A 115,343-nucleotide genomic window follows, 5' to 3' on the forward strand; every position below is an offset into this window, starting at 1 on the left:
GAATGCTACCGAAACAATATTGTTGATCTCATTGACAGCTGTTACCGCAGGCTTTGAATTGGGCGCTGCCAACAGCGGATCGCTCAATAGGATTATTTTACCATCGGGCAGCGGCGTTTGAGCGCCATCTGCCACATTGGTGTACTCTTCGTATTTCCATTGCGCCCATGCACCGGAGCTAATGAGCAAGCTACTTATCAGCCATGTGGCCAGGAAAACAATACGTTTCATATAGTCGATAATTTTGAACCTTATTTCTGTCACCTTATATTCTTCCGGAAAATATCCTGTGCTGCTTACTTATCATTCAATACCGGTGTGATCGTGTAACCTGAATAGCTGTCCTGCGGAAGGAAGGAATCTCCTACCTTATAAAAGAACCGCGATTCGCCGAACAGGCCAAGATCGAATGTTGATTCATCTGTTTGAGTAAAGCTGATGGTGGTAATTGCGGTAATGAGCTTGCCGGGGCCGGGCTCGCCATCACAGCCTGCACCGGGTGTTGCAGCCGTGCAATCGCTGTTGATGTCTAATTTTCCTTCAAATTTAAAAAGGTCTTTTACCTGGTCAGTACTTAACCAGGTACCCAGGTTTTTATTTACAAAAGCTGTAAATACATCACAACGTGAAGCTGTATAGGACACGTTCAGCACCGGCCTTTTAGCGCTATCGCTGCATTCAGTTCCCCCAAAGAAGAACCCTTTATAAGTACCATAGGTTTCATCATTCAGCTTATACTGTACAGGATAATTTACCCCGGTTGTTTGTACATTATTGTACATAGCCGTTACAAGGCTGCTGATGTTTTGGTTCAGGTAATTCTGGTTACTCCAGAAGTCATTCGAGTTGCCGCTGCTTACCCGGTCTGTGCTCAGGGAAGGAAGATTCACTGCCGACATACCGTCATAATTTTCAGGGACCAGGTCGATACTGGTTATGCCAGGTATGAAAAATCCTTTTACCGGTTGTATCACCAGATAAGGGAATTGGCTGATATTGCGGAAATGGGCTGCAAACCGCCAGGAAGGGTTGTTGGCATACAGGCTCAGCAAGGCTGATTGAATGCTGGCATTTTGGGGCAATACCGATAGATCATAGGTAGTGGCCTGCCGGCTTGTGAACCAGTCCCCGCTTGTCCAGGTAAGTATATTCATATAATCACCTTCATAGAAGTCGCCCGTGGTGCTTAATGTATTTGACCCAATGTTCTTTATTACCGGCACGCTTACTGTTTCAGTAATGGACAGTTGTGAAGTGGGATACTGGGCTGTAAAACGGTTCCAGATGTTTTGCAGGGTATCTTTATTCACGGTGGCATTTTCACTCCAGGGTAATTGATACAATTTATAACCGCAGGTGTTTGCCAGCCAGTCGGTATATACAAATCCGGAATATTGAACACCCAAATGCACATTCATATACCATTCGAACAATTGCATAGCGGACATGGTAGAATCGACCCAGCTGCCCGTTGCTGCCAGGGTGGTCATCATCGCCATCTTCCTGGGCACAGGCGGTGTGGCGGTATCTTTCAATGGTTTGCTTATACCTGAAACAGATTGTGGTAGTATCCAAAGCTCCTGGATCTCATTACCGGTTTGGCCGGCAGCTGCATAACCGGGGTTGTTTCCGATAGCATTCAGGGCTGCGCCGCCAGTTGAAACGTACATGCGCACGGTAGCGCCTTTGGTGTGATTGGGAAACTCGGCAATGAAATTTTTATATGTTTTTACCAGAGTAGAACAGGTGATCGTTGAAGGCATGGCCACTCCGGTGGAAGGAACTACCAGTGTGGTTACCGAATCCTCACAATTATAATATGCCTGGCTGTAAATGGTAGTATTGTAATAATAAGCAATGCTTTTAAGCAAATAGGTGGTAGAATCATAAACCATATCTATCTGCCGGTATTGCATACCAGGGTTATATTTTATAGTAAGCTTTTTAAATATTCCTCCCGGCCTGGTAAGGATAAGGTCCAGTAAAGCCGCTTCATTAAACAAACTGTCGAGCAGGGGAACATTGATTGCTCTCGAATAATCGAGCCTGTCGTATACCAAAATGTTCTTGTTTTCGTGATCAGCAACAACATAATAGTTTTGTCCCTGAACGTACTCTGTAGTGGAGTCTATGGTGCCCCAGAAAAGATTGTCGTACAGCCCGTATTTCCCAGTTTTATGTTCCAATATAATAGCAGGAGCCGCGCTGTCGGCAAAATCGTAGGAAACATCATAACTCAACTGGTCGGTAGACTGATATGCCTGTCCGATCTTGCTCATCTCCATAATTTCTTCAGCACGGTTCCCCAGTCGTTCTCCCACTGATGTTCCCTCGTCCTGCGCGTTTGCGCTATTGAAAAACAAGAGTAACCCCAATCCTGCCACTATGGTTGTCTTCAACATATATCTCATATATAACTTATAAATATGGTTATTGTATTGTGGTTTGTGTATGCTGCCTGGTTTCTTTTATGGTCATGATGCCCCTTTCGGTTTCTTTTTTCAGGCGCATCAGGTTGCCTTCATCATCGTACTCATAAAAAGTGGAATAATTATTCTCATCCAGCTCGGCCATCAGTCTGAGGCTTACCGGGTCATACACAAAAGATTTCATATTGCTGTTGAAAGGAGTTATGCGAATATCATCTACCAACAGGTTGCGGGCGCCGGGCTCAAATAACACTTTCATGCTGCCAGCATTTTGTGGAATATCTGTTACCGCTTCATACCGCTGCCAGCCTTCAATACGAACACCCGTAGGTTGTAAAGTATAACTGCTCGAAGTTCCGGTATACTCAACTCTTATGGGCGCCATGCCACTGGTACTGGCTGTATTGGTATTGTCATCTTTGATCTTTACCCAGGCAGTTACAACCGCTTTGGACCCCCTGATGGGCGCCACTTTGGGCAACAGCACACTTTCGGGCTTTATACGGTTCAGTTTAACGCAATAGAACTGCAGACTGTGATAAGTGCCTGTAGTATCACCATTTGGCGGATATAACACTTGCTGAGGAATAATTTCATATCCCGTACCGTTATTGCTCCGGCGCCACGATGCATGGACCCCTAAGTCATAATAATCTGTATACTTCCAGTTCAACTTGCCAAATTGATGCGACCGTTCAGTTTTTACATTGATCACGACTTTGTATAACCTTCCTACCTGGAGCTGAAGTGGTATACCAAATGGTAGTCCAGAGGCGGCGACTAACCGGGCTCTCCCGCGGCCGTCATACACTACCATAGTATAAGACAAGTTCCGTCCTCCAGTAACCGCTAAATTAAATTGATAGACATCTGTATAAGGGGCTTGTATTGTTCCTGTCCAGGTATATTCCTGCGGTCCTGTTCCACACATACCTGCAGGACCTTTCTCTTTAGGATAGTATAAATCGATGTTAGGAACAATTTCCTGTCCTGTACCACAATCCTTTGTCCAATACAGGCCCTGCAACCCGGTTCCTTTGGGTGTACAGGTTTCTTTCAAAACCAGGTTAGAGTCGACTTTGATAGAAACGGCTGCTGCTGTATCAGCATTGTTGGTCAACGGGAATGTAACCGAGCTGTTGTTGTTAGCTGGCAGGCTCAAACTGTATAAGCCGCTATGGCTGTCATCACTGGTGATGGTAAATCCATCAAATGTGCGTGAATCTTTACACAGTTCGGGACAGGTATTGATTTTGTAATTATAGTCCTCAAAACCATCAAAGAACGTTTCGCGCATTTTTGCATTTTGGGTAGCTGAGGTTGCCAATTGCTGGTTATACCCATACTGGCCGGAATTATAACGACCCAACGCGTCATAATTTTCCATTTCATAGCCCTTCTTGTTGAAGAAGTTCTCTGCACTGTTCCAAACCCATTGGGTGGTGTCGGTAGTGGCCTGCATACCATTATCGGTAAATGACCAGAACGCATTAAATGTGCTTAAAACACCGTCTGTTCTTAAATTAATGGATTTTGCTACTGTTGGCGAAGACAGGTCATTTTCATGGCGGTTATCGCGGTCGCTGTAGTACACATAGTTCCTGTCAACACGCCAGTTACCCAATATACCGAAGCGGTAAGGGTTTACAACCGTATCAGAGATGAATTGTTTACAAAGCTTCACGTTTACCTGCTGAAAATTATTATATGAAACCGACAGCGATGTAGGTATATAATAAGACTGGGTTCTCTCACTGCTGTTTGCATCACCGGTATAATCATCCTTCAACCGCAGCCTGAATCCGGTGATGGCATCACTTTGGCTTCCATACACCGCTTCCCTTACCAGATCATAGCAATTCAGACCGGTTATATCAGAGTTTGAATGATCCCCCGTCTTCGGGAGGGTAAGCTGTATTTTACTTTGCGTTTGATAAAGCGGGGTGAAATACTTGGTGTTGAGATTGGTACTTATGCTGGAAGAAACCCAGGGCGTTACTATATTCTCCAATATGGCGGTGTTGTCTTTGCCTTTCAATTCACCGCTCATGTCATGAGCATACCACCTATTGCGTTCGAATCTATAATCAATACATGCCGGTTGTTTCATGTCGCCGCAACTGGGGAATTCCTGACTCATAACCCAAACATTAAGCGGGGCCTGGTGGGTCAAATTCATTTCAGCCCGGTATATGTTATTATTCTTTCTTATAAAATCGGGGTCTTTTAGTATCTCCTTCTTAATATCAAAATCTATCAGTGTCCTGAGGTCATAAAAGAATCCACCGCGCCCGGCTATACTACGCCACTTCTTTTTATACCATTGTACAGTACTACTGGCAATAAAAAAGTTGCTGGGATAACTCTTATAATAATTGGGAGTTTGTGGCAAACCATTGTGATTCTCTGAATACGAAATTTTTTTCATCAACAAATTCCTTTTTGGATACAAGGTCACCGTTGTATCATGTTCCTGCATATACGAAGAATCCTTCACATACCAGTGGTTCACCACTTTCCATAGATTTTTAAAGGTAGCTGCAGTTGCCGTTAATACTTTGGTATTAGCGTCTATTGTTATTTTATTCACCCCATTTATGTTACGCACCGGATCGGCCAGGGATACAATTGAACCTGCACTGGCTGACATGATATTCCTTCTGCCCGAACGAATGATCCTGAATTCCCTGATGTCTTTACAACTATATGGTCTTCCTTCCTGGTCTATGAAATAAATACCCTGATGATTTTCTTTTCCCAGGCTGGCATCTATAGCCCATATTTTAATGTAGGGGTTCACCGCTGTACGCCAGGTGGGTTCACCGCACAGGTCATCATTAATGATAGGAGCAGCCAACGCACTCATTCTCATAGCAGAAGGAGTAATTGCCTGCACGTCTTCTTCCTGGTCTCTCCACACGAGGATCTCATCGCCGCTTCTGAAGAACTTTTCCCAGTCCTCAGCCGTAGTATTATCGAAATCGTACAGCTTTCCTTTGATGATCTTCAATTTGCGGCCGGTAACATTAGCACCGATGTTGAAATTTATATTGGTGTAGGCAGGGGCCATGCCCTCATAAGCCCAGTAAGCGGGATAGGTTAAATTATATACCGGATCGTTGAATTCGTTGTTGGTGCGGGTAATTACGACCTGACCATTTTCCCCATCCCACACCAGGCTTTTGGTGCTCACAATACTACCCTTATCAATATTTACCACACTATCGAGCAGTGCATACCGGTTGATCACTTTTACCACTGCGGCTGAACGGAAACGCATGATCTCCTTTTGCGGGAAGGGTATGGCCGAAGGCAGCGGAATTGGAAATGGCCCACCGGGAACCACATCTACATTCACCCCTAAATTGGTAGTGCTTGTTTTAGATGTTTGTTGTCTGAAGTCTACCATCACCTCAATGTCTTTTCCTACCGTACCGGATACAATTTCTCCGTTAACGCCTGCCACAACACTTACGTCGTTATTCAAGTGTTTATGGTCGGCCCTTTCATTGTCGACCTTATAATAATATTTTGTGTAGTTTATCGGGTTCACCGGGTCTGTTTCGGCAAAGCTGGACTGAGATTTCATTTTGCCGTTCATGTCGTTCAGCTCTATCTTGAAACCCTGGCTCACGTTCATGTATTGCCGGGAATCGATCTTCAGGAATTCTGTAAGCTTGGAGCGGAAAGGCTTTTTTCCGTACCCATCCAACGGTGTCATTTCTACAAGAGTTGGAAATTCCTTTGCCGTATAAAATTCGGTTTCGCTCCAACCATTGGTTGATTTCTTGTTAACATTAATGGTTCGTACCCTTACTTTCGAATACCCTACCATAGCTGAAGGGAAGAACGATTCGCCCAGCGGCTCTTCTGAATACATCAGGTTCACCGGCGCCAGCAGGTTGGTCTTTTCTTTTAATTCCTTGGCAATGCGGAATGGATTTTCATCGCCGCCTATTTGCGGTTCATAGCTGGCCACCCCACTGCTAATGGTAAGCGTTTTGCCCCCAATATTTTCCGTAGTGGTATAGATATATTCCTGACCGTAGGAAGCGGGCAGTAGTTTTTTGCCCGACGGCATGGAAGACTGGGTCAACATGTCCCAATTATCGAACATCTCGATCTTTTTTACCCGCAAACCACCGCCATACCTTTTTAAGGTAGGCTCATCCAGCCTTACAAACGTTTTGTTAAGATCTACCTGATTACACCATCCTTTACCCTGAGCTGTTGTCTCAAATTTTGTAAACATCTGAGCATACTGGGTGAGTGTGGAATATACCACCCCGATCATTTGAGTAAAGTTTACATCACTTCCCGTTTCAGAATTGGGATAGGCTTTGGAAGGAAGGTTGAGGCGCAGGAACTGCAGCGCTACCTTTTTAAAAGGGCTCATACCATCCACATCTTTCACTTTTACATAGATCCTCGATTTATCGACCACGCCCCCGGTTGTAACGAAATTGATCTCTTCTATATCTGCATAACAGGGCACCCATTCATTACCACCACCCCAATTATCAGTAGGTACAAGCACATTCAGCTTAAAGAAAAGCTTGGTAATACCCTGAAAATAGAGCGCCTTCACTTCATTTATATCAGTTGCCGTTGCAGGCAGCGTAATGTACACATACCGCTTTTCGTTGCCATTTTCATAGATGTATTTATTGCCGCCGCTGGTTGCCGTGGCGCCAAACCCGTCTATTTTAAAGAGGCGCGAAGCCCTTTTATTTTGCACATACCCGTAATCATCGCTCTCATAAGTGACTTTTATTTTTGCGCCCGCCGGGGTTTGTATTTCGTCCAGGTTCCAGGCAGATGCATTCTGGGCATTTATTGTCCCAGCATCTGTTCCGGTATTGGTATTCTGTAATACATACGGATAATCGTAATTATCCATAGAAGCCGGATTGTCCGTTTTGTTTTTATAATTTCCCCACCGGTCGTAACGGGCCGGGTTATAATCAGGGTTACTGCCGGTGTAATTGAACTTATAAGGATTTTTCCACTTGCCACCGTTAAATTTAAACCAGATAGCCTTTAATGTAAGTTTTCCATTGGCCGCATCCCCGGCCGCGCCCTTACAAAGCGAATAATCGTAATCAAAACGAACCGATTTTATTGGTTTGGCATTGGAGCCGTTCTTTACCAGGTCGGCCTTCGCATAAAGATCTATCCTTGTCAGTCTTCTTTGTGAGCGGGCGCCATCATTTACCAATCCACCGGTAGAGTCAACCGTATTCAACACATCGGCGCGGTCTTTTGAAGTAACGAATACCGCTACAAAGTTTTTCGACTCAATGGTATTCAGGTACCACAATTCTTTTTTACCAAACGTATACGATCCTTTCTGGTCGCGGCTGTACGATTTAAGGCCTTCATTATAGTTGGCCATAAATTGCTGATTGGTATAAGGAATTCGCCATTGAAAAGGATTGGTTTCACTGGCAACCTGCGTATAGTTAAACCGGATAGCATCGCCGAGGTCATCATCGGTAACCCCATCATTGCGAATGTCAACATAATCGGGCGACAGGATCTCTGTTAACAGGAATGAATGCGCATAAGACGGGGTTTGCTGGTTGGAATAATAATTTTCCTTACCCTTATTATTTGCAGCAGAGGGGTCTGTAGCATCATATTGCACCCATCCTTTATCGGCATTTGCAGGCGTTGTGCTTGTTTTTGCAAGGGAGTTAACCGAAAAACTTACATCGTTCTGTGAAACGTTGTACACCGGCAATCCATACACATATTTTTTCCCATCGTTATTAAGTACATCTATTTCTGAAATGTGATGTCCTTTTCTCACCACACCGTCTACCCGGTTAATTCGGGTAACGTTCATACAGGACGTGTCACCGCCCAGGTTTATATTCAGCGGCTGGCCATCGAGGTTCTCGGGATAAGACAATAATCTTTTAGTGAACCCGAAGTTGCTTGCCTCATCGGCCGTATAGTAAGTAATTAATTGTGTTCTTTTATCGCGTTTTTTACGCTTGATGGGTTCGGTTATATTCAGGTATCCATTAATGTAAGCACCGCCACGCACCCGCTCGAATTTTGAGTCGAGTGATACATGTTCTCCGCTACCAGCCAATGAAGCCCGCAACAGATCGTCATCGCCCAATGCAGCAAAAAAGGCTCTATCGGTAACCGTTTGCTCACCGGGGTTTTTAAAATACACTGGCTCGTAGGTGGTATCGCTAACGGAAAACTGCAATTTGGGCTCCAGGTTGTTGTCACTCTTCCATGGTTCGTTGGTAGTAGTAGCATCCACTACCGTAAGGTCGGAACCCGCATGCACATATCCGCCAGTACCTATATCTATAGAAAGTTTGCCCGACCCGCTGGTGGTTTGCATTCTATGGTCCCTGATATATCCTACATCGCTGCGGTAAGGCCTGAACATACCCCCAATGCCTTCGCCAGCTATTGAAAATATGTCGTGGGTATATATGGGAAGGCCGATATTGGGTGTAGATTCGCTGTTAAAAACCAATTCCTTTTCCCGGTTAAAGTCCATTAACGCATCCGGATCGGCCATTGATTTCGTGAAATTCATGTATCCGTATGCAGGCATCGATTTGGTAAGATAAGCCAGCTTTTGGCTTTGTACCGATGCCGATACACCGGCACCCAGATCAACACCCCATATTTCTCCACCCAACTTTCCCGTAAAACTATATGCGTTATTTACATAGGGCATGGTAATAGTGGGCGTATACGAAGGAGTGGCAAAAGAAATATAAGAGGACCCGGTTACGCCAGTATGCGCCAGCGTAGTTCGTGATTTCTCATACGCTTTGGCAGCCTGTTTTACCTCGGCATGTAATTGCAGGGAACTGATACCCGTACGGTTGTTATATGATGTTCCGATACCGCAGCCTATTGACCGTTTCTTATCTTCAGAGCTGATAGAATAGGACAGGCTTGGTGAAATACTTACTCCGTACATGGAGTTACTGGTAAGCGATAAGCTGCCCGTTAAGGTACCCGCTGCATTCTTACCACCGGCAATATTGCTGCTGATAGACGGGCTGATGCCGGTTTCAACACCCCACCCCTGGTAATTATTAAAAAACACGCCTGCGCTTAATTCCAGGCTGCCAGAGAGCAGGTTTTGCAACACAGGAAGACCAACGATCTCGGTGTTCAATGAACCAGTTACACTTACCGTTTTATTCTCTTTGACATGTTCTGTCTTGGTTATCAGATCCGTTCCATCAAAATCATCTGGCAAACCACGCATGGTCCTGCTGATAGCTCCGGGATTCACATTCCACCCCAACCCTACCCAGCTCGCTTCCTGGTCCATGGTTATTCCACTGCTATAATGAATGGCAACGGGATACCCGCCCACATCCATTAAGGGAATATTGTAAGAGAAACCACCTGAAAAAAGGTCAACCATGTTGTCGGTGCCTGCACTCTGAAAGGAGGAGGATTCAGGTTGGGTAGGACCAGTTTTGGGAGCAGCTTTCTGCTTTTTCTCCGTAGCAGCTTCAACCACTGCAGGTTTGTTGATGCCGTTACCGGAACGGGTATCCGCGCCGGAGGCCTTATTGTACCCGTTGGGGATGCCATTCAGGCCGGCAAATTTATTTCTGTTACTTACCACATATGTCCTTGCACTTATAATAGCAGCATGTAACTGTCCTAAGAAATCGATATAAAAAGTGCTTAGGAGAAGGAAGGCTATGTGTTTCGTATACTTATGCCCAAGGAACTGTAACATACTATCGTATTTATTTACTTTATACCGTTTACAATTATTATAATCCTTATTTCTTTTTGCCTTTGTATTCAAACAACATCTTCCATTCAAGGCCTTGCTTGTCGGTTAAACTGAACTCATACATATGGTTTTTAATAAACTCCCCGGAGCGCGGCAAATCCATATCAATAAGATTAACGCCAGGTAAAAATTTCGGGACTGCAGTTTCTTTAATACTTACAGGTATGTGATCGCCACCCGTAACATCCAGCACCTTTATTTGAAATAAACTGTCGAGACTCTCGTTGTTCCAGGAAAACTTCAGTGTTTCAGCAACTACGGAGTAGCTTACCCGCTCGTTGGGCCTGGCCAGCTTGGTATAAGCGAGGCCATCGGCCGGCCGCAATTTTGCATCTTCCTTATTGGTAATAGTAAATGACCATACGTCACTTTTTATATCAGTACCCGCTGATTGTGCTGCGATTTGCCAGGCATATAACTGCTGTTTTTCGAGTGCAGGCGCCGAGGCTGGATAATTAAACGCAGGAACGGGTAATTTACCGGCTCTGAAAACAGGCACATTGTCCCTGATGGCATCGGCAGCCGTTTGATTTTTGTTCACCTTCACGAGCCTATACTCATACAGGCAATTGGGCACCAGCGTGAGTGGAACAGGTGGTATCCAGTTAAAGACAGGATATTGCTCTTTCACCTCGCTTTTATTCTCGGGAAATATCAATTGAGGCGGGGCCAGCACATCAACCTGTACATCTACACAGGAACTTCCATAGCTTATCCCTTTATCATTTACCGCTTCATAACAAACCTGGTACAGGCCTACGGGAAGCAAGCCATTGCCACTTAAACGAACATTCTCATTTAATGCGTTGTATACTACGGGCATCACATCGGCTACCTGTATCTGTCTTGTTCCACCGGGCACCACTATCAGGTTGGTCAATGCACTGAGCATTTTGCTGCCGTTGGCTTTGTTCAAGATCGTCAGTGATAACTGGCACGAACGGGCAGATGTTCCGGGATTCGAAATGATCACATTCCACAATTGCTCCTTCTGGATCAGTGCTCCCGGCGGAATAAATGCATTAACGACCAGGTTCTGGGCATAGGTTCCCCCGAACATGAACAACAACAGGATGATGCCTGCATAATATTTAATGGTCCTTCTCATAGCGTTTATTTAAATGAGGTGGTGAAACCAAGCGTTCCCACCGTATTACCGTATAGTTTATAATTTATATCGGGATAATAATTGTAATCTACCTGCAGGGAAAAGGCCCCTACTTTTGGAATACTCCAGGAAGTGCCCCCGTACCCGCCCACTTTGCTTTCATACTCCTGTGCCTTCAGGCTGTTGATCTTAAAACCACTCTTCAATGTTACTTTCTGACCGATCCGGTATTGAATACCGCCATCAAAAACCGTATAGCTGTACAGGTTGTTTTTAATAACAGAAGCATTAAAAGAAGAAGTGTATTTATTAAAATTAAAGATCTGTGTAAGGGCTATATTGGATGAATTACCATAGAAATAGGCGGAAGTACTGTTGTCGTTTAAAAACCGGTTAAACATAACCGAAGAAGTAGCCGGAATTTCTCCTAATTTGTATGAATAGCTTGTCATACAATTAATGACCTGGTACCGGTTCTCATAAACGGTATCATTAATGCTCACATATTGGTATGAAGGTATATACCCCACCGTAATGACCCAGCCGTGTTTTCTGAATATTGCGTTCAGCGTGGTAATGGTATTTTTTCCTGAATACACCTGTTCAACATAAGGGTTCTGATAGTCATTTGTTTTCACCCCTGCATTTATAGTGAGCGCATTGTTAAAAAATGACTTTCCTCCCTGAATGCCCCATTGAGCGTTGTTGGCATTAATACGGTAGGCGTTAAATCCATAGTAATTAGCGCCGTAATATTTATAATATGCATTGATATTTAATGCCAGCCGGGGAAACACACTGAAAGCAGCAATACTGTAGGCTTTATTTGAATTATCAGACAACCTGAATGTTTTTCTGGTGCCGGAATCTGTAGGAATTGCATATTGCGACTGAGCTATTTCGCCTTTTAACGTGAGGTGCCGCCAGGATAATTGTCCTGAAACGCTTACACCCAATGTGTTTTGCCGGGTTGTTCCAGTACTATTACCAGTATAAACGGGATTTTGCTTTCCGCCAAAGAAACTTAAAAGCAAATAATCTTTATTGCGTGATTGAATGCCGAGGCCCACATTGTAAACAAAACTGTTTATGCGGCGTTTTGAGGAATTGAACACAAAATCGCGCAGACCAAAATCCGTCCAACCCGCCTGTAATACCGTGAACAATTTTCCAAAGTCGTACCGGGTATTTATGCCATTGATGGAAACGTTCTGAAAACTTAATTCGGTAGAATTAGGCATGCTTCTTCCTAAAGACAATTTTTTAAACCCATCCCAGAACTTTTTGTATTCTCCTGCTGCCGCAACAGCCGTATCAACATGCAAAAGCTTCAGGTATTTATTATATTTTGACAGCTTATTACCTGCGCCTGCCCAATCTTCCATACTTTCTCCTTTAAGCTGCTTTATTTCCGCTTCTGCATTCTTATACTCATTGCGTAAACTGTCGGCCATGAGCTTTAAAGAGTCGACCGTATGCTTTGCTTTATCATACTTTTCTACATAACTGGCGGCCTGGGAAATGGAGTCGACGCCGGAAGTAATTTTTTCGCGGTAAATATCTTTATTGGCCAGGATCTCTTTATAATGAATATACCTGTTCAAACAGTCCGGGTTATCAGGCACCTGCAGCAAAGAAGAGAAATTGTTCAGTTGTTTTAATTGATCATCCAGGTAAACCTGAAGCATTTGGGTCTTCGCTTCATAGGTACGTTGCATGGCAGCCTGTTGTTTGCGTTGGGCAATACCCGAAAGGTCGCCACCGGCAAGATCTATATTAAAGTCGAGGTAATTTCTGAAAAAACTGGAGTTGGAATAACGTCCAAATAAGGAAACATTGAATGGAATATTCTTAAACAAAGCCACCCTGGTGGTATAATTGAGGTTATGTTGAAGGATGTCGCCATAATCATATACTCCTTCAATTCTTGAAATATAGGTAGCGTTATAGCTGATGACATGTCCCTGAAGCCACCGGTCTTTCGACAGTTGAACGTCGGGTGTATCGATCTTTTTTTTCTGTAATTTTTTTAGTGCGGTAAAAGCAGAGTCGGATGGCAGCTTGTTTTTAATCCCATTTAATGGGTCCTTTATTTGCGACATCCAGGAACTATCCACCAGGGCACAGGCACAACCGGTCTTCTGCTGGGCCTGAACAGCGGACGCTATCAGGAGCAGGACGCAGGTTACTACTGTATGAATTTTAATCCCAGGGGATAAGGGGCCCATAGCAGGTTAGGGTTATAAAATTAGCGTAATATTGATCTGTTACTGATCAATACTACACTCAACAGGCATACGGCCTATTGGGTCGTAATAAATTATTTTGTGTCTGAGATTACTTTTTTCCTACGTCTGATAAAAGAGAAAAATGGTGTATCGGGATATAGATTTTTAGGGCTGTAGCAATTTATCGAGTAACAAAAGTAAGAAAGCAACTTATATTTGCAATAAAAATTTTAATTATTTATTGTCACTATCTGTGAAAATGTTTTTTCGGTTACACCTGCATTAATCCATATTTTTCATAATTGTTTATTATACATATAATGCCCCCCATACCACATAGACCTATACTGCTAATTGTTTTGCTTTGCTTTTGTTCTTTACAGCAATTTGCTCAAAATAAATTAATCACTGAATCTGGAAATCGCAGGAACCCAGCGATAGGATTGCATTACAGCGTTTCCAATTTTAGCCGTTCTTCATTTGAAGTTAGTAACATCAATCATGGCTATGCTCTTTCCTTCCTGGATGGAGTTATGGGAAAATACGATTATATGATCCAGCTAGGAAGTATTTCGCCCAGATATCCGATAGGGAAAGCGCCGAATGATAGCAGGGACTTATTACACTTTATTAACATATGCAGTATGCGAAGATTCTTTGCTGACACCGTATTAATAAATCCTTTTATAGGTGCCGGGCCGGGAATGATCTTATATGAAAAAAATCTATATGCCAGCCTTCATGTAGCGACAGGTTTTCAGCTTCGTATTTCCAACAGCGTGTTCTTACATACCCAACTGAGCTACCATGTTAACTTATCCTCTTCTATCAATAATAATGTCACTGCATCTATCGGTTTAATGGGTATCATTCTGCAACGAAAGAAAAAAAACAAAACCATCCTCAGCAACCAGGCAGTAACCGCGCAGCAAGCACCCACAGACATTGACAGAGACGGCATAGTGGATGGGGAGGATGACTGCCCTAATGACCCGGGCCCCCGTACTTTCTGCGGTTGCCCCGACACAGATGGTGATGGTATTCCTGACAACAAGGATAAATGCCCGAAAGAGCCCGGTATAATTGAATATATCGGATGCCCCGCACCGACTGTTAAAATGCCTGCCCCTGTTATAAAAATAGATACACTCACCAAAACCTCTACTATTGACAGCATTACCACGGCTATGAACAAACTGGCTGAGCAGATCTATTTTGAAACCGATAAAGCCACGTTAACACCTGCATCTACCCACTCATTGATCACAATCGTTGCCCTGTTAAAAATTCAGCCGTTTTCACTATTGCAGATTGAAGGTCATACTGACAATACCGGTACTATAGAAAGAAATGTACAATTAAGTGAAGAACGTGCCAATTCGGTACTTGAGTACCTGGTTAGCGCCGGAATCGACAGGAAGAAATTAACAATAAAGGGCTTTGGCGCTACCATGCCAGTGGCAGACAATACAACGCCCGAGGGAAGAGCAAAGAATAGAAGAACCGTGTTTGTGCTATACAAATAGCCAAACAGATCAGTGTACCTGTTTGCTTTAGAAAAATGCATCGCATTCACGTTATTTTTAATATTCGTGAATAAATGCCAATAGGCGTGTAGATCTTGGGGTTTTTCGTGTAACCGGAGATTACAAAAATGCCGATTTATCGGTCACCTCCACCCCCAGCCCCGGCTTATCACTGCAGATTATTTTCCCGTGATTGAACTGAATGCCGGTGGCAATGTCTTCGGCCAGTAACAGGGGGCCGTCCATATCAACGTAGTCGAGTAAGGGTGAAAGGTGGGCAATGGCTGCCGAGCCAATCGTACTTTCGTTCATACTGCCTACCATTACCTGCAAATTAAGTGAGCGGGCTTCGGCTATCATGCGCCGGGCGGGCGTAATGCCGCTGCATTTTGTGAGCTTGATATTAATGCCATGAAAATACCCATGGCATTTTTTTACATCGGCCTCCGTAACACAGCTTTCATCGGCTATCAATGGCAGGGGCGATTCGTGGTACAACCGTTTCATGCCTTCCCAATCGTCTTTTGCCAGCGGCTGTTCTACAAACTCAACTCCCAGGTCGCGTAATACGGGCAGCTTTTCCAGGGCTTCGCCGGCCGTCCAGGCTGCATTGGCGTCAACGCGAAAAATGGCATTGGTATGCTTGCGCAGGGCGGTAACTATTTCCAGGTCCTGATCGGTGCCTAATTTGATCTTGTAAATAGGCCAGGGTTTTTCCTGCATTTTGGCCACCATTTTTTCAATGGTGTCAATGCCGATTGTATAGTCGGTGGCGGGCGCTTTTTCTATGTCGGTATTCCACAATTTGTACAGGGGTTGCTGCCTGATCTTTCCATACAGATCCCAGGCGGCCATATCAAGTGCGCAAACGAGGAAATTATTTTGCGGATATAAATGATGCAGGTAATGCCAGTAGCGTTCCGGATCGGTGAAAGCAAATTTTTCGACGAACAACTTTTTCTGTTCCAGGTCGGCCACCATTTTTTCAACCGGAATATTATAATAAGTGATCGCCGGCGCCTCACCATACCCAACCACACCGCGAAACTCCAACTGAACAACTAATGATGGTTGATGGGTTTTGGTCCCTTTGGAAATCGTAAACGGATATCTGAACGGTAGGTTAAAGGTCTTATATGCTACTTTCATTTATGAATATGAATATTGAATGCTGTGTCTTCCTGCCTTTTATTTCATCTTCCCGCGTCCTTCACATACTCTTCCAGCTCGGTGTTAAACTCTTTCTCCTTCAGCAATTGTTCAAGCGTAAGGTGCATACGGTACCGCCAGTAATGTTTGGGTATGGCCGGTATATTGATGCGTTCTTCCTGGAAGTTAGGCCTTCTCAACGTTTCGTTCATCCCCAACAGGTCTTGCAGCTGAAAGGTGGCCCACATGGCGGGCGACTGCAAATGCTGTATCACAATGGCCTTATTGATCCAGGCTTCACAGGTTGGCGGCGCTTCGCCCCATTGCCCCAGGATATTGTTATAGAACCGTTGCGTTTTTGCGCGGTCCTCTTCCCACCAGCCGCGGATGGTACTCATATCGTGTGTGGCCGGCGTTACCACCGACAAATACGGTGCCTGTGCCGGATGAAAGAACTCGGTATGAATGTTTTTCGGCATCCGCTGAATTTCCAGGCTCACAATACCCAGTTGTTTCATCACTTCCGGAACGCAATGCGGAACCATACCCAGGTCTTCCCCGCAGATCAACATATTGGTCGATCGTTTAAGGGCCGGCAATTTACGGAACCCTTCCTGCATCCAGAAATGTTCCTGCCGCTGGTAAAAATAATTTATATAAAGCTCCTTCAGTTTTTCCTGCAAATAGCCTTCCAAATGGCGGAAAGAGGGCGTGCTTTCAATACTTATTCTGAAATGAAATTCCGTACCATTGGATCCCGGTTCCTCAAATAAAATTACGTTTGAAATTAGATCATACAGGCCTTGCCGTAAGTGCTGGTTCTCCTCGCTTCTTTCGAGCGCATCAAAATGCGCTTCTACCTGCCGTTGCGTGGCAAACTCCGGTTTTAACGTATACTGGTTGCCGGTTGAATCAAGAAATGGGATGAATTTTTCTTTATTGGGGCCAAACAGATCCCACAACACCGTATCGTTTATAAAAGGCTGGCAATACCTTACCGGATTGAACCAGATGCCGCGTTGTTCAAATTCGGTAACATGCACAGGCAATGCATGCACAAAATGGCCCATAATGCCTTCTACAGCGTGTATGGGAATGCTCCAGATGCGAAAGAAACCGAGTATATGATCTATGCGAAAAGCATCGAAATAATTGCTCATTTGTATGAACCGCTGGTGCCACCATTCATAACCGTCAGCAGCCATGCGGTCCCAGTTGTAGGTGGGAAAACCCCAGTTCTGTCCGCGTACGGCAAAATCATCGGGCGGTGCGCCGGCCTGCATTTCCATATGGTATAATTCCGGTTCTACCCATGCATCGCTGCCATAACGGTAAACCCCAATCGGAAGATCGCCTTTCAGTATAACTCCATGCTTATGCGCATACGCAGCTGCTTCCTGCAGCTGTTTGTGTAAATGATATTGTGTAAAGTAATGTAAGGCTAAATGATCGTACTGTTTGCCTTTGGCGGATGCCAGTTTTTTTATGGCGTCCTGGTTGTAAGTATTATTTGATTTCCATTTGGTAAAATCAGCCGTTCCATAGGTGTCGCGCAGGCTGCAGAAAACCGCATAGGGCACCAGCCAGTGTTTATTGTTCTCAAAAAACTCCTGGTAATCGGGGTCTTTTGCCCATTCCTCTTTTTGCACCATATACAGCTCTTTTATGGCGGCGAGCTTTACATGCATCACGGCTTCATAGTCCACTTCGGGCAGTTCGTTCAGCTGCACCTGCTTTTTCTTCAGCGGTTTTATGATTTCGGCAAATTCTTTACCGGCCACTTTGCTGATGTTGAGGTATAGCGGGTGCAGGGCAAAGGCCGAAATGGCGGCATATGGATACGAATCGACCCAGGTATGGGTGGCAATGGTATCGTTCACCGGCAGTATCTGGATCATTTTCATGCCGGTTTTTACGGCCCAGTCAACCAGTAATTTCAGATCGGTGAATTCGCCGGTCCCCAATGAATTCTTGCTGCGTAAACTGAATACCGGGATCACCACGCCGGCTCCCTTCCAGGTAATATTGGGCAAATGCACAAAGCCATCGTGTAAAATGGTGAGCGTGTTCATGAGCGCATCGCCGTGCAGCCAGCGGTTCTCCCCTGCTTCGTACCGCTCAAAGGTTTTGCTTTTGGTATTGTAAATGCCGTATTTGTATTGAATGGGAAACGATTCTTTGGGCAGGTGCAATTTTACCGTCCACCAGTTTTTATCGCGGTGGAGCAATACCGGGTCGGCTTCGTCCCAGTCGGCCATTGCCTTGGTGCTGCCGAGCAGGCAAACCACTTCGTTCTTTTGCAACAGCGGCGCTTTTACCTTAAAGTAATGCGTGGCGTGTTTTACTGCTTTTGCCTTGGTTTTGGTTTCGTTCTCTTTAAGCAAGATATCCTGAAAAGGATCGGTATAGAAGGCGTTCTCAAATTCCCCGGGATGGTTCCAGGTATCGAGCACCCTGATCTCCTGCATGGGATTTTTTGAAATATCTATTGATTTGTTATCGTCCCACTCCTGCAGCAGGGTGCCATCGGGACCTTTATAAATATAGGTATACTGAATAGTATCTGTTTGCGGGTTGTTGATGGTGATGGTGCCCGTCCACAGGTCATTGCTCAGCCAGTTTAAGGGAAGGGCGTGTTCAGGATTGTTATCGCCCAGCTCGGTGGTATTGCCAGTCACAAAAAGGGATTCGCCGGGCCGGGTGTAAAAACGTATATAGAAATGGATCGTCATAATAGTGTTTTTAATTAAACACTTGCCGGTCTTTTGTTGGGGAGAACCGGGGTAAAGTGTTCATGCTCAAACGAAATTATAGCAAGCACGCTAAAAAATACGAATTAGGCCATTATGGTTCGGGATTCTCCAGGACAGTTCAAAATCAGCAGGCCTCAGCCAGATGGGATTCGAGGTTTGAAAGATAGTAAAAAATACACACCTATGCTTTCAGGTTTAGCTTTTTAGCCCTATTTTTGCCCAAAATTTTTACTGTATGGCTAATGGCACTTCTAAATTTTTGTACTGGATCCTGTTTTTAGCGTCTACTGCTGCGTTTGTTTTTGCTATTGCTACCCATTGGGAATATTTGACCCTGATCCTTCCTTTCGTTTGCACGTTCTTTGTGAAGGCAATGGATATCATTTAATTTTTACCTGATTTATTATAAAAATAATGCCCTCCCGGTTTGTCGGGAGGGCATTTGTTATTTATGGTGATCGTTTGGTCGCTTATGGCATTCCGGTCATCTCCTGCTTTTCGGGCTTTTCAATAAAGATGGTTTGTTTCAGTTTTACGGAAACTGTTTGCTCGTGTTTTACCGCCGGCGTCCATTGCGGCATGTTTTCAAACGCTTCAATAAGGTGGTCGTTCAGTTCGTCATTGCCGCCCTTGATCACATTGGCATAGATCACTTTTCCCTGCTTGTCGACCACAAACTCAACCATGGCAAAGGTTTTTGTTTGCCCCGCCGAAAGGTAAGGTATCATGTCTTTGCTCAACTTATCACAAAAGGCCTGGAACTTGTCATTTCCACCCTGAAAAATGGGTAAACGTTCCACCACTGCTGAGATGGAATCCTGGTTATAGGTCTTTAGCGGACGGCGTTCTTTCTTTACCACCACCGGCGCCGCTTCTTTTTCCTTTGGTAAAAGGCCATCAACCACGTAATCGCCCGTTTTTGATACCATGATCACCGGCAGTTTACGGGTTTTTTCAAAATAAGTATAGGCATGCTTCAACTCATCGGCCAGATAGTGGTACTCAGGAAAATCTTTTACGTACTTTTTCAGGTATTCGCTGCTGCGGGGATTGTCGAAACGAATGGGGAAAATATGCACCGGAATGAAATCCTGTCCCTCACTTTTGGCATGGGCGGCCAGAATATATAATTCTTCTATTTGTTCATTGTTAACGGGAATGCAACCTGTAGTTACACAACTGCCATGAATATAAATATCGCCACCGGGCATCAGGGAGTCGCTGAGTATTCTGTCTGAGGCATTGGGATAATTGAGGCCAAGCGAAATGTGATAATTACTTTTTGGGTTGAACTCATTGATATAATAAAAACCTTCGGGCACCTGGTAATCGCCCTGCATGCGTTTAGGACCCAGGGAGCCGGCCATAGCGCATACGCGGTAGGTTTTGAAAAGGGAGAATTTATCATTCACCTCCTGCTTTACCCAAACTTCGATCTGGCTGTCGTATTTGAACGAGCGGATATAAATATAGCGGGCGGGCCAGCTCAGGCGTTTTTCCTGAAACTGCTTCATCAGGGTATCTTCCTTACGCTTTAAGGCTTCGCCTATGCGCGGGAAGCTACGTTGGTATTCAATGAAATTAAAACTGGCAGTGGCAGCGGATGTTTGCGCTGCTGCTGTTCCTGCAAGGCCGAAAGCCGCCAGTAATAATAAGTACGAGTATCTCATGTAGGTAACTGGAATTAGAACGAAAACTGGTTATTGATTATTGGCTTCACAATGCTCATCTGGTGTTAAAATTAATACAAACAAAGCACCAAATTTCATTTTAGCTTATTCACATTGTGGAAAATGTACAAGTCATTGTACTCCATATATAAACCGGGAAAAGGCTGTTTAAACTGTATTTGCATTCTCATCCAATTCAACAAGAAATAGTGAATAATGTTTATGCGTAAAGAGGAAAAAGCTGAAGTAAGAAATAAGAAGTAAGAAGAACCTGTATTTCGTACCTCATACTTCATACATCTTACTTCAGATTAATAGGAGCCCGAACCTGCTTTTTAAGAAAAGGCCACCATAAAAACGAAAGCCCGGCCTCCGCTATTTGTTACCCTAGCTTTGGCCGGACTTTTCAGAGATGGCAGATCTTCTCAATTAATATTATAGGTTTCCTCGTAATTCCTGTTCCCGTTCAATGGCTTCGAACAGGGCTTTGAAGTTTCCTTTGCCGAAACTTTTAGCACCCTTGCGTTGAATGATCTCGAAGAAGAGGGTCGGCCTGTCTTCAACCGGCCGGGTGAATATTTGCAACAGATACCCTTCATCATCGCGATCGATCAAAATGCCCAGCTCCCGCAGCGGGGCCAGGTCTTCATCAATATGCCCCACCCTGTCGAGCACCTCATCGTAATACGATGTTGGCACTTTCAGGAATTCAACACCACGGTCGCGCAGGGTTGTCACCGTTTCAATAATATTATTGGTGGCCAGGGCTACGTGCTGGCATCCTTCGCCATCATAAAAATCGAGGTATTCTTCAACCTGTGATTTTTTGCGGCCTTCTGCGGGCTCATTGATGGGGAATTTTACAAACCCGTTGCCATTGCTCATGACCTTGCTCATGAGGGCGGAGTATTCGGTGGATATATCCTTATCATCGAAGCTCAGGATGTTGCGGAAGCCCAGCACTTCTTCATAAAAGCCAACCCATTTGTTCATTTGGCCCCAGCCTACATTGCCCACGCAATGGTCAACATACTGCAGGCCGGTTGAGGTTGGGTTGTATACCGTTTTCCATTCTGTAAAACCCGGCATAAAAGCGCCTTTGTAATTCTTTCTTTCCACAAACAAATGAATGGTATCGCCATAGGTATGAATGCCGCTGAGCACTACTTCGCCCTGGTCATCTTTAAGGCGGGTAGGTTCCATATAGCTTTTGCCGCCGCGGCTGGTGGTCTCTTTCCAGGCCTGGGTGGCATCGGGTACCCGCAGGGCCAGTACTTTTACGCCATCGCCATGTTTGTAAATATGATCGGCCATGGGGTTGTTGGCGCGTAAGGGAGTGGTGAGCACAAAGGTGAGTTTGTTTTGCCTGATGGCATAGCTGGCGCGGTCTTTTACCCCGGTTTCAGGACCGGCATAGGCCAGGGATTGAAAGCCGAAGGCGGTTTTGTAAAAATGGGCGGCCTGTTTGGCGTTACCGACGTAAAACTCCACGTAATCGGTTCCTTCCAATGGTAAAAAATCGGTTTGCGTACCGGGCGCAGCCGCCATTAATGTCTTTGACATGCAATTTTTGTTTTAATGGTACAAATAGAAATAATACCGTACTGCAACAACGTTCTCATTGCAGTGTAGAATAGAATTGTAAGTGTGGGAATATCACGAATGACTGTCCATAGCCAATGCTTCCATCAGCAGGCAATAGCCCATGCGTTTGTCGTTAAATACCTTATGCGGGTAATCGGGTTGCATTTGATACATCAAAGATAGAATTTTTGCAGAAAGTGCATAAAAATCAAATTAATAGGGGTATTTAGCCACCTCCCCCCACTTCCTTATCTTTGCCGCTTAACTAAATACTAACCATGCAAAAAATTGGTATCCTTGGCGGGGGGCAGCTGGGCCGAATGTTATTACAGGCCGCAGCCAACTATCCCGTTGAAACTTTTATCCTTGAAAACGACGCCGAATGCCCCGCAGCCCATTTGTGCCATCATTTTGTAAAGGGCGATATCCGCAATTTTGAGGATGTGTACAATTTCGGGAAAAATCTGGATGCCATTACCATTGAAATTGAATCGGTGAATGAAGAGGCGCTGGAAAAACTGGAACAGGAAGGCGTACGGGTATACCCCCGCCCCTCGGCCCTGCGCACCATAAAAAACAAGATCCTTCAAAAGCAATTCTATAAAGAACAACAGATCCCCACTTCACAATTCCTGGTAACCCAGAACCTGGCCGAACTGCGGGCCAATGCCGGCTTTTTGCCTGCCGTTCATAAGGTGGGTGTAGGTGGTTATGATGGCCGCGGCGTACAACTGCTAAAAACAGCTGATGACCTCGCAAAAGGCTTTGATGCGCCGGCGGTGCTCGAAAAAATGGTGACCATTCAGCGCGAAATATCGGTGATCATTGCCGTCAATGATAAAGGCGAAAATGCAATTTATCCTCCGGTTGATATGATCGTCGATAACCGCCTCAACCTGCTCGATTACCAGTTGAGCCCGGCCGAGCTCGTCGAAAAAACATTATGGAAAGTAGAAGCTATAGCTTTAGCTGTAGTAAAAGGATTAAAAAGCCCTGGTATTTTTGCGGTTGAATTATTCGTTGATAAAGGGGGCGATGTTTTTGTAAATGAAACGGCTCCACGCGTTCATAACAGTGGCCATCATACTATAGAAGCCAATTACAGTTCGCAATTTGACATGTTGTGGCGCGTTATGTTGAAATATCCATTAGGAAATACCGATCACATTTTGCCTGCTGCCATTGTAAACCTGGTAGGCGCCGAAGGCTTTGAAGGGGAAGCTAAATACGAGGGGCTGGAAGAAGTACTTCAAATGGAAAATGTATTTGTTCATCTCTATGGAAAAAAACAAACGAAGCCTGGCCGCAAGATGGGGCATGTAACCATCGTCAGTAAAGAAAAACAGGATTTGACGTATAAAGCGAACAGGATTAAAAACATATTAAAAGTAGTTAGTTAACACCCGTTCTGCCTGCCGTTCATCTCTTTTTAGATATACTACCTTACTTAAAACATTAATTTTGCGGGCGTAAGCAAGCGTGAGATGGTCCGCCAGCCGGCGGACCGTTTCATGTTTCACGATTAAACCAACATAGATGAACCGTAATAGCCGGACTGTAATTGGATTTGTTCTATCCCTCATTTTTATTTCCTGCAAAAGCGAGAAAAAAGACAATTCCCCTGCTGCTGGTGGTCGTGATGGCCGCGGCGTCGATCGTCCCGTACAGGCAGAAGCATTTATAGTAAAAGCCAAAGCCCTCAGCGAAAATCTTGAAATTCCCGGAACCCTGCTGCCCTTTGAAGTAACAGAGATCCGGCCCGAAATTTCGGGCCGCATTGTTGCATTAAATATGCAGGAAGGAAGTTTTGTTCAAAAAGGAGCCTTGCTGGTAAAACTGTTTGATGGCGACCTGCAGGCATCGCTTAAAAAGTTAGAAGTACAATTGCAGATAGCGCAAAAAACTGCTGAACGGCAAAAACAATTGTTAGATATTCAGGGTATCAGCCAGCAGGAATATGACCTCAGCGAATTGCAGGTGAGCAACCTGAAAGCCGATATCGACCTTACAAAAGTGAATATCAGCAAAACCGAGATCAGGGCGCCTTTTGCCGGGCGTATGGGATTAAGGAATATCAGCAATGGCGCTTATATTAGTCCTACTACCCTGCTTACTACCATTAGCCAGGTAAACCAGTTGAAACTGGAGTTCACGGTGCCTGAAAAATACAGCGAAGCCATGCGCAGAGGCCGTCAGGTAAGCTTTACCATAGCAGGCGCCGATGCTATGTTCAATGCTACCGTGCTGGCAACGGAATCGAATATTGAAGCTACCACGCGTACCCTTAAAGTGAGAGCGGTTGTACAGGGCAGGCATAACCTGCTGGTGCCCGGTGCGTTTGCCAAAGTGGCTTTACAATTAGGAAAGAACGACCACTCGCTGATCGTTCCTTCGCAGGCTGTAATTCCGCAGGCGCGTAACAAAAGCGTGATCGTTTATAAAGGTGGTAAACCCAACTTTACCGTAATTACCACCGGTATTCGCGATTCATCCTATGTGCAGGTACTCGATGGCGTGAAGGAAGGAGATACCGTTATTACTACGGCTTTACTTGCTATACGTCCCGAAAGTAAAATCAAATTATCAAAAGTTCAATAAGCGATTTTCAGATGAAATGAGCCATAAAATTTTCGGGCTATCCTACTGTGTTGCGATGGAAATTTTATGGCGAATTCTCCCGATAGCTGTCGGGGACCAAAATAAAATAATCATTTTCAGATGAACATTTCGGAATTAAGTTTACGGCGGCCGGTGTTGGCAACGGTACTGAACATCCTGATCGTATTGTTCGGGGTGATCGGTTTTACCTTCCTGGGCGTTCGTGATTATCCGGCCATTGATCCGCCCAACGTAAGTGTGCGCACGAGCTATCCCGGCGCCAATGCCGACATCATAGAATCACAGATCACCGAACCACTCGAAAAATCAATTAATGGTATTGCGGGTGTAAGAAATATAACTTCAACCAACAGCCAGGGTGTAAGCAGCATTAACGTGGAGTTTGACCTGAGTATTGACCTCGAAGCTGCCGCCAATGATGTGCGTGATAAGGTTTCCCAGGCCATACGTTCTTTACCTACCGACCTTCCTGCCCCGCCTGTAGTGGCCAAGGCTGATGCCAGTTCTGATGCCATTATTTCCATGACGGTGCAAAGCAATACGCGCAACCAGTTGCAGATAACTGAATATGCCAATAACGTGCTGGTTGAACGGTTGCAAACCATTCCCGGTGTGAGCGCCATTCAAATATGGGGCGAAAAGCGGTATGCCATGCGTATCTGGTTCAACCCCGCCAAACTGAGCGCCTATGGATTAACGCCTGGCGATGTACAGGCAGCGATAGCCAGAGAGAATGTGGAATTACCTTCGGGTAAAATTGCCGGTAATAAAACGGAGTTAACAGTTCGCACCTTTGGCCGGTTATCAACGGAAGAAGATTTCAACAATGTTATTGTAAAGAATGTAAACGGAAGCGACATCCGGTTGAAGGATGTGGCAGAAGCGGTGTTAGGCCCCGAAAATGAAGAAACCGTTTTGAAGGAAAGCCGTATTCCCATGATAGCGCTGGCCCTGGTACCGCAACCGGGCTCCAATTATGTGGCCATTTCAAATGAGTTTTACAAACGGCTTGGCCAGCTTGAAAAAGAGGTGCCCGCCGATATCAAGCTGGGTATTGCGCTCGATCAAACCAAATTCATTAAAAAGTCTATTTCGGAAGTAGAAGAAACATTGATCATTTCGCTGATACTGGTGGTATTGATCATTTACCTGTTCTTCCGCAGCTGGCTGATCGCCTTCCGGCCACTGATCGATATTCCCGTTTCACTGGTGGGCGCCTTCTTCATCATGTACGTAAGCGGCTTTACGATAAATGTGCTATCGCTGCTGGGTATTGTACTGGCTACCGGCCTGGTGGTGGATGATGGTATTGTGGTTACCGAAAACATCTTTAAAAAGATGGAAGAAGGGATGAACAAATACCAGGCTGCCCGGGAGGGTTCAAAAGAAATTTACTTTGCGGTTATTGCCACTTCTATTACGCTGGCCATTATCTTTTTACCGATCATCTTTTTGCAGGGTTTCGTAGGCCGCCTGTTCCGCGAATTTGGTATTGTAGTGGCTGGTGCGGTATTGATCTCTGCGATTGTATCGCTTACCCTTACGCCGGTATTGAATGTGAAGCTTACCCGCGATGTGCATAAACACAGCTGGTTCTATCATAAAACAGAACCCTTCTTCCGCTGGATGGAAAGTGGTTATCACAATTCGCTGAAAAGGTTTATGCGGCTTCGCTGGATTGCCTGGGTAATTGTGGCAGCTTGCGCCGTCATCATTTACTTTATAGGTGGCAGCCTGAAATCAGAGCTGGCCCCCATGGAAGACCGCAGCCAGTATCGTTTAGCGGTTACTGCGCCCGAAGGTACCTCCTATGATTATATGGATTCATACATTGACCGGTTAACACAATTTGTGATGGATTCGGTGCCCGAATCCAAAACCAATCTTAGTATTGTGGCACCTGGTTTCAGTGGTTCCGGTGCTACCAATACCGGTATGGTACGTACAACGTTGAGCGACCCCGATCAACGAACACGTTCGCAACAGCAGATCGTTGACATGATCAACCGAAATCTGAATAAGTACTCCGATGGTAAAGCATTTGCCATTCAGGAACAAACCATTTCGGTGAACCGCCGGTCGGGATTACCGGTGCAGTTTGTTATTCAAAACAATGATTTTGACAAAATAGCCACGGTGCTGCCCAAATTCCTGGAAGAGGCGAATAAGAGCCCGGTATTCCAGGGTGTGGATGTGGACCTGAAATTCAATAAACCCGAGGTCAATATTGAAGTGGACCGTATAAAAGCCAGTCAGCTGGGGGTAAGTGTTTCGGATGTATCGCAAACCCTGCAACTGGCGCTGAGCAACCTGCAAATGGGATATTTTTACCGCTCGGGTAAACAGTATTCTGTGATTGGCCAGGTAGCCCGGAACGACCGTGACGACCCTACCGACCTCAAGAATATTTATGTGCGCAATAACCGGAATGAGATCATTTCGATCGATAACCTGGTGAGCATGCGCGAGCAAACCACGCCCCCCACCCTGTACCACTTTAACCGGTATAAATCGGCCACCGTTTCAGCGGGCGTAGCCCCAGGTCATACATTAGGTGAGGGCATTCAGGTAATGCAGGATATTGCGAAGAAATTGCTGGATGATTCCTTTGCCACTTCCCTCTCGGGCCCCAGCCGCGACTATGCAGAAAGCTCTGGTAACACTTCTTTTGCCCTGTTTTTGGCATTGGGACTGATCTTCCTGGTACTGGCAGCCCAGTTTGAAAGTTTTATTGATCCTATTGTGATCATGATCACGGTGCCTATGGCCTTTGCGGGCGCCCTGTTATCCCTGTGGTTGTTCGACCAAACCATCAACATTTTTTCACAAATTGGCATGATTATGCTTGTAGGGCTGGTTACCAAGAATGGTATCCTCATTGTGGAGTTCGCCAATCAGAAACAACTGGCAGGTTTAAGCAAACGGGATGCGGTAATTGAAGCTGCAAGTGCCCGTTTACGGCCGATCCTCATGACGAGCCTGGCCATGACCCTGGGTGCATTGCCACTTGCCTTGTCACTGGGGGCTGCTTCTACAAGCCGTATACCGCTGGGTATAGTGATTGTGGGTGGTATCATGTTTTCTTTGATCTTAACCTTATATGTTATACCTGCCGTGTACTCGTACCTGTCGCGCAAAAAGAAGAAAAGCGAACTGGAATTGATGGATGATAAGGATTTGCATAGGGCGTAATTGAATGGTTACCGGTAACTTAGAAAATACTTATGAAATTTGTTTTTATAATTTTCGTTTGCCTGGGAATAGCAACCCAAATTGAAGCGCAACAGCAACTAACCCTTGAGGATGCCATTGCTGCTGCTTTGAAAAATAACTATGACATTTTATTGAGCCGGAATGATTCCACTTCCTATGCGCTGGACCGTTATTATTCGTTTGCAGCTTTTATACCGCAACTGAATGCAACGGGAGCCATTGTGTGGAATAACAATAATCAACAATTAAAGTTTGCCAGCCGCACCACGGGTAAAGACAGCCTGGTTACCCGCAATGGCGTTCGTACCACCAATAACAGCTACTCAGTTAACCTGAGCTGGACGCTGTTCGATGGTATGAAGATGTTTGCCACCCGCGAAAGGCTTATTGAGCAGGAGACGCTGGGCGGCCTCACCGTGAAAGAACAGATCGTGAACAGCGTGGCCGCTGTGATCAACAATTATTATAACATTGTTCGTCAGAAGCAGCAACTGGAAGCAATTGATTCGCAAATGATCGTTTATGAAACCCGCGTACAGCTGGCCGATAGGAAATTGTCGGCTGGCCTTGGCAGCAAACCCGAATTGTTGCAGGCAAAGGTTGACTACAATGCACAAAAAGCTGCGCGCATAACCCAGCTATCGTTGATAGCCCAGTTACGCGATCAGTTGAACCAGTTGATCGGTTTTAAACAGGGTTCGGTATATGACGTTACCAATAGCATACCGCTGAATATGTCGCTACAGTATGGCGAGTTTGCCCAACAATATGAAAAAACGAACCTGGGGTTGCAGGTGGCCAAAAAGAATATAGATATCGCCAGCATTAGCGTAAAGGAGCAAAAGGCCGGTTTATGGCCTACCCTTTCCTTCAATTCTGCCTATAATTTTACTTCTACCAATAACAGCGTGGTGGTAAACCAGAATCAGCCCTTTTTTAACCAGAACAAAGGTTTCAACTACGGGTTTGGTTTAAATGTGCCTATTCTGAATGGCTTCAATACCCACCGCCTCATCAGGCATGCGCAAATAGGTTTGCAATACCAGCAGGTGAATTATGAAAAGCAACGGTCGCTGGTTGATGTGGGTATCAGCAATGCTTTTAAAGAATATGAATTGCAGAAGCAATTGCTCGACCTCGAAGATGACAACATCATTCTGGCGAAGGAGAATGTGGCCATTTCCGTGGAGCGGTTAAAACAAGGAGTAACCACCTCGCTTGAATTGCGCGAAGCCCAGAAAAGCCTGCAGGATGCCTATATCCGTTTAATTTCTGCCCGGTATAATACAAAAGTGGCGGAAACCGAGCTGTTACGGTTAAGAGGCGATTTGTTGCATTAGATCCTTCGGCTCGGCCCAGGACAAGCATGCTCAGGGCCAATTTCGCTTAGGACAAGCCCTTCGACCCTCCCTCAGGGCAGGCCCGCACTGTACAGGCCTGCCCGGTACATTGGGCTTGTTAACATAATTTTCTTTTCTTTGCGATTCAACTTACTCATTTTATGGATCCAAAGGTGGGAATAATCATGGGCAGCGACAGCGATTTGCCCATAATGCAGGCAGCGGCAGAGGTATTGCGGAGTTTGGGTATTTCATTTGAATTGACCGTGGTTTCGGCCCATCGTACGCCTGTGCGTATGATGGAGTATGCTACAAAAGCCCGGGAAAGAGGACTGAAAGTGATCATTGCCGGCGCCGGCGGCGCCGCTCATTTGCCCGGTATGGTAGCCTCCCTCACCCCCTTGCCGGTGATCGGCGTCCCCATTAAATCGTCGAACTCAATTGATGGCTGGGATTCTGTATTGTCTATTCTACAAATGCCTAATGGCATACCAGTTGCTACAGTAGCCCTGAACGGGGCTAAAAACGCTGGTATACTGGCGGCCTCCATTATTGGTTCATTTGATGAACATATTGGTAATCAGGTAGCAGCCTATAAGAAGAAACTGGAAGAAGAGGTATTGGTAAAGATTGAAAATCTGAAAAAACAAGGGTGGGAGAATAAATTTGATTAGGGAATCTTATTTCATCCTTGTAATTTGCGCGCGGTATGAAACTCAAATTGCTCGACTATAGAGAAGTTCCGGATTTGCCCGTTGGCTCAAACCTTGAATTTTTTAATGAAACCCTGTACCTGGTTGATGATGATGCCAGCGACATGGTTGCCTTCAACAAGAAATGGCAAACACTGGCCATTCATAAATTGCTGGGGCACGACGATCCCCAAATTCTGCCCGGGTCAAAGTCAGATTTCGAAGCAACTACCATCGTTGTGGTGAATAGTATTCCCCGCCTGCTGGTATTGGGTTTCGATATAAAAGACAGTCATCACAAAGCCATTTTGGTGAACCTCGATGACTATACCAAAGAAGAATTCGACATCTCTGAATTTTATAACCGGTTAAAAGCAACTGTAGGGGTATTCAATATTGAATCGGCCGCCATAGTGCTGGGTAAACTGATCTTATGTAACCGCGATCATAAAACTGCTCCCGAAAACCACATCATAGTTACTGATGCTGATTTCTACAAGAACCAGGCAAATGCCGAGATCACCACAGTAAGTTTTGACTTACCCCAAACACCGAACCAGGTGGTAGGGTTATCGGGCCTGTCCTATTCTTACAAGAACGACTGGCTGGTGGTTACCCTGTTGTCAGAAAGCGCTGGTAAAGATCACACAACCACGGGCGATAGTTACCTGGCCGTTATTGAGAACGCTTCCCGCAAGGTAGTTCGTAAAAAAATGAAGGTGAATTCGCTGTTCCACCTGAATGACCTGAGCGAAGGTTTTGTGGGTTACAATATGAAGTCGGTTTGTATTCGCAATGAAAAAAGCAGCAGGTTGAAATTGTACCTGCTGGCCGATAATAAGGCGGGAAAGAATGGCGTGTTTACGGTGCGGGTTAAAGAATAAGAAAAGAAGCTTGAAATAATAACAGAACGTCCCGATGCATCGGGACGTTTTGCGTTTAGCTTTCTTCCAGAATAACAAATTCCTGCTCTATTGTAAGTGAATGCCGGTGTATAATTTGAATAAATTCCTTTCCCCACAAGGCATACCAGGGCATAAAGTTATCGACCCGTTCCTGCAAACCATTTCGGGGAAATATTGCCGAGCGAACAGTGTGAATTTGCCGTTGTTCGGTTTCGTATTTCCTTTTTTCAGCGCGAAGCAATTTCTTTTCCAGCTCCTCCAGGGGTTTCAACGTTCGGGCCTGCAGCGCTTCCACATGTTGTAATAACGACCTGTCGATATTCGCCGCTTTATTTTTCAATAATTCATACAAATGTGTGGCCGCTTCCAGTTCATGTTGCAGCTTCAGTTCGCCATTCTTATGCCTGCTTACCAGCAGGGTAAGCAATTCCTGTTCGGGTTGAAAGAAGTCTTTCGGTTGCAAACCCAGCCGTTCTATCTTTTCCTGCCACTTCTTCTCTACTATCAGAAATGAATTGCGCAGTATCAATACCGGGAATGGCACCTTGTAGTGCTCAAACAGGTCTTTCAGTTCTAACCAGTAAGCTGTTTCACCGCCCCCGCCTACAAAGGCAATATTGGGTAGAACCGTTTCCTGGTACAGGCCGCGCAGGATCACGTTCGGGCTGAACCGTTCGGGATAATTGGCCAGCTCGACCAGTATTTCTTCCCTGGAAAAACTTAACTGTGTATTTCTTACTTCAAACTTTGAATTTTTGAATTCGATGAGCTCGCGGATATTATCCCTGAGGTAAAACAAATTAATATCCCGCGGGTGCGCCTGTGCTTTGTATTGTTGTGATAATTGTTCAATGGTCTTCACCACTATCGATGCCGGTGTTTGTTGCAACAGGTCTTCGCGAAAAACCGGTTCCATCACCTTTTTCAGGTTGGCATTATCGGGTAGTATCACGATCAAACCATATTCAGCAAATAAAGCGTTGATGAGTTTGAAGGTGGCGGTTTGTATATCGGGACTTTGTAAATAGCAGGTGCGCAGCAATGCTATCAATTCTTTTCCATAAGGCTGAACCGATAATTCGCCTTCAATGCGATGGATCAGTTTATCGAGGCCCTTTGTTTGCATGCGGCCCACGGCGCCGGTTTGTTTTGTTTCCCACACCAGCTTTTCGCCACCGAGGTACACATGCCCCAGCTCATCGAGGTCGGCATCTTCACTTCCCATCCAGAATACCGGCACAAAATGGTTGGCAGGAAATTCCTGCTTCATCCGTTCTGCCAGTTTTATGACATGTAATATTTTATAAACGAAATACAGGTTACCGGTAAAGATGGCCGGCTGATGGGCCGTGGTAACCGTAAATGTATTGGGTTGTAATAATTGTTGTATGTTCTGCTGCACAAGGGCCGTTGTATCGACACCCGTATATTGTTTTTGTAATTCCGTTACCAATAATGGCCGGTTGGGTTGTGCGGCCTGCCGCGCCTGTATAGCGGCACCTAAACCATCCAATGATACGGGGTGCTTATAAAAAGGTTGCAGGGCCGGCGCCAGATTAAGATAATCTGTAATGATCTTTGAAAAATAACCGGTTTGCTCAAATGATAAGTTAGTAGAATTACAATCCATAATTTAGGAAATGCGAACATAAAAGTACTATCAACTGCACGATTGCCATAACTGATCGTCAATTTTAACGTTCCATTGCTACTTTAGTTCATATGCCACGATCTTATTTTTCCAGAAAGTGGGAACATATACGATCCTGTTTTTGGCATCATAGCCTATATCGGCCGTATTGATCTTTTGTTCGCGGGTATCGAGTAAATTTTGTTTGGTGCCATCCCCGTTCACATACCAGATGGAGCCGGCCCAGCAGCTAACCACATAATCTTTTCCCTGCACGTGTTCTACCCCATCGGTACCGCCTTCCATACCATCGGCCAGTTTGGTGAGGCTTTTATCTTTTTCCACTTTATACAAACCGCCGGCATCCAGCACAAAGAGGTCGTTGCCGTTGATCAATACGCCGTTGGGACCTTTCATATTCTCGAGCCAGGTGGTAACCCGACCGTTCTCAATACGGTGCACTTTTTTGTTTTTGGAGTCTGATACATAGATCACGCCTTTTTTGTCGACTGTAAGATCATTCAAACCCTGTGCGCCTTCAACAGGAATGGTTTGAACAATGGCGCCTTTTTTTATATCGATCACCGCCACTTTATCAACATCTGCCACATACAGGTTGTTTTTATACAGGCCCATGCCTTTGGGCGCCTGCAAACCGCTTACCCAATCAACGGTGATGATCCTGCCATCGAGCCCTACTTTGCCTACAGAACCCTTGTTGTCTTTTTCCCAGGGCTGTCCGTCAATATTGGTAACATATAAGATCTTATTATCTGCGTCGTATAAAACAGATTCAGGTACTTTCAGTAAGGTATCTGTTTCCCATTTTTTAACCAGCTGGTGTTGTTGGGCGTTGGCCAGCATGGTTGTAATGATGATGGAACCGGTAATAAGGTATTTTTTCATATGTAACTTTTTTGAGGAGGGTAAAGATAAGGGAAAGCCCTCTAACCCCCCTAAAGGGGGAATAAGTACATTGTTACCGGTTACTGGCAGTTTGTTACAAGGTTCACGTTACAAGGCAAAGCAAACTTATAACTGTATTTACCCTGCAACCTGGAACCTGCAACGTATTCTTTGCTTTAAAATCTTTCAGGCTTAAATGCGGCTACACCGATAGTAGTTTTCTTCTTACCAACCAGCTCTTCTACTAACTTTCCGGTTGCGGCAGCCAGTGACAGCCCCAGCATGGCGTGCCCGCCGGCAATCACCAGGTTGTTGTATTTGCTGTGATGGCCGATATACGGCAATCCATCGGGGGTAAGCGGACGTAACCCGTACCAGATCTTTTCCTTAGGCATAACGTCAACAGGAAGATCGGGATAATAGGCTTTGGCGCCGTTATAAATGGCATGAGCGCGTTTTACCAGTAAGGGCGAATTGAGCCCACTGATCTCCATGGTGCCACCCATGCGCAGGTCGGCCCCCATTGGTGTCATGGCCACTCGTTTATCGACCAGTATGGCGGGGTAACGCAGGTTGCGCTGCACTTTTTCATACGTCATGCTATAGCCTTTACCGGCTTGCAATAACAGGGAAACGCCCAGTTTTTCACTTACTACCGGTAACCATGATCCGCTGGCCAGTACCAGTTGCGAACAATTAAATTTGCCTTTGTCGGTAATAACGGCTGTAACCGTGCTGCCGCTTTTCTCAAAACCGGTTACCGTTGTATTCAACTGCAGTTTTACACCCGCTTTTTGCAAATGATCTTTCAGTGTGCGCATAAAATCGCCAGGGTGCATATGACAGTCTATGGGGTACAATACCCCACCCTTTACATCAACCTGTACATCGGGTTCCATCGCCTGCACTTCCTGTGCGTTCAGAATTTTGGTGTCAATATGCAAGGCTGCGGCTTCTTTTGCGAGTTCTATTTCATGTTTTTCAACCGCGGCTGATTTATATAACATGAAACATCCGATCTCCTGCATACGGAACTGGTTGCCCAGTTCATTCTTAATATCGCTGGTGAGCTCGCGGCTTAAGTGCAGGATATCATTTAAGGCGGGAACGTTTTGTTTTACCGTTTGTGCATTGGCCTGTTTCCAGAAGGTCATTAACCACCTGACGAGATCGAGGTTAAGGCGGGGTTTTATATAAAACGGACTGGTTGAGCTCAGCATCCAGCGTAAACCCTGTGCTACTATGCCGGGGGTTGCCAGCGGTACAAAGTGACTGGGCGATACATACCCTGCATTGCCAAAGGATGTGCCGTCGGTAATATCTCCTTTTTCTATAACCGTAACTTCATAACCTTCTTTCTGCAGGTAATAAGCACTGCAAAGACCAATTACGCCTGCTCCAATGATTGTGACCTGTTTGCTCATGAATAGACTTTAGTGGTATAGTATAAATTTTGAATGATAAAAAACAGGTTACCGGTTGCCAGTTACCGGATACCGGGCTTCAATTTAAAGGCAGGCTGATTACAGGCAAGCTCTCCGAACTAAGGGCCTGGTAACCGGAAACCGGTAACTGGTAACTGCCATCTTCTAACTGGTACCCTGCTCAAAGTACCAGGAACCCGTATGCATACGGATCATCATCGGGATCAATGGAAATAGTATTGTAACCATATACCTTTGCCCAGCCTTCAATGCTGGGGCGGATCGCGGGTTTGCCATCAACCGTGGTTTCTTCTTCAATACGCCCAATGAACTGCGACCCTATGATACTTTCATGTACAAAGGCATCGCCTTTTTTCAATTTGCCTTTTGCATACCATTGCGCCATGCGGGCCGAGGTGCCGGTTCCGCAGGGAGAACGGTCAATGGCCTTATCGCCATAAAAGACCGCATTGCGCGCCGTAGCATTTTTATCGATCACCGAACCTGTCCATAAGATGTGCGAACAACCATTGATGGTCGGGTTCTCCGGATGTACAAACTGGTATTGCGCGTTGATGCGTTTGCGTAGTTCGCGCGCCCAGGCAATCAGCTGATCGGCGCCATAATGTTCAAGCCCTTTGAAATTGGCCTGCACATCAACGATGGCATAAAAGTTACCGCCATAAGCTACATCAATGGTGAGTTCACCGAGATCGGGCGATACTACTTTCAATCCTTCTGCTGCCAGGTAGGCCGGAACATTGGTGAGCCTAACGCTTTTTACTTTCTTTCCTTCCTGTTTATAGCTGATCATTACCAGTCCGGCCGGCGTTTCCAAACGAACCGTGCCCGGCACTTTGGGGTTGATCAGGCCTTCTTCAATGGCAATGGTGATAGTGCCAATAGTGCCGTGACCGCACATGGGTAAACAACCGCTTGTTTCAATGAACAGTACGGCGATATCGTTTTGCGGATCATGCGCCGGATAAAGAATGCTGCCACTCATCATATCGTGGCCGCGGGGTTCAAACATCAGTCCTTTGCGGATCCAGTCGTATTCTTTTAAAAAATGCTGGCGCTTCTCGCTCATGTTCTTTCCTTCTAAAACGGGACCACCGCCGGCTACCAGCCGTACCGGGTTACCGCAAGTATGTGCATCGATACAGAAAAAAGTTTTTTTCATGAAAATGTATTTGCAGGCCCGCTCAGCGTAAATTTCATTCATGAACCGCGGGTAAAGTAGTAAAAAAATAGTGATGAAAATAGTTTTCTATGCCGCAGAAAGCCGCAGTGGTGAATGGTGAGTGAGTGCCCGAAATTTTTAAGCTGCTCCTATTCCGCGGCTTCACCCATTACTCATAACTCACGGCTTTACTTCGTCCTTCGTTACCACATCATTCACTGTACGCCAGATGTTGAGCGGGTTGCCGTTCTTCAACTCAGGGGGCAACAAACTATCTGACCAGTTTTGATAAGCGATGGGCCGGGCAAACCGTTTAATGCCATCAGCGCCTACAGAAGTGAAACGCGAATCAGTAGTTGCAGGGAATGGTCCGCCGTGATGCATGCTCAAACATACTTCTACCCCGGTTGGAACACCATTTACAATAAACCGCCCACAGATATTCTTTACGGCTTCTACCAGTTCCTCATTGGCCAGCATATCGTTATCGGTGGCCATCAGCGTAGCGGTCAATTGTCCTTCGAGATGACGAACCACTTCAAGCAATTCATTTTTGTCTTTACAACGAATAACAATGGAATATGGGCCAAATACTTCCTGGTGTAAGATGGGATTATTGAGGAAGGCTTCGCCACTGGCAGAGGCGATGGTGGGCGCGCCCTGGTTGGCGGCAGCCTGTACTTCGCTTACAGCTATCGTTTGTACCTGTGGTTGCGACAGGGCGCGGCGGCTGTTCTCAATATAATTTTTTGAAATGCCGGGGTGCAACATAGTGCCGGGGCTCATTGTTTTGATCTCATTGCCCAACGTGGTAATGAACTGTTGCAACTCATCGCATTCAATACCGACAATCAAACCCGGATTGGTGCAGAACTGACCCACCCCTAATGTAATAGATCCGGCATATAATTTAGCCACCTCAATGGGTGATTGTTTCAGTTTTTCGGGGAGCAGGAACACCGGGTTCACACTGCCCATTTCAGCAAACACCGGTATGGGTTCCTTGCGTTGGTTTGCCCAGTCGAACAGGGCTTTGCCACCCAGGTATGAACCGGTAAAGCCAACTGCTTTGGTATGGGGATGCGTCACCAATGCCTTTCCTACTTCCTGTGAAGCGCCATGCACGTGTGCAAAAACACCATTGGGCATATTGCATTTGCCGGCTGCTTTCAGAATTGCCTGCGCTACCAATTCAGAAGTTTGCGCATGCGCCGGGTGTGCTTTTACAATAACCGGACAACCGGCTGCCAGGGCACAGGCAGTATCGCCACCTGCGGTAGAATAGGCGAAAGGAAAATTACTGGCGCCAAAAACGACAACCGGCCCCAGTGGGATCAGCATTTTGCGGATATCTGGTTTGGGCGGTGTTTTACTGGTATTAGCTGTATCTATTCTTGCTTCCAGCCACTCTCCTCTTTCGCATGCATCGGCATAACTGGTTAGCTGGTACATGGTTCGTGCCCTTTCGTTGCGCAAACGGGCTTCGGGCAAATTGGTTTCGCGCATGGCGGTGTGAATGAGTTCATCGCCTGCATTCTCCAGCTCTGCTGCAATGCTGCGCATAAAATGAGCCCTGTCTTTTAACGAATACTTCCTGTATTGATGAAAAGCCTGCCATGCGGTGTTCAACACCTGGTTTATTTCGTGTTCAGCTGCATCTTTAAACATAGTACATGTATTTACCGTTGTATCGGATTACAAAGGTATTATACATTCCTTTAACCGCTAAACCTGCGTGAAATATTGAAATCAAATAGATAATAATGGTTAAGTGTTGGGGAAGTTTTTGCCCTTCGACTCTGCTCAGGGCAAGCTGCTAATGCCTCGGGTCCTGAGCGGGCCTGCTTTGAGCGCAGCTTCAGCGTCGAAGAACGCCGGAATTAACAGGAAAGAAAGAAGTTCTTTCTTTCCCTGTTAAAGAACTCCGGGTTATGCTGTATGCACAGCATATAGAAAATAATCAGAACCTAAACCCTCATTAAGAGAGTTGCTACTAACTAATGAAGCATATTAACCTGGTCCAAATTTACCGGCTAATTAAGGTATTAAATACATTTTGTTTGTGTATTTATTATATTTTTTTGTTAATGGTATGTCACATTTATTTAATTAATTAGGACTGCAAACGAATAGGTAGTCCCTATAAAAAAGAGGCAGGCACAAGAAGGTTTTGTGCCTGCCAGGTGTGGTATAATCAGTAATTAATTGTCGCACTACTAAATTATTCCACTGATCCGGAGTTGATCTGATCCGAACAGATCTTCCGGATCTGCCATTGCCCCCAATTGAGCCAATTAGTAAACTATTGATTAACGGGTTATTGATTGATGGTTGTCCAATGCGCCATTATTGTATTTACAATAATTTCAGGGCGAAGGTATAGTTAATTAAAGGTGGTAGCAATACAACGAAGTGGTAATTCGGTTACAGTTATAGGTTGTTATAAAGAAAAAACGCTATCCGGCAATTGCCAGACAGCGTCTTAATATTATGTTTTAATCACGCTTATTATTCTACCACTTCACCTTCGAGGTCATAGTCGTATGCCTTGGTGATCTTTACATTTACAAATTCACCAATGGCCAGTTTCTTTGTGCTGTTTATGATCACTTCATTATCTACTTCCACACTGTCGAATTCAGTACGGCCCAGGTAACGGCCCGATTCTTTTTTATCGATAAGTGTTTTGAATGTTTTGCCTACTTTTTCCTGGTTCTTCTCAAAGCTGATGTCCTGCTGTACTTCCATCACTTCCTGTGCCCGTAATTCTTTTTCTTCGTGCGGAATATTGTCTTCCAGATCATGTGCGGTGGTGCCTTCTTCATGTGAATAGGTGAAGATGCCAACGCGATCGAACCGGTGTTGTTGCAGGAACGACTTTAACGACTCCACATCATCGCGTGTTTCGCCCGGGAAACCGGCTATAAGTGTTGTGCGCAAACAAATGCCAGGCACTTTCTCCCGGATGGCGCTGATGAGCTCATTCATTTCTGCCTGGGTTATCTGGCGCTTCATGGCCCTGAGCATATTATCGCTGGCATGTTGCAAAGGCATATCGAGGTAATTGCAAATGTTATCGCGTTCGCGCATTACATCGAGTATTTCAAGGGGGAATTTAGAAGGATAAGCATAATGCAGCCTGATCCATTCCAGTCCCTTTACATCTGCCAGCCGGTTTAACAGGTCGGGCAGCATGCGTTTTTTATAAATGTCAAGGCCATAATAGGTCAGCTCCTGGGCAATGAGCATTACTTCTTTTACGCCTTTCTTCACCAGTGATTCCGCTTCTTTTACCAGGTCTTCAATAGACTTGCTGACGTGTTGCCCGCGCATAAGCGGAATGGCACAGAACGAGCAGGTGCGGTTACAGCCTTCCGAAATTTTCAGATAGGCATAATGGGTAGGCGTTGCCAGTAAACGTTCGCCCAGCAGTTCTGCTTTATAATCGGCTTCAAATTGTTTCAGGATCAGTGGCAGCTCCATGGTGCCGAAATAGGCATCTACTTCAGGAATTTCTTTTTCGAGGTTGTTTTTATAGCGCTCGCTGAGGCAGCCGGTCACATACACTTTATCGAGCTGGCCGCGGCGTTTGCGTTCTACCTGTTCAAGAATGGTATTAACCGATTCTTCCTTGGCCTTATCAATAAAACCACAGGTGTTTACAATAACAATATTGTGGTCGAGTTTCTTGTTTTCATGTATCACCTCGATATCATTCGCTTGTAACTGACCGCTCAATACTTCACTGTCGACCATGTTCTTGCTACAGCCGAGCGTAATGATATTAACCTTATCCTTTTTATGTGATCTTACTTTCATATATAAGGGCGCAAAGGTACTAAAGAAAGAGCCAGCACCCAAGGATAAGGCCCCTGGCATAAAAATCGACCTTTCCGGGCAAAACCGGTTATTGGGTATTTTTGATTACCACTCAACAATTGTTAATCCTTTGTGTTTTTGCGGGTTTAGCTGTAATATTGCGGGGATTTTGGCTTGAGGATTAAGTGTTTACACTTGTTTTTTATCTACAAGCGATTTGGCATAGTTTTTTGCGTATTGGCATATTCTTTTTAACCTGTTAATGACCAAACACAGATATTTATGAAAAAAATCGTAGCTCTACTAGGTTTATTGGCCCTTTTAACCGTTTCCCGTACCCATGCTCAGTCAATGGGATCTGAGTATCGCACCGCTATTGGCGCCAAATTTTGGCCAGGTGCTCTTACTATAAAGCATTTTATTAAAGATGATGCTGCGTTGGAAGGCATTGCCTACTTCTGGGAACACGGTTTTCGCTTTACCGGCCTGTACGAATTTCATGGAGATATTAACAGTGCTCCTGGTTTAAAATGGTATGTTGGACCCGGTGCCCACATTGGCTGGTATAACAATGGTTACTGGTATCATGATCATTACTATGATGATGGCGCCGCTTCTTTTGGTATTGATGGTGTACTGGGATTAGATTACAAGTTCAGGGGTGCTCCCATTGCCATGAGCCTTGATATCAATCCTTATTTCGAATTCCTTCACCATCCTTATGCTAATGTTTGGGGTGGATTGGGCATTAAGTTTACCTTCTAGGACTGAAAATCATTACAAATAAAAACGTCCCGCTACTATAACGGGACGTTTTTATTTTATATATGCTGCTATTTGTGAAGCAGTTTACATTGTATCAGCATGCCAACCGGAGCAGGTTCCCGTAAGTGGCACGGGAACTATAAGACTGTTTTTTGTTTGTATCACGTACGCTCGCCCTACTCCAACTTAAACAAACTATCAACAAACTCGTGTTTGTCGAATACCAGCAGGTCTTCCATTTTTTCGCCCACTCCAATGAACTTAACGGGTATTTTAAATTGATTGGCGATGGCCAGTACCACGCCGCCTTTGGCCGTTCCATCGAGCTTAGTGATGGCCAGGGCTGTTACATCGGTAGTTGCAGTAAAGTGTTTGGCCTGTTCAAGCGCGTTTTGTCCGGTTGAACCGTCGAGCACGAGCAGTACTTCGTGAGGCGCTTCGGGAATCTGTTTTTGAACAACCCGGCGAATTTTGCCCAGCTCATCCATAAGATGGGCTTTGTTGTGTAACCGGCCGGCCGTATCAATGATGATCACATCAACGCCTTTGGCCAGTCCGCTTTGCACGCTGTCGAAGGCTACTGAGGCCGGGTCGGAACCCATGGCCTGTTTTACGATGGGGACGCCTACCCGCTCGCTCCAGATGGTGAGCTGGTCAACTGCCGCCGCGCGGAAAGTATCGGCAGCACCGAGGAGTACTGATTTCCCCGCTTTTTTAAAATTATAAGCCAGCTTGCCAATGGTGGTGGTTTTACCCACACCGTTCACGCCCACTACGAGAATGACGTAGGGTTTGGTGGGCAGCGTTGTATTGAAATTATAGCTGTTACTCTCCGGCGCATCAACCAGCACCGCTTCAATTTCCTGTTGTAACAGGCGGTTCAGCTCAGTGGTATTGAGGTATTTATCTTTTGCTACGCGCTGTTCTATGCGTTCAATTATCTGCACGGTGGTATCAATGCCCACATCGGCGCTTACCAGGGCATCTTCGAGGCTATCGAGTACCTCTTCATCTACCGAACTTTTGCCGGCAATGGCCTTGGTGATCTTTGACAGGAAACCCTCTTTTGTTTTTTGTAAACCCTGGTCGAGCGATTCCTTTTCTTTTTTACCAAACAACTTCCCGAGAAAACTCATTTTCCTGATTTTAAGGCTAAGATAATTGATTTACAAGTGTTGTAATTATTTAGTGACCGGGTTATCCCTACGGGATAATCGAAAAAGGGTCGCCTGTTGCCAGCACTTCCCACTACGGGATAATCGAAAAAGGGTCGCCTGTTGCCTGCACTTCCCAGCTGCCTTCGGCAATTTCGCCATCCAGTTCATGAAGATCCCACCCGCAATAGCCAAGGAATAGCCGGCAATCTTTTTCAGTAAGGGAGTGATTGTCAATATTTTTTACGGCCAATTTAAAATCTCCGCCCAGGTAAATGTTGCCGTTAACCAGTATACCGCCTGGTATCAGGTCGGGGCGCTGATGAATAAAGTACAAATGCTCCTGGTCAACCGGCCCGCCCAAATGTATGGGGAAGGGCCGGTTGTTTTTGAACTCAACCAATTCATTCAGCTTTCTGGGAAATTTTTGATTGACCACAAAGCCCATGGCCCCTTTTTCGTTGTATTCGGTTATAAAGATCAACGCATTTTCAAAGAAGGTATCGTTTAACAGGGCGGTGCTTTTTAAAAAGAGTCCTGGTTTCATACAATGAAGATTTAACGATCGAGGATTATGTTGGCAATAGATAGTTCATCAATTTCTGAACCAGCCTGAGTAGGGAAAGCAAAAAAGCTCCCCGATACGTCGGGGAGCTTAGATAAGATACTTCCTTACCCAAATTATTTTCCAGCTAAGAAATCCTTAACCTTGTCTTTGTGTACGATAGATTCTTTGAAGGTATATGCACCAGTCTTTTCGCTACGTACAGCACGTATTACCTTCGTCCAGTTTTTTGCTTCAGCTGCTGCTTTAGCATCTTTGGTTTTCGCGTTCTTAGAAGCTGCTTTTGCCATGATTCTAATTTTTGAGAATTAGTCCCGATTCTGCCGGGACAAACTATTTACATGTATCTATGAGCCTGCCATGTTGGGCCGGGCCACAGCGTACACTATTTAATTTCTTTGTGAACCGTTACCTTTTTCAGGATCGGGTTGTATTTTTTCAGCTCCAGACGCTCTGGAGTGTTCTTTTTGTTCTTTTTAGAAATATACCGGCTGGTACCAGGCATTCCACTGTTTTTGTGCTCAGTACATTCCAAAATTACCTGAACTCGGTTACCTTTCTTTGCCATTGTTATAACGCTTTTAAGTTAATTAGATTTTTTCACCCTTAGCGCGCAGTTCTTTCACTACGGGCATCAAACCTCTTTTGTTAATGGTACGAATACCTTCAGTTGATAACTTCAGGGTGATCCATTTATCTTCTTCGGCCAGGTAAAAACGTTTTGTTTGCAAATTCGGTAAAAACCTACGTTTGGTTTTAATGTTGGAATGTGAAACTTTGTGCCCAGTTACGGGAACTTTACCTGTCACCTGACATACTCTAGCCATGACGCATAAAAATTTAGGACGGCAAAGGTCGGAAAATCTATGGATTCCACAAATTAATACCAAACTATTTTTGCAGTTTTTTCAACACCTGTGGATATGTTGGCCTTGGAAATGTGCAATTTAGTAAAAAAGGGCAAGTTATACACATTTGGCGGGCCTCAAATGGCTTCCGGATCGGCCGGAGAGCTGAAAAGGGAGCGGTGACGGCGCCGGTTCCAACCAAATTCCCTGCTTTCCCTGAATTTCGGGGTGGAAGCCCTTCTCTCCCATTTTATAGAGAAAACACAATCTTTCACCCTATCCGATTTAATAATTACTTAATTTAATTTTAATTTACGCCGTCTCACCTTTGGCAGAACATCTTCATACCCAATCGTATGAGGAGATCATCCAGGCACAGGATTTAATACATATCTAAAACCTTTAAATGGAATTTCCGGGGGAGTTCTGCCAAAACAAATTATGATCACACAGATGAAACGTAAGACCATTGCGCGGGATATTAGTTGGTTGTCTTTTAATGCCAGGGTATTACAGGAGGCTGCTGACCCAAGTGTGCCTCTGCGGGAAAGGATCAAGTTTTTAGGCATCTTCTCCAATAACCTCGATGAGTTCTTCAGGGTACGGGTAGCCACCCTTAAACGCATGACCGAAGTGGGTAAAAAGAACATGCACATGGAAGTGGCGCCCAACCGCATTCTCGATGAAATTCAACAGATAGTACTGGAACAACAGGCCGAATTCAACCGCATTTGGGAGGGGGTGCATAAAGAGCTCGAGAAAGAAAAGATCTTCCTGATCACCGAAAAGGCCCTTAATAAAGAGCAGCAGAAATTCGTTCAAACGTTTTTTGAGGAAGAAGTGCGCAGCAATACCATTCCGCTCATGATCGAAAGTATTCCGCATTTTCCCTACCTGCGCGAAAAATCAATTTACCTGGGCGTGGTGCTTTCCCGAAAGGATGGCACCCTGAAACGGAAATATGCCCTTATTGAAATTCCGGCCAAAGTAAATGGCCGGTTCATTCAATTGCCTTCCCCGCCGGGCGAGAGCCATATAATATTACTGGAAGATGTGATCAGGTTCAACCTGAAAAGCATTTTCTCCTATTTCGGCTACGACCGCCATGCTTCCTGGGTGTTTAAGGTTACCAAGGATGCCGAAATTGATATGGACAGCGATATTTCAACCAGTCTTATTCAAAAAATAGAAAAGGGGGTGCGCAACCGCCGGAAAGGAAAACCCGTGCGGTTCGTATTCGATAAAAATATAGATGCCGGCCTGCTCGATTACCTGATCCGCAAGCTGAACCTGTCGCGCAAAGACAGTTTGATCCCCGGCGGCCGCATCCATAATTTCCGCCATTTTATGGATTTCCCCGATGTATTTGAGAAGAAAGGGCACCGGAAACGGTCGTTCATACACCCTATGCTCAAAAACGCCCTGCGGGTAACGGATGTAGTTCAGCAAACAGACGTGATGCTGAATTTTCCGTACCATTCCTTCCATCCTATCATTGATCTGCTGCGCGAAGCGGCCATTGACCCCGATGTTACATTAATAAAAATAACCGCCTACCGGCTGGCCAGCAATTCAAAAGTGATCAATGCCCTCATCAATGCCGTGCGCAATGGTAAACAGGTAACAGTGATGCTCGAGCTGCGGGCGCGGTTCGATGAAGAGAACAACCTGGAATGGAAACAACGGCTGGAAGATGAAGGCGTAAAAGTGCTGATCAGTATTCCCGATTTGAAGGTACACGCCAAATGCTGCCTTATTAAAAAGCGGGTAAATAACCACACCATTCATTATGGCTTTGTAAGTACCGGTAACCTGAACGAAAAAACAGCCACCGTTTACGGCGACCACTGCCTGCTTACGGCCGACCGTCATATTATGGCCGATGTAAACCGCATCTTTAACTTTTTGGAGAAACCCAAAGAAGGGATGCATTTTTTGAAGGCCTGTAAAACCATCATCCCCTGCCCTACTGATCTGCGGAAAGAACTGCTGAAGCTTATAAGCCGGGAAATAAAATTTGCCAAAGAAGGTAAACCGGCAGGCATAATTTTAAAGATGAATTCCCTGAGCGATGAAGCCCTGATCGAAAAGCTGTATGAAGCGGCAAGGAGTGGTGTGGAAATAAAGCTCATCATAAGGGGTATTTTCTGCATGTATACCGAGAACTCGAAGTTTAAAAAAAACGTAAAAGCGGTGAGTATTATTGATGAGTACCTCGAACATGCGCGGGTATTTATTTTTCATAATAATGGGAATGAAAAAGTTTATATATCCTCGGCCGACTGGATGGTACGCAACCTCGACCATCGTGTAGAGGCTACCTGCCCGGTTTTTGATGAGAATATTAAGAAAGTGTTGAAAAATATCCTGGAAATACAACTTAGTGATAATGTAAAAGCCAGAATTTTGGACAATGAACTGAGTAACCGGTATGTGCGCGACAGAAAACATAAGAAAGTTCGGTCGCAGGTAGATATATATAATTACTTACATCAAAAAAGCAACGTGATACCCGGTGTGCAGCATCCAATAATTACAGAAACAGTAGTTATTGGCGAGGCTCCGGCGGTATAAACCAACACATGAAACTGGCGGCTATTGATATTGGCAGTAATGCGGCAAGATTGCTGATCTCTGATGTTATTCTTTCCAATAACAAGCGACCGCAATTTCAAAAGGTGAACCTGGTGCGGGTACCCCTGCGCCTGGGCTTTGATGTGTTTGATCAGCAAAAGATCTCGAAAGAAAAAGAGGATATGATCATCAACACCATCAAGGCCTATAAACTGCTGATGGATGCATATGGCGTGCAATATTGCAAGGCTGCCGCCACATCGGCCATGCGCGATGCCAGCAATGCAAACGAAATACTGGCAAGGGTTAAAAAAGAAACGGGTCTCAGCATTGAAGTGATCACCGGCGATGCAGAGGCTTCGCTCATTTATGAGAACCACATTGCCGAAAACCTCGATAAAAACCATACGTATTTATATATTGATGTAGGCGGTGGCAGCACCGAGCTAACGTTTTTTGCCTATGGCCGGCAGGTGTTCAAGCGCAGCTTCAATATTGGCACCATCAGGTTGCTGAAAGACCAGGTTGATGATTTTACCTGGAGCGAAATGAAAGATTTTGTAAAACGCGAAACAAAGCCCTATACCGATATTATAGCCATTGGTTCGGGCGGTAACATTAATAAGATATTTTCCCTCAGTAAACGAAAAGAAGGCAAACCTTTGCAATTGCAGCTGCTGAAGGATTATTACAAGGAGTTCAGCAGTTTTTCGGTGGCCGACCGCATACGCATTTATAAATTGCGCGAAGACCGCGCCGATGTAATTGTTCCTGCACTGTTCATATATGTTAATATTATGCGCTGGGGGAATATTGAAGATATCTTTGTGCCGAAGATCGGTTTGGCCGATGGCTTAATTCAGCACTTATATGATGAGTTGAAAGCAAAAGGCCAGTTAGTCAATTATTAAGTTCGTTAGTTTTAAGTTAGTTTGCAAGTGCTTTAGTTCGAACTCAAAAACTGACTAACTCATTAACTAAAAAGCTCATTTTTAGCCCCTTATTGTTTGCTTTCATTCTCTTTTAATTTGACATTGCCAACTATCTTTTGGTTCTTTTGCAATTTCTCCTACCTTAGCAGGCGCTAACAACTGCGAGGAGCATTATGAATGTGTTTTATTCTAATGCAGAGCCATATTCCCTCCCGCCTACTACATTTACAAAACTCCCAGTTATGTCGGTTCACGCAAACAAAGAAGTAAAAAAGGTAACGACCCATACGTTACAAAGAATGAAGTCCGTAGGAGAAAAGATCTCAATGATCACGGCTTATGACTTTTCCTTTGCCCGGTTGTTCGATGAGGCCGGTATTGATGTAATTCTGGTGGGCGATTCTGCCTCCAATGTAATGGCAGGTCATGAAACCACGCTGCCCATTACACTCGATCACATGATCTATCACGCCTCTTCGGTCATACGCGGTATCAACCGTTGTTTTGTGGTGGTTGATCTGCCGTTTGGCACCTACCAGGCAAATTCAAAAGAAGCGCTGGCTTCTGCCATCCGAATCATGAAAGAAACCGGAGCACATGCCGTTAAGCTCGAAGGCGGCGAAGAAGTGCTGGAATCGGTAAAACGCATTGTGGCGGCCGGTATTCCGGTAATGGGCCACCTGGGTTTAACACCTCAGTCAATTTACAAATTCGGTACCTATACGGTACGGGCACGTGAAGAAGCGGAAGCCAATAAACTGCGTAACGATGCCAAACTGCTGCAGGAAGCAGGTTGCTTTGGTATAGTGCTGGAAAAGATACCCGCCGTACTGGCGAAGGAAGTATCTGAATCGCTGGTAATACCTACCATTGGCATTGGCGCCGGTATGTATTGCGATGGCCAGGTGCTGGTGATGCACGATCTGCTGGGCATCAATACCGAATTTAAGCCCCGCTTTTTAAGGCAATACCTGAACCTGCATGAGCAAATCACCGGTGCTGTTAAGGGCTATATACATGATGTAAAGGCTAAAGAGTTTCCCAACGATAAAGAACAATATTAGGAATAATGATCAGTAAGAAATAGGAAACGATTGCTGATTTTGAGATTTCGCGATTTTGGGATTTGTGCCGGATTGAATTTTCCGATAAATCTCAAGATCTCTAAATCCCACAATCTCTAAATTTCCTATTTCTTACCTCTTACTTCTGCCTCTTTATACCACTTATGATCTTCTTTAATAGGAAGCATCAACTTTCCTCTATCTAACCACTATATCTGCATTCAATACTTCATACAACAACAGGTTAGCCTGTTTCATTTTCATTTGCTGGAACAGCGTATTGCAATCTGTTTCGGCTGTTCTTTCAGCGATCACCTGGATCTTGTTATAGAACAATGATCGCAGCACCCGCTTCTCTTTTTCGAGCCGGGTCTTTGCTTTTTCCAGATCGGTTGATCCTTCACTAATAGTTTTCTCGGCAAAAACAACAGCGTTTTTTACATGGTGGTTGTTCGACTGCAGATTGAGGATCTGGCAGGCGCATACCTTGGCGGTGGCATTCGCCGCAATAACAGAATCAAATGATTTTACAGATGTAATAAAACGGGTTGTGGTAAATGCAGATGGTGTAATGGTGCCATCGTTTGCTTGTGTTGTATTCCTGATTGCAAAATAAGCAATCACCAGGAAACAGGTTTTGATGAAAGGGTTCATGGTACGGTTGTAATCAAGTTAACAATGTGGTTAAGGTTTTTACAGGAACACCGGAACTTGATTAAAAAGGAAGGCAATTTCTGATTTTGAGATTTTGCGATTTCTTGATTTCGGATATTGCGGGAGTTCTGAACTGTATTTAAATCCCGAAATCTCTAAATCACTAAATCAGAAATCTGTATTTCCCTGCGGGCGCAGGTCTCTCATCGGATACGTGATGCAAAGAATAAAACTAAATCCGGTATTTCATAGCATTTGTGACAAACTTTTTTATATTTCGTTAAAACACAGGTGAAGTGTGCGGGCTTTTACGAATATACCTGTGCATGAGGTGTGTTAAATACTAAAGGGGCTTTAAAAAAAGAAGCCCTTTGTAGAAACAAAAGGCTCAAACGATTGCTTGCCATATGAAAGTGCAAAGGTAAATCAATAATGTTATCGCTGTATTACGTAAGTGTTAAAATATGTTAAGATTAAGTGTTTGTAAAACGTTTGTTAGTGTGGACGGGCATTCTCGCTAATGGTAAATAGTGAGTTTGTGAATATATAGCTTATGATCCTGCGTATGCTGTTGATGCCTGCTGCTATCGGCACTTTAGCACAATTTGTTCCAACAATTGTCAGCATCAGCAAATTACTCCCTGTTCGCTCTTCGTTGTTTAAACTCCTCTTTCATTTCCTGCTTTTGCTGTTTGTATATTTTGAATTGTTCCTTTGTTAACACTTCTTTCATCTTGCTATCACGTTCCTGGTTCAGTGATTTGAATTTTTTGTATCGCTCCATTTTAGAGCTGCCTGAATTTTTTAATTTAGCGACCCCTTCAAACCAGGAGGTATTGATGGCATCTACTTTTTTTGACTGGTCTTCGGTGAGGTTCAGTTTTTCTTTATTTGCCTGGTATCTTGCTTTGACTTCCTTTATTTGTTCTTCGGTCATTTTTGCTTGTGCCGATGCGTTGGCAGCCATCAGTGTAACCAATACCAGCATGAGGGTGATGTTGAGAATTCTTTTCATGTTTATTATTATTCCGTTTATATACAAAATACGTAATCCTATACACTTGATTCTTTTAAAAACCGGGAAGCTGACAATTTGATGCCCGGGGCTATCCGTTTCAACCCGCCATCCATTCCCTGAAATTACCGGCTTTGGCTTTACTGATGAGCACCGGTTCTTCAGGGTTGGGCATTAAATGCAAACAAAACCGGCCATTAAAATAATACTCAATTTCCCTGATGGCTTTGCGGCTGATCAGGAACTGCCGGTTTGCCCGGTAAAAACATGCCGGGCTTACTACTTCAGCCAGCTCATCGAGGCTTTCCTCGAGCAGCCAATGCTTTTTATCGAAGGTAATACCCCGCACTACCCCACCCTTTATTTCGAACCAGGCAAACTCATCGGTTTGCACGGGTATGAGCCTGTCTTTATAAGGAATAAGGAAATGGCGTTTATAATTGGGGGCTTTTGTTAACTCAAGGGTGATCAGTTGCAACTGTTGTTCAGTAATGATCAGCTGGTTGCGGGTAGTAAGACGACGGAACTTTTCAATAGCTTGCTGTAATCTTTCGGGCCTCACCGGTTTTAAAAGATAATCGATGCTGTTTACTTCAAAAGCTTTTATGGCGTATTGGTCATAGGCCGTGGTAAAAATTACCGGGATGTCGATCCTGCATTGTTGAAAAATAGCAAAGCACGAGCCATCGGCCAAATGAATATCGAGGAAGATAACATCCACTGTGGGCCGGGTGTTCAGCCAGTTTACGGCCTCCTCCACTGTATCGATGATGGCCACAAAATCAGCATCCGGCACTACCTGCTGTAACCGGGCCTTTAATTGTTGAACCGCCATTTCTTCGTCTTCTATGATCGCGATTGTCATGGTTTATGTATGCATTAATGGAATAGTGACTGAAAATGTGGTTTGCGTTTGCTGTATAGCAAGGTGGTGGTTAGATAGATATTTACAGCGTTGGTTTAAATTCTGTAAACCTATTCCGGTAGAAGTACCCATTTCATTCCGTTTTTGCAGGTTATTTTCTACGACCAGGCTGCAGGTTGCATCCACAAAAATGCGGATCTGCAATGGTTTATTATGGGAGGCTATATTATGTTTCACTGCGTTTTCAACCAGTATCTGCAAGGCCATGGGCGGAACCCGGAATGGCGCATACTGTTGTTGCACATTTATTATGATCTTCATTTTATCGCCATAGCGGCCTTTCAACATCTGGGTATAGGCTTCAATAAAATGAAGTTCTTCCTGCAGGGAAATGGAATTAAGCTCATGGCTTTTGAGTACATAACGATATACATCACTCATATTGTTCACGAAGTTCACGGCAGCCTGCTGATCGGTACCAATCAATGAATTGATCGTATTGAGTGAATTGAATAAGAAATGCGGATTAACCTGGTTCTTCAGTACTTCAAATCTTGTTTCGGCATTTGTTTTCAGCAAGGATGCATTTGATAAACGCATCTGGTAATTATATAGCAACAACCGGAAGATCTGTGCAAACAATTTGGTCATGATAACGGTGACCACCATATTGATATTAAAAAGGAACCGGAACAGTTGTTCATTTGTATGCGGTGGAAATAACCATTTGTGAAAACGGAATAACAAAGGATCAATAATAATGAACACTAAGATGTTGATGGGTAAACGTTGCCAGAAGCTGTTGCTGTCAATGGTAAACGAACCAATGCTAAAGATGCGATCCTGCAGATTAATTACGAAGAACAGCACCGATGTAAGAAATATATTAAGCGCTCTTAAAAAAAGATCGCCAGCTCCGGTTTCAATAGAAAAGAAGCCGGGCCCTATCCGTTGCAGTAATAACCAACGGGGCAAAGAGATCAATGCTGTAATGGCCAGTGCCGTAAGCAGGATAAGATTGGTTCGGGTTGGCATCATACCCAATAGACTACCCACTAACCACGATGTTTATTTGCCGTTATAATTTTTTTATGTGTTATTTTAAACTGTTTAACAAAATTGTAGTTACAGATAAAGAAAAAAATGTGCAGTTTTATGGTTCCATGGTATACATAACACAACTGATCTATATAAAGGAAGGACAGGAAGAACTCTTCTATGAGTTTGAAAATGTTGTACTTCCGCTTTTGTGGAAATATAAGGGACAACTTCTGTTACGTTTACGGCCAACAAGTAGTACATTTGTTGCTAATTCAATAGAACCGCCATTCGAAATCCACCTGGTAGCTTTTGAAACAGAGGAAGGTCTTGAGGGGTATTCACAGGATGAAACAAGAAAAAGCTATCTACACCTTAAAGAACAATCCGTTAGATCGGTTGTTCTTATAAAAGGCACACAGGTCCCTTAAATCCAGTTTATTCTACTTATCATTTATTTTTTTACCGGGTAATCCAACGGTGTGTGAGTCAGGAATGTCAAAACAGGAAAAACCTGTCCAATAATGGGACGGATTTTTTGATATGCCTGCATTAAATCATTAAGAATCATATATAAAGAAAATGGTATGGCAATTGGGTATTATTCAATGTACTCCCAGGCGCTCTAAGTGTGTAATCCATACCATTGTTTTTTATTCTATAAAAATAAAAGCGGAAACTATGAATACTAATTTACCCGGTAAATTCTTAAAGAGGAAGCTCTCTGAACTGAACAGCGCTTTGTTTTTTGCAGAAGGAGACTCTTTATTTAAGTTACCGAATCACCTGGTTACGGAAATGGAGATCAATGATGATGGAGAGATCAGGTTCGTTATCCCTAAACCTGCACAGAATATTGAAGCCTTCGACAAAGAATTTCCGGTTCGGCTGGAGTTTTTTAAAAAGGGTATCGCGTATCGCCTGAAAATACAGGGCAAGGGCTTTATTGTTGAAGATAGTGCTGAAATGGAAAAATGGTTGTCTTATTCAACAAGCCGGCAGGAAAAAGCAAAGAACGAATCATTGCTTATGATCAAAGTGAGTGTGCAATTTGTTGATTACACCGGTAATATTTCAGGTTCTTTCCCCAGCAGGCTTAAAATGGCCGGTATGCAGTTAACAGACTGGTTGTTTTCACACAAAAACGCCCCTGTTTCCGTTTGAACAGCTAATAAAAAGTAATAGTTTAATGGATACTTATACAAGCCCGATCAGGTAAACTGGTTGGGCTTGTGCTTTTTATACATTTATTTAGTTTCAAGGTGGGTTACGGAATATACCTACCTTTGTATTGCTCTTTCTATATTACCTCACAAAAAATTGCCGTATGAACCTCCTTCAAAAAATGGAATACTGGGGTGACAGGCATCATCCCAAATGGCTGGATATCTTCCGCTTTGCACTTGGTATATTTCTCGTCTACAAAGGGGTTGAGTTTCTCGAAAACATGGGCACTATGATCAATCAAATGCGCGGTCTTTTGCCCCATATTTATTTCTCTTTAAGTTTATTGGGCCACTATATTGTTTTTGCCCATATCGTAGGGGGCCTTATGCTGGCATTTGGCTTCGGTACCAGGGCCTCCTGTATTATGCAGATCCCCATTCTGATAGGCGCAATTTTCTTTATAAACTCGTCAGAAGGCATGTTCAATTCCTACTCCCAAATGATCATCACAGTTGTTTGCCTGTTAGGACTTATCTATTTCCTTATTGCCGGTAATGGCCCCTGGTCGGTAGACCGGTTTCTTGTTGAAAAGGAGGATAAGCGCCCGGAATTCTGAAAATTTATTTTGCCGGCCGCGCAGGTTTTTGATCGTTCCTTCGACTAAATACATAGCTATATATTTGACGAACTGACGATCAATTAATTGTACATGCTGAATTTCAGGGAAGACGCGACTGCTTTCCGGGCCTTTATTGAAGCACATCAACAACAGGTGTATAACCTGGTGTTGAAGATGGTTCAGTATGTACATGATGCAGAGGAAATAACCCAGGATGTATTTGTTGATGTATTCCGTAAACCCGATGCTTACCGGGGCGATGCGGCGGTAAGCACCTGGCTGTACCGTATTGCCATGAACAAATGCATTGATCATCTTCGCCGTCAACAACGTAAAAAACGACATTTTTTATCGGCCTTTTTTGCACCGGGCGTTAGCAATGCTTCGGAAGAACCATCCCATGCCGTTCACCCCGGTATGGTGACTGAACAAAAAGAAAAGCTGGCCATTCTGTACAAGGCGTTGAACCAGTTGCCGGCTAATCAGCATACGGCCTGGGTGTTGGGCGAGCTGGAAAACCTCAGCTATAAAGAGATCAGTGAGGTGATGCAGTTGTCGGTATCGTCGGTAGAATCTTTATTATTCCGGGCACGCAGGAATGTAAAAAAGATCCTGTCGGGTATGTATCCCGGAGAGTAGTATTAAAACAAGTATCATGAGCAAAGAGAAATGGATCGATGACATTATCCAAAGCGGAAAAGACCTTTCGCCGTTACCGGTGAATCCCTTCCTGGCCACGCGGGTAGAAGCAAAGTTGCACGCTTTGTCAACAGAAAGAACGGTTCCGGTAATACCCGTACGTTGGGTATTTACCGCTGCGCTGGCCATGGTGATATTATTACTGGTGAATGTGGTGTTGTTGCGTACTACCAACCTGTCGGCAAAAAAGAACGCCGGTATACAACAGGTGATGCAGGAATACGGCTGGGGTAATAATGATATTTATACAATGAATTATTCAAAATAACAGTTATGAGCAAGGTGTTGTTTTTAACTATTTGTATCGTGGTTTTATTTTTACTGAATGCCGGCATGCTGGTATACCTGTTCAGGCTGCGTACGTATCAGCATGAGTTGCGTGGGCAGAATGCCGCGGTATTTATCATTGACCGCCTGCATCTCGATGCCCATCAGCAGGAGGAGTTTGCCACTTTGCGGCAACAGCACCAGGCAGTAACCCGCCGGGCGCATGATGAAGACCGCCATTTGCACGATGAATATTTTACTTTATTGAAAACTGCTCATCCCGATAAAGCAAAGGCCGATTCCATTGCTTCATTGATAGCAGCCCAACGCGCCGTTATTGAAAAAGCGACGTTCGATCATTTTGAAAAGCTGCGCAATTTGTGTAACGATGAGCAAAAACAGCTGTTCGATAATACCATCGATGAAATAGCCAGGCGAATGGCGCCGGCACCGGGTGGGCCAGGCGGTCCCGATGGTCCTCCGGATGGGCCTGGGGGCCCGCCAGGTGCGCCGGCCGGAATGCCCCCGCCTCCACCCCGGCAATAAAATTTTAAAATAACCCGCAAGGAATGGAACGCCCGGTTCGACAAAGTATTTAAACCCCTAACATGAAAATCATGCTTCTGAACCTGATAACCCTTTTAATAATATTGACCAGCTGTCATAAGAATAGCACCAGTTCTGTCAGTACAGAAATTCCTGCCGTATATAAAAAAGTGTATGGCGCCACCGATATGTACATTGATGGCAATTACATCGTCATTAAATCGAACGGGCGGCCCGATCATAAGAGTCCTTACTACAAGAGTACGCAATGGGAAAGCGCGCTGTATGAGGCGTACAATGGCAATAACAGCAGCTTTATGCAGAATCCTAACCTGATCGCCACGGCATCGCTTACCTTCCGCCTGCCATTGAAACCTGTAAAAGCAGCTTCGGTACAGGCCACGCCCCTGGGACCGATCGGCGTTTCGCTGAATGGCGTTCCGTTCTATAACCAGTATGCTGCCAATTACCAGCCGCTTACCATGGAATTAAATACGCTCGATCAATACAATGGTCATCCGCAGCAAATGGGCGGTTATCATTATCATATTGAACCAACTTATCTCACCGCTAAATACGGCAAACATGTGCTGCTGGGCTTTTTGCTCGATGGGTTTCCGGTGTATGGTCCGTTGGAGAATAATACCACGCTTACTAATGATATGCTCGATGCCTGTCATGGCCACACGCATGCGACTACCGATTATCCCGATGGCATTTATCATTACCACGTAACGGCAGATGCGCCTTATATTAACGGCACTGGTTTTTATGGAACACCCGGAACTGTTGCGCAATGAGATCAATGGTGAATGGTCAATGGTCAATAAGGCCGCTTACTCCAGGGCGGGCGAAGCAAAAATTCAGATTATGAGATTACACTTGATTTTATTAGTCATGGCGGTGCTCAACAGTTGTGTTCATCAAACTCCCATGCCTGTTATACCGCAGGTGTACGTGGCCGCTTCAAATAAAGGTTTTGCCCTGCAACAAGGCGTTTTGTACTTAAACGGTCAGCCATTTTCGGGACTTCAATATGCGCTGCATTCCACCGGTGATACGGCATTGGTAGTGCCTTTTTACAAAGGCCGGGAGTATGGTATGGGGCGGCAATGGTATGAGAACGGGCAATTAAAAGAGAGACGCTTTTTTGTGAACGGACAAAAAACAGGGGTGCATACCGGTTGGTGGCAAAACGGGCAATTGCAATTTGAATATCATTTCAGTAAAGATATGTTTGAAGGAACAGTGAAAGAATGGTACGCCAATGGCCGCCTGTTCAGGCAAATGCATTATACGGGTGGAACCGAGAACGGCCTGCAGCAGATATGGCAACCCGATGGTAAGGTGTTTGCTAATTACGAAGCGCGGGATGGCCGGAATTATGGGTTAACCGGCACTATGCATTGTAAAAATTACTGGAATAAAGTAGTTACGCAATAGGACCACAAATTATTCAGGCATATAACATGCTTAAACTTTTCATCAGAGTCGGTGCTTCAGGGTTCATCTTCATGGCAGGCTGCCAACAAAAAAGCAGCCTGCCTTATTACAATTCTCCCGATTTCACCCCGGTTTGGAATATTGATACCCTGAAAAACGGATTGCACACCATTCCACCCTTCTCCTTTACCAATCCAAATAATGAACTGGTAACGGAGAAAACATTTGATAATACCATTTATGTGGCTGGCTTCTTTTTTACCAGTTGTGGAGTGGTTTGTCCGAAAATGACAATGAATATAAAAAAGGTGCAGGCAGCATTTGCGGGCAATCAACAGCTTGCCTTCCTGTTTCATTCGGTTACTCCGTGGATCGATAGCAGCGCCCGGCTGCTGGCATTTGCCAAAAAATACCAACTGAACAACCAATGGCAGCTGGTTACCGGCGATCAGGGCGCTATTTATAAAATGGCGCGGCAGGCTTATTTTGCGGAAGAGGAACCCGGTTTTCAAAAAGACACTACCGAGTTCTTACATACAGAGCATTTATTACTGATTGATAAACAAAAACACATCAGGGGCATTTACAACGGTACCCTGCCGTTGGATGCTGAACGGCTTATAGGTGATATCAGGGTGTTGCTGCAGGAGTGATTTACGACAATAATTCATCAACTGCCTGTACTAATTGAAGGCTTGCATCTTCAAATTTTTCCTGTTCTTCTTCTGAGTACCAATCATCGCCGAAAGTAAAATAATTTGAAACATCCAGAAACGCCAGGGCCAGTTTTTTAGGAATATGATCCTGGTCTTTATAGGCAACTTTTAATACTTCAATGGCTTCGAGAACGGCGCCATACAATTCTTCATCCAACCCTTCTCTGTTTCTTAGTTTAACCTGAATAGAATTTTCACCCAGTAATCCTTCATATATAACGTTCAATGCCTCTTCTGTAGTCATTAATGTGTGTTTGGGAATAAAAAACACCCGGTTAATACGATCCATGTAATAACCGGGTGCTATAATATATTATAATTCTAACGCTACAGTAACTGAAGGAAATTCATCTTCAAGAGCTGCCTGGTCCTGAACGGGCTCCAGCGTTATTTCACCATCAAGGGCAACAAACCTGATGAGCTTTTTGTCGGCAGTGAGTATAACGCCATGTTCAGCACCCTCATCTTCATCTTCAAAGTAGCCGGCAAGGTAGGCGCCTTTCAGGTTAACATTGCTTTCGACCAACAGCTCTCGCAGATCTTCCCATTCCGAATTTAACAGCTCGGTTAATTCAAGCACTTCTTCGCGGTATAATTCTTTTTCTTGACTATCCATGTCTTTATGGTTTTAGTGGTGTTACAACTGTATGCATTAAATTGTCTGATCCAAATACCTGCTGACAAAAATGGCACATATCGCGGGTTGCTCCAATCTCTTCTATGTTTGCTCCAATTCTATCAGCTTCGCGTTTAATGGTTTGTTCAGCATCATTCAGGCGGTTCAGCGGCGTTCCCAATGGGTCTTTTGCCCTGGCTACCCGTTCAGTACCTGCCGCTTTTCTGATTCGTGGCGGTACATATCCTCTTTTCCCTGCTGATGACACCCAGTATTCTGTTTTACCATTCTTCAGCCTTACTTTGGCAACCGCAAAAGTAGTACGGCCTTTTTCAGACTTATTCATGGCTTTTTGCATCTTTGTAATTTTCTTGGAAACGCATTCTTCAAGCCCGAATATGTCGACCCAGTTATTGGTGTCATGCACATACGCATAAATATTAAATCCACCAGTAACCGAAAGTGGGTCGGCGCTAATATACAAACCTTCTTCTGGATTATAATACCGGAAGCGGTTATAATATAATCCGGTTTCCTCATCTTCATATTGACCCTGGTACCGGAAAGGTATAAAATTTTTGCTTCCGTCGATCATTCTTGCCCTGCCATAAATATCCAATGTGCATTCCCAAACCTTCTTTCCGTTGGCATCATATGCTTCTTTGGGTGTTCCAAGGTGATCGCTTATGATGCTCCAGCTTTCCCCGTTCCTAATCCTGGCACCGGGCACAAAGCTTTCTGCATCGAATACCCAGGTAATGGCATTTTCCCTGGCATTTTGTGGATTGGGTTCTTCTTTGTCATAGACTATTTCTCCCCATTCATCGACTTTTGCCTGGGGTTTATCCTTTTCATCATAAGTCCATTCATGCAGGGGCACATTGCCATCCCATACCCAACGGGTTATTTTTCCGTTAAAAGTTTTTGATACCCGGCGGCCCAGCGCATCATATGTAAAAGACACCGTTTTGCCGTCGGGCCGTATTACTTTTTTCAGTGTGCCATCGGCATACCATACATATTTTGTTTTACGGTGGGTAGCCTTTTCGGTTTTGCTTATGAGGTTGCCCTCTTCATCATATTTGTAAATATGGCTGTCGCTTTCAAGCAGGGCCCCATTGCTGTTATACCGGCGATCTGTTTTACCAGTGGTTTCATATATGCTGCCGGTGGCGTCGGTAGTGCGATGTATAACGCTATTGTCGGCATATTGGGCAAACACCAGATTGCCACCCGCATCGTGCTTAAAAAAAGTGTTGCTTTGCGAAAGGGCATCAAAAACATTGCTCAGCTGCTCGTTCACATTCCAGGTATATTGCTTCCAACTTTGTACCACGCCCTGTTTGCTTACCTTGTGTTCACCCGGACGGCCGGCCTGATCGTATTTCCATTCGCTGGTGAGGCCGCCTGGTAACATCCGTTCTATTTCCTCACCGGCCTTATTGTATTTTATTTTTGCATTCCATAAGGCTTCATGCATTTTAGCCTGCATATTCGTTACCTGTCCCTCAGCATTGCGGTCCATTTGTATATCGGCGCCCAAATTGCTGCTGATATGCACCCGGTTCCCTATTTTATTATATTGGCTCCGGATCGTATATTCATCCTGTTGTTCGGTTTCAACAAAGCCGTCTTTATTACGGGTTACCCGTACTGCACAATGCTCATTGATGGCTTCTTTGATGTTGCCATTTTCATCATAACTGAACAGGGTAAAACTGCCGTCGTGGTATTCGATCTTTACTACCTGGCCATTGGCGTCGTATTCAAAGCGGGTATGACGATTACCGGGCCGGCGGGTTTCGGTTATTTTACCGGTAACATCGAGCTCATATTGACGGGTAGAGCCATCGAATTTTGTTTCGGAAATGATCTCACCGCGTTTATTGTAATTTACAAAGTAATGCCGGCCAGCTTCGTTGATGATGGTGGTGAGGCGTTCTTCGGTATCATACAGGAACTGAAGTTCCTGATTATTCCAGCGGCGCTTTTTTACATTGCCCATGGCAGTGTATTCCAGGTGAAGCTCGGTATGATTGTCCTTAAGCCGGGTAATTTCTTCATACCCGTTATAATCCAGTTGTACTGCATTGCCATCTGGCAAATACAGGTTGCGTATACGGTTCAGTTCATCATATTTAAAGTTCCTTATTTGACCTTCGGTATTGGTGGTTTGTATACAACGGCCCAATGCATCGTATTTCCAGTGTGCAGTTGATCCTTCAGGCAGCTGTATGGCGATGAGGTTCTCGTCTTCATCATAGGCCATGGTAGTTTTACGGTTACCATTTTCTACCACAGCTTCCAGTTGTCCTTCATTGTTGTAATCATAGGAGATGGTTCTTCCGCCAGGATAATTTATGAAACACAATCGCCGCATAGCATCATAGCCAAGTGTTTTACTGGTGCCATCGGGGCTTATTTCCAGCGTAAGCTGGTTGTACTCGTTATAGCTCATTTGTACACTACTACCATTGGGCAGGGTTATCTTTGTCATCCGGTGCCTTTCATCATAGGTATAACCGGTTATATTTCCCTCTTCATCAATTTCACGATACAGATCAAGATCTTCGGTATATTCTGTGTACTGATGATTGCCGTAGTGATCTGTTTCCTGTACGCATAAATTATTCTCATCGAAATAATAGGTAGTGTTCTCGCCTAAAGAATTCGTGACGGTATTATATCCTTTACCATATTTAATAAAACCTTCCAGTACCCCGCCGTCGCCCCAGGTATGGATGCACCTTTTTTTACTGTCGTATTCCCAGTAAAAGCTTTGGCCATTGCGGTCGGTTTTTTTGATCATCAGGTGATAGCGGTATTCTACTTCTACCACCTGGGCCAATGCATCGGCAATGCGTACCAGGTCGCCGGCTTCATTGTATACATAGCTTGCCAGTACCTGCTCAACTTCGCGATGTTTTACGGTTACGGATGTTATCCGGTGCGCTTTATCGAGTTTGAAAAGCAGTTGCCTTCCGGCGGAATCTGTTATGGCTGAGAGATTACCGCCGGTATAATGCAACTGAACGCGGTTACCGCTATAATTTTCTATCAATGACAGGCGCCATTTGCCTGGTTCAATATCGTGGTTGAAGTGATAGTATAGTGATTCGTTGTAATCTTCCAGAATAAAATGCCCGTTTTGTTTGCGGCGCAACACCATCTTTTCCTGCGGGTGATAATAACTTTCACCATGGTAAATTAATGGGAACACTGCCAGCCGGCCATCGGCCAATGTTACTGATAAGGCGCCTTCTTCGGGCCAAAGCTGTACACAGCGGTCGTATGCCAATTGCACGCCATATCCTAACGGACCTTTAATGGCAGAATCGCTATCCCAGGTACGCGTCCATTTAATGGGTATAGGACCTGGTAGTTCAAAATCGGTGTATTCATAATTCACCCGGCCGGTGATGAGGTCAACCGGTTCAAACCCCATTTTGCAAAACAGGGCGCTGAGCTTTTTGGTTGCCGGAGATTTTTTAAGCACTTTATGGTTCAGCTTTTTCAGCAGCTTGCCGCCTATTTTGCCAAATATTTTCAGGAAGGAACCAAAGGCAAAAGCTTTTAACAAGGCCATGATGCTGAAGTTGGGCACCAGCGGACCGCCCACCATTACCGGCTTTCCCCATTGCAGCGGAATGCAAAAGGAAGTTGGCAGGTACAGCGATGGAATGGGTTTGAATTTTTTTCCCGGTCTGAAAGAAAGCGGCAGCCCGATATCGTTACAGGTCATGAGCATATAACCGGCGCCGCTCATGGATGCGCCATCCACCGACACCGTTTTACTGCCGAAGAAGTTCTGGCTGTCGTGCCCGATAATGGGCATGATCGTAAAACCGGCGCCAAAAGGAATATGCATAAAGGTTATGATCATGCCCGAGGTATCAGTATTGCCGCGGGGCACATGGTTTACCTTTACGGTAGCACCGATAAAAGGAATATAATCAAAGGGGTCAATGACCAACCCGATGTATGGATGTGGAAGCGGGATAAATGGGAAAGGCGCATTCACAAAGTGAATATCGATACCGATCACCGGTTTCAGGTGCGTGTTGGCTACGTACATAGAAATAGAATAAGTTTCTTGTTTCGCTTTTCAATTACCTATTGCTGTTTCGAAGGGGCGGATTGTTCTGCTGCATTCTGAAATAATGTTCGTACGGAATAATTACCGTATTTTATTTCGTCAGATGCGAAGGGCAGCAAATGTTTCAAGATAGTTTTGAGATCGACCTTTTTTGATTCACAGAACCGGAGCAGGTCGTTGAAGTAAACCATTTCATCGCGGGCGTCGGGTTCCAGGTTCCTGGCCATGAACAACACCAAACTGAGCGTTATGTACTCAGTACTTCCGCCCGATACATTCTCATCCATTTCCTCAAACGTGGGCGTTATATAGTTCTTCAGGCGTTGTGTGTCTTCCAGCAGCACGCTCATGGCTTGCAGGTCTTTAAAGTTGTTGCTTACCAGCACCTCGCCTACTGTTGTTCTGATAAAGGCCAGTTCGGGTTGAATTTTTTGCCGGTATTCCGATTCAATCGCCCGCATTTCATTGACCCAGCCGTCTTTGGTGAAATCAATACGGCTTTCTTTCGCCCGCAATTCATCAACATACTTGTGCGTTATTTCCTCGTCTATCAATTCCATTTTTGACTTAACCGTGAGAATGTTTTCCATATTGATCATTGTTTGTTTTATGGCAATGTAATACGGCTTTTATGCGGGTTTAAAGGTCAGAGCTGCGATAGATCATCAAACTGCGATCTCGCCGGCATTGGCCTCTCTGAGTTTCTTCTTTGTATAATTCTGTTTCAGTTCTTCTATGGTCTTTTGCCAGTTGGCCCCATAAGCCCTGGTCATTTTATCGCTCGCTTCTGCCACAAGGCTGTCACCGGCATCTTTATCCTGTTTCATCTTTATATAATCATAAGCCATGAAAGGATATTCCGATGCCTGTACTTCTTCATCTGTGAGGCGGCTGGTGAGTTGCAGGGCCTGCTTACTGGCTTCCAGCTTTTCTTCGTGCCAGTTCTTGTATTCGGCAAATACCCAGGCTTTGTAATAAGCCGAAACGGCCTGGGAAATATAACCGAATGCAACTGCTTCATTGCCGGCTTTCATAAACCATTGCAGCGCTTCCTTTCTTTCCTTCTGTATCTGGCAATCGGCCCCCTTGTAGGTATAATATTGCAGTAGCATGGGCTTTATGGATTCGTTGCCAGCAGCCACTTCCTGTTTGCACAGGCGAATGCCGGTGTCGAGCAATTCATTGATGAGCTCATGATCTTTAAAATTGAACAGCATTCCGGCGTAGGTGATGTAGGCAGTTGCAAGCAGGCTTTTATCGCCTGTCTTCTTACCGCTTTCAATGGCTTTTACGCCCCATTCGCTAAGGAGTGATTTGTTTTTCTTATTGGCCGCTTCGCCCATCTCGAACATACATTTTCTGAAAAATGCATAGGGATCGGTAGCGGCGCCTGCTGTAGCAATTTGCCTGATGGCATCCTGCATACGTAGATCATGTTTCAGCGTTACGGAGTAATCTGAATAATATTCAAAAACTTCGCCCCAGAAATTGCCTTCCACATGGTCGAATACCAGCAATTGCGTACCGGGTTCTTTTGGTTGTTCCATCCATTGTTGCAGCCATTGCAGAAATTGCTGGGGACTGCTCATTTCTTTGGGCAGCACGCTGAAAACAAAATGTGCCTGTGATTGCCCTGTAAAATTTTTATAAGACTGTATCATCACCGGCAATAACTGATCGCAGGCTGTATAATCTTTTGCTTCCACCGCTTTTCTGAATGGTAAAACATCCCACTCGTTCTTTATGCCGGCGCTCGCCAGCAATTTTTTTTGTTGCGGATCATCATATTCATGCAGCCAGTTTTCGAGCAATGCATGACTGTAGGTTTTTGCATTGCTGAACGGCGTGTAGAAAAATACAAACAGGTTATCGAGCTTTCCATGCGGAGATGCTTCGAGCCGGCAGAAGCCTTCGTACATGCGATGGTCTTCGGGCTTTAACATCCAGCGGATCAGGGTATGTTGCGGCAGGACGTTCTTTTTCCATACCTGTACCATTTCATCGAGCCTTACGGTTATGGGATTATGCTCATTCATAAATAAGTCTTTAATATTGTGGCTGCTACACTGAATTTTTTAACTGTTAAGTAATACCTGTCCGCCCTTAATGGTAGCGGTTAAATTACCTTCTACTGTAACCTGACCCTTCGACGAATCGATGCCAACATGCTGGTTGCCACTTACGGCTACTTCCTGTTCTCCGGAAATGGTTGTCTTATTCCCGGAAGTTACATGGGCCTGTTTATCTGAATGTATAGTTATTTCATTGAGGCCATTCCAGGTACAGGTTTCAGTGAGCGTACCGGTAAGCACCTTCGCATCCACTTTAATTTCCTCTTCTACATCTATGATCATATTTTTTGTAGTGAACTTGATCTCCTCTTTTGCATCGATCCAGACCTTTTTATTGGCCTTCACTGTTATATTACCGGCGCCATCCAGCATTATGCTATTACCGTCTTTATCTTCCACGAACACGCTGCCGTCTTTATCGTTCATAATTACTTTATTGCCGCTGCGGGTTTGCAGGGCTTTTACATCATTGCCACCGTTGCTGTAGGTGTTGCTGGCCTTGCCATGATACACGGTGCCTATGATATATGGTTTGGTGGGACTGTCGCCTTCGAAACCCACGATCACTTCCTCGCCCACTTCAGGGATAAAGAACATGCCTTTGCCACCGCCGCCGTGCGGGCTGGTAACGCGGATCCAGGGCGTTTTTTCGGTTCCATTCATCCAGTGGAATTTAACGCGAACGCGGCCCAATCCTTTGGGATCGTGGTTATCGGTGACCATGGCGCTTTGCGTTTCGGAATACGGCATGCCGCCCCCTTTTACCGGTGGTAATTTTATAGTGGCTGGAACCGCTGTAAAGTCGTTGTTGTAATTGCCATGTCCATCGAAATAATGACTGATGGATAACACGGTATACTCGCCATAATTTTCGCCGGAAAGATTATAGAGATTTTTTCCCTGTACATTGATGGAGCCGCCTATTTTAACGCCGGGATGCGCACTGCTTCCTGAAAAACGAACGGTATTGCTGCTTTGCATAGCCGTACGAATATTGATGGCGTCATCAAGCTGTTTTTTATTGCTCACAAACTGGTTGTTCCAGATCTTGGGCTGGGTTGAATATACATTGTTACTGGCTTGCAGTACATACTTACCCAGGTCGTTAAGGCCGGCTTTGCTTTCAATGCTTTGCGGCTTGCTGTTGTATACTTCGTGATTGAGGTAATCATAAGCCATCATTTGGCTGTTGGCAGGCTGCACCTGTAACGCCATGCTGAAACGGCTGATATTGCTGCCGAAGGTAAGATCGGTTGCCTGTGAAGATTTGAGCGCACCTATTTGTAACTGGTTGCCATCGTAGTACAACCATTCGCCATAATTAGAGCAGAGAAAGTTGAGGAATTGCCAGGCGGTTTGTTTGTATTGAACCGTATAGGCGAGTGTTTCGGGATAGGTAGGTGCAATTTGCGCCTGTAAAAGGTCCTGGGGAAAATGTTTCAGTACATCCTGAGCGATGTTCTTGATGGCTTTCTTTTCCCAGCTTTTGCAATGTGGGCCATTATCGAGCACAATGGTGGGACTGGTACCCGAAATGACGATGTTGCCGGTGTGACCGCTGAACCGGTCGGCTTCTACCTGCATTACTATGCCTCTGAATTGTAATCCGTTTTCTGCTGCCTGTGTGCTGAAGGAGGCTTCGAGAATACCGCCGATGAGGTTGCGGGAACTTTGCAGCATGCTTCCTTCCAGGCCTTCGAGCGATTCGGCCGGGCAAACCAGCCTGAAGTAATGATGATCAAAAATATTCTGGGTTAGCTGAAAAGAGGTAATTTGTCGTATAGGAGTACCGGCAATGGTTATATTGCTACTTATTAGTTGGGCCATAAAAAATGTTATGTCGTTTATGGTAATGGGAATCCGTAAATGTTATTAATGAACCGGCAACTGCCCGTTCAGTATAAGAACTTACTGCGGCCAGTTGTTTTTAAACTTTGATTCATTCAATTTAACTTCCTTGGCGCTGAGCGTTATCTGCACCTGCATAGGGCTTTCGCTATTATGATCATAAGTTTCATAATAGTCTACACAGTGAGCATCGGTGAACTGAAGTGTTTTCAGTTTACTCATATTATCCCGGCGATAAAAAGTAATGGTGCCGTTCTTGGTTTCGGTTGGACTAACCATCCAATCGAACAAACCGGTAGTGCCATTGCTTTCAATAACCAGTGTAACAGCGCCGCCCTGGGGAATGGCAGTTGGTTTACCGGTTCCGTCGGTAGCCTGTGTAAAGCGAAATGCACAATGCAGAATATTCATTTCTTCGCCATCTAACTTTAGTTTAGCTATAAATGACATGGAAAATTTGATTAGTGTTTAATGATTAATAGGGCGTTTATTGATGGCAAGGGTGGCCATTCACCCCCGATCGTATCGGAGTGAATGGCCGTTCCTTACTACTACTTGATGATTGCGATATTATACCCACTCATTTTCATGCTTGCCGCTGCCCAGTTCAATTGATTTGGCGCTCAGCGTGAAAGATTCAGTAACAGGCATGTCGTTAGCACCGTCGAAATTTTCGCGGTACTCAACCAGATAAGCTTCGCCAAACTTCAGTTCTTTCAAAGTGGCATTGTCATCACGTTTGATGAATACAATAGAGCCATCTTTACGCTCGAAGTTGTTGGTCATCCACTCGAAGAAAGTGGTGTCGCCTGTAGACTCTACAGTCAACGAGATCTTTCCGCCGCGGGTAATGGAAGAAGGACGGCCAGTTGCGTCAGTTTCCTGTTTCAATGCATAAGTACATGCAAGGACATTCACATCCTTGCCACCCACTTTAAGTTTCGCCTTAAATGACATAATTAATGGATTTGATGATTAAAAAATGGTATATAGACCTAAAAAATAAAAAAAACGATCCCTGTTGGTCACGCATGGTGACCAATTCAATGTTGCGTTGCGACACTTTAACTTTAACGTACCGCTCAACGCGTTTGTCTGTGACCCTTTGAACCTTCAATCCTTCGGCTACGCTCAGGACGCTCAGGATACTTGGGGGCTATGTGGTGCTTATTCCCTGGAGTTAAACGGAACAAAAAGACTCCCTGCAGCATCATTCGGGAATGACACTGTTAACGCTACTACAATTTGGGGGTATCCTTTGCGGTTGTGCAAGGATGTGGGGTTACCGTTTGGGGTGAATCAGGAATGGATTTTAAAACTGGTGTGTGGCAAGTAATACGTTACTGTTCTTTGCTGCCAGCGCACACGATGAACCTGATCCTTTCCTTCGACTTTGCTCAGGAGGGATCTGTGGCCCTGACCATGGGTGTTACTTTGTCCTGCTCCGCCTACGCTAAAGCTTTGGCGGACGAGGCGTTCAGGAACTATTGACTATTTGTCCTGCTCGTATTTAGAAGACCAATCCGCTTTGTCGGCGTCGTCTCCCTTCTGCCCTTCTAACTTGATCATGAAAGTTTTTGCGGGGAAATACGGTTTCAGATGAATGTCGAGGTAGATGCGGTCTTTTTGAACAGGGTCCTGTTCAAAACGCTTTATGGTGAAATTTTCAATCAATTTATTTGGTCCTGTAATTCCATCGAGGAATTTAACGATCTGGCCATTCAGTTCCTTACGGGTCGATGCATTGAAGTTCTCAAAAGCGCGGCGGTTTAAAAAGTCCATCATCACTTTTGTAACATAATCAAATACCCGCACTACTGAATAGGTTTGAAGACCCAGGTTATCGCCATTGAACAATGTTTTGGCGCTGAAAGCCATCACTTTGCCATATTCTTTCACCATAGGTATCAGTCCCAGTTTTTCGAGGCTGGCGATCTCACTTTTCTTGAGATCAAAGCGAACGCCATCCACTTCATTGATACCGCCGAATTTTTTACCGGCTGTAACCTGTGACATCAGCGTATTGTAAATTTTACCGGCCAGTGCTGGTGATGGTGGAACCCGCAGGTCATCTTCTTCACCGATCTCTGCAAAACGTCCGCGCCCAACCAGCCAGTTACACGACATGATCACATTCGAACGATAAGTGTCGCCGCCGGTGAGGTTGGCTGCTTCGAACAATTCCATTACATCATCCGGTGTATCCAGGTCTTCGAAATCGGTAACCAGCATCACTTTATTTTCATAAGCGATCTTAGCCCATTTCTCAACAACTTTGTTACTGCCGAGGTAACCGGGTAATATGAGTAAGCTGTAGTTATTGCGAAGATCGAGCCGGTCGTAATTATCAACCAGTTCGTTATGAATGGCATCAATAAAACGGGTATTGTCAAGGTCCCTTACTTGCTCGGGATCAGCATTGATCACCGATACGTTCTTTACTTTGAGACTTTCGGTATTTTTAAAGAAGAGGGCTACCGAACGGTATGATCTTTCGAGCTGTTCGGTTTCTTTTACTGCAGCGTTCAGGTTCTTTTTCAAAACCTGTCCGGCTTGTTCCGAACGTTCATTACAGGTTTGGATCATGTCTGCAGGGTCATCAGCGCTTTGGAGGATATCGAGCCAGAGCTTCAATGTTTTTTTCAGCGCCGTGCGGTCTTCTTTTTTACTATTCTCTTCGAGGAAGATCTTTTTGCGGGCCTTTCTTTCGGGGTTAATGTTCTGAACAGCGTCAATGGCTGATTCAAGCAGATCGAAGCCACCGAATTTTGCAAGCCCCTGTACACTGCTTTCGAGTTGTTCAGCCGGTTGCAACGCTTCTTTGAGCGCCGTTTGCTGGGCGGCGGGTTTAATGGATTCAGTACTCATGATTACGATTTAATGGTAAAGAATTAGTGTTACCGTGCTGATTCAAGCTCCTGTATCAGGGACTGTAAAGCTTTTATGATGTGATCTTTGGTTTCTGGATTTGCCAAAGCCTGCTTAAGCAGCTTGTTGGTCTTTAACTGCTTTATTATTTTCTGGTATTGCAATTGCTGCATGTTCACATCACCCAGGTATTCGCTTTGGGCAATAATACCTTTGGCGCCAAAATCAGCTAATCCTTTAAAATGAAGCGTTTCCCGGCGCATACCGCCTTCTTCCGTTTCAAAGGTCATCTCAACCTTGGGTTTGAAATGCTCAAATATGTCGTCGATGCTGGTTAAACCTTCAACGATATCGGGTTTAACAGGAGGATCATACGTGAGTTTTTCTGCCAGCAATACACGATTTTGTGGAATGTCTGCAAAGGCTTCAAAGGCATCTGTTTTTACTTCCGTGCCGCCAATTCCGTAAGGCTCAATGCTCATGATAGATATTTTTGGTTTTCAGAATAAGACCTCTTTCCCTAATGCTCAATCGAATATAATTACGAACAAAGTGGTTTGACGGATTGGATATCAGACATAAAAGTCCTGATTTTTTTTGCAAATTTCATTCCCAAAAATTGAAGAACGAACATTAGTACCCAAAAATCCCCACTAACCACTGCGTAAAAACACTCGTTGAACTCGTTTTTAATCTGCTCTTAATAATGCTAAATAAATTTACATGTTTCCGTTAGTTGCTTTGTTAATTCATATAAAATTAATGTTGCATTTATTTTACTGTTTTGAGCGAGGCATGCCTGTTAGTTATACACATTTCGCTATGCTTAATGTGTTACTCATGCCCACACAAAATTTCCCGTAGCATCAACATCCAGCGTGAGCGCTGCGGCACCGGCTGCTCCCGCTTCCCCACTAATGATCTTGCGTGACAATGGGCGGCGTAGCTGGTTACGGATAACACCGGTCAGCGGCCGCGCTCCATATTGTGGCGCAAATCCCATCACCGCTAATTGTTTTTTAGCTGCAGCCGTCAGCTGTAATGTTATGCCCTGCTTTTCGAGCGAACTGTATAAGCCACGTAATTGAATATTGAGTATGCGTTCCACCATTTCATTGGTCATGGGTGCAAATGGACAGATCTCGGTTAACCGCCCCAAAAACTCGGGTCTGAAATAGTTGCTCATTATTTCCATCAACTGTGTTGAGGAAGGCACCTGTTGTTTATTGAACGAATCAACCACATACTGACTGCCGATGTTACTGGTAAAGATGATCAGCGCGTTTGAGAAATCTCCCTCCTTCCCCAGCTTGTCGTGCAGCTTGCCTTCATCCATGATCTGTAAAAAGATATCAAAGACCGACTGGTGTGCTTTTTCAATTTCATCGAACAGCACAACCGAATAGGGTTGTTGTCTTATTTTATTGATCAGCAAACCGCCTTCTTCATAACCTACATAGCCGGGCGGCGCGCCATATAATAGGGCGGCGGAATGTTCTTCTTTAAATTCCGACATATCGAACCTTATCATCGAGGCTTCATCCTGGAACAGGAAATCAGCCAGCGCTTTCGCCAGTTCTGTTTTGCCGGTACCCGTGGGCCCCAGGAAGAAAAATGATCCTATGGGTTGCCCGGGTTTACCAAGGCCGGCCCTTGATTCAAGAATAGCTTCGCTGATCGATTTGATCGCATGGTCCTGCCCTACTACCCGTTGTTTCAGGATCTCTTCCATTTTCAGCAGGCGTTCTTTTTCCTGGGCCTGCACTTTACCGATAGGAATTCCTGTTTTATGCGCTACAATGGCTGCTACATCTGCATGGTTCAGCACCTGCCGGTCATCGGCGGCCATTTGCATTACCGCTTCGTACGCCGCATTCAGATAATTTATGATCTCCTTCCCTTCGGTCATTTGCATGGGATCAGCTTCCGACTGCACAGCCGCCCACAAAATGGGACTGATCTTATTCCGCAACTGGTTGTAATGCCATTTCCAGTCTTCGGCGGTATGTTGACCGGGTTCTTTTTTCATGTGCTCAAAAGCGGTATTCATTTCCGTTACCACCTGCATACCAGTATCCCTTGCCAGGCGAAGCGCTGCCATAGAATGATCGGCCAGGTCTATGGCGGCATCGGGCAAACGGCGGTCTTTTACATATCGTTTTGCCAGTCTGATGGCATCGTGTAAAGTGTCGTCGGTTATTGCTATTGCATGGTGTTTACAATAATGCGGCATTATCATTTGCATCATCCTGAACGTGGTGGCTGCATCGGGTTCTTCTACCTGTATAACATCAAAGCGCCGGGCAAATGCTTCATCTTTTTCAATATGCTTCCGGTATTCTTCGAGGGTGGTAGCGCCTATAACGGTGAGCTCACCACGGGCCAGCTCGGGCTTTAACAGGTTGGCGGCGCCAGCCATAGCGCCCTGTTTATCCATCAACACATGCATTTCATCAATGAACAGAATGGCTTTGTCAAATTGTTTTACTTCCTGTATGATGTTCTTCAACCGTTCTTCCACTTCGCCTTTATACGAAGCGCCGGCAGCCAACGCTCCATTGTCGAGTTCAAATACCTGCGCGGTTTCCAGAAAACGCGGCACTTTCTTTTCTTCAATAGCCAGGGTGAATCCATCGACCAGGGCCGATTTACCTACACCAGGTTCACCAATGATGAGCACATTGGGTTTCGACCGGCGGCCCAGGATCTCGGCCATGGCCCTGATCTCTTTATCGCGACCGGTAATGGGATCCATCTTCCCTGCTTTGGCCCGTGCATTCTTATGTGTGCAGTATTTCAGCAAGGCCTGGTTATTTGTTTGCTTTGGCAGGCCATTACCTGCACCCACACCTGTAATTTTGTTGATGGCATTTTCTTCAACAGTTTGCTGTAGCAACTCCTGCCTTTGTACCGGAAATGTTTTCAGTTGTTCATAACTGAACCCCACACCGGGTGTGCTGAGCGCTGCCAGCACATGTACGGTTTCCAGCTCATCGCTACCCGTCATGAGGCGAATGGTATCTGCTTCTTCCATCACGGCTTTTACCGGTTCATCGGCGGTGAGCATATCTTCGAGCCGCGTTGCTTTGGGTAAAGTTTCCAGGCGCACATCGGCCCATTCTTCCATATAATAAATGTCTTTGTCCAGTTGCTTTAACAGGGATTGCAATCCTGCGTCTTTGTGGAGCAGTGCTTTTAATAAATGCGGTGGGGCTATATGGGGGTGCATATGTTCCCGGGCAATTGCCTGGGCTATATGGTTCATTTTTTTGAACGAATCGGATATGGTTATTCCTAATAATTGATCAGTCATTACTGTTGATTAAAATTAATAATTATCGATTGCTGATTTTGAGATTTAGTGATTTTGTGATTTTCTTTTTGCAGTCTCATAATTGATCTTAAGCCTCATTATTCTAAACCTCAAAATCCCGCAATCGAAAAATCTCAAAATATTCCGAGGAACCCTTGTTTCATCTTAAGGCTTACATTTAAACCAATTAAACAGTTGGTTTCGCTGCTTTTTATTTGCTGTACGTTCAGTTGTCTTATCTTTTTATCATTTTTTATAGAGCTGAGCTTATTACAGAACTGGGTGAAGGTGACCTCGGTCCCGTTCAGGCTTACCGGTATGTTCAGGTTATTACAGAAATAAGGCGCGAAGCTTTCTGCATTCAGATAATTGTTCACCACCCCGCGCAGTTTGGTTTCCAACTCCTGTTTGCCGATGGTTACGCCCTGGGGTTTTGGCGGCTCCACTATAGCAGGCTGTGGATGGTTCTGCTCTTCGAGCGGTGGTGTTTGTGGTTTTGCCGGCACTACGATAAACGCGGGTTGCTGACGGGCCGGGCGGGTATTTGAACGGGAAGGTGCAATGGTTTTATCGTTCACATATACTTTGCAAACACCCAGTTGTTTGGGATCGTTGTTCAATACCAGTGAAATGGTCTTTAAGCCGGGTGTTTTGTAGGTGTAGCTGGCGGTAGAGGATGTAGCATCAATAACAGCCGTTTCGCCAAAACGCCATTCCCAGCTATGCGCTCCGGCGGTGGTGTCCTGAAACGTGACAGCCTTGCCTACCTCGGCTACCTGGGGGCAAACAAACCTTGGCATCAGCAGCGGGTTCTCTATTTTGGGCGCCCTGGTTATATAAATGGTTTTATATTCGGTGCAGTTGCCATTCACCATTAATGACACCGTATATTCTCCCGGCAGGTTATAGGCATGTACAACGGTGCTGATATTGGTCTGGCTGCTTTCATTATCGCCAAAGTCCCATTCAAACTCTTTTGCATACAGCGCATCGGTTTCAAAGTGAATGGGTTCATCGGTGCGAAAGAAATTCGCCTTTGCCTTTATATGGAAATCGAAACAATGTTCGTAGTTCTTGTATTTAAAGCCGGTGATCACCAAACCCAGCAGGGCTGTAATGATCATGGCGAGAATGACCTTTTCGTCGAGATAAGCCGGCTGTATTTTTTTATTTTCCATAATTTTACTTTTGCATTCGCGTTAAGATGGCTGTTAAGGCAACCTGAAATAAATTGAGTGCGTTATTGCAAACCGTATTTCTGATAGCTATGAAACGATCTTTTTTTTTAACATACCGTTCTTTTAGTGCTGTTTCGGTGTTTACCGGCAGCTTTTGTTTATTAATTTCCCTGGCTTCCTGCTCCGGTTCCCGCAAAACTGCCAACCAGTACCAGACCATGGTGGTGAAGCCGGTTGATCCTAATGCGACAGTGGCCAATACCAGTGCCGAAAGACGCACTATTACCAAATATGCGGCTTACCTGAAAATTGATCCGGATAGCCTTACGAACGTTACGCTCTACACTTTCATTGACAAGTGGATGAAAACACCGTACAAATACGGCGGCATTGATGAAAATGGGATCGACTGCTCGGGTTTTATTCAACGCCTGCTTAATGATGTGTACAATATTCAGGTTCCCCGCACTTCGGCGCAACAGTTCTTTACAAAAAATGTGGAGCCTTTTCATGATAACAGTTATTTTTCTGAAGGTGACCTTGTTTTCTTCTGTACGGTTCCCGGTAATCCTATTTCACATGTTGGCATGTATTTGCGTAACCGGTATTTTATCAACGCTTCTACTTCCAGTGGCGTTAGCCTCGCCAGCCTCGATGATCCTTACTGGAAAAAACGGTTTGTTGCTGCGGGCCGCGTGAAGATCAGCAAGCCAATGTCAACGGGTAGTAAACAAAGTCAATCAACAAAACCTGCCCGACAATAGCGAGCTCTTCTTACTCCCCCTTTAGGGGGCTGGGGGGATTAAAATCCGGCGGCATTGCTCGCTCTTCTTAACAGGTCAATATCCCGGCGGGCCTGGTCCAGATCACGCTGCGTTTGCTCGTATTTTCCTTTATAATCTTCCAGTTGCTTTGGCAGGTCGCCCATGCTCACCACTTTGTTGGTAGCATCCTGGTAGCGCAGGTACAGGTCGAGCACATTCTTGTTCATGCGACTGTACATGCTGCTGTCTTTGTATTGCAGATCGGTAAGCTCGCGCAATTTGGCCGCTATCTGCTGGTTCAGGTACATGCTGTTTACGCCCGGTTGTTTCAGGGAGTCTATCAGCACTTTGGCCTGGTCCATACTGCTTACAAATTTTTCCTGGGCAACACTCTGGTTGCGGTAGCGCGTTACCTGTTCGCGCAATACATCGTTCTCTTTAAAAGGAATGCGCATGTCGAAATAGATGGCCCCTACAATGAGCCAGACGGAGATAATGAAAAAGAACAAAAACTTTAAAAATGCACGATTCCGTTCCTTGTGGTTTAATACGCTGGGCATTTTTTATTAGTTTATTGATAATGGTTCTGAAAATTAATCTGCGAGAAAACTTCTTCTTTTTTTTACCGGCGCTGTTTCGGTTTGCGGTACCAGCACCTGTTCTTTTACAAAAATGCCGGTCTCTTTTTTCTTACCAATGTATTCAAGGCGCGACAGGCTGCTGAACAGGGCTGAAATGATCTGGGTGAATCGCAATACTTTTTCAAGCGCATCATTTATATCGAGGTGATTGTACTGGTAACTGCAAAGCGTGGTGATGGCTGTTTCCAGTTCGCCCTGGCTTACGCCGCACCATTCGGTGCAATAGCTGATCAGTTCGTCTTTGCTGGTGCCGGTATAAAAATCAAGGGTGTTCTTGATGAGCCGGGCCATACCAGTTACCGCCGTGATCATAAATACCGGTGGCTGATAGATGTATGATAATCTGAAATTAGTGAACTCCGTTGCCGTGAACAGGCTCAGGTTCTCACATATTTTGTGAATGGCATTAGCCAGTTCATTATCCTGTTTTTTCTGCAATATCTTTTGAATGATCTGCAGGGCATACAGTTCCATTTGGCCGAAGAATTGTTCCAGCCCGGCATGCACTTCCAGCAATTCATAATGGCTGTTTACGGCCGTGCAGGGCGGAATGTAATTGTCGACCAGGCGAACCACCTGATCTTCCACAACCACCTTCCCTACCGGTACCTGGAATTCTCCCAACGAAATGGCGCTGGTTTCCTGGGCAGATAATAAAGTGAGGTGATATGCCGGCATGGTAAAAGGCATGCGGGGTGGTGTTTCTTTGGGATCGGCAATACCAAATGGTACGCGTTCATATGGATCGATGCTCAGGATCACATAATAAAAAGCAGAACGGTCTTTCAGCTCGCTGAATGGTACCTGCAACCCCGGAATGGCGGCCGATAGTTGCTGGCCGGTAAGTGAAGTGTCAGTATCAAATTCCATCACATAACCGCCGCGCGATATAGCCCGGCAGCGTTGTATACGCAGGTGCACGGATTGCTCATTGTCGAGCGATAAAAATAATTTGGCCGAAGTATGGTGCCGGTCGAACACCGGAAGCAGGCCATAATTGTGCTCATTCAAAAAACTGCTTACGGTGTGCGCCTGCCGGTAAGTGAACGCATTGTCCTGCGCAATAAAATGCGTTTTGTTGATCTTCATCCCATCTACCCAGTTTACCGGTAAGTATTCACGTGTTGACTGCATGCTTAAATAAGTTTAGTTAGTTCAAAATCCTCAATTTTCTATAATGCGGCTGCATACAATGACATCATTTTCCCTGATGCGGTTCAGGTAAATGGTTTTGTCTGCATCCATGTAAGTGGTCAAAATGGTATACCATCTGGGCTTTTTGTAAAACATCCAGCCATGTGGTTTGCCGGTACCATTTGAAAACAGGATCTGGCCCTGCGGATGGCGTTCATTGTAATCGTTTATGAAATAATAGAACAGCTCGCCCAACTCCATATCTACCGGCGCTTTGGCCCTGAAATTGGTGAAATAGGTTTCCTGCCCGTTCTTCTGAAATTCAAAACTGATGAGCAGCATATTTTTCAGTTTGCTTTCTTCGGGGTCTTCCATGGGCTCATGCACCGGATAATACCATTGGTTCAATACCTTGTGTGGGATGGCCAGTGCCGATAGAAATGTATGCCATACAAACAACGGGATAATAAAGAAAAGCGTCGAGAACATCATGGAGATCTCCAATCCTTCCCGGTTTACCCAGCGGTATGCGAGCATAAAACAAATAGCGCCGGCTAATAGTATTATCAGGGTAAATATCAGGTTGGGCCAGAATACCTGTTTCTCTTTGCCCCAATCCATTTTCCGTTGCATCATATAAATATGCAATCCGCCATACAGCAGGAACAAAACCTGGAAGAAAATGAAATACCTGTTGTAGTTTGAAAAGATACCAATTGCAATGAATAAACCGGTCAATGCAAATACGGCAACGGAAATCAACAGATACCAGATAGCTTTTTTGCTGAATGGTTTAAAGCTGTTACGAATTTTCTGGGCAACCAGCCCCATGATCGCCGAAAAGCTGATCAGGCTAATTCCCAGGTAAAGTAACAGTCTGTTAAGTTCGGGTGTAAGCATAAGGTGATAATTTGCTAATCCCGCAGAGCGGGACAGGTTGTGCTAAAATTCTATAGGAAAACAGTTTACTTATTTTTATTACTTGCTATATAACCGCGTAACCCAGTATGGGGCTTTCGTCGGCATCGAGCTCAACCAATGACTTTGTACGGTCTACTTCCACATTTATAATGATATCTGCTTCTGCCGGTGCGAAATAATTATTGAACACCTGTAATAGCAGGTCATTGTCGCCACCCACACAATAATCAGCGGGTTTGGAATTTTGCAATGGCCCTATGGTATATTCCAGACAGGGATAATCTTCTGTAAATGTTTGTCCGCATACCATATCATTACCCAATTCGCCCATGCCCAGGCCGCCGGCATTGCCAGGCGCTATAAGATCACCGGGTGCAACCAATGCAATGGTTACTTTTTCCTGTAACAAAATTTCAAGGCAGGTTTGCATAAGACCGGGATCACCGGCAATGGCATGTGCATAGGGTAAGATCAATACCAGCAACATGGCCGAAGTGCGGTTCAGCGCTTCCGGAAATTCCCAGAAGGAAAAAAAGTAATCATTCAGTAAGCCGCTGTCCATACCCGCCAGTAAATTTTCTTCTTCCTGTTCCAACAATACCCGCTGCCTGAAAAAACTATTTTCTATTGGTTGAAAGAACTTTCTGGCTTCCAGCTCTTTTTTTCGATCGACCCGGCTTTGTGCGGCCATATCGGCGGCGGTGTTGCTCAATCGGGCACCATTAACCGGTTGGTGAAACAATCCTTCGGGCACCAGGTCGTATAGGCCGGAGCGTGATAACCGTAACTGTAATAACTGGTGCAGGCGCGAGTCATCGATTTTGTCAATAGCGTACAGATCGGGGCGGTATTCCCGGTAAAAACGGCCATCATTCAGCACTACAAAATCATCAGCAAGCACATGGTGACGTAATGCCTGGTTGGCCAGCGCTTCTGCTTTTATATCGTACAGATTGGCCGATAGTTCCTGAAAGAATTTCTCTATGGTGTCGTGTCGCGTCATAATGGTGGATCTGTTTAACCCTCCTGTTCAATAAATACCCTGAACGGTGTTAGTGCTGCCGATTTATCGGCCAGTTTCAGTACCAGGCTTTCTTTCCAGTACTGGAGCTGGTTTTTTTCCTGGGCGTCCATATAATCTTTCCGGTTCAGGGTAATGGTAACGTCAATGGTACGGGTAAAGCCCTGTGATAACTCGCGGGGCACCATCACGCCTTTTTTAACTGTTACCTGTTGTGCGATTTTGCCCAGTTGCAGCCGGCAGAAATTTTTAATGTCTTCCATACTGATCAACCTGTCGCGAGAAAGCAGGGCCGATTTGTAGGCGGTAATGCTTTCAGCAGCGCTTAACCGGTTGCGGCCGCCTATGCTTGTAGTTACCAGGGCAGCGCCCCCTTCAAACATGGCTTCTGAATGATAGGTTTGCAGGGCGGTGCCGGCTTTTATATCGTTACCCTCATCGCCGTTGGTGCTCCAGTAGGTTACGGTAATGTTATTCAGGTCGGCATTCTTTTCCTTCCGCAATATCAGGAACGGCGTATACTCCCGCTTTAATTCCTGCTCTATCATTTGCTGTTCCAGCTTGTAAATGATCTGTTGCAATTGCTCCAGCTCGCTGCTCAGGAAACTTCTGCCCAAAACGGAAAAAGCAGCGCCTTCATCGCTTAACAGTTGTATAATATTCTCAATGACCATGGAGGCATCGCGTTCATCGAACCGGCCTATTCCTCCCTGCCGAAGGATCACCGTTAGTTTCTCATGTACATTTTTTTCAATTGCGCGGATGTTATAGATCCTGCCATCGTTGTCTGAGATCTCATGCAGATCAAAAAAGATCTCATTTGAATACAGGGGTACTATATTCAGGATGTCGCGCATGTGGTACAACTGCTCATGTAAAAAACCGTTCATAACCGGGAAGCAATTGGCATGGCATATAACATCCTGCAATACTGCGCCTGAAATATTTTCCGGAAATTGAATTTTTATCCAGTGTACATTTTCTGCCCGAAGGGCGTGCAATTCTTCCTTATCAAATACCTGTAACAACTCAGCGGGCCACCCGGGATTTTCATCCAGCGCCTTGTTTTCGGGATGGCGGGCGGTGATAAATTTCGGTTTGTAATAAGCGTTCACAAACTCCCTGTACTTCCAGGATGCCGTATTTTTTTTGATGATGAGCTGTTCAATATCCAGGTGCTCGCCACTGATATTTTCAATGTTGTAACCCGGCGAAACCTGTAATTCCCTGCCACCATAAAACCAGCGCGTTTGTGGCAGGTTCTTATAAAATAATTCCTTATTCACTTCATTCCTGATCTCAAAGAAATACTGCGTATTATGCAGGTCAATTTGATTGCCTGTAAGGCCGATCCACAACACCCGTTGCTCCAGCTCTTTTCCCGGTTGGCAGTGGGTGATCACTTCTTTTGAGATCATTTCGCGGTAACGGAACAATTGATGCCCCGTGGCCAGGTAAGTAACAGCCGCCCTGGTTGCCTGAAAATTTCCGGTAATGGCAAAATGCACATCTCTGAATCCCCTGCCGGTTGATTCATACGATACCGTTTTTTTCTGCGAGCAATAGAACTGGTCTTCAATATATAGTTGGGCAGTTCTTTCTATTGGCCGGGCATGCATAATTGCATGGGCCGGTAATGGCCCGCATAGTACTTCGGGTGAAAGCATTTGCACCATGCGTTCGAGTAAGCGGGCGCGTGACGCATGTATTTCATTGGAGATCTTTTCGAGTTCCAGCGCGCAGGCCGAGAACAGCACGTTCACCAGGGGATCGAAAGATGATTCTGTTTCATCTTCAGGATAGCCCCACAGCCTTGCAGCCGTTTTCATCATCCGGTTCTTTATTTGCTCCCGATTTTCCATGTAATAAAATATAATGTTGCTGATTATAATATATAATCACGCTACTAAAAAATCAGCACCTGTAAGTTTTGTTTAACTATATGATAACGGGCTCACGAAAAAACTGTCGCGGAAAGTAATGTCTTCGCTGGTAGCCGTGAGTCGGCCGGTTATGTTAATGTCAAGGCGTTTTTTAACGCGCCTTTCGGCTGAGAGGGCGCCTGTTTCTTCCTGTTTTACCAATACATCAACTTTTACCCCATCCAGTCTTTTTTCGTGTTTACGGATGGCCTGCAGCAGGGATTGTTTCATCCATTCCTGTTGCCGTATGCGGGTAGTAACATTATCAAAATCATGCTCCCAGATGGAATTGCCGAAATCGGGAGAACTTTGCATTTCTCCAAATGCAGTGGTGATGATCAGGTGCAGGTGATGGCCAACCGATTGTTTTAAATTACAACCAGGATGCTCTTTCTTTTGCATCAGCAAGCCGGGATCCAATGGTAATGTATAATACTTATGCCGCATGATCTTGAATAATTAATGTATCGGGTAACACGAGTCAACGAAACGCAACCAGTGAAGCGTGTCAAAAGGGGAATGTCTTGATCATGCTCTCAGTGCAGCAAAACGAAATTAGTACAAAAAAATATCCAATGTGTATATTTTTATTACCAATTTACGTGCCGTTTGAATAAACGGATGTTCAAATTAAAATAAAATTTTCGAAATTGGTTTAAAATTTGTTGCCAATCAGGGATTCACGTTATACACTTAATCACTGTTAACAAAAAGATTACATATTACCCAATTACCATTATCATAACCTATCTCTATGGATTATAAATATATAGTCGTTGGTATCGACGGCACCGGCTCCCGTGAGTGGATGGCTGCTGACGGCAGCAACAGCAACACCTTCAGATTTATTCGCGATGTACATTATGGCTCCATGGAAATTGACCGCCGCTGGTACCATGGCCCTTCCAATACAGTTACCGGCAGCGACACGGAACCCATTTTACAGGAAGCGCTTGATTTTATATATCAACGCATTGGCTCCCTGTTCCCCACCATTCGCACCCAGTCAATAAAGCCGCTTGAAATGTTCGATGTGAACAGTTGCATGCAAAATCAGGAGCGTTCCAGACAAAATATGATGGAACAGCGGGGGTATCAGCAGGCTGCGCGTGTACCGGTTCAGGTAACCAGTAATATGCTGGCGAACCAACCGCTGACGACCGATGACGTGCGGGTGGTATTGATTGGTCATAGCCGTGGTGGTTTGGCCGTTACGGCACTGGCCAGAATGTTAAGTCCGCTCGTGCGGGTTTATTTTATGGGATTGTACGATTCGGTTGACCGCCAGGGATGCCTCGATGGCATGAATGTAGAGAATGTGAAATATGTAGCGCATGCGCGCCGCCATCCCGATGTAAAGTCACGTACCTATTTTGGTAATACCTCGCTTAAATATATAGGTGTTGATCATGCGGAAGAGCAATTCTTTTATACCTCGCATGGTGGCATCGGCGGTTCTTTTATCATCAACCGTAAGGAAGTTTCAACATTTGGCGACTCCTCGTGCCTGCCCACCATAACCACACAAACACCGGAAGGCGAAACCATTGAACTGATCAACAATCCGGCGCTGGTTAAAAAACTGGGTAAGCAAATGGACCAGGTTTGTACTGATGGCAGCCATGAAGCTGACCAGTTTATCAGAACACAGGCAAAGAAGTACGGGATTCCGATTGCATAGGTTATTGAAGCGGTATTCACCCTTGACCATTCGCAAACCGGCCTACCAGCATTTTTCAAACCGGACTAACAGGTAATTGCCGGCTACAGCTATATTTGTTGCAAACCAACCAATATGATCCCTGTTAGCGATCTTTTACTTTTTGCACTGGCCGCTTTCGGACTGGTTATCAGTCCGGGCCCTAATATGATCTATCTTCTCTCCCGGTCTATTACCCAGGGACGCAAGGCCGGACTGATATCACTGGCTGGTGTGGTTTGCGGATTCCTGTTTCATATTTTGATGGTGTCGTTCAGTTTAACAGCTGTGCTGTTCACTATACCTTATGCCTATACTATTTTGAAAACAGCCGGTGTTATTTATTTATTGTACCTGGCCTGGCAGGCGATAAAACCGGGCAGTAAAAATGTATTTGAAGCCCGCACCGATCTGAAAGTTGATACACCCGGTAAATTATTTCGCATGGGCTTTTTTACCAATGTGCTCAATCCAAAAGTGGCCGTGTTCTATTTGTCCTTCTTTCCCCAATTCATAAAACCCGCATACGGATCAGTGTTCAGGCAAAGTTTAACGCTGGGCATTGTACAGATCATGGTAAGCTTTACTGTTAATTTCATTATTGTGCTGGTGGCAGCCCGGGTAGCGCGCTGGTTTTCGGCCAATCCCAAATGGGTGCGCGTTCAAAAATGGTTTATGGCAAGTGTGCTTACCGGTTTGGCAGCCAGGATGGCGTTCGATAAGGCGAAGTAAGTTTTTTAGTTCTTAGTTCGCAGTTGAAAGTTGTTTATTTTCAAAGCTCATAATTAATTGCCGTACTAATCAATTATTCAAAAAAATAAATAACTATAAACTTTGAACCTAAGTGTTAAATTCAATCTAAAGTACACGCGCAGCCTATAGCTTCATGCAATAAGAATGTATTTTAAGGGTCAACACCCCAGCTGCATGAACCGAACGCTACTGCTAACCACCCTTATCGCTTTTTCTTTTTCCTTCGCCCGGGGGCAATCACATAAAGTTTATGGTAAAATAACCAATACAAGGTTGGAACCGCTGGCCTTTGCCTCGGTGCAGGTAAAACAATGGAAGCATGGCACGGTCACAAAGGAGAACGGCACCTATGAGCTGGAGCTGGAACCAGGTAAATACGACCTGGTGATCAGTATGGTGGGGTATAGATCGCAGGTGATCACCATCGTTATTGAGCGCACCAATTATGTGCAGAATATCATACTGGAACCCGACGACAGCAAAGGACTTTCTGAAGTAGTGGTAAAGGGAAAAGTGCGCGACCGTTCAGACGAAATTATCAGGAATGTGATCCGCCGGAAAGATTCCATTCAATCTGCCGCCGGCCCTTATTCCTGCACGGTATATATTAAAGCAGTTCAGGAAGATTCCCTGAAAATAAAAGCGAAGAAAAAAAAGATCCTGCCCGATACGTTGAAGGCAACTGCGCAGGCCATAATTGCTGAGAACACGGAGCTCGACAGAATGGCGATGGCTGAAATTGTATTGCAACTCGATAAAGCGCCCCAGGGTAGTAAGGAAGAACGGCTGGGAGTAACCAAACGAGGCAATACAGATGGATTGTTCTTTTTATCAACTACACAGGGCGATTTTAATTTCTACAATAACCTGGTGAAAACACCGGCTATTGCCGAAATCCCTTTCCTCTCCCCTGTTAGTTACAGCGGACTGCTTGCTTACCGGTTCCGTATAATAAGGACCGAACACCAGGGCAATCGCAAACTGTATGTGATCGGTGTAAAGCCCCGGCAAATTAGCAATGCGACTGTAGAAGGAGAAATTACCATTGCCGATAGTTTGTGGGTGATACTGCACACCCGTTTTAAACTGCCAACTTATCACCTGCCCGAATATGATTTCTTTGAAGTAGAACAAACCTATGATCTTATCGCCGATACAGCCTGGATGATCACCCGGCAACAATTCACCTATTATTCAAAAAGCAATAAAGCCAAAAAATCGGGCGTTACCATTGCCACGTATAAGAACTTTGAATTGCATAAACAATTCGATAAAAAACATTTTGGCGTTGAAATAAGCGCCACTGCGCAGGAAGCTTATGAAAAGGACAGCAGCTTCTGGAACCAGAACCGAACGGAACCATTAACCCAAAAGGAAGTGCGGTTCATTCAATATAAAGACAGTATTTACCGCGCCCGGCATACAAAGGTCTACCTCGATTCAATCGACCGCGTTATCAATAGAATAACCTGGAAGAAATGGTTCTGGAGCGGACAGGAATTCAATGACCATGAAAAAGAAACGCATTGGTCGCTACCGCCCCTGCCTGGCCTTTACCAGCCATTTAATTTTGGCGGAACCCGTATTATGGCCTGGGCTGCCTGGCAAAAAACCTTTCCTTCGCGCAAGTGGCTTTGGATAAATCCCAACATTAGTTACGGCATTCGCAATCATGATGTCAATGGCAGTATCTCAGTGCGGCATTTATATAACCCGTTCAACAGGGGGATTGTGCGCGTATCGGCAGGCCGGGAATTTCAATTGATCTTTCAGGGCGATGCCTGGATCAACCAGATCAAACGCAGCAGCGTGTACCTCGATAATGCTATTGGCATTGGGCATGAGCTCGAACTGGTGAATGGCTTATTCCTGTATACCGATCTTGATGTTTCCTTTCGCCGGTCGGTAAGTGATTATAAAACCAATCCGCAGGTAGATAGCCTGTTCGGCAATGTTCTCGAAAACAACCAGGCCATTGCTTTTGAACCATACAATGCCTCGTATGGAAAGATCCGCCTCGCTTACACGCCGCGGCAAAAGTATATCAGGGAGCCCAGGGAAAAGATCATCCTCGGTTCTGTTTGGCCTACCTTTTATGTTTCGTTGCGGAAAGGCATACCCGGTTTGTTTAACAGCCAGGTTAATTTTGATTATTTAGAATTTGGAATAGAACAGGAATTGAAGCTGGGTTTGGCCGGCATATCGACCTATAGTGTGCGCAGCGGCAGTTTTTTCAATACAAAAGAGTTGCGCCTCATTGATTATAAATTCCAGCGCCGGGGCGATCCCATCCTGTTCATGAACCCGAATGAAGCTTTTCAGTCGTTGGATTCAACTTTCCCGGTATTCAAACGGTTCTACCAGGCGCATTTTGTGCATGAATTCAATGGCGCACTGATCAATAAGATACCGCTTCTTAAAAAATTACAATTGCGCGAAGTGGCCGGTGGCGGTTTTCTGATAGCGCCCGAACGGTCGCTTCGATATGTAGAGACCTTTGCAGGCATTGAACGGGTGTTTAAATGGCCGTTTAACCCATTAAGTAAATTTAAACTGGGTGTTTATGTAGTGGGTTCCGCCGCCAACCGGTTCAATAACCCCGTTCAGTTCAAAGTGGGCATTACTACCTGGGACAGAAAGTCGAATAAGTGGAGATAGCTGCTATAGTATTACATTTGCCGGGTAAAAACATTCGTGTTATGCCTGCAACAAAAGAGATCAATCCGGTACCCAAATTAAATAATGATACCGGTTTCGGAACCACCGGTGTTATCAATGGCGCCAGATTTATAAACAAGGATGGAACGTATAACCTGCATAAAAAGGGCTGGCCTTTCTGGGACCGGTTCAGTATTTTTTATACCATGATCACCTTGCCATTATGGCAATTCATTACAATAATTGTTTCTTTCTTTTTCAGTATTAATCTTGTTTATACCGGCATATACTATTGGATCGGCGCCGAACAGTTCACCGGTTTTTTAAACAATACGCCCGGCGGTATATTCAAGGAATTGTATTTTTTCAGTACTGAAACCTTTACAACCGTTGGGTATGGCCGGGTAAACCCTGTTGGGGATGCCGCCAACCTGGTGGCTGCCGTGGAGGCCATGAGCGGCTTTTTGTCGTTCGCCCTGGCAACCGGTCTTATTTACGGACGTTTTGCCCGGCCGCGTGCGCACCTGGCTTTCAGCGATCATGCCATTATAGCGCCATTCCGTGATAAAACGGGATTGATGTTCCGTTTTGCCTGCTATAAACAAAACCATGCACTTACCGATGTTACCGTACAGGTGAACCTGGCATTGCTCATCACCGAGAATGGTGTGGCAAAATACCGGTATTATAATTTACCATTGGAGCGCAGCAAAATTGAAAGTATGCCTATGAACTGGACGGTGGTGCATCCAATTGATGATGAAAGCCCGTTGCGGGGGCTTTCGCAGGAAGACCTGGAAGGCACAGATATGGAGATCTATGTGCTGGTAAAAGGGTTTAATGATGTATATGGCAACACTGTACTTCAAAGAACTTCCTACACGTACCAGGAAATTCATTTTAACCGCAAATTTATTCAAATGTATCATGAAACTGCCGAGGGCACAGTGATGGAGTTGCATAAATTGAGCACACATGAAGCGGTGGTAGGTCGCTGAGCTCAAAATGAAGGTGTATTCGGAAATATACGAATGAAGTAGGAAGTATGAAGTAAGAGGTACGAAATTCGCGATCTTCGTACTTCTTACCTCTTACTTCATGAATTTCATAGGGGTTAACCATAGCTTAATAGTTTTATATTATATTGGCAGATTTATTGCTTATCAGCAGGGAACCCAACTAACCCTACAGACAATGATAAACCAGGAAGCATTATCGCTGGCAAAGAAATTATGGAACTATCATCAGTTGCACCATACGCTGGAAAAATCAGACTGCATTCTTGTTTTGGGTAGCATGGATACCCGCACAGCCGATCGCGGGGCCGATATTTATATGCAGGGGTATGCTCCTATTATTATTTTTTCGGGAGGACTGGGCAAATTGACCAAAGATATGTGGGCGGGAACCGAAGCCGAGTTGTTTGCTACTATTGCCCTCGATAAAGGCGTTCCGCGCGAAGCCATCTTTATTGAGAATAAAAGCACCAATACGGGCGAGAATATTTTGTTTACCCAACAATTGCTGCAGGAGAAAAATTTGAACCTCAACAGTTTTATCGTGGTACAAAAGCCCTATATGGAACGCCGCAGTTATGCCACTTTTAAAAAACACTGGCCCAATAAAAAGTTGCTTGTTACCTCTCCCCTGCTTTCGTTTGAAGAATACCCCACTAATGATATACCGGTTGAGAAGCTGATCAACATGATGGTAGGCGATCTGCAACGGATAAAATTATATCCCGAAAAAGGCTTCCAGGTTTACCAGGAAATACCCGCGGAGGTGTGGAACGCGTATGAGGAGTTGGTTGCTATGGGGTTCAATAAACAACTTGTGAGTTGAAATGGTTGATTGTTGAAGTAGGATATTAATTTCTGATTTAGAGATTTAGAGATTTTGCGATTTCCTTTAATTTGAAGTTTTTGAAAAATCTCAAAATCCCGAATTCTCAAAATTACTTCTGCAATCTATTACCACCATTGCTCTATTCAAACACTACCGTCTTATTCTTATAAACAAACACTCTGTCCTCAAACACCAGGTGCAGCGCTTTAGCCAGCACCGCTGTTTCTATTTCCTTACCCGATTTCATCATATCATTTGCCGTATGGGAATGCGTTACCGGAATGATCTGTTGCGCAATGATGGGCCCTTCATCGAGCTCATTGGTAACAAAATGGGCGGTGGCCCCTATCAGTTTCACCCCGCGTTCAAAAGCCTGCCGGTATGGGTTAGCGCCCACAAAGGCCGGTAAAAAGGAATGATGAATATTGATGATGCTGCCGGTATATTTCGCTACAAAAGCCGGTGAAAGTATGCGCATGAATTTCGCCAGCACAATATAGTCGGGGGAATATTTATCAATAAGCCCGGTCAATTGTTCCTCGAATGCTTCCTTGTCTTTTTGTTCATGCGATACCAGGTAAAATGGAATATCGAACCGCTGGCAAATGTTCTGTAAGGTATCGTGATTGCCAATGACGCACAGCACCCGGGCGCCCAGTGTTTTGAAATAATGACGAATAAGAATATCGGCCAGGCAATGGTATTCCTTTGTTACCAGCACCACCACTTTTTTCTCAGGCAAAGGATTCACTTTTATCACCGCATCAGCCGGCAATATCTGCTGCAACTTTAACTCAAGCGATTGGGGATCGGCATCCTGCTCAAGATGGATCCTGATAAAAAAACGGTTCTCAATTTTATCAACGTGCTCGCGCAACGAAACAATGTTCAACTGTTCCTTCGACAATACGCCGGTAATGCCGGCCACTAATCCAACCTGGTCTTTACACTGAATAACAACGATCATACGTAAACAATATGAAAGCAAGATAAATCATTTCCGCATTTTTGAAAAAGACAAAAGGTGGGTCTTCCGTCCCGATAGCTACCGGGGCGGAAGGCTCACCTTGTTTGAAGGTGAGCTCCCTTTCAAAGGAACCCACCTTTCCTTTTTCTCATGTGACCCCCTGGTTAAAAGCTGGCTGAAAGGCTGATGTAGTAATAGCCGCCATTCATGCCAAACTGGGTGGCATTGCGGCTGTACACAAAGCGCCCGTCGGAGGTATTGCTGTAATATGGGTTTGTTTTATCCTTTTTTCCATCCCGGAACCATTTCAGCCGGTCGGGATAAATATCAAATGCATTATTCGCGCCAATGGTCACCCGAACCTGGGGCAGAATGCTGTAACTGAAACTGGCATCTGTAATTACTTTGGCGCTATAGGATTCATCGAGCTGCGGATTGGTATTCCATGACGACACTTTGCCAAACCGGGTCAACCGCACCATAAACCCGATCTTTTTATACTGGTAATTGGCCGATGCCGAGATCTTGTTCCTGGGGTTGCCCAGTTCTACGCGCGATTGTTCGGCCCGGTCGAAGAAAAAGTAATTGCCCAGGGAGTCGGGCACGGCCGGAATTTTATCTGTACCGTTTACTCTCTTGATCTTGGTTTCATTGAAGTTGGCGGCCAGGGTAAGATCGAGATTGCCTTTTGCTACCTGTGGGTTCACGGATAGAATGATATCGAGCCCCTGTGTTTTGGTATCGATAATGTTCGAAAAAGCCTGCACCACCTGTACATCTTTTGAAATATTATTCCCATCCAATATGGGGCCTACAAGTGGGTGGGTCCTTTTGAACGGACCGGCCAGCAAAATGCGGTTCTTAATGTCGATTCTATAGGCATCAATGGTCAGTGATACATTCCTGGCGGGTTTTGCTGTAATACCGAGGCTGTAGTTCACTGAGGTTTCTTCTTTAAGGTCAGGAATACCCAGTGCTTTGGCGATAGGATCATTATTTCGGACAGTGAGGGTATTGCTGGGTGATAAGGTGCCATTCACAAGCTGGAATTGCGTGCTGGTATTATTGAAATAAAACTGGTGAATGGAAGGCGCTCTGAATCCATTGCTAATAGCGCCGCGAATGGAAAGGGCATCGAGTATTTTATAGCGCAGGGCCAGTTTGCCGGCCAGTGCATTGCCAAAATCGCTGTAATGTTCAAAACGGCCGGCCACATTTACCAATAACTTTTCGGTTATATCAGACTCCACATCTACATACGTGCTCATCACACTGCGGGTTTCATTGACTGCATTGGCTGGCTGATAACCCGGGAAAACCTGTGCGCCACCTGCTTTGGTGCTGTCATAATTACGCCACGATTCTTCCTGCCCCGGTGTTATCTTGAACATATCGAAACGCATTTCGGCGCCAAGGGCTACGTTGAATGTTGAAAGGTTTAGCTTCGATCCAAAATCTTTTGAAAAGTCAACATTGGTAGTGCTTTGCTGAAAGCCCAGTTTTCCGCAATAAAACTTCGTGGGCGAACTAATGCCCATGCTGGCGTTGTTTGAATTGGAAACGTCGAAACGGAATTCATTGCCGCCATACACTGAGCTTATGTCCCAGTTCCAGGCGCCGGCTGTTTTGCCTTTTAATCCTGCCAGGATCGACCGGTCGTTGATCTCCGATTCAATATAAGGCAAAAAGCCGCGCGGGTACAATTGCAACACCACTTGCGAAGGGGCTTGTTTGGGATACCGGTAAAAGCCAGCCGCTTTTCCCTTGCGATAACTGTACATGCCGGTTGCGTAAAATTTCGTGTTCTTGAAAACGGGTATTTCAAGATTCGCTTCCCCATAGGCATTCAGCTGTTTTGAATTGCCGATGTACATATTGTTCTTTCTGTCCCAACCTCCATTCTGTGCAATCAGCAGGCTATCCTGGGAAGCGTTGCCAGAGAACACCGTACCCAGATACTCTCCGGCCCGGTTAGTAGGTTGCCGATGCCGGAACTCGGCGGTTAAATTGAGCACGCCGCCTTTTTGTCCCAGTTTAAAACCCTGGTTAAGGCCAAACTGCATACTGGCGCCATCTCCTTTGTATTGCTGACCGGTATGGGCAAATACCTGGGTGCCGCTCTTCTTCTTCAACACAACATTTATTACGCCGGCAATGGCATCGGAACCATATTGTGAGGCCGCACCATCGCGCAGCACCTCTATGCGTTCAATACTGCTGGCTGGTATGGAGTTCAGGTCGGTTCCAACAGAACCCTTCCCTACTGTTCCGTTTATGTTGACGAGCGCCGTATTATACCGGCGTTTCCCGTTTACCAGCACCAATACCTGGTCGGGACCAAGCCCGCGTAACGAGGCCGGGTCAATATGATCGGTTCCGTCGGCAACGGTTTGCCGGTTCGAAACAAAGGAGGGTGCGGTGAACTGTATTTGTTGGGTGGGTTCTATTTGCCCCGTTGCCAGCAGGTCTTTGGAAGAAATAACATCTACGGGTACTGGTGATTCCACATTAGTCCGGGGCCTTAACGACCGTGAGCCAACTACCACGGTGGTAAGCTCGGCAACGGCATCTTCCAGAACGAAGCTGAGCTCATGCTGACTGCCCACCGTTACTTCCCTTGATCTATAACCAACGTTAGTGATGACGAGCACATCGCCTTCATTGGCTTCAATGGTAAAAACACCGTTGGCATTGGTTGAAGTGCCACCCGCTTTATTTTTTACCACGATGCTTACTCCTGCGAGGGGCTCGCCTTTGGAATTGGTTATTTTACCGGTGATGGGAACCGGTGTAAATTCCGGGGCCAGCTCCTGCTCACTGCCGGTTTTACCGGCTAGCTGCCGTTTAAGAATAACCTTATCCCCTGCTACTTCATATTGCAGGTGTAAAGGGGTGGTGAGCTCATCGAGCACTACCGATAATTTTTCCTTTGATCTGCTGATGGTAACCAGGCGGTCACTTTGTATAAGTTTAGGACTGAACACAAACATCACTTTTGTTTGTTCTTCTATCCTGTTCAACACATACTCCAGTTTTTTTTCTTTGATGTTGAGGGTTACTTCCCGGTCAAGTACATCCTTTCTGCTGGCGGGTTCTGCATAACCGGCGGCGGCAAAAACAATTGCCAGCATTCCCTGCAGTATGATATTTTTTATTGCGCTGAGCCCAAAAGCGGACCTGCGCAAAGAGACATTTCTCATAATTTTCAGCGTTTAATATTAATGGTTAATTAGTTTATTGTTCACAATCATGTCCGGTAATCACCACCATGCCATCGGCCTGTTCGTATTTTGCTTCAATGGCTTTACAAACCAGGTTAATACGTTCAAAAAAACTTTCATTGGTAAAGGCCCCGGTAAAGGAACAATGGCGCAGCAATTCCTCATCAAAAATGACCGGTATGCCATAGGCATTCTGAATGCTCACCAATACATCAGATGCCCGTGCATTGGTAAACACCTGCGCGCTATTGCTTTTGGATGAAGGGATATTGATCTCCTGGGGTTGTAAGGATATTGATCTTATTATACTTTCCTGTTGCCGGTTGAACAGCACCTGCTGATTGGGCGTAATGATGGTTGCAGATGATTTTGCCAGTTCCTGCGCGGCCTGGCTATTTTTTCGCTGATATACGGTGACCTTTCCGGTATGCACAATTACCCTGATGGTTTTGTCGTGCGGAAAAGCCTGCACATCAAAGCTGGTGCCCAGCACTTTTGTTACCAGCTCATTGGTATATACAAAAAAAGGCCGTGCCGGATCTTTGGCCACCTGAAAAAAAGCGGCGCCCTCCAGGTAAACTTCTCTTTTCACAGGATCGGCTTTGTGTGTGTAAGCTATTCTGGAATTGGGTTTTAGTATAACATAACTGCCATCTTCCAGCGTTATCCTTAGTGGTGTCGTGGTATTGTTTACGCTTTCTGCCAGCTTGTGCTGCTGCCGGCTTTTTTCGTATGTAAAGGGTTGGGATGTTGGAAAGAATAATGCATATCCGCTTATTATCAAACCAATGATGATGGCGGCAGCCGTTAAATAATACAGGCGTTTCCGGCGTATTGACCGATGGATCGAGGGTATTACGGCATCTTCAACCGGCAGGTTGCCTGCTTTTTCGATATATGCCCACATTTCCTGCTCAATATTGTCGAGTGCTGACTGTTTTAAAACAGGCAGGTTGTTATTGTACAGTCCTTCATACCAATGATCTATCAACGCTTTTTCTGCTGAAGTAGCGGCGCCGTTTATATAGCGTATTAATAATTCCCTGAAAGCGGTGCGGTTCATCGCCTTGTTTGGGTTATAGACAGGCACGTGCGGCGATTCCCTAAATGGCAGGAAAAAAATTATTCAACCGTATATCACCAGGTATGGTCCTGATAATCTTTCAGGTATACCCGTAACGTTTTTAATGATTGGGTGATGTGGTATTCTACAGCTTTTTCTGAAATATTCATGTTGGTGGCAATTTCCCGTATAGATAACTGATCAAAACGGCTAAGCCGGAAGATTTGCCTGGTTTTTTCGGGCAGTGAGCCAATGGCTTTTTCTATAGCCTGTGATAGTTCATGGAAATTGATAATAGATTCTGCTCCCTCGCAGGCGCTTGCCGTAGTGTTCATTACATGTTGCAGGTATCTTTTATGCACTAGTGTTGATTCGAAGTAGTTGATGATGCTGTTTTTGATGGCAGTTTGCAGATAGCCGTGCAGGTGATTGATGTGAATGGTTTGGCGTTTTTCCCAGATGCGCAGAAAGATGGTTTGAACCAGTTCTTTTGCTGTTTCGCGGTTGGCGAGCCGGTGGTAAGCTGCTTCGAACAGGAGTTTCCAGTAGCGCGAATAGATCTCTTTAAAAGCCTTGTCGTCTCCGGCTTTCAGTAAGCGCAGCAGTATTTCATCAGTTAGTCCCCGCAGGTCCATAGCTGAAGTTAACGAATAATCATGTAATTTCTGATTTTGAGATTTTGTGATTTTGGGATTTGCCGGGATTAAGCCTTCCGAAAAATCCCTAAATCTCTAAATCTCTAAATCTCTAAATCTCTAAATCTCTAATGCTTACCTATAGTGCCCTTACTGGACAGAAAAGGCAGTACGGGCAAGCCACTGTTAAAAACCTTCTATAATAGATCAAGAAAGGCCAATTAGTAAAAGCCAGGTATGTAAAATGAATCCGGGAGCCGGCCATGCCAGGGTTATAATATCCTGGTCATTGGGTGAACACCGGGAGCGACTCGGTTTTCATCCCTGCAAATATGGGTGGGTGTTGATTGCTGACCCTCCTGCATAATATCGTTGCACCGCACACATACAGGCCACCGGCCACCCGGATCATCATTCTATAGCCAAATATTTTAAAGAACTTACCGGTGGTTGTTTATTGCACTGCTGTTATAAACAAGGTTCCGGTTATATACTCGAAGGGTACAAATCAAAATTATTTCATCAGCAGCAGTAGTGCGGTACATATGGCCTGTTACAATGATTGCGAAATGCTTTGAGGGCTTTTCGTTGAGCACCCAAAAAAGTTTGTACCGCACTAACCACTGGCTGACTATGTATGTATTGAAAACCGTCCGTTCAAATATCTACTGCAATATACAATGAACAATTTCTTTTATTTGCACAATTTTTATCCTTTTATTCACGAAATCACATAATCTATACTGTTAGTGTTATTTAAAAGGAGACTTCCTGCCAGCTGGTTATGGCAATAAAGTTTTACAAAGTGTTTATCACTTTGAACGGTCACATTCATATTGTCGTCACCCGTTTATCCATGAAGCCCGTTCCGCCATTCGGTGGGCGATTTGCTATATACTTTTTTAAACATTGTACTAAAACTGCCCATGCTTTTATATCCTACCAGTATTGATATTTCTTTTACGCTTTTTTCTGTATGTTCCAGTAATTCCTTTGCTTTTTCCATTCGTAAAAGAATGCGGTAGTCATCAATGCTAACACCAAACAACTGTTTGAATCCGTATTGCAACTTTGTTCTGTTAAGTTGTGTTTGCTGACTTAGATCGTTTATTGTTATATGGTAACGCCGGTTTTTAGTTAATAAATCTTTTGCGAGCCTGATCCTTTCAATGTCCTCTTTTTTCAATTTCATAAGAAAAGGTTTATTGCCAATAACTATAGTAGTTGTTGCTAACCCTTGTGTTACCGGCTCCATGAAACAAAGAGCTTGTTTCAGCGGGTGGGTAAACGCCCTGCTGACAATTACATGGGTAACTGTTAAACAATAATTAACTGGTTGGTAGCTGCCCTTGCCGGCAGTACCATGAACTTTGGGGAGATGTTGCTATCCGTTTTGTTGCTTGTTCATATGGCTGCCTGCTATCAATCACCATTGCTATTCGATCATTCTGCTCCCTGACGACAGGAACCATTCCGGTACATATTCAGTACATCGTATAAACACACGATACCGGTATGGCCTCAACGCCAGTTTGCGATCTGAAAACAGCGTAATTTGATTTACCGATTTTTTTGAAATCTGCCAGTTGTACGGATTGATTGAAAATGTAAAAAAAGTGAAGGCACACCAAAAATGCCCGCAGGCATATGAGATAATTAAAAGAGATAAAAAGAGAAGAAGTGGTTTAATGTGTTGAATCCGGTCCATCAGATAAGGTTTGTACATCGGCTACATTTCGTCTTCACCATTTCTTTCTCACTTCGCTGATTAGTGTTGCCAAAACAAAGATAAGGGGTGTTTTTGACTATTTATTTTGAAATTGGAATTTTTAAACCTCCAGGTTTCCTGCAATACAGGTTAACCATTAATGATAGGTTGGTTGGCGGCAGCAGATTTCAGCATTAATAACTATTTCTTAATAAATTATCATTTATTGGTTTCTGTTATATATCTGGAAAATAAATATTAAAAAATAATAAAGGTAGTAAAGCGACAATTGCGCCATTCGGGCACCCCGCAATCATGAATGCTTCGGGAGTGCTCAACGTTGAGACCTTTACAGTTACAACCGCCCACCCACGAGGGGTGATAGCATGGTTCCGGGTCATTCCTGCGCGTGGTGAAGGAATTGTGAAATTCCGGATGTGGGGGCTTTGAGCCGGAAACGGGTAGCCTTGCAGCTATGTATGTTTTCAACTTCCTGCTTTTGGGCTGGGTTTTTATTGACCCCGCCAGGCAGCCGGGGCAAAAAAAAAGTCGCCCCGGGGGAGCGACTTGCTGTGATTATTTTAAAACTAATTAGTTCGCAATTGGTCGAAAATAAAAACCTTCTTCACTCAAAATATGTGAATTGGGTACAAAACTCATTAATGACTGGCGTACCATATCTTCAGCGGCCATTTGATAACGTGTACCTACTTCTGGATTCTTGATGGCGAATTTCCAACTTTGGATCTTCAGCAGGGCAATCTTACTGGCATGGGCGATATGATATTCCATGATCATAAATTTCTCGGCCAGATAATCCGTTTCATTTTGGATGTACGGGGTCATAGGGATATTCGATTATAGGTTTTTACAGAATAGATGGACATCAATACAACGATTTTTGATACGTAAAATTGCGTGAATTAAACATATTTTCTGCAACCATGCAATCGAAATTTTTACAAATAAGGGTTTATGTATATATTCTAATACTGAATCGGTAAATAAAAATCTACTTCTTTGAATAATTTTCAATAAATAACCAGTATAGGTGTATAATATTCAAAAAAGCAGCCTGATAAATGTTAGGGCTACACAAAATGTGTATTTTCTACCTGATTAACCCCTTGCAAATCATTATTTCAGAAAAGCAGGGTAATTGGGTAAAGGCGAATGCCTCTTCAAAATCCCAAAACCGGCGTTCCGGAACTCCGGGATGTTAACAAATAATCGGGCTTTCTAAAATCGGTAAGAAACTAAAAACTTTGAACTGTAAACTAAAAACTAAAAAACTCAATAACCCTATCCTTTTATTGCCTTGCAGGATTCTGCTGGCGGTTGATAATGTTTTATTTGCACAAGCCAATGCTATTTAAACCGCACATAAAAAATACATTATAAAAAATTGGCCGGGATTGCTAAAACTTTACATTTATGCTTCTAAACCAATCATCAATTTTTAAACTTACTTACTATTATGGGGGATCTTCAGGTGAAAAAAAATGCCAAGCAGTATGATGCCATCATCGTAGGCTCGGGTGCCGGCGGTGGTATGGCAGCGTACGTGTTGTCGCATGCTGGCTTGAAAGTATGTTTGATTGAAGCAGGACCAATGTATGATCCAAGAACGAATGTGACCCAGTTGAAAAATCCGTGGGAATCGCCCCGTCGCGGCGCCAGCACCAAATTCAGACCATTTGGTGATTTTGATGCCTGCTACTGGGGATGGGAAATTGATGGCGAACCCTATACTCATGCCGATGATACCAAATGGGAATGGTGGCGGGCCCGGATGATCGGTGGCCGTACCAATCACTGGGGACGCATATCGCTGCGTTTCGGTCCCAAGGATTTCAAACGGCGCAGTATTGATGGACTGGGTGATGACTGGCCCATCGGCTATGAAGATATAAAACCCTATTACGATAAAATAGATAAACTGATCGGTGTATTTGGCAGTAATGAAGGCCTTGAGAATGATCCCGATGGTATTTTTCTGCCCCCGCCAAAACCCCGCCTGCATGAGCTCATGATCAAAAAGGCGGCTACCAGCCTGGGCATTCCGGTGATCCCTTCCCGCCTCTCGATCCTCACCAAAAAGATCAATGATTCGCGTGGCGAGTGTATCTTTTGCGGACAATGTAACCGCGCCTGCTCTTATGCTTATGCCGATTTCTCCTCCTCTTCTGTATTGATAAAACCAGCCATTGAAACCGGAAATATTGATGTGATCACCAACGCCATGGCGCGTGAAGTGCTCACCAATAAAGAAGGCCTGGCTACCGGCGTATCGTACGTGAACAAGAACGATATGCAGGAATACCAGGTAATGGGCCGCACGGTGATCCTTGCAGCCAGCGCCTGCGAATCGGCCCGCCTGATGCTGAATTCAAAATCGGCCCGTCATCCTAATGGTCTTGCCAATGGCAGCGACGTAGTGGGAAGATACCTGCACGATTCAACCGGCGCCGACATGGGCGGCGTAATTCCCGAACTGTTCGATCGCAAACGTTATAATGAAGATGGAGTTGGCGGCGCGCATATATATACACCCTGGTGGGTTGATAACAAAAAACTCGATTTCCCCCGCGGTTATCATATTGAATACTGGGGTGGTTTTGGTCAGCCTGCCTATGGTTTTGGCCGTAGCGTGGAAGCAATGAACGGCCGCTTTGAAGTAAAAGGCCAACAAAAACAACCCGGTGGTTATGGTGCTTCATTAAAAGAAGATATGCGGTATTTCTATGGCGCCCGCGTGGGTATGGCCGGCCGCGGCGAAGCCGTTGCCAAAAAAGAAAACCATTGCGAAATTGATCCTAAAGTGGTTGACAAATACGGTATCCCTGTTTTACGTTTTAGGGTCACACACAGCGATTATGAAATAAACCAGGCCAAACACATGAAGGAAACCTTCAGGGAGATCATGCATGCCATGGGCGCCATTATTACATTTGGCGATGATGGAAAAGATAAAAAATATGGCATACATGAACCGGGTAACATCATTCACGAAGCCGGAACCGTACGAATGGGTAACGATCCCAAAACTTCGGCCCTGAACAAATGGTGCCAGGCCCATGAATGTAAGAACCTGTTCTGCGTCGATGGCGGGCCTTTCGTTTCTCAGGCCGATAAAAATATCACCTGGACGATCCTTGCTTTATCCATGCGCACTTCGGAGTATATTATAGATGAAATGAAGAAGCGGAATATTTAGCATTTACTAAGACCTAAAACTTAGAACTAATTATGGACAGAAGAAAATCACTTAAAGCTATAGCTGTAGGCACGTTGTCGGCCGGTGTGTTGCTCGATGCCTGCAAATCCGATAATAAAAAAGAGCCTGAAGCAAAAGCTGCAGAGCCTGCTTCGGGACTTACGTTAGACCGGGCTGAAGAAGAGAAAAAGCGGGAGCAGGAATTGATGTCCACTACTTTTTTCACGCCGCATGAAATGGCCACCATCACGGTGCTGGCCGATATCATTATTCCGCGCGATGCAATTAGTGGCAGCGCCTCTGATGCCAAAGTACCTGATTTCATTGAGTTCATGGTAAAAGACCAGCCCGAACACCAGGTACCCATGCGGGGTGGTTTACGCTGGCTCGATGTAGAATCGCTGAAGCGTTTCGAGAAACCTTTTAAAGACTGTGATGCCAAACAGCAAATAAATATTGTGGATGATATCGCTTATCCCGAAATAACCTACAAGGAAAACGGTAAAGATGTTAAGCGGGGTAAACCTGCCAAACCAGGCATGGCGCAGGGGATTGCTTTTTTCTCCCTCATGCGCGACCTTACGACTTCCGGCTTTTATACAAGCCAGATCGGTGTAAAGGATGTTGGTTATGCCGGTAATACGCCCAATAAATGGAACGGCGTGCCTGATGATGTACTGAAGCAGTATGGGCTGGCATATACTGAGAAAGAGATGAAAGAGTGTGCGAAATATTAAGTAACTGAAATAAGAAGTAAGATAAAGTCTGCAAGCCAGGGTAGCCCCCAACTTGCGGACTTTTTTATTATTTAACCGGTATAAAGAAATAGAACGTTGCTCCCCCATTGGGCGAACCTTCGGCCCGCATAAAACCGTTGTGGTTCTCGATAATCTTTTTACAGATGGCCAGTCCAATGCCCGAACCGCTGTATTCATTGCGCCCGTGCAGGCGTTGGAACAGGTCAAATATTTTCTCTGCATATTCCTGTTCAAAGCCAATGCCGTTATCTGCTACACTGAATTTATAATAGTCCTTTTCGGGTATGGCGGCTTTATCATGCAGGCTGCCGGCTTTTATATAAGTAGCGCTGATCTCAATAACAGGCGTAGTATCCGATTTCGCATACTTCAGTGAATTGCTGATCAGGTTCGATAACAATTGCCTGAACTGAAATGGAATGATCGACAGGTTGGGCAGGTGTGCTGCAATGATCACCGCTTTGGTTTCCTCGATGCGGTGCGCCATTTCTTTTTTCACTTCATCGAGCAGTTCATTGAGATCGGTGGGTTCAAAATTCCTGCGGGCGGTGGTGGTGCGTGAAAATTCCAGTAAGGAATCGATCAGGTTTTGCATGCGTATGGCCGCTTTCACCATGCGGTCGAAATAGTCCTTGCTGATCTCGCTTAAATTGGCTGCATCCCGGGTTTGTATCAGGTTGCCGAATGCCTGTATCTTGCGCAATGGTTCCTGCAGGTCGTGGCTGGCCACATAACTAAATGACGACAGTTCGGTGTTACTGCGTTCCAGTTCCCGGTTCTTTTGTTCAAGCTGTTCGGCATATATTTTCAACTGGTCTTCCGCTATTTTCCGTTCTGTAAGGTCGCGGGTCACTTTTGAAAAACCGATGATGTCGTTCTTGTCGTCGTGCAGGGCGGTGATCACCGTATATCCCCAGAATGTTGAACCATCTTTGCGTACACGCCAGCCTTCATAGGTTGAACTGCCTTTGCTGCTCGCTTCTTCTATCAATCGTTCGGCCAGGTGGTTTTCCTGTTCCTTTTTGGTATAAAACAACCGGAAGTGCCTGCCCACAATTTCATCGGCGGTATATCCTTTTATCTTTTCAGCGCCTTTGTTCCAGTTCTCTATGAGGCCTTCTTTGCTCAACAAAATGATAGCATAATCTTCCACTTCATTGGTCATGCGTAAATAGCGCTCTTCACTCTGGCGCAACTCTTCATGCCGCAGTTCAAGCTGCTGGTTGATCACTTTTAATTCGCGGGTAGTTTCTTCCAGCGCTTTATTCTTGTCAGTTATTTCATGTGTTCTTTCTGTTACCCGGTTTTCCAGTTCCAGCCTGATGGCCTTGCGTTCGTGAATATCGATGCTGGAACCTATATAACCCAGAAATGCGCCATCATAGGCAAAGCGGGGAGTGCCATGGCACACGACCCAACGGTACTGGCCATCGTGCCGTTTTTGCCTGAACTCTACTTCAAAATCGCGCCGGGCTGTAAACGCTTCATCAAAAACTGCCAGCGCGTTCTCAAGGTCTTCGGGCAATATGCCATCTTTCCATCCATTCCATAACTCCAGTTCCATGCTGCGCCCGGTAAATTCAAGCCAGCGTTTATTAAAGAAAGTGAACCGTTTCTGTATATCCGACATCCAAACCATTACCGGCGCCGAGTCTACAACGATCCTGAACCGTTCTTCGCTTTCGCGCAGGGTTTGCTCAATGCGTTTTACGTCGTCGATATCGGTGCAGGTGCCAAACCATTTGATGATTTGTCCACTGTCGTTTTTAATGGGTAATGCGCGTACCAGGAACCATCCGTAGGCATTGGCATGTTTAACCCTGAACCGGAATTCAATTTCATAGGGTTCGCCGGTGCGTACTACTTCATGCCACGATTCAATGCAACGCTCTTTATCGTCGGGATGAACATGCATGAGGAAGCTTTCGTCGCCAAACTGGTTTTCCTCTCCTATCAACAGGTACCATTGTTTATTGTAATAATCGACATAGCCCCCGGCGGTGGCCGTCCAAACTATTTGTGGCATGGAGTCGGCCAGTTGCCTGAACCTTCTGGCGCTTTGGGCCACGGCCTCTTCGGCCTGCTTGCGGTTATCAATATCGATCACGGTTCCAATAAAGCCTTCAAAAGCGCCCTGTTTATCGAACATAGGCGAACCCGAATCCAGTATCCAGCGGTATTTTTCATCGGCTCCCCTGATACGGTATTCGAGGTTGAACGGTATCCGGTTTAAATTGGCTTCTTCAAAGCTGTTCGCCATTTGTTCCCGGTCATCAGGATGTACCACGGTGAGCCAGCCATTTCCGAGGACCTGTCCCGGTTGCTGGCCGGTATAATCGTACCATTTCTGATTTACATAAGTGCAGTATCCGTCGGGACGGGTTATCCAAAGCATAACCGGAATGGTGTCGGCCAGGCGGCGGAAATAATGTTCGGGGGGTGTTTTCTCACTGGCGGTGACCAGCATACCGCCTGTTTCACCGGTTTCATTCATCAGGGGAATACAGGAAAAAGTAAAGCCGGCCATTTCCGTTTTTCCGTGCCGTATAACGGAAAGCAATAAATCGGGCAGCGTTACCGCTTTTCCTTCCATAACCTGTTCAAATGCCGGTTGCAGGGTACTCCATAGGCCGGTGAGCACGGTTGGGGCCGGCTGGCCCATTAGCTGTATTGCCGGTAAGTGAAAAAGCGGTTGGCAGGCATCGTTAAAGAACAGGGTGCCCGCTGGTCCCCAGGCAATGAACATGGGAACATGCGATTGTAAAGCTATGCTGAGTGTGGTGCGCAGGCTTTGGGGCCATATGGCCGGTTCGCCGGCCGGGGTAGCCGGCCAGTTCATTGATCGCAGAATTTCACCCGCTTCACCCCCACCCGTTAAAAAATCCTGTTTATTCAAGGCATTCACCTCCATACAAAGAAATAATTGGTGGCAGCCCTTCTGTTCAAGAATGATCTTTTTGTGCAATTTATTCAGGGCGCCTGTTTCATTACCCGTTGAAAATAATTGATATTCACGAATTGGTGTAAAATTTTTATATAGTGTTTGCCCCAAAGAAAAATAGCCACCCGTTACAGGTAGCTATTATATATGCTAGGGCCAGTTGGTTCTTTTTTTGCGTTTGTAAGTTCTAAGTTTTTAGTTGTTTAATTCCTCAGCCAATAATTATACTCAGCCTCGCCAAACTAAAAACCAGGAACTAAAAACTAAACTAGCTCTTCCTTCGCCGTCTTCAGGTAATCGTCGATCAGTCTGCGTTGTTCATCAAACGGTACCGGCACGTAGTCGAAAAACCGCATGGTGAATTTGGCGCGTCCCTGGGTTATCGAACGCAGCGAAGAGGAGTAACCATCCATTTCGGCCAGCGGCACTTTGGCTATCACTTTCTGAAAGTGGCCCTGGGTATCGATGCCTTCTACCACAGCCCGGCGGCTTTGCAGGTCGCCCATTACGGCGCCGGTAAGATCGTCGGGACAAAGGACATCAACCTGGTAAACAGGTTCCAGGATCTGTGGATCAGCCTGCTGGAAAGCCTGTTTAAAAGCCATTAAACCGGCGATCTTGAATGAGATATCATTACTGTCAACCGGATGCATTTTACCGTCATAAACCGAAACCCGAACATCACGTACATACGACCCGGTTAACGGGCCGGTTTGCATTTTTTCCATAACCCCTTTTAAAATGGAAGGCTGAAAGCGATTATCGATCGCACCGCCTACAATACAGTTAAAATAAACCAGCTTACCGCCCCAGTCGAGCTCATGAACATCGCGGCCGCGTACCGTTAGGCCATGCGGATCGGGCATGCCTTCATACCAGGGCTCAATGCGCAGGAACACTTCGCCAAACTGGCCGGCCCCCCCACTCTGCTTTTTGTGCCGGTAATTGGCTTCGGCCATGCGGCGAATGGTTTCGCGGTAGGGAATGCGGGGCTTTACAAATTTTACTTCTACTTTATGTAAATGCTCTATTTTCCATTTGGCCACTGCCAAATGCATATCGCCCTGGCAATGTATGAGCGTTTGTTTTAGTTCAGATGATACTTCCACAATAAGCGTGGGATCTTCTTCCCGCAGCTGGTGCAAAGCCAGCGACAGTTTTTCTTCTTCTCCTTTCTTCAGCGATTCAATGGCCACCGTTAAATTGGGTGGTGGAAACTCAATGGGATGCAACTCGTAGCTTTTACCTCTTGCGTGCAGGGTATTATTAACGTGCGTGTTCTTTAGTTTAAGGGTGGCGCCAATGTCACCGGCTACCAGCTCGGTAATATTGGTGCGTTTATTTCCTTCAACCAGGAATAGCTGGTTCAGCTTTTCTGTAACGCCGGTTGATTCATTTTCCAGCTCCATGCCACTTTGCACGGTGCCTGAATACACTTTAAAGAACGACAGATCGCCCACATGGGGTTCGCTGATGGTCTTGAAAACAAAAATGCAGGCCGCTCCATTGGCATCGCAAGGGAGTGATTGCCCGCTTTTTGTGGTTTGAGGCAACATTTCATTGGCGCTTGGGCAAACATTGTCAATAAAGCCCATGAGGCGGCCACTGCCCATATTGCGTTCGGCCGATAGGCAGAACACGGGAAACAGGTCGTGGTTGATCATGGCTTTTTTCAGTCCGACCTTCATTTCATCTTCCTCGAGTTCGCCCTTGTCGAAATATTTTTCCATTAAAGATTCGTCGTTGCTGGCAACGGCTTCAATCAGTTCTTTATGCAGTTCATCGGCGCGTTGGCGTTCTTCTTCGGGAATGGCCAGTTTTTCGGGTTTGCCGCCGGCATCCTTGAATTTATACATCGTCATGCGAAGCACGTCGATGATCTCATGAAAGCCTGCGCCCTGCTGCCGGGGATATTGAACCACCACTACCTTGTTGCCAAAATGGGCTTTTGCTTCACGGATGGTTCTATCAAAATCGGCATTGTCTTCGTCCAGTTTGTTAACGGCAAAGATCATAGGGGTTTTGAATTGCTCTGTATACTCCCAAATAATGTCGGTACCCACTTCAACACCCATTAAGGCATTGAGCAGCATAACGCCCGTATCAGCCACGCGCAGGGCCGATATTACTTCACCAACAAAATCGTCGTAACCGGGTGTATCAATAATGTTGATCTTATAGCCCCGCCATTTGGTATGCATTAATTTGGAGAAGATGGAGTTACCACGTTCCTGTTCCAGTTCATGGTAATCGCCAATGGTATTTCTTTCGGCAATGGTGCCGCGGCGCGTGATGAGGCCTGCTTCAAAGAGCATGCATTCCGCCAATGTGGTCTTACCGCAGCCGGCGTGGCCCAGCAAGACAACATTCTTTACGTGTGAGGTATCAAATTCAGCCATAGCAAACAATTTTTAAAATGAAGAATAGGTAGTTTTAAAAAGGTATGGATGCGGCTGATCAAGGGGGGAGTTAAATAGGAATTGACAATTTGTGCCAGGCTATAGAATTAAACGGCAAATGTCAATCGTTACAGATGCGCTGCCGTACAAAAAATATGCAGGCACTGGTTCTTTTTCAGAATTATATTCTTCTATGGCCAGCCTACTGAATGTGGCTCGCAAAATGTGAAAACTCCTCCTTCACTTCGTGCAGGGTGCTTTCGAGTTGCTGATAATCGTTGAAAAGTTTCTCGTGGTCGTTTGAAGTGTCATCGTTCAGCGTTCCGTTGCTTTCAGCCATTTCGTTGTTGAGCTTGCGGTGGTGATGTTTGATGGCTTGTTTGAGGTCGTGGATGTTAATGAGCTGAATGTGGAACTGATTGTCGAGGTGTTCAATTTCCAGGAGAACGTCTCTGTTGGTTTGATGGCCAGCCAGATCCTGGAGGCGGTTTTTAAGTTGACCGAATTCATCTCGGTAAGAACGCAATGTCTCCCTCCAGGCATTGCATTCTCTTGATAGCTGTGCGATATCAGTAGTTACCATGGGAGAAAATTTATAAATGAAGAAATATAAAGAGCTTCTTAATATGTCGGTTGGTAAGGTGTACGATTGGAGTGGTAATCTAATTTAAGAAAGATTTGCGATAAAAACCGGATAATGACCATAAAAATTATAAAGGCCTGGTTAAGGAAGATAAACGGGCAGGCAACATCAATTGATGCGGGTATCGTACTATTAAAAATGCCTAAACTATTTTAATTCAATTGTTTGAGGTGGTAGCCTATTAACTTTGTTTAAGAATTGCAGGGAATGCCTTTTTTACGAAGGGTATCTTTTTGAAGATGATATAGTTTATCTACGATATTCAATTGTTTGCCCCGGTCAAAGCCGGGAGGAAATAAAATGGAAGCGATTATCCTTATCAAAAAGAGAAACAACCGTACCCTGAAGAAGGGAATAGCTTTGAAGGCGGTTAACCGGATATACGTATTTTCTCTTATGCGTTTTCTTGCCACCGAACTTTTTGACTTTCATCAATTTCTTTAATATAGTTATTCATACCCTAAATTTGCCAATAATGATAAGCCAGCAAACCATACAGCAGATACTTAGCCGCATAGATATTATTGAGATCGTGGGCAGCTTTATAAAGTTAAAAAAACGCGGCACTAACTATTTGGGGCTTTGCCCGTTCCATGGTGAAAAAACACCCTCCTTCACCGTTTCACCCGCCAAAGAGATCTATAAATGCTTTGGGTGCGGCCGTAGCGGTAATACCATCAGCTTCATCATGGAGCATGAGAAATATTCTTATGTGGAAGCCTTGCGCTGGCTGGCTTCAAAATATAATGTTGAAATTGAAGAAACCGCTGTTAGCCCCGAAGTAAAGCAACAGCAGTTGGTGGCCGACAGCTTATTCATCCTGAACAATTTCGCCCGCCAGTATTTTACCCAGAATCTTTTTGAAAGCGAGGAAGGACAGGCCATTGGCCTCAGCTATTTAAAAGAACGCGGTTTTCGCGAAGAGATCATGCAACGTTTTCAACTGGGTTACTGTTTGCAAACCCGCGATTCATTTGCACAAACTGCGTTGGCTGCACAATACAGCCTTGAGAACCTGCAAAAGAGTGGTCTGGTGGTAGTGCGGGATGATAAGCCTTTCGACAATTACCGCGGCCGCATCATTTTTCCGGTACACAATCAAACAGGAAAGGTAATAGGTTTTGGTGCGCGTATCATTGGCAAAAGCGACAAGGCGCCCAAATACATCAACACACCCGAGAACGAGGTTTACATAAAAAGCAAGATCCTCTATGGGACCTATTTTGCACGGCAGGCAATTGACAAATACGACGAGTGTTTACTGGTAGAAGGGTATACCGATGTGATCTCCCTGCACCAGGCCGGCATTGAGAACGTAGTGGCATCGGGCGGTACATCGCTTACGATGGACCAGCTACGGCTTATTAAAAAGTATACAAAAAACCTTACCATCATTTACGATGGTGATGCGGCCGGGGTTAAAGCTGCGTTACGCGGCTTAGATATGGCGCTGGAAGAAGGGCTGAACGTAAAGCTCGTGCTGATACCCGATAAGGAAGACCCCGACAGCTATGTAAATAAAGTAGGCGCTGCCAGCTTCAGAGAGTTTATTGACAAGAATAAAAAAGACTTCATTTTATTTCAGCTCGATGTTCAGTTAAAAGATGTTGGCAATGATGCCAATAAAAAAGCCACGCTGGTAAACCAGGTGGCTGAAACCATTGCCAAGATCAACAAGCTCGAAGATTTTACCAAACAACAGGATTACATAAAGAAATGTGCAGAGATCCTGCGCATTGAAGAAGGCGGTCTGGTAAACCTGGTGAATAAGTTCATTCGCGAAAAAATTGCAAAGGAGGAAGCAAAGAATCAACCGGTTGATCCTGCACAACAGTATCAACAATATGAAGAAAATTCCATGCAGGGCGCTGCATCAGATTATAGCGATGAGACCTTCAACCTCATTTTCAAGGATGAAATGCAGGAAAAAGCCCTGCTGAAAATATTGCTGGAACATGGCATGAAGGAATGGGACAAAAACCAAAAGATAGCAGAGTATATCTTTAATTCAGATATAGTGGAAGAAATGATCGAGAATCAAACGGTTACCAAGATCCTGCACATGTACCGCGATATGTTGGCGCAACATCTTGAAGTATCGGATAAAGACTTTATTTTCTCCCAGGAGAATGATGTGAGCACATTGGTGGTGTCGATCTTAAATTCGCCTTATGAGTTAAGCGAACGCTGGCTGGCCGAAAAGCAGGTTTTCTCTGTACTGGAACAGGGTTTCAGAAAGTACATGAACATTGAATACAAGCATAAGCCGTTGCAAAAGGAAGAAAAGACTTTCAGGGATGATGTACTGTCGACCCTGCAATACCTGAAGTTGAAAAAGATCAAACATTTGATGGAACAAAACCTGAACGATCTGGAAGCCAATAATACTTACCAGAAGTTTTTAGAACTGCTACCGCCTCACCTTCATATCAAAGACATGGAGATGGAAATAACAAAGATGACAGGCATTGTATTCAAGAAATTATAACCAATGCTCTTAAAACGAATTAACCCCGTATCGTGGCTCAGCCGCGACCGGGGTTAAAAAATAAATTTAAATACTGTCGTGATGAGACAGTTACATACATCAGTAAAAATAATGCACGGGAAAAACTAACCAACCATGGCAGGGGCCGGAGCAACCACTCTTTTTCTGCCACCAGCTTTTGCAGCAGCTACGGCCTTGTTGAACCGCACGGCGGTCCATACATGGTCTAAAGCCACTTCATCTGCGCTATCAAAACCAGCGTTTTTAACGCCATCCCAGCTGCATACCCTGTTGAGGTCAGTAGCAATTTTTGAAGTGCTTTTTGGATAAGCAATCCAGAATTTGCCTCCTTCCTGAAGGGCGGGAAGTACATCTCTTAAAATGCCGTTTAATTGATTTTCGTTTACTGCAAACACCAGTGCAAAGTCAATCTTTCGGGTTTTTAACAGTGGTGTTACATTTTTGGCAAACGATAATTTGACAAATTGCTTCTCAATAGAGGAAGGCAAACCCTGTATCAGAACATTTTTTTCTTCCTGTAATTGAAGCTTTTCTAACAAATTTTGCGACATGCCGAAGGTTTTTGTAATAAGCTTTTCAGGTTATAAAAATAGACGGGATTGCAAAGGTATGAAAAGATGTTCACGAGAAGAAAAAAAATTTAACAACATTGGTGCAGAGCACTAAATTCTGCACCAAATGCTGTTAAAATTATAGGATTGGTTTAATCTAAAGTGATAAGGCTCAAGCTGCAAGGGCTATGCTGTTAACCGCTTGCCGTTTGCCAAAAAAAATTAGAACGCTTCACTGCTAAATCTTTTTGCCTGCGTTAATGGTGCGAAAACGGGTTTATATGCTGGTTTAACAATATGTGTCTGCCTGACAAATCACCCCTTCTGCCCTGTTCCTGTGTTTAATTTCATTTAATTTCCTGTCGGTATCGCTTCCGCATTTTCAAAATGTACTTTTTTGAAATGATGTGCCTCCTCGCCCATCTCCGATTCATTAGCGGCCACCAGGGTCCATTTCTGACGGCTTTTGCCCAGCCAGGCCGATTGCAATACCGCGGCGCCATTATTTACAGAGCTGCCAAATACTTCCAGCACTTTTTCGCTTGCTTTGTTCACCAATCGCAGTTCTCCCTTTTTACCTACTTCGAGTAACCGCCACAGTTGGCAATCATTTTCTTTGGGGTCTTTTAAATGCACCTGTATATTTTCTTTTGAACCGCCCGGTACATCCAGCGCCCGGCCGCTTACCATGTTCGTGATCTTGTACCAGCCATCACCGGCATATTCAAACCGCCATCGCTGGCAATCCTTTCCACTCCAGGCTGTTTGTGTTACCAGGGCCAGTGGAGCGCCCGAACAATCGCGGGTGTTCAATACTTTTTTACTGTTCACATTGGTGATGCGGTAGATGCCATTGGTAATGGTCGCGTACTGTATTTTCTCACTGGTTTCAGGTGTGTATTTCTCCTGCAACATATCTGCATACCTGCTCCAGTTCCAGTATTTACCCGGATCGGTATGGGTATTGCCGCTGTAGTGCTGGTGGCCTTTTATATGGAAGGCTGCACCCTGTACATTCATGCTGGCGGTAGCCAATCCCTGGTAACAACTTGCCGCATCAATGGAGCGGCGTGTGCAAATATCACGCACCAGGGCTGCCGAAGACAAATACATTTTATCTGAAAACCATTTATTGCCATACGCTGCATAACCTTCATGCACAATGCCAATTGTATTTGAATTGGCGCTTTGCATATGATAGGCCATGTCATTTTCTTTTACCATTTGCGTTACCTGCCCATCCGATGCACGAATAATATAATGCGCAGAATTATGAGCGCCCGGATTTTTGAACCAGGAAATAAGGGCGGCATAACTTCCCTGTGCAGTATGAATGGTTATATGGGTAATGGAAGCATTATTACGGCCGTTCTGATAATTATTCGTGTGGGCGCGCACATACAGGGCTGCAGCATAATCAGCACCTGAAATATCGGCTTCGGTGGTTGAACCTGACTTTCCTATCCGGTTATTGGTAAATATGGTTTTATTGGCGGCATCAGCGGTAACTGCCGTAGTGCTGAACAACACGCTATCGGTGGCCGTATTGATCTCCACAACCGGTGATTGCAATTTTTGTAATAAAGGCGCCGGAAATATTTGCTCTAATTGCACTTTTACCGGCGCTCTTTTCAGCGAAGGGGTATTAAACCCGTTGCGCAAATGATCATATATATCATATTTGAACAGGGCCAATGCATACTTGTTTATGACAGAACTATCGTCAGGAAATTCGGCCAGCTTATCGAAGACAACGGCAAATGCTTCTGTACTCATGAGCGCATCCCATTGCCGCATGCTGGCTTCGCGGCTTAAGAATTTGGCAACAGACAATATCTGCAACCGTACATCATTGTTATATTGTTCAGGTGTAATACCGCTGATGTTGCAAACGGTCAACAGGTTGTTCCTGAAATAACCACGGCCGTTTTCAACCAGGGCAAACAGGCCATAACGCGGTGGCATACCTGTGCAATTTTCTGCATCGTGGCCCGTTGGCTGCAGGTTGGTAAGGCGGGAAGCAGAATAAGCGGTTGCTTCCAGCAGGCCACGGGGGATATTCGGATATCGCCAGTATGCTTCTTCAAAATATGTTTCCAAACCCAATATGGTTTGTTGTTGCGCCTGCCCCAGCAGATGAAACAGTATTCCCACGGTGGTCAATGCAAGCAATTTCCGCTTTCTCATAATTAAATGGGATTGATGAACAGGATTATTGACGAGTGACGAAAGGATATATGGACCTTTCAACGGTGCAGCTATAATACCGGTGAGGGGTAACCGGTACCGCCATAACGGCGGGTAAAACGGGTAGAAATTCAGACCATAACCACGTTTACAATATAACAGCTTGTTTAGGGAAGATGCTGTTGCTTTTTTACACAGGGGTAGAAGGCAAGCTATGTGCCACTTTTATAATTTGAAATCATAAAAAGGTGCCATAACGGGGTTGATTATGCACATTCAGGGGTGATGCATTCGGTTATTACGGTAAAGTGTCGTAAAAGTACCTGTAGCAGCACTTCGCCCGGCGCTTTTCATAGCGCCCGTCGATGCCGGTCAAAGATTGCACAGGCTTTCGCTTTGGGCATAAAAAAAGCGCTCCCGCCAGGGGAACGCTTTCTAAATATTATTTAAATGTTTACTATTTGCCTACCGGTTTATAGTATTGCATGGCCTCAGGCATCATTTCGCGCAACTTTTGTATGCGGGTATCTTCAGCCGGGTGGGTGCTTAAGATCTCAGGAGGTCTTGAGCTGCCGCCAGCGGCTTTCATTCTTTCCCACAAAGGAATTGCTTCCTGGGGATTATAACCAGCCATTGCGGCGAATATGAGGCCGTAATGGTCGGCTTCCAGCTCCTGTTTACGGGAGAAGGGCAATAAAGCGCCTACATTGGAACCAATACCATAAGCGCCCAGTAAAATGTTCTGCGCAGCAGCGCTTTTGTTGGCAACGGCTACTGATAATGCCTGGCCGCCTAACTGCTGTACTGCTGCCTGGCTCATACGTTCATTACCATGGTGTGCCAGGGCGTGGGCGATCTCATGGCCTAAAACCACAGCCAGGGCAGCTTCATTCTGGCTTATCGGTAATAAGCCGGTATACACTACTATTTTACCCCCGGGCATACACCAGGCGTTCACTTCTTTTGAATCAACCAGGTTATATTCCCATTTATAGCCTTCCAGCTCTTTGGTAAGGCCTTTGGCTACATAATATTGATTGATGGCCGATACAAGTCTTGAACCTACCCGGCGAACCATTTCTGCGTCTTTGCTGCCGGTATGCGCAACTACCTTATTCTCGCTTAAGAACTGCGTGTACTGCTGGGCAGCCATTGATTGAATATCGGCTTCATTGTAAAGGGATAGCTGATTTCTACCTGTGATCGCATTTTGCGAACAGGACGCTATGCCTGTTGCCAATACGGCGGCAACGATAACTTTATGCATGACTTGTTTCATTTCTAATGGGTGTTTACTTCTGTTTATTTAAACAATCCTTATACCAGGCTAATAAGCAAAATTATTACCGCCTGCAATTTATGCAGGTTATAACTCATTCTTTAACAAACTTATAAAATGAAAGCAATAACATCAAATTATGAAAAAGACAAATGATTACCTCCTTCCTCAACGGTTAGACAAATTTGGGGAATTAAATCAATAGACAATTTGCAATTGCAAGAACATTCAATGTGCCCGGCAATTAGCGGCAAACATATAGATCCCGACGAAAGCCTGTCCCGGCTTTCGTCGGGATCGAAGGATGACTATTGTTTACGGCGGCGCTCCTTGCGGCGGTCGCGGTACTTCAGAATGGGTACCTTGCTTTCGCTGCCACGCAACAGGCGGGTAATATTTTTTTGGTGGGTGAGCACTACCAGCAGGGCTACGGCAATGGCAAAAGCCCGGTACAGTGGTTCCTTTTCATTAAAGATCACCAGAATGAAAACGGCAAATGCCACGCTGGCTAAAATAGAGCTGAGGGAAACAAAACGGGTGAGGTACAATACCAGCAGGAAAATACCTACACACAATACGGCCACTACGGGCTGAATGGCGAGGATCATTCCAAACAGGGTGGCAACCCCTTTCCCACCCCTAAAATTGGCCCAGATCGGGAAAATATGGCCCAATACAGCGGCTAAACCCAAACCCACCATAAAGTTGGTCCGGTCCCACATATTGTCCATATTCATATAATAAGGAAGTAGAATGTAAAGGCTGGTGGCGGCTACGCCTTTCAAAACGTCAATGACCATTACAAAAGTGCCCCATCTGGAGCCTAAAACACGGAAAGTATTGGTAGCACCGGCATTTCCACTGCCGTATTCACGGATATCGATTCCAAAAAACGCTTTACTAACCCAAACCGCTGTTGGAATAGAGCCGATCAAATATGCTATTACAATGAGTAACGCTTCTTTCATTGAATAGTTGGTTGAAGTTAGGAGACGAAAATATGGAAAAAAAGTTAATTAATTGATAACTATCAGTTTCTTGCGAACATTATTTTTTTAGCATTAAACACATCCAATCACCCCTTGTCTGTTGCCCGTATACTGATAATCCACTGTTTACAGCAGCCTGTTCAATATCGGGTCGGTCACCGGTCAATAAGCCACTCATAATTACAACGCCTGCTGATGTTAAATGTTGTTTAATTGCAGCCATATTTGCAAGCAATACATGTTTGTTGATATTGGCTAAGATAATGTCATATTCTGTTGACATTTGTAAAGAATCTGCCTTTTCAATCGTGATGTTTGAACAGTGATTTAGCGCAATATTCTCTTCAGCATTGGTAATGCTCCATTCATCGTTATCTATAGCCATAACAGCCTTTGCGCCCAGCCTTTCGGCCAGTATGGCCAGCACACCGGTGCCGGTACCAAAGTCGAGCACATTTTTGCCGGTGAAGGATAGTTGTTGCATGCTTTGTATCATCAGGTGTGTGGTGGCGTGATGACCGGTGCCAAAGCTCATTTTGGGCGTAATGATAATTTCATGTTGCACCTGTTGCAACGGGGCATGAAAATGCGCCCTGATCCCACAGAAATCATCGATGATCACCGGTTGAAAGTTCTGCTCCCACTCTGCATTCCAGTTCCTGGGCGCAATGACCTCTTTGGTAATGGTTGTTTCGGTACCTGCAATCAAATCGTATGTATCGGTTTCACTATACAAGTCCTCAGGTATGTAGGCCGAAATGTAATGGAGGCCTTCTTCAAATCCTTCATACCCCAGCTCGCTCAGCTGGGCGATCAGTATTTCCTGCTGTTCTTTTGATACGGGTTGGAACCGGATGTGGATGTAATTCTTCATGGTATAAAAAAAAGGTCTGCAATTTTCCATTACAGACCTTGTAGTATTTTATAGTGAGAGGTTACGATGCTGGCCGCTCAGGCGCTCTGCCTTCAGGTTTTGGCATCAGGATCTTACGGCTGAGTTTGAACTTGCCGGTCTTGTGATCGATACCGATCAGCTTTACTTTCACCTTTTCGCCTTCTTTCAGCACACCTTCCATGGTTTCGAGGCGTTTCCAGCTAATTTCGCTGATGTGTAACAAACCTTGTTTGCCAGGTAAGAATTCAACAAAAGCGCCGAATTCTTTAATGCCTTTCACGGTGGCTTCGTATACTGAACCTACTTCAGGAACAGCTACAATACCCTTGATCCAGGCAACGGCTTTTTCAAGACCTTCCTTGGCCGGACTAAACACGCTCACTTCACCGTAGTTACCAACTTCTTCAATATTGATGGTAGTGCCGGTTTCGCGTTGAATTTCCTGAATGATCTTGCCCTGGGGCCCTATCACCGCACCAATGAATTCCTTGTCGATAAACAGTTTCTCCATTCTCGGTGCATGTGGTTTCACCTCCGATCTTGCTTCGCCGATGGCTTCATACATGGCATCGAGGATGTGCAGGCGGCCGTTGCGGGCTTGTGCCAAAGCCTCACGCATGGTATCCATACTTAAACCATCTATCTTGATATCCATTTGCACACCGCAAATTCCTTCGCGGGTACCGGTAACTTTAAAGTCCATATCACCGAGGTGGTCTTCATCGCCCAGGATGTCGGTCAAAATAGCGTATTTACCATCGCTGGGGCGGGTGATCAATCCCATAGCCACACCACTCACGTGTTTTTCGAAAGGTACCCCTGCATCCATCAATGCCAGCGAACCGGCACAAACAGTAGCCATGGAAGAAGAACCATTCGATTCCAGAATATCGCTCACAATACGAACAGTGTAAGGATATTCATTGCCCGGCATCATTTGTTTCAGCGAACGCATGGCCAGGTTACCGTGACCTACTTCGCGGCGGCCGGGGGCACGCATCATCTTCACCTCCCCTGTTGAGAAGGGCGGGAAGTTATAGTGCAAAATGAATTTGGTGTAATCTGATACGGCAGCGCTTTCAACCAGCAACTCATCTAAAGGCGTACCTAAAGTAACGGTTGTAAGTGATTGCGTTTCACCGCGGGTGAACAATGCTGAACCGTGGGGAGAAGGCAGTACGTCTACTTCCATGTTCAACGGACGAACCTGGTCGAGCTGGCGGCCGTCGAGGCGGATACGATCGTCGAGGATCATATTGCGCACCACTTCCCATTGCAGGTCGTCGAAATATTTCTTGGCCAGCTTCTTCACATCATCTTCCGCTTCTTCGCCCAGGCTGGTGATCAATTCGTCTTTTAATGTATCAATAGCATCAGTTCTGTCGTGTTTGGCAGAAGCTGAGCGGGAAATTTGATAGATCTTGTCTTTGGCAAAATCGGCCACTTTTTGTTGCAGCTCGGTATTTTGCTCGGGTTTGGTGTAATCACGTTTGCCGGCAACACCTACTTTGGCGCGCAGTTCTTCCTGGGCCTTGATCTGAAGGCGGATGGCTTCATGCGCAACTTCCAGCGCTTTTACCAGATCTTCTTCTGAACATTGTTCAGCTTCACCTTCCACCATCATCAGGTTTTTGCTGGTGGCGCCAATAATGAAGTCCATATCGGCTTTGGCCAGTTCTGTACGGGTGGGGTTTACGATCAGCTGACCTTCTACGCGGCCAATCCGTACTTCAGAAATGATCTCCTTAATGGGAACATCAGAAACAGCAAGGGCTGCCGAAGCTGCCAAACACGCCAGTGCATCGGGCATTACTTCTTTATCGCTTGAAATAAGCGTTATAAGTACCTGAACATCACATAAATAATCTTCTGGGAAAAGTGGACGCAGTGCGCGGTCGATCAACCGGCTTACGAGTACTTCATAATCGCTCAGTTTGCCTTCGCGTTTGAAGAACGAACCCGGAATACGGCCGGCTGAAGCGAATTTTTCATTATAGTCAACTACCAGAGGAAAAAACGATTGTCCTTCCTTGGGTTCTTTATTGGCAACAACAGTAGCCAGTATGATACAGTTACCCTGGCGAACCGTTACGGCTCCGTCGGCCTGACGGGCCAGGCGGCCGGTTTCAATAGAAACCTCGCGTCCGCCCCCTATATCAAAAGTTACGCTAATTGGTTGAGAGAGCATATCAAAATTGTAGTTTAATGGTCGCAATCACAGCTTGCATGGAGGTGGGATGATGTAGCAAACGATAATCAGCAACCGGTTATTAAAACAACATGTTCAGAAAAAAGTATAACAAAAACAACTATTCCCAACCGGCATACAGTTGGGAATAGTTATTTATCGAAATATACACTTATTTTCTGATACCAAGTTTTTCAATTAATGCGCGGTAACCTTGCAGGTTATGTTTGCTCAGGTAAGTGAGCAGGCGCTTACGTTTACCTACCATAGTCATCAGACCGCGGTGAGTTGAGAAATCCTTCTTGTTTTGCTGAAGGTGTAAAGAAATACTGTTGATGCGTTCTGTCAACAACGCAATCTGGCCCTCAATGGAACCTGTGTTTTTAGCATTGCCACCAAATTGTGCAAATACGCTCGAAACTTTCTCTTTTGTTAAATAAGGCATCTCAATTTGTTTAAAAACATCCAGAAATTATCTTCTTAATTTGGCGGCAAAGGTATATAATAAATTCTAATTGAGTGGATAGTATGGGGGAAATTTTTTTAAAAACACTATTTTTGACGTTTCCGGTTTCCGGGATTTGTCCCCTGGAACCCCAGCCAAGGTTGGAGTAAACGATGTAATCGCCGATAAAAAGGCGTAAATAATTCATTTTCATTTAAATAAGATAAAATAAACCCTTTTCCCGGTCAATGAAGCACCTGGTTTTTGCCGTTACCAACGAGTTGAACTATGATCAGCGCATGATACGTATTTGTACATCGCTGTCGCAGGCGGGTTATTCTGTGACCCTGATAGGCCGGCGTTGGTCAACATCCACACCCCTGGTGCCCCGCCCTTTTGCCCAGAAAAGGCTTTTTTGCTTTTTCAGTACCGGCAAGTTAGCGTACCTGGAATACAATCTGCGGCTATTACTTTATTTATTATTTAAAAGAA

Annotated in this window: 90 protein-coding genes (1 of these 90 running past the window's edge); 31 read left to right on the top strand and 59 right to left on the bottom strand. The window is 45.0% G+C overall.

Features of this window, described 5'->3' with window-relative positions; all coding sequences use genetic code 11:
* From A3860_RS34675 to A3860_RS34695, 5 genes are all read right to left on the bottom strand, one after another.
* The coding region (locus A3860_RS34675; RefSeq protein WP_143774417.1) for a hypothetical protein at nucleotides 1-231 on the bottom strand (231 nt) is incomplete at its 3' end.
* 65 nt (nucleotides 232-296) lie between these two features.
* Complete coding sequence (locus tag A3860_RS34680) at nucleotides 297-2,402, bottom strand: hypothetical protein (protein WP_143774418.1); 2,106 nt, start codon at nucleotides 2,400-2,402, stop codon at nucleotides 297-299.
* Between the two features lie 28 nt (nucleotides 2,403-2,430).
* Nucleotides 2,431-10,167, bottom strand: a complete 7,737-nt coding sequence (locus A3860_RS34685) for a hypothetical protein (protein ID WP_143774419.1) — start codon at nucleotides 10,165-10,167, stop codon at nucleotides 2,431-2,433.
* Between the two features lie 46 nt (nucleotides 10,168-10,213).
* Nucleotides 10,214-11,335 carry a hypothetical protein gene (locus tag A3860_RS34690; RefSeq protein WP_081155189.1) on the bottom strand — a complete coding sequence of 374 codons (1,122 nt, stop codon included), beginning with the start codon at nucleotides 11,333-11,335 and terminating at the stop codon, nucleotides 10,214-10,216.
* A gap of 5 nt (nucleotides 11,336-11,340) precedes the next feature.
* The gene (locus tag A3860_RS34695; protein ID WP_081155190.1) at nucleotides 11,341-13,563 is read right to left on the bottom strand and encodes a hypothetical protein; all 2,223 of its coding nucleotides are present in this window, start codon (nucleotides 13,561-13,563) and stop codon (nucleotides 11,341-11,343) included.
* A gap of 644 nt (nucleotides 13,564-14,207) precedes the next feature.
* Here A3860_RS34695 and A3860_RS34700 point away from each other — a divergent pair.
* Nucleotides 14,208-15,089: an OmpA family protein gene (locus tag A3860_RS34700; protein ID WP_158085455.1), complete on the top strand. Its 882-nt coding sequence runs from the start codon at nucleotides 14,208-14,210 to the stop codon at nucleotides 15,087-15,089.
* A 120-nt stretch (nucleotides 15,090-15,209) separates the two neighbouring features.
* Here A3860_RS34700 and A3860_RS34705 read toward each other — a convergent pair whose 3' ends face one another.
* Together A3860_RS34705 and A3860_RS34710 are read right to left on the bottom strand one after the other, a co-directional pair.
* Nucleotides 15,210-16,238 (bottom strand): dipeptide epimerase, encoded by a 1,029-nt coding sequence (locus A3860_RS34705; RefSeq protein ID WP_081155192.1) that lies wholly within the window; start codon nucleotides 16,236-16,238, stop codon nucleotides 15,210-15,212.
* Nucleotides 16,239-16,282: 44 nt separating this feature from the next.
* On the bottom strand, nucleotides 16,283-18,970 hold the full coding sequence (locus tag A3860_RS34710) for a 4-alpha-glucanotransferase (RefSeq protein WP_081155193.1): 2,688 nt from the start codon (nucleotides 18,968-18,970) through the stop codon (nucleotides 16,283-16,285).
* Between the two features lie 256 nt (nucleotides 18,971-19,226).
* Here A3860_RS34710 and A3860_RS41570 point away from each other — a divergent pair, with 256 nt between their 5' ends.
* The gene (locus A3860_RS41570; protein ID WP_173820314.1) at nucleotides 19,227-19,379 is read left to right on the top strand and encodes a hypothetical protein; all 153 of its coding nucleotides are present in this window, start codon (nucleotides 19,227-19,229) and stop codon (nucleotides 19,377-19,379) included.
* An 82-nt stretch (nucleotides 19,380-19,461) separates the two neighbouring features.
* Here the strand turns inward: A3860_RS41570 and A3860_RS34715 are convergent, their stop codons facing one another.
* Both A3860_RS34715 and hppD read right to left on the bottom strand, forming a co-directional pair.
* A complete protein-coding gene (locus A3860_RS34715) occupies nucleotides 19,462-20,661 on the bottom strand; it encodes a L,D-transpeptidase family protein (RefSeq protein ID WP_081155194.1) in 1,200 nt (399 codons plus the stop codon).
* Between the two features lie 435 nt (nucleotides 20,662-21,096).
* Nucleotides 21,097-22,224 carry a 4-hydroxyphenylpyruvate dioxygenase gene (gene hppD / locus A3860_RS34720; RefSeq protein WP_245843691.1) on the bottom strand — a complete coding sequence of 376 codons (1,128 nt, stop codon included), beginning with the start codon at nucleotides 22,222-22,224 and terminating at the stop codon, nucleotides 21,097-21,099.
* A gap of 299 nt (nucleotides 22,225-22,523) precedes the next feature.
* On the opposite strand from hppD, the gene A3860_RS34725 reads away from it, so the two are divergent.
* The 6 genes from A3860_RS34725 to A3860_RS34750 all read left to right on the top strand — a co-directional run bounded on the left by A3860_RS34725 (nucleotide 22,524) and on the right by A3860_RS34750 (nucleotide 30,993).
* Nucleotides 22,524-23,645, top strand: a complete 1,122-nt coding sequence (locus A3860_RS34725) for a 5-(carboxyamino)imidazole ribonucleotide synthase (RefSeq protein ID WP_081155196.1) — start codon at nucleotides 22,524-22,526, stop codon at nucleotides 23,643-23,645.
* A 136-nt stretch (nucleotides 23,646-23,781) separates the two neighbouring features.
* The gene (locus A3860_RS34730) at nucleotides 23,782-24,843 is read left to right on the top strand and encodes an efflux RND transporter periplasmic adaptor subunit (RefSeq protein ID WP_081155197.1); all 1,062 of its coding nucleotides are present in this window, start codon (nucleotides 23,782-23,784) and stop codon (nucleotides 24,841-24,843) included.
* Nucleotides 24,844-24,963: 120 nt separating this feature from the next.
* Entirely contained in the window at nucleotides 24,964-28,056 is a 3,093-nt protein-coding gene (locus A3860_RS34735) for an efflux RND transporter permease subunit (protein WP_081155198.1), read from the top strand.
* 32 nt (nucleotides 28,057-28,088) lie between these two features.
* Nucleotides 28,089-29,417 (top strand): TolC family protein, encoded by a 1,329-nt coding sequence (locus A3860_RS34740; RefSeq protein WP_081155199.1) that lies wholly within the window; start codon nucleotides 28,089-28,091, stop codon nucleotides 29,415-29,417.
* A gap of 161 nt (nucleotides 29,418-29,578) precedes the next feature.
* On the top strand, nucleotides 29,579-30,091 hold the full coding sequence (purE, locus tag A3860_RS34745; RefSeq protein WP_081155200.1) for a 5-(carboxyamino)imidazole ribonucleotide mutase: 513 nt from the start codon (nucleotides 29,579-29,581) through the stop codon (nucleotides 30,089-30,091).
* 35 nt (nucleotides 30,092-30,126) lie between these two features.
* On the top strand, nucleotides 30,127-30,993 hold the full coding sequence (locus A3860_RS34750; RefSeq protein WP_081155201.1) for a DUF6929 family protein: 867 nt from the start codon (nucleotides 30,127-30,129) through the stop codon (nucleotides 30,991-30,993).
* Between the two features lie 55 nt (nucleotides 30,994-31,048).
* Here A3860_RS34750 and bshC read toward each other — a convergent pair whose 3' ends face one another.
* From bshC to rimO, 6 genes are all read right to left on the bottom strand, one after another.
* Nucleotides 31,049-32,644, bottom strand: a complete 1,596-nt coding sequence (gene bshC, locus A3860_RS34755) for a bacillithiol biosynthesis cysteine-adding enzyme BshC (protein WP_081155202.1) — start codon at nucleotides 32,642-32,644, stop codon at nucleotides 31,049-31,051.
* A gap of 78 nt (nucleotides 32,645-32,722) precedes the next feature.
* A complete protein-coding gene (locus A3860_RS34760) occupies nucleotides 32,723-33,550 on the bottom strand; it encodes an SMP-30/gluconolactonase/LRE family protein (protein ID WP_081155203.1) in 828 nt (275 codons plus the stop codon).
* Between the two features lie 176 nt (nucleotides 33,551-33,726).
* A complete protein-coding gene (locus A3860_RS34765; RefSeq protein ID WP_081155204.1) occupies nucleotides 33,727-34,974 on the bottom strand; it encodes an NAD(P)/FAD-dependent oxidoreductase in 1,248 nt (415 codons plus the stop codon).
* 181 nt (nucleotides 34,975-35,155) lie between these two features.
* On the bottom strand, nucleotides 35,156-36,157 hold the full coding sequence (locus tag A3860_RS34770; RefSeq protein WP_081155205.1) for a 4-hydroxyproline epimerase: 1,002 nt from the start codon (nucleotides 36,155-36,157) through the stop codon (nucleotides 35,156-35,158).
* A 180-nt stretch (nucleotides 36,158-36,337) separates the two neighbouring features.
* Complete coding sequence (locus tag A3860_RS34775) at nucleotides 36,338-37,825, bottom strand: aldehyde dehydrogenase (NADP(+)) (RefSeq protein WP_081155206.1); 1,488 nt, start codon at nucleotides 37,823-37,825, stop codon at nucleotides 36,338-36,340.
* 840 nt (nucleotides 37,826-38,665) lie between these two features.
* Complete coding sequence (rimO, locus tag A3860_RS34780) at nucleotides 38,666-39,976, bottom strand: 30S ribosomal protein S12 methylthiotransferase RimO (RefSeq protein ID WP_081155454.1); 1,311 nt, start codon at nucleotides 39,974-39,976, stop codon at nucleotides 38,666-38,668.
* Nucleotides 39,977-40,258: 282 nt separating this feature from the next.
* Here rimO and A3860_RS34785 point away from each other — a divergent pair, with 282 nt between their 5' ends.
* The gene (locus A3860_RS34785; protein ID WP_143774420.1) at nucleotides 40,259-40,741 is read left to right on the top strand and encodes a hypothetical protein; all 483 of its coding nucleotides are present in this window, start codon (nucleotides 40,259-40,261) and stop codon (nucleotides 40,739-40,741) included.
* A gap of 176 nt (nucleotides 40,742-40,917) precedes the next feature.
* Here A3860_RS34785 and ftsY read toward each other — a convergent pair whose 3' ends face one another.
* The 5 genes from ftsY to rpmB all read right to left on the bottom strand — a co-directional run bounded on the left by ftsY (nucleotide 40,918) and on the right by rpmB (nucleotide 43,287).
* Nucleotides 40,918-41,877 carry a signal recognition particle-docking protein FtsY gene (gene ftsY / locus A3860_RS34790; RefSeq protein ID WP_081155208.1) on the bottom strand — a complete coding sequence of 320 codons (960 nt, stop codon included), beginning with the start codon at nucleotides 41,875-41,877 and terminating at the stop codon, nucleotides 40,918-40,920.
* Nucleotides 41,878-41,989: 112 nt separating this feature from the next.
* Entirely contained in the window at nucleotides 41,990-42,442 is a 453-nt protein-coding gene (locus tag A3860_RS34795; RefSeq protein ID WP_081155209.1) for a YqgE/AlgH family protein, read from the bottom strand.
* Nucleotides 42,443-42,576: 134 nt separating this feature from the next.
* Entirely contained in the window at nucleotides 42,577-42,750 is a 174-nt protein-coding gene (locus A3860_RS34800; protein ID WP_081155210.1) for a DUF4295 domain-containing protein, read from the bottom strand.
* A 95-nt stretch (nucleotides 42,751-42,845) separates the two neighbouring features.
* Complete coding sequence (rpmG, locus tag A3860_RS34805) at nucleotides 42,846-43,028, bottom strand: 50S ribosomal protein L33 (RefSeq protein WP_081155211.1); 183 nt, start codon at nucleotides 43,026-43,028, stop codon at nucleotides 42,846-42,848.
* Between the two features lie 22 nt (nucleotides 43,029-43,050).
* Complete coding sequence (gene rpmB / locus A3860_RS34810; RefSeq protein ID WP_081155212.1) at nucleotides 43,051-43,287, bottom strand: 50S ribosomal protein L28; 237 nt, start codon at nucleotides 43,285-43,287, stop codon at nucleotides 43,051-43,053.
* A 462-nt stretch (nucleotides 43,288-43,749) separates the two neighbouring features.
* On the opposite strand from rpmB, the gene ppk1 reads away from it, so the two are divergent.
* From ppk1 to panB, 3 genes are all read left to right on the top strand, one after another.
* Nucleotides 43,750-45,882: a polyphosphate kinase 1 gene (gene ppk1, locus A3860_RS34815; protein ID WP_081155213.1), complete on the top strand. Its 2,133-nt coding sequence runs from the start codon at nucleotides 43,750-43,752 to the stop codon at nucleotides 45,880-45,882.
* A gap of 8 nt (nucleotides 45,883-45,890) precedes the next feature.
* Nucleotides 45,891-46,793, top strand: coding sequence for a Ppx/GppA phosphatase family protein (locus tag A3860_RS34820; RefSeq protein ID WP_081155214.1), 903 nt, complete (start codon nucleotides 45,891-45,893; stop codon nucleotides 46,791-46,793).
* A gap of 263 nt (nucleotides 46,794-47,056) precedes the next feature.
* Nucleotides 47,057-47,878 (top strand): 3-methyl-2-oxobutanoate hydroxymethyltransferase, encoded by an 822-nt coding sequence (gene panB / locus A3860_RS34825; protein ID WP_081155215.1) that lies wholly within the window; start codon nucleotides 47,057-47,059, stop codon nucleotides 47,876-47,878.
* Between the two features lie 198 nt (nucleotides 47,879-48,076).
* Here panB and A3860_RS34830 read toward each other — a convergent pair whose 3' ends face one another.
* From A3860_RS34830 to A3860_RS34845, 4 genes are all read right to left on the bottom strand, one after another.
* The gene (locus tag A3860_RS34830) at nucleotides 48,077-48,532 is read right to left on the bottom strand and encodes a hypothetical protein (protein ID WP_081155216.1); all 456 of its coding nucleotides are present in this window, start codon (nucleotides 48,530-48,532) and stop codon (nucleotides 48,077-48,079) included.
* Nucleotides 48,533-49,166: 634 nt separating this feature from the next.
* Nucleotides 49,167-49,547: a hypothetical protein gene (locus tag A3860_RS34835; RefSeq protein ID WP_081155217.1), complete on the bottom strand. Its 381-nt coding sequence runs from the start codon at nucleotides 49,545-49,547 to the stop codon at nucleotides 49,167-49,169.
* Between the two features lie 100 nt (nucleotides 49,548-49,647).
* Nucleotides 49,648-50,412: a LytR/AlgR family response regulator transcription factor gene (locus A3860_RS34840; protein WP_081155218.1), complete on the bottom strand. Its 765-nt coding sequence runs from the start codon at nucleotides 50,410-50,412 to the stop codon at nucleotides 49,648-49,650.
* A 3-nt stretch (nucleotides 50,413-50,415) separates the two neighbouring features.
* The gene (locus A3860_RS34845) at nucleotides 50,416-51,450 is read right to left on the bottom strand and encodes a sensor histidine kinase (RefSeq protein WP_081155219.1); all 1,035 of its coding nucleotides are present in this window, start codon (nucleotides 51,448-51,450) and stop codon (nucleotides 50,416-50,418) included.
* Between the two features lie 53 nt (nucleotides 51,451-51,503).
* Here A3860_RS34845 and A3860_RS34850 point away from each other — a divergent pair, with 53 nt between their 5' ends.
* The 9 genes from A3860_RS34850 (at nucleotide 51,504) to A3860_RS34890 (ending at nucleotide 56,844) form a co-directional block, all read left to right on the top strand.
* Entirely contained in the window at nucleotides 51,504-51,881 is a 378-nt protein-coding gene (locus A3860_RS34850) for a DUF1330 domain-containing protein (protein ID WP_245843692.1), read from the top strand.
* Nucleotides 51,882-52,131: 250 nt separating this feature from the next.
* Entirely contained in the window at nucleotides 52,132-52,614 is a 483-nt protein-coding gene (locus A3860_RS34855) for a hypothetical protein (protein ID WP_081155220.1), read from the top strand.
* A gap of 163 nt (nucleotides 52,615-52,777) precedes the next feature.
* A complete protein-coding gene (locus A3860_RS34860; RefSeq protein WP_081155221.1) occupies nucleotides 52,778-53,233 on the top strand; it encodes a DoxX family protein in 456 nt (151 codons plus the stop codon).
* Nucleotides 53,234-53,326: 93 nt separating this feature from the next.
* Complete coding sequence (locus A3860_RS34865; RefSeq protein ID WP_081155222.1) at nucleotides 53,327-53,875, top strand: RNA polymerase sigma factor; 549 nt, start codon at nucleotides 53,327-53,329, stop codon at nucleotides 53,873-53,875.
* 16 nt (nucleotides 53,876-53,891) lie between these two features.
* Entirely contained in the window at nucleotides 53,892-54,203 is a 312-nt protein-coding gene (locus A3860_RS34870) for a hypothetical protein (protein ID WP_081155223.1), read from the top strand.
* A gap of 5 nt (nucleotides 54,204-54,208) precedes the next feature.
* Complete coding sequence (locus tag A3860_RS34875; RefSeq protein WP_081155224.1) at nucleotides 54,209-54,748, top strand: Spy/CpxP family protein refolding chaperone; 540 nt, start codon at nucleotides 54,209-54,211, stop codon at nucleotides 54,746-54,748.
* A gap of 62 nt (nucleotides 54,749-54,810) precedes the next feature.
* Complete coding sequence (locus A3860_RS34880; protein WP_081155225.1) at nucleotides 54,811-55,548, top strand: YHYH protein; 738 nt, start codon at nucleotides 54,811-54,813, stop codon at nucleotides 55,546-55,548.
* A 70-nt stretch (nucleotides 55,549-55,618) separates the two neighbouring features.
* On the top strand, nucleotides 55,619-56,191 hold the full coding sequence (locus tag A3860_RS34885; RefSeq protein WP_158085456.1) for a toxin-antitoxin system YwqK family antitoxin: 573 nt from the start codon (nucleotides 55,619-55,621) through the stop codon (nucleotides 56,189-56,191).
* A 26-nt stretch (nucleotides 56,192-56,217) separates the two neighbouring features.
* A complete protein-coding gene (locus A3860_RS34890; protein WP_081155227.1) occupies nucleotides 56,218-56,844 on the top strand; it encodes an SCO family protein in 627 nt (208 codons plus the stop codon).
* Between the two features lies 1 nt (nucleotide 56,845).
* Here A3860_RS34890 and A3860_RS34895 read toward each other — a convergent pair whose 3' ends face one another.
* The 12 genes from A3860_RS34895 to A3860_RS34955 form a co-directional block, all read right to left on the bottom strand.
* Entirely contained in the window at nucleotides 56,846-57,151 is a 306-nt protein-coding gene (locus tag A3860_RS34895; RefSeq protein WP_081155228.1) for a hypothetical protein, read from the bottom strand.
* A gap of 69 nt (nucleotides 57,152-57,220) precedes the next feature.
* A complete protein-coding gene (locus A3860_RS34900; RefSeq protein ID WP_081155229.1) occupies nucleotides 57,221-57,523 on the bottom strand; it encodes a hypothetical protein in 303 nt (100 codons plus the stop codon).
* Between the two features lie 4 nt (nucleotides 57,524-57,527).
* The gene (locus A3860_RS34905) at nucleotides 57,528-61,598 is read right to left on the bottom strand and encodes an RHS repeat-associated core domain-containing protein (protein ID WP_081155230.1); all 4,071 of its coding nucleotides are present in this window, start codon (nucleotides 61,596-61,598) and stop codon (nucleotides 57,528-57,530) included.
* 38 nt (nucleotides 61,599-61,636) lie between these two features.
* Nucleotides 61,637-62,209 carry a hypothetical protein gene (locus A3860_RS34910; protein ID WP_143774422.1) on the bottom strand — a complete coding sequence of 191 codons (573 nt, stop codon included), beginning with the start codon at nucleotides 62,207-62,209 and terminating at the stop codon, nucleotides 61,637-61,639.
* 75 nt (nucleotides 62,210-62,284) lie between these two features.
* Complete coding sequence (locus A3860_RS34915) at nucleotides 62,285-63,655, bottom strand: hypothetical protein (RefSeq protein ID WP_081155232.1); 1,371 nt, start codon at nucleotides 63,653-63,655, stop codon at nucleotides 62,285-62,287.
* A 39-nt stretch (nucleotides 63,656-63,694) separates the two neighbouring features.
* Entirely contained in the window at nucleotides 63,695-65,518 is a 1,824-nt protein-coding gene (locus A3860_RS34920) for a type VI secretion system Vgr family protein (RefSeq protein ID WP_081155233.1), read from the bottom strand.
* A gap of 81 nt (nucleotides 65,519-65,599) precedes the next feature.
* Nucleotides 65,600-65,989, bottom strand: a complete 390-nt coding sequence (tssD, locus tag A3860_RS34925) for a type VI secretion system tube protein TssD (RefSeq protein WP_081155234.1) — start codon at nucleotides 65,987-65,989, stop codon at nucleotides 65,600-65,602.
* Nucleotides 65,990-66,109: 120 nt separating this feature from the next.
* Nucleotides 66,110-66,496: a type VI secretion system tube protein TssD gene (gene tssD / locus A3860_RS34930; protein WP_081155235.1), complete on the bottom strand. Its 387-nt coding sequence runs from the start codon at nucleotides 66,494-66,496 to the stop codon at nucleotides 66,110-66,112.
* Between the two features lie 534 nt (nucleotides 66,497-67,030).
* Nucleotides 67,031-68,407: a DUF5458 family protein gene (locus tag A3860_RS34940; RefSeq protein WP_081155237.1), complete on the bottom strand. Its 1,377-nt coding sequence runs from the start codon at nucleotides 68,405-68,407 to the stop codon at nucleotides 67,031-67,033.
* A gap of 29 nt (nucleotides 68,408-68,436) precedes the next feature.
* Nucleotides 68,437-68,889, bottom strand: coding sequence for a hypothetical protein (locus tag A3860_RS34945; RefSeq protein ID WP_081155238.1), 453 nt, complete (start codon nucleotides 68,887-68,889; stop codon nucleotides 68,437-68,439).
* A gap of 356 nt (nucleotides 68,890-69,245) precedes the next feature.
* The gene (locus tag A3860_RS34950) at nucleotides 69,246-71,720 is read right to left on the bottom strand and encodes an ATP-dependent Clp protease ATP-binding subunit (protein ID WP_081155239.1); all 2,475 of its coding nucleotides are present in this window, start codon (nucleotides 71,718-71,720) and stop codon (nucleotides 69,246-69,248) included.
* A gap of 134 nt (nucleotides 71,721-71,854) precedes the next feature.
* Nucleotides 71,855-72,898, bottom strand: a complete 1,044-nt coding sequence (locus A3860_RS34955) for a PKD domain-containing protein (RefSeq protein ID WP_081155240.1) — start codon at nucleotides 72,896-72,898, stop codon at nucleotides 71,855-71,857.
* Nucleotides 72,899-72,987: 89 nt separating this feature from the next.
* On the opposite strand from A3860_RS34955, the gene A3860_RS34960 reads away from it, so the two are divergent.
* Nucleotides 72,988-73,662, top strand: a complete 675-nt coding sequence (locus tag A3860_RS34960) for a C40 family peptidase (protein ID WP_081155241.1) — start codon at nucleotides 72,988-72,990, stop codon at nucleotides 73,660-73,662.
* A 38-nt stretch (nucleotides 73,663-73,700) separates the two neighbouring features.
* On the opposite strand, the gene tssO is transcribed toward A3860_RS34960, so the two are convergent.
* The 6 genes from tssO to A3860_RS34990 all read right to left on the bottom strand — a co-directional run bounded on the left by tssO (nucleotide 73,701) and on the right by A3860_RS34990 (nucleotide 79,748).
* Nucleotides 73,701-74,222: a type VI secretion system TssO gene (gene tssO, locus A3860_RS34965; protein WP_081155242.1), complete on the bottom strand. Its 522-nt coding sequence runs from the start codon at nucleotides 74,220-74,222 to the stop codon at nucleotides 73,701-73,703.
* A 33-nt stretch (nucleotides 74,223-74,255) separates the two neighbouring features.
* Nucleotides 74,256-75,437, bottom strand: a complete 1,182-nt coding sequence (locus A3860_RS34970) for a hypothetical protein (protein WP_081155243.1) — start codon at nucleotides 75,435-75,437, stop codon at nucleotides 74,256-74,258.
* Nucleotides 75,438-75,467: 30 nt separating this feature from the next.
* Complete coding sequence (locus tag A3860_RS34975; protein WP_081155244.1) at nucleotides 75,468-76,337, bottom strand: TssN family type VI secretion system protein; 870 nt, start codon at nucleotides 76,335-76,337, stop codon at nucleotides 75,468-75,470.
* Between the two features lie 85 nt (nucleotides 76,338-76,422).
* Nucleotides 76,423-77,361 carry a hypothetical protein gene (locus A3860_RS34980; RefSeq protein ID WP_081155245.1) on the bottom strand — a complete coding sequence of 313 codons (939 nt, stop codon included), beginning with the start codon at nucleotides 77,359-77,361 and terminating at the stop codon, nucleotides 76,423-76,425.
* Between the two features lie 14 nt (nucleotides 77,362-77,375).
* Nucleotides 77,376-79,241, bottom strand: a complete 1,866-nt coding sequence (locus A3860_RS34985) for a type VI secretion system baseplate subunit TssF (protein ID WP_081155246.1) — start codon at nucleotides 79,239-79,241, stop codon at nucleotides 77,376-77,378.
* A gap of 72 nt (nucleotides 79,242-79,313) precedes the next feature.
* The gene (locus A3860_RS34990; protein WP_081155247.1) at nucleotides 79,314-79,748 is read right to left on the bottom strand and encodes a GPW/gp25 family protein; all 435 of its coding nucleotides are present in this window, start codon (nucleotides 79,746-79,748) and stop codon (nucleotides 79,314-79,316) included.
* Between the two features lie 307 nt (nucleotides 79,749-80,055).
* On the opposite strand from A3860_RS34990, the gene A3860_RS34995 reads away from it, so the two are divergent.
* From A3860_RS34995 to A3860_RS35015, 5 genes are all read left to right on the top strand, one after another.
* Nucleotides 80,056-80,982: an alpha/beta fold hydrolase gene (locus A3860_RS34995; RefSeq protein ID WP_081155248.1), complete on the top strand. Its 927-nt coding sequence runs from the start codon at nucleotides 80,056-80,058 to the stop codon at nucleotides 80,980-80,982.
* A 114-nt stretch (nucleotides 80,983-81,096) separates the two neighbouring features.
* The gene (locus tag A3860_RS35000; RefSeq protein ID WP_081155249.1) at nucleotides 81,097-81,732 is read left to right on the top strand and encodes a LysE family translocator; all 636 of its coding nucleotides are present in this window, start codon (nucleotides 81,097-81,099) and stop codon (nucleotides 81,730-81,732) included.
* Nucleotides 81,733-81,927: 195 nt separating this feature from the next.
* Nucleotides 81,928-84,411 (top strand): DUF5686 and carboxypeptidase regulatory-like domain-containing protein, encoded by a 2,484-nt coding sequence (locus A3860_RS35005; protein ID WP_081155250.1) that lies wholly within the window; start codon nucleotides 81,928-81,930, stop codon nucleotides 84,409-84,411.
* Between the two features lie 41 nt (nucleotides 84,412-84,452).
* The gene (locus tag A3860_RS35010; RefSeq protein ID WP_081155251.1) at nucleotides 84,453-85,409 is read left to right on the top strand and encodes an ion channel; all 957 of its coding nucleotides are present in this window, start codon (nucleotides 84,453-84,455) and stop codon (nucleotides 85,407-85,409) included.
* A 196-nt stretch (nucleotides 85,410-85,605) separates the two neighbouring features.
* Nucleotides 85,606-86,253 (top strand): YdcF family protein, encoded by a 648-nt coding sequence (locus tag A3860_RS35015; RefSeq protein ID WP_081155252.1) that lies wholly within the window; start codon nucleotides 85,606-85,608, stop codon nucleotides 86,251-86,253.
* A 142-nt stretch (nucleotides 86,254-86,395) separates the two neighbouring features.
* Here the strand turns inward: A3860_RS35015 and purU are convergent, their stop codons facing one another.
* The 6 genes from purU to A3860_RS35045 all read right to left on the bottom strand — a co-directional run bounded on the left by purU (nucleotide 86,396) and on the right by A3860_RS35045 (nucleotide 94,696).
* Complete coding sequence (gene purU / locus A3860_RS35020) at nucleotides 86,396-87,223, bottom strand: formyltetrahydrofolate deformylase (RefSeq protein WP_081155253.1); 828 nt, start codon at nucleotides 87,221-87,223, stop codon at nucleotides 86,396-86,398.
* 164 nt (nucleotides 87,224-87,387) lie between these two features.
* Nucleotides 87,388-90,423, bottom strand: coding sequence for a TonB-dependent receptor (locus tag A3860_RS35025; RefSeq protein ID WP_081155254.1), 3,036 nt, complete (start codon nucleotides 90,421-90,423; stop codon nucleotides 87,388-87,390).
* A 34-nt stretch (nucleotides 90,424-90,457) separates the two neighbouring features.
* Nucleotides 90,458-91,507: a FecR family protein gene (locus tag A3860_RS35030; RefSeq protein WP_081155255.1), complete on the bottom strand. Its 1,050-nt coding sequence runs from the start codon at nucleotides 91,505-91,507 to the stop codon at nucleotides 90,458-90,460.
* Between the two features lie 74 nt (nucleotides 91,508-91,581).
* Nucleotides 91,582-92,142, bottom strand: coding sequence for an RNA polymerase sigma-70 factor (locus A3860_RS35035; protein ID WP_081155256.1), 561 nt, complete (start codon nucleotides 92,140-92,142; stop codon nucleotides 91,582-91,584).
* Nucleotides 92,143-92,992: 850 nt separating this feature from the next.
* Nucleotides 92,993-93,334 carry a helix-turn-helix domain-containing protein gene (locus tag A3860_RS35040; RefSeq protein WP_158085457.1) on the bottom strand — a complete coding sequence of 114 codons (342 nt, stop codon included), beginning with the start codon at nucleotides 93,332-93,334 and terminating at the stop codon, nucleotides 92,993-92,995.
* A gap of 1,107 nt (nucleotides 93,335-94,441) precedes the next feature.
* Nucleotides 94,442-94,696, bottom strand: a complete 255-nt coding sequence (locus A3860_RS35045; protein ID WP_081155258.1) for a hypothetical protein — start codon at nucleotides 94,694-94,696, stop codon at nucleotides 94,442-94,444.
* Nucleotides 94,697-95,327: 631 nt separating this feature from the next.
* Between A3860_RS35045 and A3860_RS35050 the strand changes: the two genes are divergently transcribed.
* Entirely contained in the window at nucleotides 95,328-97,067 is a 1,740-nt protein-coding gene (locus A3860_RS35050; protein ID WP_081155259.1) for a GMC oxidoreductase, read from the top strand.
* Nucleotides 97,068-97,099: 32 nt separating this feature from the next.
* A complete protein-coding gene (locus A3860_RS35055) occupies nucleotides 97,100-97,804 on the top strand; it encodes a gluconate 2-dehydrogenase subunit 3 family protein (protein WP_081155260.1) in 705 nt (234 codons plus the stop codon).
* Nucleotides 97,805-97,871: 67 nt separating this feature from the next.
* Here A3860_RS35055 and A3860_RS35060 read toward each other — a convergent pair whose 3' ends face one another.
* The 4 genes from A3860_RS35060 to A3860_RS35075 form a co-directional block, all read right to left on the bottom strand.
* Nucleotides 97,872-100,877 carry a PAS domain S-box protein gene (locus tag A3860_RS35060; protein ID WP_081155261.1) on the bottom strand — a complete coding sequence of 1,002 codons (3,006 nt, stop codon included), beginning with the start codon at nucleotides 100,875-100,877 and terminating at the stop codon, nucleotides 97,872-97,874.
* A 152-nt stretch (nucleotides 100,878-101,029) separates the two neighbouring features.
* Entirely contained in the window at nucleotides 101,030-103,165 is a 2,136-nt protein-coding gene (locus A3860_RS35065) for an elongation factor G (protein WP_081155262.1), read from the bottom strand.
* A 202-nt stretch (nucleotides 103,166-103,367) separates the two neighbouring features.
* On the bottom strand, nucleotides 103,368-103,691 hold the full coding sequence (locus A3860_RS35070; RefSeq protein ID WP_143774423.1) for a hypothetical protein: 324 nt from the start codon (nucleotides 103,689-103,691) through the stop codon (nucleotides 103,368-103,370).
* Between the two features lie 308 nt (nucleotides 103,692-103,999).
* Nucleotides 104,000-104,221 (bottom strand): hypothetical protein, encoded by a 222-nt coding sequence (locus tag A3860_RS35075; protein ID WP_081155264.1) that lies wholly within the window; start codon nucleotides 104,219-104,221, stop codon nucleotides 104,000-104,002.
* 62 nt (nucleotides 104,222-104,283) lie between these two features.
* Between A3860_RS35075 and dnaG the strand changes: the two genes are divergently transcribed.
* Nucleotides 104,284-106,296: a DNA primase gene (gene dnaG, locus A3860_RS35080; protein WP_081155265.1), complete on the top strand. Its 2,013-nt coding sequence runs from the start codon at nucleotides 104,284-104,286 to the stop codon at nucleotides 106,294-106,296.
* A 125-nt stretch (nucleotides 106,297-106,421) separates the two neighbouring features.
* Here dnaG and A3860_RS35085 read toward each other — a convergent pair whose 3' ends face one another.
* From A3860_RS35085 to rpsO, 7 genes are all read right to left on the bottom strand, one after another.
* Nucleotides 106,422-106,868, bottom strand: a complete 447-nt coding sequence (locus A3860_RS35085) for a hypothetical protein (RefSeq protein WP_081155266.1) — start codon at nucleotides 106,866-106,868, stop codon at nucleotides 106,422-106,424.
* Nucleotides 106,869-107,219: 351 nt separating this feature from the next.
* Nucleotides 107,220-109,055: an RICIN domain-containing protein gene (locus tag A3860_RS35090; RefSeq protein WP_081155267.1), complete on the bottom strand. Its 1,836-nt coding sequence runs from the start codon at nucleotides 109,053-109,055 to the stop codon at nucleotides 107,220-107,222.
* A gap of 457 nt (nucleotides 109,056-109,512) precedes the next feature.
* The gene (locus A3860_RS35095) at nucleotides 109,513-110,334 is read right to left on the bottom strand and encodes a M48 family metallopeptidase (protein ID WP_081155268.1); all 822 of its coding nucleotides are present in this window, start codon (nucleotides 110,332-110,334) and stop codon (nucleotides 109,513-109,515) included.
* A 308-nt stretch (nucleotides 110,335-110,642) separates the two neighbouring features.
* Complete coding sequence (gene plsY / locus A3860_RS35100; RefSeq protein WP_081155269.1) at nucleotides 110,643-111,302, bottom strand: glycerol-3-phosphate 1-O-acyltransferase PlsY; 660 nt, start codon at nucleotides 111,300-111,302, stop codon at nucleotides 110,643-110,645.
* Nucleotides 111,303-111,381: 79 nt separating this feature from the next.
* Nucleotides 111,382-112,227, bottom strand: coding sequence for a 50S ribosomal protein L11 methyltransferase (gene prmA / locus A3860_RS35105; RefSeq protein ID WP_081155270.1), 846 nt, complete (start codon nucleotides 112,225-112,227; stop codon nucleotides 111,382-111,384).
* A 31-nt stretch (nucleotides 112,228-112,258) separates the two neighbouring features.
* Entirely contained in the window at nucleotides 112,259-114,406 is a 2,148-nt protein-coding gene (gene pnp / locus A3860_RS35110) for a polyribonucleotide nucleotidyltransferase (RefSeq protein ID WP_081155271.1), read from the bottom strand.
* Nucleotides 114,407-114,578: 172 nt separating this feature from the next.
* Nucleotides 114,579-114,851 (bottom strand): 30S ribosomal protein S15, encoded by a 273-nt coding sequence (gene rpsO / locus A3860_RS35115; protein ID WP_081155272.1) that lies wholly within the window; start codon nucleotides 114,849-114,851, stop codon nucleotides 114,579-114,581.
* A 248-nt stretch (nucleotides 114,852-115,099) separates the two neighbouring features.
* On the opposite strand from rpsO, the gene A3860_RS35120 reads away from it, so the two are divergent.
* Nucleotides 115,100-115,343, top strand: the beginning of a protein-coding gene (locus tag A3860_RS35120; RefSeq protein ID WP_245843693.1) for a glycosyltransferase. Its footprint extends 842 nt past the window's final position; the window shows 244 of its 1,086 coding nt (coding positions 1-244); the start codon lies at nucleotides 115,100-115,102; the stop codon falls past the right edge of the window.

Origin of the sequence: Niastella vici (assembly GCF_002077945.1) — a bacterium.
Classification (GTDB): domain Bacteria; phylum Bacteroidota; class Bacteroidia; order Chitinophagales; family Chitinophagaceae; genus Niastella; species Niastella vici.

Excerpts from the sequence above, each read along its gene's own strand:
- A3860_RS34980 (WP_081155245.1), bottom strand. The coding sequence starts at position 77,361 with ATGACGCGACACGACACCATAGAGAAATTCTTTCAGGAACTATCGGCC.
- rpsO (WP_081155272.1), bottom strand. The coding sequence starts at position 114,851 with ATGCCTTATTTAACAAAAGAGAAAGTTTCGAGCGTATTTGCACAATTT.
- A3860_RS34840 (WP_081155218.1), bottom strand. The coding sequence starts at position 50,412 with ATGACAATCGCGATCATAGAAGACGAAGAAATGGCGGTTCAACAATTA.
- prmA (WP_081155270.1), bottom strand. The coding sequence starts at position 112,227 with ATGGAAAATTGCAGACCTTTTTTTTATACCATGAAGAATTACATCCAC.
- A3860_RS34740 (WP_081155199.1), top strand. The coding sequence starts at position 28,089 with ATGAAATTTGTTTTTATAATTTTCGTTTGCCTGGGAATAGCAACCCAA.
- A3860_RS41570 (WP_173820314.1), top strand. The coding sequence starts at position 19,227 with ATGGCTAATGGCACTTCTAAATTTTTGTACTGGATCCTGTTTTTAGCG.
- A3860_RS34695 (WP_081155190.1), bottom strand. The coding sequence starts at position 13,563 with ATGGGCCCCTTATCCCCTGGGATTAAAATTCATACAGTAGTAACCTGC.
- A3860_RS34970 (WP_081155243.1), bottom strand. The coding sequence starts at position 75,437 with ATGCAGTCAACACGTGAATACTTACCGGTAAACTGGGTAGATGGGATG.
- A3860_RS34880 (WP_081155225.1), top strand. The coding sequence starts at position 54,811 with ATGAAAATCATGCTTCTGAACCTGATAACCCTTTTAATAATATTGACC.
- A3860_RS34850 (WP_245843692.1), top strand. The coding sequence starts at position 51,504 with ATGTGTTATTTTAAACTGTTTAACAAAATTGTAGTTACAGATAAAGAA.
- A3860_RS34975 (WP_081155244.1), bottom strand. The coding sequence starts at position 76,337 with ATGCTTACACCCGAACTTAACAGACTGTTACTTTACCTGGGAATTAGC.
- hppD (WP_245843691.1), bottom strand. The coding sequence starts at position 22,224 with ATGTCAAAGACATTAATGGCGGCTGCGCCCGGTACGCAAACCGATTTT.
- tssD (WP_081155234.1), bottom strand. The coding sequence starts at position 65,989 with ATGTCATTTATAGCTAAACTAAAGTTAGATGGCGAAGAAATGAATATT.
- A3860_RS34955 (WP_081155240.1), bottom strand. The coding sequence starts at position 72,898 with ATGGAAAATAAAAAAATACAGCCGGCTTATCTCGACGAAAAGGTCATT.
- A3860_RS35010 (WP_081155251.1), top strand. The coding sequence starts at position 84,453 with ATGCCTGCAACAAAAGAGATCAATCCGGTACCCAAATTAAATAATGAT.
- pnp (WP_081155271.1), bottom strand. The coding sequence starts at position 114,406 with ATGCTCTCTCAACCAATTAGCGTAACTTTTGATATAGGGGGCGGACGC.
- purU (WP_081155253.1), bottom strand. The coding sequence starts at position 87,223 with ATGATCGTTGTTATTCAGTGTAAAGACCAGGTTGGATTAGTGGCCGGC.
- A3860_RS35065 (WP_081155262.1), bottom strand. The coding sequence starts at position 103,165 with ATGGCTGAATTTGATACCTCACACGTAAAGAATGTTGTCTTGCTGGGC.
- A3860_RS35045 (WP_081155258.1), bottom strand. The coding sequence starts at position 94,696 with ATGACCCCGTACATCCAAAATGAAACGGATTATCTGGCCGAGAAATTT.
- A3860_RS34800 (WP_081155210.1), bottom strand. The coding sequence starts at position 42,750 with ATGGCAAAAGCAGCTTCTAAGAACGCGAAAACCAAAGATGCTAAAGCA.
- A3860_RS34760 (WP_081155203.1), bottom strand. The coding sequence starts at position 33,550 with ATGAAAAAATACCTTATTACCGGTTCCATCATCATTACAACCATGCTG.
- A3860_RS34960 (WP_081155241.1), top strand. The coding sequence starts at position 72,988 with ATGAAACGATCTTTTTTTTTAACATACCGTTCTTTTAGTGCTGTTTCG.
- A3860_RS34775 (WP_081155206.1), bottom strand. The coding sequence starts at position 37,825 with ATGTTTAAAGATGCAGCTGAACACGAAATAAACCAGGTGTTGAACACC.
- A3860_RS34915 (WP_081155232.1), bottom strand. The coding sequence starts at position 63,655 with ATGAATGAGCATAATCCCATAACCGTAAGGCTCGATGAAATGGTACAG.
- tssD (WP_081155235.1), bottom strand. The coding sequence starts at position 66,496 with ATGTCATTTAAGGCGAAACTTAAAGTGGGTGGCAAGGATGTGAATGTC.
- A3860_RS34710 (WP_081155193.1), bottom strand. The coding sequence starts at position 18,970 with ATGACGATCCATTTCTATATACGTTTTTACACCCGGCCCGGCGAATCC.
- A3860_RS34870 (WP_081155223.1), top strand. The coding sequence starts at position 53,892 with ATGAGCAAAGAGAAATGGATCGATGACATTATCCAAAGCGGAAAAGAC.
- A3860_RS34725 (WP_081155196.1), top strand. The coding sequence starts at position 22,524 with ATGCAAAAAATTGGTATCCTTGGCGGGGGGCAGCTGGGCCGAATGTTA.
- A3860_RS34715 (WP_081155194.1), bottom strand. The coding sequence starts at position 20,661 with ATGAGATACTCGTACTTATTATTACTGGCGGCTTTCGGCCTTGCAGGA.
- ftsY (WP_081155208.1), bottom strand. The coding sequence starts at position 41,877 with ATGAGTTTTCTCGGGAAGTTGTTTGGTAAAAAAGAAAAGGAATCGCTC.
- tssO (WP_081155242.1), bottom strand. The coding sequence starts at position 74,222 with ATGCCCAGCGTATTAAACCACAAGGAACGGAATCGTGCATTTTTAAAG.
- dnaG (WP_081155265.1), top strand. The coding sequence starts at position 104,284 with ATGATAAGCCAGCAAACCATACAGCAGATACTTAGCCGCATAGATATT.
- A3860_RS34855 (WP_081155220.1), top strand. The coding sequence starts at position 52,132 with ATGAATACTAATTTACCCGGTAAATTCTTAAAGAGGAAGCTCTCTGAA.
- rimO (WP_081155454.1), bottom strand. The coding sequence starts at position 39,976 with ATGAAAGTAAGATCACATAAAAAGGATAAGGTTAATATCATTACGCTC.
- A3860_RS34795 (WP_081155209.1), bottom strand. The coding sequence starts at position 42,442 with ATGAAACCAGGACTCTTTTTAAAAAGCACCGCCCTGTTAAACGATACC.
- A3860_RS34750 (WP_081155201.1), top strand. The coding sequence starts at position 30,127 with ATGAAACTCAAATTGCTCGACTATAGAGAAGTTCCGGATTTGCCCGTT.
- A3860_RS34680 (WP_143774418.1), bottom strand. The coding sequence starts at position 2,402 with ATGTTGAAGACAACCATAGTGGCAGGATTGGGGTTACTCTTGTTTTTC.
- A3860_RS34700 (WP_158085455.1), top strand. The coding sequence starts at position 14,208 with ATGCGAAGATTCTTTGCTGACACCGTATTAATAAATCCTTTTATAGGT.
- A3860_RS35090 (WP_081155267.1), bottom strand. The coding sequence starts at position 109,055 with ATGAGAAAGCGGAAATTGCTTGCATTGACCACCGTGGGAATACTGTTT.
- A3860_RS34845 (WP_081155219.1), bottom strand. The coding sequence starts at position 51,450 with ATGATGCCAACCCGAACCAATCTTATCCTGCTTACGGCACTGGCCATT.
- A3860_RS34910 (WP_143774422.1), bottom strand. The coding sequence starts at position 62,209 with ATGGAAAACATTCTCACGGTTAAGTCAAAAATGGAATTGATAGACGAG.
- A3860_RS34900 (WP_081155229.1), bottom strand. The coding sequence starts at position 57,523 with ATGGATAGTCAAGAAAAAGAATTATACCGCGAAGAAGTGCTTGAATTA.
- A3860_RS35000 (WP_081155249.1), top strand. The coding sequence starts at position 81,097 with ATGATCCCTGTTAGCGATCTTTTACTTTTTGCACTGGCCGCTTTCGGA.
- purE (WP_081155200.1), top strand. The coding sequence starts at position 29,579 with ATGGATCCAAAGGTGGGAATAATCATGGGCAGCGACAGCGATTTGCCC.
- A3860_RS35085 (WP_081155266.1), bottom strand. The coding sequence starts at position 106,868 with ATGTCGCAAAATTTGTTAGAAAAGCTTCAATTACAGGAAGAAAAAAAT.
- A3860_RS34905 (WP_081155230.1), bottom strand. The coding sequence starts at position 61,598 with ATGTACGTAGCCAACACGCACCTGAAACCGGTGATCGGTATCGATATT.
- A3860_RS34785 (WP_143774420.1), top strand. The coding sequence starts at position 40,259 with ATGAAAAAAATCGTAGCTCTACTAGGTTTATTGGCCCTTTTAACCGTT.
- A3860_RS34735 (WP_081155198.1), top strand. The coding sequence starts at position 24,964 with ATGAACATTTCGGAATTAAGTTTACGGCGGCCGGTGTTGGCAACGGTA.
- A3860_RS34875 (WP_081155224.1), top strand. The coding sequence starts at position 54,209 with ATGAGCAAGGTGTTGTTTTTAACTATTTGTATCGTGGTTTTATTTTTA.
- A3860_RS34995 (WP_081155248.1), top strand. The coding sequence starts at position 80,056 with ATGGATTATAAATATATAGTCGTTGGTATCGACGGCACCGGCTCCCGT.
- A3860_RS34990 (WP_081155247.1), bottom strand. The coding sequence starts at position 79,748 with ATGCGGCATAAGTATTATACATTACCATTGGATCCCGGCTTGCTGATG.
- A3860_RS35055 (WP_081155260.1), top strand. The coding sequence starts at position 97,100 with ATGGACAGAAGAAAATCACTTAAAGCTATAGCTGTAGGCACGTTGTCG.
- A3860_RS34885 (WP_158085456.1), top strand. The coding sequence starts at position 55,619 with ATGAGATTACACTTGATTTTATTAGTCATGGCGGTGCTCAACAGTTGT.
- A3860_RS34895 (WP_081155228.1), bottom strand. The coding sequence starts at position 57,151 with ATGACTACAGAAGAGGCATTGAACGTTATATATGAAGGATTACTGGGT.
- rpmG (WP_081155211.1), bottom strand. The coding sequence starts at position 43,028 with ATGGCAAAGAAAGGTAACCGAGTTCAGGTAATTTTGGAATGTACTGAG.
- A3860_RS34685 (WP_143774419.1), bottom strand. The coding sequence starts at position 10,167 with ATGTTACAGTTCCTTGGGCATAAGTATACGAAACACATAGCCTTCCTT.
- A3860_RS34950 (WP_081155239.1), bottom strand. The coding sequence starts at position 71,720 with ATGACTGATCAATTATTAGGAATAACCATATCCGATTCGTTCAAAAAA.
- panB (WP_081155215.1), top strand. The coding sequence starts at position 47,057 with ATGTCGGTTCACGCAAACAAAGAAGTAAAAAAGGTAACGACCCATACG.
- A3860_RS34860 (WP_081155221.1), top strand. The coding sequence starts at position 52,778 with ATGAACCTCCTTCAAAAAATGGAATACTGGGGTGACAGGCATCATCCC.
- A3860_RS34920 (WP_081155233.1), bottom strand. The coding sequence starts at position 65,518 with ATGGCCCAACTAATAAGTAGCAATATAACCATTGCCGGTACTCCTATA.
- A3860_RS35015 (WP_081155252.1), top strand. The coding sequence starts at position 85,606 with ATGATAAACCAGGAAGCATTATCGCTGGCAAAGAAATTATGGAACTAT.
- ppk1 (WP_081155213.1), top strand. The coding sequence starts at position 43,750 with ATGATCACACAGATGAAACGTAAGACCATTGCGCGGGATATTAGTTGG.
- plsY (WP_081155269.1), bottom strand. The coding sequence starts at position 111,302 with ATGAAAGAAGCGTTACTCATTGTAATAGCATATTTGATCGGCTCTATT.
- A3860_RS34765 (WP_081155204.1), bottom strand. The coding sequence starts at position 34,974 with ATGAGCAAACAGGTCACAATCATTGGAGCAGGCGTAATTGGTCTTTGC.
- A3860_RS34890 (WP_081155227.1), top strand. The coding sequence starts at position 56,218 with ATGCTTAAACTTTTCATCAGAGTCGGTGCTTCAGGGTTCATCTTCATG.
- bshC (WP_081155202.1), bottom strand. The coding sequence starts at position 32,644 with ATGGATTGTAATTCTACTAACTTATCATTTGAGCAAACCGGTTATTTT.
- A3860_RS35095 (WP_081155268.1), bottom strand. The coding sequence starts at position 110,334 with ATGAAACAAGTCATGCATAAAGTTATCGTTGCCGCCGTATTGGCAACA.
- A3860_RS34985 (WP_081155246.1), bottom strand. The coding sequence starts at position 79,241 with ATGGAAAATCGGGAGCAAATAAAGAACCGGATGATGAAAACGGCTGCA.
- A3860_RS35050 (WP_081155259.1), top strand. The coding sequence starts at position 95,328 with ATGGGGGATCTTCAGGTGAAAAAAAATGCCAAGCAGTATGATGCCATC.
- A3860_RS34820 (WP_081155214.1), top strand. The coding sequence starts at position 45,891 with ATGAAACTGGCGGCTATTGATATTGGCAGTAATGCGGCAAGATTGCTG.
- A3860_RS34830 (WP_081155216.1), bottom strand. The coding sequence starts at position 48,532 with ATGAACCCTTTCATCAAAACCTGTTTCCTGGTGATTGCTTATTTTGCA.
- A3860_RS35005 (WP_081155250.1), top strand. The coding sequence starts at position 81,928 with ATGAACCGAACGCTACTGCTAACCACCCTTATCGCTTTTTCTTTTTCC.
- A3860_RS34945 (WP_081155238.1), bottom strand. The coding sequence starts at position 68,889 with ATGAGCATTGAGCCTTACGGAATTGGCGGCACGGAAGTAAAAACAGAT.
- A3860_RS34940 (WP_081155237.1), bottom strand. The coding sequence starts at position 68,407 with ATGAGTACTGAATCCATTAAACCCGCCGCCCAGCAAACGGCGCTCAAA.
- A3860_RS34690 (WP_081155189.1), bottom strand. The coding sequence starts at position 11,335 with ATGAGAAGGACCATTAAATATTATGCAGGCATCATCCTGTTGTTGTTC.
- A3860_RS35030 (WP_081155255.1), bottom strand. The coding sequence starts at position 91,507 with ATGAACCGCACCGCTTTCAGGGAATTATTAATACGCTATATAAACGGC.
- A3860_RS34865 (WP_081155222.1), top strand. The coding sequence starts at position 53,327 with ATGCTGAATTTCAGGGAAGACGCGACTGCTTTCCGGGCCTTTATTGAA.
- A3860_RS35025 (WP_081155254.1), bottom strand. The coding sequence starts at position 90,423 with ATGAGAAATGTCTCTTTGCGCAGGTCCGCTTTTGGGCTCAGCGCAATA.
- A3860_RS34770 (WP_081155205.1), bottom strand. The coding sequence starts at position 36,157 with ATGAAAAAAACTTTTTTCTGTATCGATGCACATACTTGCGGTAACCCG.
- A3860_RS34730 (WP_081155197.1), top strand. The coding sequence starts at position 23,782 with ATGAACCGTAATAGCCGGACTGTAATTGGATTTGTTCTATCCCTCATT.
- A3860_RS35040 (WP_158085457.1), bottom strand. The coding sequence starts at position 93,334 with ATGAAATTGAAAAAAGAGGACATTGAAAGGATCAGGCTCGCAAAAGAT.
- A3860_RS34835 (WP_081155217.1), bottom strand. The coding sequence starts at position 49,547 with ATGAAAAGAATTCTCAACATCACCCTCATGCTGGTATTGGTTACACTG.
- rpmB (WP_081155212.1), bottom strand. The coding sequence starts at position 43,287 with ATGGCTAGAGTATGTCAGGTGACAGGTAAAGTTCCCGTAACTGGGCAC.
- A3860_RS35035 (WP_081155256.1), bottom strand. The coding sequence starts at position 92,142 with ATGGACCTGCGGGGACTAACTGATGAAATACTGCTGCGCTTACTGAAA.
- A3860_RS34705 (WP_081155192.1), bottom strand. The coding sequence starts at position 16,238 with ATGAAAGTAGCATATAAGACCTTTAACCTACCGTTCAGATATCCGTTT.